The sequence below is a fragment of the Bacillus inaquosorum KCTC 13429 genome, assembly GCF_000332645.1.
In the GTDB taxonomy this organism is placed as follows: domain Bacteria; phylum Bacillota; class Bacilli; order Bacillales; family Bacillaceae; genus Bacillus; species Bacillus inaquosorum.
Genome location: NZ_AMXN01000005.1, coordinates 1 through 115,343, shown reverse-complemented (window position 1 = coordinate 115,343; position 115,343 = coordinate 1). Strand labels below are relative to the sequence as shown.

Genomic DNA, 115,343 nt, shown 5'->3' with positions numbered 1-115,343 from the left:
CAAGTAATCGGCAGCGTGTCTGTTGATTTTCTGCAAACGGAGACGGAGCAAGGCATCAAAAAGCATTTGAGAAACTTGAGTGTGATCGCTGTGCTTGTGCTGCTGCTCGGATTTGCCGGTGCCGCCGCGCTGGCAAAAAGCATCAGGAAGGATACGCTTGGCCTTGAGCCGCATGAGATCGCGGCTCTTTATCGGGAAAGGAATGCAATGCTTTTTGCGATTAGAGAAGGAATCATTGCCACCAATCGTGAAGGCGTCGTCACTATGATGAACGTGTCGGCGGCCGAGATGCTGAAGCTTCCCGAGCCTGTGATCCATCTTCCTATTGATGACGTCATGCCGGGAGCCGGGCTGAAGTCTGTGCTTGAACAAGGAGACATGCTGCCGAACCAGGAGGTAAGTGTCAATGATCAAGTTTTTATTATCAATACGAAAGTGATGACTCAAGGCGGGCAGGCGTATGGGATTGTCGTCAGCTTCCGGGAGAAAACAGAGCTGAAAAAGCTGATCGATACACTGACGGAGGTTCGCAAATATTCAGAGGATCTCAGGGCGCAGACCCATGAATTCTCAAATAAGCTGTACGCGATCTTAGGGCTGCTTGAGCTCGGTGAGTATGATGAAGCCATTGAGCTGATTAAAGAAGAATACGCGATACAAAATGAACAGCATGATATTTTATTCCAAAACATCCATTCACAGCAGGTGCAGGCGATTTTGCTGGGAAAAATAAGCAAGGCATCGGAAAAAAAGGTCAAGCTGTCTATTGATGAGAACAGCTCGCTCGCGCCTCTTCCTGCACATATCGGCTTGTCCCATCTCATTACGATTATTGGCAACTTAATTGATAACGCTTTCGAAGCGGTAGCAGAGCAAAGCGTGAAGGAGGTTTTGTTTTTCATCACGGATATGGGCCATGATATTGTCATCGAAGTATCAGACACAGGGCCCGGTGTACCGCCCGATAAGATGGAAGCTGTATTTCAAAGAGGCTATTCTTCAAAGGGGATGAAGAGAGGCTACGGTCTGGCTAATGTCAAAGACTCAGTGCATGAACTGGGCGGCTGGATCGAACTGGCGAACCAAAAAAGTGGCGGTGCGGTATTCACTGTATTTATACCGAAGGAGAAACAAAGGGGGAATCCATTTGATTCACATCGCGATTGCGGAGGATGATTTTCGGGTTGCGCAAATCCATGAGAGATTGATTGAACAGCTTGATGGATTCAAGATTATCGGAAAAGCGGCCAATGCCAAAGAGACAATGGCGCTTTTGGAGGAACAAAAGGCTGATTTGCTTCTGCTCGATATTTATATGCCGGACGAGCTTGGGACCACATTGATTCCTGAGATACGAAGCCGATTTCCTGAAGTGGACATTATGATCATCACAGCGGCAACAGAAACGCGTCATTTACAGGAAGCGCTCAGGGCAGGGGTTGCCCACTATTTGATCAAACCCGTAACGGCTGACAAGTTCAGACAAGTGCTGCTTCAGTATAAAGAAAAAAGGAAGCTGCTTTTGTCTCAGCCGGAGGTCAGTCAATCCATGATTGATCATATTTTCGGGAACGGTGTGAAGACATCTTTGCCGGCAGAGAATTTGCCGACAGGCATTAATTCGATAACACTGCGAAAAATTAAAGAAGCGCTTCGGAATGCAGCAGAAGGATTAACAGCAGAAGAGCTTGGGGAAAAAATGGGGGCGTCACGAACGACCGCCCGCCGCTATGCCGAGTACCTTGTGGCAAAGGAAGAAGCAAGAGCCGAGCTTGAATACGGGATTATCGGCAGGCCGGAGAGAAAATATTATTTGGCGGCGGACTAGATATGAAAAAGTATATGATCCTATTGATTGCTCTATTGATCTTTATGCAGGGGGACATCAGGCAGGCGGCTGCGCCGCGCCTGCCAGACGGGCCAATTGAAATTGTCGTCCCCGCTGAGCCTTCTGGCGGCTGGGATGTCACAGCGCAGGCGATCCAATCTGTTCTGAGGCAGAAGCAGATCGTGAAGGGTGAGGTTCATGTTGTCTATAAACCCGGCGGCGGGGGAGAGAAAGGCTGGAAATATGTCAATGAAAGCAGTAAACAGACCATCAGCATGACGTCCAGTTTAATCCTGAGCAATGATCTTCTCGGGCAAAGCAAATTAAAAACGGACGATTTTACTCCGCTCGCCATTCTCTCCAAGGAATGGCAGACTGTTGCATTGCCAAAAGGATCAGCGTTAACAAACGGCAAGGATTTGCTGAATGAGATTAAGATGCATCCCGGCAAGGTGAAAATCGGCTTTGCGCCGGGGCTTGGCAATGATGATCAGCTCTCGTTTGTCAGAGCGGCTGATATGTACGGCATTGACCCTTTTGACATTCAATTTCTGCAGTATGACAGCAGTGAGCAGCTCATTCAGGCGCTGTTCAGACATGAGATAGAAGCGGCTTCAATGACACTATCTGAAGCGAAACCATATGAGCGGCACGGCGATATCACATTAGCTGCTGTAACGTCTGATAAAAGGCTTCCAGGTTTTCCTGATGTTCCGACGTGGAAGGAGCAGGGGATCCCGTTTGTGTTTTCTCATTGGAGAGGGGTTTTGGGCCCGAAAAACATGTCGGAGGAAGAGATTTCTTACTGGGATCAAGCGCTAAAGAAGGTCACATCCTCGCCTGAGTGGAAGCGAAAAATAAACGAACAGGATTGGGAAAGCTTTTATTTGAACAGCAGGGAAACGAAACGGTTTCTTGACCAGCAATCCGTTTTTTATCAAAGCATTATGACAGGAAATTAAGATCCCGGCATTCCGGGATTTTTTTCGTGTCGACAAACCCTCGCATTCATAGTCAAGCCTGCGCGTCGGTGCTTACCAGTTATGAAAGGAACGACGGCTAATCGCTCAGGCGCCCTGCCTAAACCCCGCCGTCATCACATCCTGTAAAAGTCTGCTCCAATGCTCGCCTTTCCTAGACTTCAAGGGTTTTCAATCACGCTATCTTTTTATGTGCCCAGAAATGATCAAAAAGAACAAAAAGGTTTTAAAAATTTAAAAATACAAAAAAACCAAATTATTTACTTGCGAATGTTTTTCCCATACGATGGCAAAAAGGCAAGACAAAAAGGGGAGTAAGGGAGAAAAAAATGTAAGCGGATTCATTTAAGGGGGAATGGGTGTGTTAGCAATCTTAGGCTTTCTCATGATGCTCGTGTTTATGGCATTGATCATGACAAAACGGCTTTCTGTACTGACCGCGTTAGTTTTGACGCCGATTGTGTTTGCGCTGATCGCCGGATTTGGATTTACTGAAGTCGGGGACATGATGATTTCGGGGATTCAGCAGGTAGCGCCGACTGCGGTCATGATTATGTTTGCGATCTTATATTTTGGGATTATGATTGATACAGGGCTGTTTGATCCGATGGTTGGCAAAATCTTAAGCATGGTCAAAGGCGACCCGTTAAAAATTGTTGTCGGGACAGCGGTTCTTACGATGCTCGTCGCCTTGGACGGAGATGGCTCGACCACGTATATGATTACGACAAGCGCAATGCTTCCGCTTTATTTGCTGCTTGGCATCCGGCCGATTATCCTGGCGGGAATCGCGGGAGTCGGCATGGGGATCATGAACACGATTCCGTGGGGAGGCGCAACGCCGCGGGCGGCGAGCGCGCTGGGGGTTGATCCGGCTGAACTTACAGGGCCGATGATTCCTGTCATCGCAAGCGGGATGCTTTGTATGGTTGCTGTTGCGTACGTGCTTGGAAAAGCGGAACGGAAGCGCCTTGGGGTGATTGAACTGAAACAGCCGGCCAATGCCAATGAACCTGCGGCTGCGGTTGAAGATGAGTGCAAACGGCCGAAGCTTTGGTGGTTCAATTTATTGTTAACGCTTTCTTTGATAGGATGTTTAGTATCGGGGAAAGTCAGTTTAACCGTACTGTTTGTCATTGCGTTCTGTATTGCGCTGATTGTGAATTATCCAAACCTTGAGCATCAGAGACAGCGCATCTCGGCGCATTCCAGCAACGTGCTGGCTATTGGCTCAATGATTTTTGCGGCAGGGGTTTTTACGGGGATTTTGACAGGCACCAAAATGGTTGATGAAATGGCGATTTCACTTGTGTCGATGATTCCTGAACAAATGGGCGGATTGATCCCGGCGATTGTGGCCTTAACCAGCGGTATTTTCACATTTCTGATGCCGAATGACGCATATTTCTACGGGGTGCTGCCGATTTTATCAGAAACGGCTGTCGCATACGGTGTTGATAAAGTGGAAATTGCCAGAGCTTCTATCATCGGCCAGCCGATTCATATGCTGAGCCCGCTTGTGCCGTCTACTCATTTGCTTGTCGGACTTGTGGGGGTTTCTATTGACGACCATCAAAAATTCGCATTGAAATGGGCGGTTCTCGCAGTGATCGTTATGACGGCTATCGCTCTATTGATCGGTGCGATCTCTATTTCCGTATGATAATTCAAGCGTAATGACACACACTAACGGCATACAACATACCGGAGGTGTCATCATGAGTGATCCTTATATGCCGCTGACTTCGGTCAGAAGCGGAACGGGGTACGAAGCGGCAAAAGGGGTGCACGGCTTGACCGTGCAAATTGCGAATGTCTATTTTATTCAGCTGCCTTCTGAACCTCGCTCATTTGTTTTAATTGATGCGGGCATGCCTCAATCAGCCGACATGATTGTAAGTGAAGCCAAACAAAGATTCGGCGATGATTTTCAGCTGAAGGCGATTATCCTCACACACGGGCACTTTGATCATATCGGGGCAATCGAAGGGATCCTTGAGCATTGGGATGTTCCTGTGTATGTCCATTCTCGGGAAATGCCTTATGTAACAGGTAAAGAGGATTATCCTCCGGCTCGTCCTGACAGCAAGAGCGGGTTGGTTGCCAAGCTGTCGCCACTGTTTCCGCGGCACTCCATCGATATTTCCTCACATGTGCAGACACTGCCGGAAGACGGCTCTGTACCGTTTCTTGAAGAGTGGATGTGGATTGCGACTCCGGGACACACGCCGGGCCATATTTCGTTATTCCGCGAGGACGGACGCGTGCTTGTGGCAGGCGATGCTGTCATTACCGTGGAACAGGAGAAAATGGCAGACGTCTTGATTCAGAAACAGGAGCTTCATGGGCCGCCGGCTTATTTCACGCCTGACACAGAGACGGCTGCCGAATCCATTCAGAAGCTTGCCGGCCTTGAACCGGAAGCACTGCTGACCGGGCATGGCATACCGATGACCGGCAAAAACTTTCGCAGTGACTTAATTGAATTGGCAAATCGTTTAGCGTCTCTTTAACACCCGCACACGCGGGTGTTTTTTTATTGTTTTCCAAGAAGATACAGAAAAATCATTTGTCTTCCGGCTTAAAAACGATACAATGAAAAGCATGAATGCGATTTGAAGGGGAGAGTTTGTTGGAAGAAAAAGAAATACTTTGGAACGAAGCGAAAGCGTTTATTGCCGCATGCTATCAGGAATTGGGAAAGGAAGAGGAAGTGAAAGACCGTCTAGATAGCATTAAAAGTGAAATTGACCGGACCGGAAGCTATGTACATACGAAGGAAGAGCTTGCGCACGGGGCGAAAATGGCTTGGAGAAACAGCAACCGCTGCATCGGCAGATTGTTCTGGAATTCGCTGAATGTCATCGACAGACGTGACGTCCGGACGAAGGAAGAAGTGCGTGACGCCCTCTTGCATCATATTGAAACCGCCACCAATAACGGGAAAATCAGGCCTACCATTACGATTTTCCCTCCGGAAGAGAAGGGTGAAAAGCAAGTCGAGATCTGGAATCATCAGCTGATCCGGTACGCTGGATATGAATCAGACGGAGAAAGAATCGGCGACCCGGCTTCCCGTTTCCTGACCGCAGCCTGCGAAGAGCTCGGCTGGCGCGGAGAGCGAACGGATTTTGACCTGTTGCCGCTCATTTTTCGCATGAAAGGCGACGAACAGCCGGTCTGGTATGACCTGCCGCGTTCACTTGTGATCGAGGTTCCAATCACACATCCGGATATCGAAGCGTTTTCTGATCTGGAGCTGAAATGGTACGGGGTGCCGATTATTTCTGATATGAAGCTTGAGGTCGGGGGCATTCATTATAATGCCGCGCCGTTTAACGGCTGGTATATGGGCACGGAAATCGGAGCGAGAAACCTGGCAGATGAAAAGCGGTACGACAAGCTCAAAAAAGTCGCGTCCGTTATCGGCATTTCTACTGATTACAATACGGATTTATGGAAGGATCAAGCGCTTGTTGAATTGAATAAAGCTGTGCTGCACTCGTATAAAAAGCAGGGTGTCAGCATCGTTGACCATCATACCGCGGCAAGCCAGTTTAAACGGTTTGAAGAACAGGAGGAAGAAGCGGGCAGAAAGCTGACGGGGGACTGGACGTGGCTGATTCCGCCGATTTCACCCGCTGCCACTCATATCTTCCACCGTTCCTATGACAACACAATCGTTAAGCCAAACTACTTTTATCAGGATAAGCCTTACGAGTAAACTACGGAAAAACGGTGATGGCCTTCAAGGCTGCGGGATTCAGTGACAGAGACGTCGGTAACATTTGAGAAAGGGCTGCCTTTCTTTATAGCCTCAAGAAACGATCGTAAGGCGTTTTCCGGGCCTTCTGCCAAAATCTCGACACGGCCGTCATCTCGGTTTTTGACCCAGCCGGCCAGTTTTCGCTTATCGGCTTCCATTTGAACAAAATAGCGAAAGCCCACACCTTGAACCCGGCCGTTTACAACGATTCGGTATTGAAGCATGTAAAAACCACCTTTTCTTTTTATGATAATCAATCATTTTACAACCTGTAAAGGGGATGTGTTTGTATGAAACCAGCGCATTATTCAGTTCTTTCTCTTAATCTAGGCAAGCCGCAGACGCTTGAATATGACGGAAAGAAAATCGAAACCGGCATCATGAAGCGGCCGGCTGATTCCGCTGTCATGCTGTATCGGGAGAATTTTGAAGGAGACGGACAGGCGGATCTCGTCAATCACGGCGGACCTGATAAGGCTGTCTGTGTCTACCCGGCGGAGCATTATCCGTATTGGGAAGAGTTCCTCTCAAGACAGCTGCCAAGCGCCGCATTTGGTGAAAATCTGACGGTCACGGGCCTGACCGAGGAGAACGTTTGCATCGGGGATGTGTTCAAGCTTGATGAAGCTGTTGTTCAGGTCAGCCAGCCGCGCCAGCCGTGTGTAAAGCTGGCGAAAAAGTTTGGGGTAAAGGAAATGGTGCTGAAGGTTCAGCAAACCGGCTATACCGGCTTTTATTTTCGCGTGCTGGAAGAGGGCAGAGTGGCTCCCGGCGCCAAACTGGAATTGCTGTCCAGAGGAGCGGCAGGCATCTCAGTCCAATTCGCAAACCGTATCAACTACCATGACACAAAAAATCTTGCTGCCATTGAGCGGATTTTAATTGAAGACGCACTGTCGGAAAGCTGGAGAGCGTCATTTATGAAAAAAAGGGACAGGCTGCAGCCCGCTGAATAGAAAAAAAGCCGCGCATATCAACGTGCGCGGCTTTACCATTTTTAAGATTGTTTTTTCTTTGTTTCAAGCAGGTTGGCAAGAAAATAGGTTTTATAGCTTTGAAGCTTTCTTCCTTCATGGTGCGTGATCCCCTGCTTTTTTAATTCTGCCACATACCAGCCTTTACTGCCGTAATGCATGTCAGAAAACTCCTTTCCCTATCTCTCCCAATGGAGAGGATTTTACCAAACGATTGGCATTGTAACATCCATGAAAAGATGCTGAAAAGAGATGTGGGAAAAACTGAGCCTTTCGCACTAGCTGTACGAATGTTCTTCTGTATGTATATGCGGAGTAAAGCTGAATATGATTTAATGGCCAGTTAGTTTCATCATGACAACGCCAAATGTCATAATGCTGAACACAATGCCGATATATGTGAGCATCCCGTTTTTTTTCTTCACGCCGTAAACGGTCATAATGATGCCTTCAATGAAAAAAATGATGCCGAAAATAATAAACCACATGCAGATAAAGGCTCCTTTCACAGACATAATAGTAGTGTAGCATATCTGGAAGAGCCGGGCTGTGACAATATCAAGAAAGCCGGGCAGCATATGTGCCCGGCTCGTGTTTTTATTGTTTATCAACCAATTTGACCAGCAGCTGTGCCAAATGTTGTTTTTCATCTTCGTCCGCAACGCTCCAAAGCTCTTGCAGCAGCATTTCTTCACTGTTTTGCGGCTCTTCATGCTTCTTGAGGTAGTCTCCCAGGATCGCGGCGCTTTTCACAAGCTTGCCGTCATCCAATCCCAGCTTTTTGCCTCGGTTAACTTGTTTTTTCAGGTAGTCTTTAAATTCCTCGAAGTCTTTTAAAATTTCTTCTTTTGTTGTGCCATGCATTGCATTCATTTCGTTTTCAATTTGGATTTTTTCTTGATCTCTGTTCATTGCAATACCTCCTCCTGCAGAATAGTGATGCTTTACCTGCAATTGGCGGAGGTTAAACCATCCGGCAGCCCGGAATGTGTTTTACAGTTTTGTCAGGATAATCGGTTCATCTTTTGTGATGACGATGGTGTGTTCAACTTGGGCAACCATGCTTTTATCCGGTGTCTTGAACGTCCAGCCGTCTCCAGCTTCAACAATCGTTTCCGCTTTCGTTGAAATAAACGGTTCAAGCGCGATGACTGTGCCGTTTTTGAAAAGCGCGTTATCGAACGGATCATAATAGTTCATGATGTGGTTCGGCGCTTCATGCAGGCTTCTGCCGATTCCGTGGCCGGTCAGGGTTTTGATGACGGTAAAGCCTTGAGAGCGTGCTTCATGATAAACGGCTCTTCCGATTTGGTTTTGGCGCTTGCCTGCTTTTGCCTGCTGCAGCCCTTTTTGAAAAGCGTTTTCTGCGCATTGGCAAAGCTTATGAAGGCGTTCTTCTCCTTCACCGAGCACAAATGAGATGCCTGTGTCGGAATAGAAGCCGCCAAATTCAGCGGAGATGTCAATGTTCACAAGATCTCCGGCTTTTAAAATTTTTGAGGTGCTTGGTATGCCGTGAGCCACTTCATCATTTACACTGATGCATGTCACGCCCGGAAAGTCGTATTCCTTCTCAGGAGCTGAAACGGCCCCGTGCTCATCAAGCACGGCTTTTCCGATAAGGTCAAGGTCTTTTGTGCTCATTCCGGGCTCTGCTTTCCGTTTCATTTCTTCACGCGCCAGCGCGACGATTCTTCCGATTTTTTTCAGGCCTTCTAATTCTTGATCGTTTGTTACAATCATCTGTCATTCCCGCTTTCTTTTTAAATAATCTAGATTAAGCTTACCACAACTGTCTTAAAAATAGGAAACACACGGACCTGGGAAAAAAGAAATACTCCGGGAAAATTGGTATAGATCACTAGATATCTTATATGGTATATTTGAAAAAAAAGGGTATGAGGGGGATGGGTATGCTTTCATTTTTACAAAAACTCGGGAAGTCATTTATGCTCCCGATTGCGGTTCTGCCTGCAGTTGGAATAATCCTTGCGCTTGGCAGAGAGGATGTATTTAATATCCCGTTTATCTATCAAGCGGGGACGGCGGTTTTTGATCATCTGCCGCTTATTTTCGCGATCGGGATTGCCATCGGCATTTCAAAGGACAGCAATGGGGCCGCGGGTTTATCAGGGGCGATATCGTATCTGATGCTTGACGCGGCGACAAAGACAATTGATAAAACAAACAACATGGCGGTATTTGGGGGAATCATTGCTGGTTTAATAGCCGGTTACACCTATAACCGCTTCAAGGATACAAAGCTGCCTGAATATCTTGGATTCTTCAGCGGCAGACGGCTTGTGCCGATTGTAACAGCCATTATTACGATTATTTTAGCCGGCATATTCGGAGTTGTCTGGCCGCCGATTCAATCGGGCATTAATGCGTTTGGAGAATGGATGCTGGGGCTCGGCGGCATCGGGGCTGGCATATTCGGCCTGTTCAACAGGCTGTTAATTCCGCTTGGCCTTCACCACGTGCTGAACAATATTTTCTGGTTCCAATTCGGAGAATATAACGGAGTGACAGGTGATCTGGCGCGCTTTTTCGCGAAAGATCCGACAGCGGGCACATATATGACCGGCTTCTTCCCAATCATGATGTTCGGTCTTCCGGCGGCATGTCTCGCTATGGTTGTAACTGCAAAGCCGTCAAAACGGAAAGCGACGGCGGGAATGATGATCGGGTTTGCCTTGACTGCGTTTATTACAGGGATTACGGAGCCGATTGAGTTTGCATTTATGTTTTTATCTCCGCTTTTATACGCTGTTCACGCGGTCTTAACCGGGCTGTCTTTATTTATCGTCAACTGGCTCGGCATCCGCACAGGTTTCTCTTTCTCAGCCGGAGCCATCGATTATGTGCTCAGCTACGGAATCGCAGAAAAACCGCTGCTTCTGCTTCTGGTAGGTATATGCTATGCGGCAATATACTTTATCGTGTTTTATGTACTGATTAAGGCATTGAATTTAAAAACGCCGGGACGGGAAGATGATGACATTGATGAAGTGCTGGATGAAAATACAGTTCAGGATGTCAATGAAAACATCATGCTGAAAGGGCTCGGCGGAAAAGAAAACCTTCAAACCATTGATCATTGCGCCACAAGACTGCGGCTGACTGTGAAGGATACCGCTTTAGTGAATGAAGCGCTGTTAAAGAAAGCAGGCGCAAAAGGGGTCGTCAAATCAGGCGGGCAATCGGTTCAAGTGATCATTGGCCCAAATGTGGAATTTGCGGCGGAGGAATTAAGAGCTGCGGTGAAATAAAAAAAGCAGAGAGGCTAGCCTCTCTGCTTTTTCTTATTTATCTTCGTCATCAGTTGACGTTTCGGAAGAATCTTCGCCATGTTTTGTGTAATCATAATCGGAAGGATTCACCTTCGTAAAGCCTTTCGGCTCGTAGAAACGCAGCAGGTCTCCGTTTATGATTTTATCGGACATTTCAAGTTCCTTCTTGACGAGTGAGTCTTCTGACTTGTCGATTTCAGATTCATCAAGCTCTTTTCCGGTTTTTGTATCGTAATACTTGCCGGACACTTTCGTGTACTTCGGTGAAATAAAGTCTCCGTTACGGAACGGAATCACTTCACGGTGTTCTTTAGATAAAATATCAGAACCGGACATCAGATAGTCTTTCGTATCCACTCCGAGCAAATGCAGAATGGTCGGAGCCACATCGACGTCTCCGGCATATTTATGAACTTTCTCGCCTTTCACGCCGGCAGCGTGGATAAAGAGCGGCACCCGTTGAAGCTGGGCGTTGTCATAATCGGTAATTTCATCTTTGCCAAGGACTTTGGCCATCGCTTTATTGTGGTTTTCAGAGATGCCATAGTGGTCTCCGTACATCACGATAATCGATTTATCATATAACCCGTCTTTTTTCAGGTCATTGAAAAATTGTTCAATGGACTGATCAAGGTAATTGGCTGACTGGAAGTAGTTGTTGACGACAGAGTCACCAAAGTCTCCAGCCGGGAAGTCTGTATCCCCCTCATCCATTCCGAATGGGAAGTGGTTAGACAGGGTAATGAACTTCGTATAGAACGGCTGCGGCAGGCTTTCTAACAGCGGCATTGATTCTTTGAAGAACGGTTTGTCTTTCATGCCGTAGTTTTTCGTGTTTTCTTCGTTCATGTCATAGTAGGCAGAATCGAAGAACTTATCGATGCCTTCCGCTTTGTACATTTCGTTTCGGTTCCAGAACGTCTGCGTGTTTCCGTGGAACGTAGCAGATGTGTAATCCTTAGACTTCAGAATTGCCGGAACGGATTGAAGCGTGTTTTGCGCTTTGTTTACGAAAACTGAACCTTGAGCCAGCGGGTACAGAGAGTTTTCCATCATAAATTCCGCATCAGATGTTTTACCTTGTCCCGTTTGGTGGAAAAAGTTATCAAAGTAAAACGTTTCGTTGTCATGTGCCAATTTATTTAAGAACGGTGTGACTTCTTTGCCGTTAATTTTATAGTCAATGATAAATGACTGCAGAGATTCAAGAGAAACATAAATAACGTTTTTTCCTTCCGCTTTGCCGAAATACACGTTATTCGGCACGTCGTAATTGGCTTTCATGTAGTTTTCAACTTCCGTCACGTCGCTTGAATCGGCAAGCGCGCGCTGGCTGTTGGATTTGATATTCTGCACAGCGTCATAAATCGTAAAATTGTACGTTCCCAAGTATTTCACAAGATAGTTTCGGTCGAATGATCTTGTCAGCAATTCAGGACGGTCTGATTCCGCAACTGCCAGGTTGATTAGGAAAACCAGAATTGAAGACGCAAGAACGATTCGGAACGATTTTTTGCTCGACGTTTCGGCAGGCTTGTTCACTTTAATCGCCAAGATGATCAGAATGATCGTATCGATAAAGTAAAAGGCGTCAGTCGGTCTCATCAGCGAAAATGCGCTGTCGCCGAGTTGGCCGCCGTTTGTTTTAGCCTGCATAATGACCGGAATTGTAATAAAATCATTGAAAAATCTGTAGTACACAATGTTTGCGTACAGTAAAAAAGACATTAAAAAATGAATCACTATAATGGCTGTCTGCTGTAATTTTTTCTTGAACAAAAGTCCAAAGCCAAGAAAGAACAAGCTTGAGCTGAGAGGATTCACAAAAAGCAATATTTTTTGTATCGTGTTGTCTATTCCTAAGTTGAAGTTAAGGACATAACCGACATACGTTTTGATCCATAATAGGACGACCGCGATTAAGAAGAAGGCCAGTCCTCTTTCTTTAATAAATGTTTTCATTGTTACACTCCTTTTTTCCGATCACAGTTCGAGCGAAACGATAGAAAAAACGAACGTATCAAATATAACACGAATCGGCGGATTAGAAAAGTGAAAATCGTACGATGGTAAAAGTGGCGAAAAACGCCGTCGAATCAACGTTTTCTTGACATATTGCCAAATGTAAAAAGAGGTTTCTTTCTAGAAATCAAGGAATAAAATGGTATTTTGACGGTTGTATGATAAAATATAAGCTATAAATGAAAAGAGGTGGAAGGATGGATTTTTCTCATATTGTGTCTGAAGATAAAATTAAGCGCGCCATCAAAGACGGAGAATTTGAAAACCTCCCGGGAATGGGAAAGCCGCTGCCAAAAGATGACGCGGCACACTTGCCCGAATCGCTCCGCATGAGCTACCGTATGTTAAAAAATGCGGGAATGGCAGAGGACGAGGGTGCGCTCAAAAAAGAGCTTATGACCATCGACCATTTAATCGCAAAGTGCTATGACGACAAAGAACGCGAGCAACTAATGAGAAAAAAAACAGAAAAGCAGATGATGCTTGATAAGCTTGTCGACAAAAAAGGCATGTTTTCAAAGCCAGCGTCCGCTTTTTATAAGAATAAAGTATATGACCGGCTTGGACGAAACAGACCTTCTTCCAGCTGATTTATCCTGTCTGAAGGATGGCGATTGATAACAGCCATCCTCTTTATGTTCCAGCAGTTCTCAGTCTTATAGGTTTATGTTTTTCCATCTGCGGGGAAATGAACTCATAAACGAAAAAAGGGTGATGGGATGGAACGACTATTGGAATGGATAGAGAGAATATCTGATTGGCTGTGGGGGCCGCCGCTAATCATCTTGCTGACGGGGACGGGATTGTACTTCACCATTTTGCTGAAATGTTTTCAATTTCGCTATCCGTTATATATTTTGAAGCAAACGATCGGCAGCGTAGGAAAAAAGCCGAAGGGAGAGGGCACAGTCACACCGCTTCAGGCATTGACGTCAGCCCTTAGCTCAACAATAGGTGCGGCGAACATTGTCGGTGTTCCTGCTGCTATTATGTTTGGCGGTCCCGGAGCGGTTTTTTGGATGTGGCTTATTGCCTTATTTGCGATGGCGATTAAGTTTTCTGAAAGTGTGCTTGCTGTTCATTACAGAGAAAAAAACGAGCAGGGGGAATTTGTCGGGGGACCGATGTATTACATAACAAAAGGGCTGCGCATGAAATGGCTCGGCGTATTTTTCTCTGTTGCGCTGATCGTGGAGCTGGTCCCGAGCATCATGGTTCAGGGGAATTCGGTTTCAGTCTCACTTGCCGAAACGTTTTCTTTCAATAAAATATACGTGGGAATCGGCATTGCATTTTTGATCGGGTTAGTGGTGATAGGAGGGGTCAAGCGGATCGGAAAAGTAACAGAGTTTATCGTGCCTCTTATGGCAGGGGCATACGCGGGAGCTGGTCTTCTAATTGTTCTCACGAATCTTTCATCAGTGCCGGCATTTTTCTCTCTCATCTTTTCCAATGCGTTTACCTCTTCTTCAGCAGTTGGAGGATTTGCAGGTGCTGCACTGGCTGAAACCGTTCGCTGGGGATTCGCCCGCGGGCTGTATTCTAATGAAGCAGGAATGGGAACAGCCCCGATTGCACATGCGGCGGCAATGACTGATCACCCTGTGAGGCAAGGGTTCTGGTCTGTGATCGGCATTGTAATTGACACCTTGATCATCTGCACCACCACGGCTTTTGTCGTCCTTGCATCCGGAGTCTGGACAGGGAAGAATGCCTCAAATGACCCGGCGGCACTGACGACGGCTGCATTTCAGCACTATTTCGGTTCTGGAGGAGGGTACTTCGTCTCGATTTCCCTCGTTTTCTTTGTTGTCTCGACCATTATGGTTGTCATTTTTTACGGCGTTAAGCAAGCTGAATTTCTGTTCGGGCGGCTGGCAGGACATGTGATCAAATTCGTTTATTTAGCGGCTATTATCATAGGTGCTGCTGGCGGAGCAAAAGCCATCTGGGGCTTTCTGGATCTAGCATTGGCTTTTATTCTCGTTCCGAATGTGATTGCACTGTTGTTATTGAGCAGAAAGGTAAAAGCGTTATATACCGAATTTTTTACATCTGAACAGTATTATCTGAAAGATAGAGGAAAAACAAAACAGAACTCTGTTTATCAGACAAAAGAGGCCAAAAATTCTTAGTGTTTTGCTTTGGCGGCGAACATCGTTTTGCTTTTGATGATCAAAAAGATGAATAAAAGCAGCAAAAAGGAAATCAATACATTGATGATCGGCTTGATTCTGTTAAAGTCGATCAGCTGCTTTGTATTTAGAAAGAACCAAAAGCTGGATACGACGAAAACATGCCGGTTGGTGTTACATGGCTTTCAGGTCGATTTTTGAATGTAAGAAGGAAAGTCCGTATCTTCAAGATCAATCATTTTGAATGCCCGTCGGCAAATAAACAGCCCCTTTGCTTAAAATCGTTTCTGCCGCAATGCTTGAAATCGATAGTGTATTTTGCAGCTTTTCTTTATGTTCATCTATCTGATCCCCATCAAATTCCCATCAAATCCCTCAAGCAAGGTCGGAGGGCGTGAGCCTGTATATGTTCAGATTTTACAATTCCTTCGATATAAACAATAAATCCGCACAGCACGTTTCCAAAGTTAAATTGTCTAAATACGATGTCTGAGCAGCCTTCTGTTAATAAAGTCAGATTATCGAAGTTCTCCTTCAAATCGGGAGAGAGCGGTCTGTCCTGATTTCTTAAGCTCTTTGATGAGCTGAAGCGCTTTTTCGCGCGTTTATCCATGGCTCACCCTGCTTTTTCAATGTCTTATTCAATAAGTGCTTGTGACTTTTTAGGGGAACTTTGTTGTTTTAGATATTCCTGGCCTAGGATGAAAGCGCTATAAAAAGTTGTTGACGACATGTATATACAGGAATACAATATAATCATAAGTTGTATATACAAGTTATAAAACGAATACGGAGGGGTTGGCATGGGGGAACTGAACAAATCGGCACGGCAGATTGTCGAAGCAGTCGGCGGTGTTGAAAATATTGCAGCGGCAACTCATTGTGTGACACGTTTGCGTTTTGCATTAATAGATGAGAGCAAGGTTGACCAAGAGGAACTTGATCAGATTGACGTTGTAAAGGGGTCGTTTTCGACAAACGGGCAGTTTCAGGTCGTAATCGGCCAGGGAACGGTCAACAAAGTATATGCTGAACTGGTCAAGGAAACGGGGATTGGCGAGTCAACAAAGGATGAAGTGAAGAAGGCTTCAGAAAAAAATATGAATTCTTTGCAACGCGCTGTGAAAACGCTTGCAGATATTTTTATTCCGATATTGCCTGCGATTGTCACGGCAGGTCTCTTGATGGGGATCAATAACATTTTAACGGCGCAAGGCATTTTCTTCAGCACAAAGTCGATTGTGCAGGTCTATCCGCAGTGGGCGGATCTCGCTAATATGATTAACCTGATTGCGGGCACGGCCTTTACGTTTCTGCCAGCGTTAATCGGCTGGTCTGCGGTCAAACGGTTCGGCGGCAATCCGCTGCTTGGCATTGTGCTCGGCGTGATGCTCGTGCATCCTGATTTGCTGAACGCGTGGGGCTATGGAGCCGCGGAACAAAGCGGAAAGATCCCGGTATGGAATTTGTTTGGACTTGAAGTGCAGAAAGTCGGCTATCAGGGACAGGTGCTCCCGATTTTGCTGGCTTCCTATATGCTGGCGAAGATAGAGGTGTTCTTAACAAAACGCACACCTGAAGGCATACAGCTGCTCGTTGTCGCGCCGATTACGCTTCTCGTAACAGGCTTTGCCTCTTTTATCATAATCGGCCCTGTTACATTTGCGATCGGAAACGTGCTGACTTCAGGGCTTATCTCGGTGTTTGGCTCTTTTGCCGCACTGGGCGGTTTGTTATATGGCGGTTTCTACTCGGCGCTCGTGATTACCGGCATGCATCACACGTTTCTTGCAGTCGACCTGCAGCTCATCGGCTCAAAGCTCGGCGGCACTTTTTTATGGCCGATGCTGGCGCTTTCTAATATCGCACAAGGTTCGTCTGCGCTGGCTATGATGTTTATCGTGAAGGATGAGAAACAAAAAGGCCTTTCCCTCACTTCAGGGATTTCTGCTTATCTCGGCATTACAGAGCCTGCCATCTTCGGGGTGAATCTTCGATACAGATTCCCGTTTATTATTGCGATGATCAGCTCAGGGCTGGCCGGAATGTATATTTCTTCCCAAGGTGTGCTGGCAAGCTCCGTCGGTGTCGGCGGCGTGCCGGGGATTTTCTCAATCATGAGCCAGTACTGGGGCGCGTTTGCAATCGGGATGGCCATTGTATTGATCGTGCCGTTTGCCGGAACATACGCGTATGCGAGATTCAAACATAGATAACCAATGGGGAGCGGGACGTGTTGAACGTTCCCTTTTCCCGTTTTTAATTTAAATATGGTGGTGGAGACAGATGAAAACAGAACAAACGCCATGGTGGAAAAAAGCCGTGGTCTATCAAATTTATCCGAAAAGCTTTAACGATACGACGGGAAACGGTGTCGGCGATCTGAACGGCATTATTGAAAAGCTTGATTACTTAAAAACACTTCAGGTGGATGTGCTTTGGCTGACGCCGATTTATGACTCTCCGCAGCATGATAATGGGTATGATATTCGTGATTATTACTTGATTTATCCTGAATACGGGACGATGGAGGATTTTGAGCGCCTGCTGTCTGAGGCGCATAAAAGAGGCTTGAAAGTCGTCATGGATCTTGTCGTCAATCATACGTCAACAGAGCACAAATGGTTTCAAGAGGCGATCTCGTCAAAAGACAGCCCGTACCGTGATTTTTATATATGGAAAAACCCGCAGGAAAACGGTTCTGCTCCGACGAACTGGGAATCGAAATTCGGCGGCTCGGCATGGGAGCTTGACGAAGCGTCGGGCCAATACTATTTACATTTGTTTGATGTGACGCAGGCTGATTTGAATTGGGAAAATGAAGAGGTCAGAAAGCATGTCTATGACATGATGCATTTTTGGTTTGAAAAGGGAATAGACGGTTTCAGGCTTGATGTCATTAACCTGATTTCTAAAGATCAGCGCTTTCCGAATGCGGAAGACGGAGGCGATGGCCGTTCTTTTTACACTGACGGGCCGCGGGTGCACGAATATCTGCATGAAATGAACGAAAGGGTGTTTTCGCATTATGACAGTATGACGGTCGGTGAGATGTCTTCGACGTCTGTGGACCATTGCATCCGGTATACGAATCCTGCCAATAAAGAACTTGATATGACGTTCAGCTTCCATCATCTCAAGGTTGACTATCCAAATGGTGAGAAATGGGCTTTGGCGCCGTTTGACTTTTTGAAGCTGAAGGAGATCTTATCCGAGTGGCAGACGGGGATGCACGCTGGAGGAGGATGGAACGCTCTGTTCTGGTGCAATCACGATCAGCCGCGCGTCGTATCGAGATATGGAGATGACGGCGCGTACAGGGTGAAATCGGCGAAAATGCTCGCTACCGCCATTCATATGATGCAGGGCACGCCTTATATTTATCAGGGTGAGGAGCTGGGAATGACGAATCCGAAGTTTACGGACATCAGCTCCTATCGGGATGTCGAATCGCTGAACATGTATCACGCCTTTAAGGAAAAAGGAATGGCTGATCAAGAGATCACAGCGATTTTACAGGCGAAATCCCGCGACAATTCCAGAACGCCTGTCCAATGGGATGATACGGCGAATGGCGGTTTTACAACGGGCACGCCATGGATACCGGTCGCCGGCAACTATCGGGAAATCAATGCCGAAGCGGCGCTGAAGGACCGGAACTCGGTGTTTTACCATTATCAAAAGCTGATTCAGATTCGCAAGACGTATGACATCGTGACAGAGGGAACATATGAGTTAATCGCAAAGGATGACCCGAACATTTTTGCGTATCTCAGACACGGCAGCAATGAAAAGCTGCTCGTCATCAATAATTTTTACGGGACAGAGGCAGCCTTTACACTGCCGGACTCTTTAGCGCCTGACGAGTGGAAGGCAGAGGTGCTGTTGACGAACGATGAGGTGAGGGAAGAACTGCAGAACATGACGCTCCGTCCGTATGAGTCCATTGTTTATCGTTTAACGAAACCGTGTTAAACTAAGCTGGGTGGTCCATAATGAAGGTGAACAAATTCATCGCAATCTATAAAGACATCGCACAGCAAATTGAAGGCGGCCGGTGGAAAGCGGAAGAGATTCTTCCGTCTGAACATGAGTTGACCGCACAGTATGATACATCAAGAGAAACGGTCCGAAAGGCGCTTCACATGCTTGCGCAAAACGGCTATATCCAGAAAATCAGAGGGAAGGGCTCCGTCGTTCTCAACCGTGAAAAAATGCAGTTTCCCGTTTCAGGCCTTGTCAGCTTCAAGGAGCTCGCGCAAACGCTTGGCAAAGAAACGAAAACAACTGTACACAAATTCGGGCTGGAGCCCCCGTCAGAGCTGATCCAAAAACAGCTCCGGGCCCAGTCGGATGACGACATTTGGGAAGTCATCAGGTCTAGAAAGATTGACGGGGAACATGTGATTTTGGACAAGGATTACTTTTTCAGAAAGCATGTGCCTCACCTAACGAAAGAAATCTGTGAAAACTCCATATATGAATATATAGAAGGAGAGCTCGGTCTTTCAATCAGCTATGCCCAAAAAGAAATTGTAGCCGAGCCGTGTACGAATGAGGACAGGGAGCTGCTCGATTTACGCGGCTATGACCATATGGTCGTGGTGAGAAACTATGTCTTTTTGGAGGATACGAGTCTGTTTCAATATACGGAAAGCAGACACCGTCTCGACAAATTCCGGTTTGTTGATTTTGCGCGGCGGGGAAAATGAGAAAGGCGCCTGCCTGTGGCAGTGCGCATTTTTTATTTGGTATCAAAATTGATACTATCCAACAAAAATGTGCGTACTTTTACTTTTTATCATAATGGCTACAATAGAGATGAGAGTAACCAAAAGGAGAGGTGTTTAACATGGCAGATCTAAAGAAACAAATTCTCGATGCATACAATTTCAGACATGCAACAAAGGAATTTGACCCAAATAAAAAAGTATCAGACAGCGATTTTGAATTTATTTTAGAAACGGGAAGACTGTCTCCGAGCTCCCTCGGCCTTGAGCCTTGGAAATTTGTTGTCGTCCAAAATCCGGAATTTCGCGAGAAGCTTCGCGAATACACATGGGGCGCGCAAAAGCAGCTTCCGACAGCAAGCCACTTCGTCCTGATTCTTGCGCGTACAGCGAAGGATATCAAATACGATGCGGACTACATCAAACGTCATTTAAAAGAAGTAAAACAAATGCCTCAGGACGTGTATGAAGGCTATCTCAGCAAAACAGAAGAATTTCAGAAAAACGATTTGCATTTGCTTGAAAGTGACAGAACATTGTTTGACTGGGCATCAAAACAAACCTATATTGCGCTTGGCAACATGATGACTGCCGCTGCGCAAATCGGCGTTGATTCTTGCCCTATCGAAGGATTCCAGTATGATCACATTCACCGCATTCTTGAAGAAGAAGGCCTTCTGGAAAACGGAAGCTTCGACATTTCTGTGATGGTGGCATTCGGCTACCGTGTACGAGACCCTCGTCCGAAAACAAGATCTGCTGTTGACGATGTTGTGAAGTGGGTCTAGATAAAGAAAGCTGCTCGATAATGAGCAGCTCTTTTTTTATGCTTGATTCGCTCTATTCTGTTTTCTCCTCTGATGCAAGTACATTGCCGTTCCGAGCGCGCTGATCAGAAATCCGGCCAAGAGAATCGAGTACATGGATGTGGCTGTATCCGGAAGCAAGCCGCCAGCCGGGCCGTCCGTACCGGATCCGCCCGATCCGTTTCCTCCAGAGCCGTTTGTCGGGTCTGTGCCAGGAGGTGTATCATTTCCTCCATTCCCGTCAGTCGGCTGTTTTCCGCCTGGTTTATCAGAGCCTCCGCCATTGCTGCCGTCATCACCGCCTGTCGGCTGATCGGACGGAAATTCGGGCGGTTTGTTATTCTCACCGGAATTTAAGATCGTGTATTCACTGAAGTGGTTTGTGTACCCTGTTACAATATCATCGTCGACTGATCCGTTTTCTGTCTTTGTAAAAGTTTTCTTTTTACGATCAACATGGTAAATGGCAGGGTTATGGGCTTCTTCAATATCAAACATGCGAAGTGAAAGCTGAACGGGTTCTTTAAATGATTTCACTTCTTTTCCTTTTTGCTTCACTGTAAAGTCATATACGTCTCCGATGGACACGTCCAATTCACCGGTAGATTTGATTCCAATTGCAGTGTCCGCGGTTTTAAGGTTCGCCATTGGCATCTTCATGCTGTACCAGTAGTTGAACACCGTCAATGAAGGATCTGACTCTCTTTCTTTCAAAAGCTTGACCTGATCTTCTTTTACTTTAAGATTGATAGGCTTCTCTTGAGATCCTTCATGTGTTTCATAATAGACAAACGGCGAGTTGGCATTTTTCGCATAAATCGCAAATTTGTCTTCATCAAGTGTCCAGCTGCCGTCCTTCTGCTTTGTCGGCAGGAATACTTCTTTGATGCGTCCTTCGATTTTAGGAGAGACCTTGTTTCCTAGTTTTTTCAGTTGTTCGGTGAAAATCTCATAATCCACGTAGCCAAGGTCTTCACCATGGGATGCCTCTGTGAAGACAGAGTATCCGTCTCCTCCGGCGCCGACAAAATTATTCGTTACCACGCGGTAGGTATCATCCGTATTCAGATCAACTTTGTCTCCGTTAGGCGATTCGAATTTCACGTCTAAAACACGGTGTCCAGGTTCGTTGTTTAATGTAAAGGTATATTCGATTCCGGCCACCTGAGGGAAGGCGCCGCCTCCGTTTTCCACATTGCTTAAGCCTTGTTCAAGGGCTTCTTTGATTTGTTTTCCGGTCAAATCGGCCACGTAAAGCGTGTTGCCGAACGGCATCACGTTCAGCACCTCGCCGAGTGTGATGTCGCCTTTGTCAATGCCGGCTCTGATGCCGCCGCCATTTGTTATCGCTATTCTGGCGCCGGCTGCTTCTTTCGCTTTTGCCAGCATGCCGTCCGCGATGAAGTTTCCGAGGTTGGTTTCCTTCGTGCGCACATGCTCACGCTGGCCGTCAAGCGCGACATCCGTGTAGCCGACTTTTTCATTTTTCACGTCCTCTAATTCACTTTTGAACTGATCGAGCTCTTTTTTGGCTTCTGCGTTTTCTTCTGTATGTTCATCAATCGGCAGTACGCTCAGATTTGATTTGTCTGTTTGCACCACGCCGTTTTCATCAAACGCAACATCAACACGCCCCAAGTATTGGCCGTATTCTTTTGCCTGTGCCACGATCGTCGGCTCTTCGTTGTTCACGACCTCCATTTTGTCAACCAGAGTGTGAGTGTGTCCGCCGATGATCAAGTCAATGCCTTTTACTTTTTTGGCTAGCTCAAGGTCTCGGTTATGCCCGATATGGGTTAAAGCAATGATTTTGTTTACTTTTTCTTCTTCCTGAATCGTTTTGACAGTGTTTTGCGCTGTTTCAAACGCATCATGAAATACAATGCTTTTGCCCGGGCTTGATGTGGTGGCTGTATCTTCCGTTGTCAGTCCGAATACAGCGACTTTCTCACCATCAACATCTAACAGAATGTAAGGGTGGATGCCAGGCTCTTTCTTTTCACCCGCCGTAAAGGTTTGCGGCTTTTTGACATATGTTGTCAGCTTAGGTTCATTTGATACATCTACGTTTGTGCTGACGACTGGAAATTTAGGTGCTTCAAAGTGATAGCGGTTTGCCGGATCGACGGTTGTGCTGTTTCCGCTTAGAAAATCAGAAAGCACTGTCGGACCTTTATCAAATTCATGGTTTCCGAAGGTCATGGCGTCATAGCCCATCATGTTCATGAATTTCAAATCGGCTAAACCGTTCCATTTTGTGAAATACAGGTCGCCCGAAAACACATCTCCCGCATCAAGGAGAATGTTGTGATCTGTTTCGTTTCGTACTTCGTTGATTTTCGTCATTCGTCTCGCTGCGTCATCGAGGTGGGCGTGCGTATCATTCGTGTGCATCACAGTCAGATCCCACAGTCCGTCTTTAGGAGGCTCAGGATTTGAATCATCATCGAATTGCAGCTTGTACACACCGTAGCCATCATTGGCAGACTCGCCTACATATGCAACATCATCTGCTTTATCGGCAAATGGCTTGGCCAAAAGCGAGGATTCGAGCGTCAAATTCGTTCCGGAAACAGGTGCGATTGACCAGTTGTTGTCCGCTTTTGGATTGACTGTTTTTTGTTCAATAATGTAATCCATCAGTACCTGTCTGTTTTCAACCGCGGAGCCGTGGACAATCTTATCGCTCGTCAGGTGAGGAAAACCGCCGCCTCCGGATGCGCGATAATTATTTGTGACGACGAGAAATTCCTGGCTTGGGCTGATCGGCTTACCTTCATAGGAAAGGTTGATAATCCGTGATGAGTCCGCGTTGATCACTTTTCCGTTCTCATTGTATTTAGCCGGTTTTGTAACATCGACCTGATATGTGACGCCGTCAATCACGTCAAAATTGTAGGAGCGGAAATTCTCATTCAGCAAGGCTTGATCGCCGCCTTTTGACGGATCAATGTGATTGAATTGGCCTGCTGACATCTCCAGCCAGTCCTTGACCTCGCTTCCTGTCAGCTTGACGATCTGAACGGTATTATCGTAAAGATACAAGTCACCGACATTTTTAATGGCAAGATCTCCGGCCGGAATGTTCGTATAGTAATTGGCCCCGTTTCTGCCGCCTGCTTTAAACGGCGCTCCAGCGGATAAAATCGGCAGGTCCTTGTACTCGGTATCCTTCATTTCTTTTTCGGCGTACCATTTTTGCGCATCGGTCACAACCTGAATGGAAGGGTCATCCTTGACCTGTGCAAAGAAGCTGTTAATATCTGCTTCTGTTTTGCCGACTGGTTTTCTGACATATTCCAGTGTGTTTTGGTGTGTTTGCTGAATGGTGTTTGTGACCGTTTCATTTCGGGATGTGACGGTGCCGGCAATTGATTCAATACTGCCTTTGGAATCTGCCACCTTCCATGAGCCGTCCGTTTTTTCGAGTTTGAGGTCAATCACGCCTAAGTATTTGCCCCAGCTGCTTGGCATGACGACAGGAATGCCGTTAATCGTTCCTTTTTCAACATCGAATTGGGCAGCACCCGCATACTCGGCGGAAGGGAAGAGTCCGTGCTGATGGCCCGAGATGATCGCGTCAATGCCTTTCGTTTTGGTGGCAAGATCAAACACGGCGTTTTCCGCGCCAGACGATTGCGCCTGCTTTTCAATGCCGGTGTGGGCGAGGGCAATAATGACATCTGCGCCTTCCGCCTTCATTTTCGGGATCGTTTCATTGGCGGATTCTACGATATCCTGCACCTGCACCTGACCCTCGAGATTCTTTTTGTCCCATGTCATAATTTGCGGCGGGACAAAGCCTATGTAGCCAACCTTCACTTTCTGCTCATTGCCGTTTTCGTCGGTGACGGTTTTTTCTTTAATGACATACGGCGTATAGCGGTTTTCACCGCTTGTTGTTTTGACGTTGGCATTTACAATCGGGAAATCGGCTCCTTTGATCGTGCCGTCCAGAAAGTCGAGCCCGTAGTTGAATTCATGATTGCCCAGTGTGCCGGCGTCGTATTTCAGCGCATTCATGACGCTGATAATCGGGTGGGTTTTCGCACCGGAAATAATGTCGTCTTTTTCATATTTCACCGCGTATTCGCCCAGCGGATTCCCTTGAATCAAGTCGCCGTTATCGACAAGAAGGGTGTTTGGGTTTTGCTGGCGGTGCTTTTGGATCAGCTGTGCCGTTCTTGCCAGGCCAAAATCCGTCGTTTCTTTGTCGCTGTAGTAATCGTAATCCATCATGTTGGCATGAATATCAGTCGTGGCCAAAATACTCAGATGTACCTGAGGGGCCGCGCTTTCTTCTGCATGAATGGGTGGTGTTGGGAGGATTAGGCTAAGTATCATAATTGGGGGCAAAAGAATACGGAGAATGTTACCGACGTGTGTTCGTCTTTTCTGTATTCTCACCAGTTCTCCACCTTTCAACGAAATTTGTGTTACAGCTCCTATTGTAAGAATATTTTGTAACTATTTGTAGGTGTTTCTTTATGATTATTGTAAAAGGGAGAAAAATGAGTATTATGTAACGGCATCAAACGACAGCTGCTGGGTATTTATGCTCAGCGCTTGTCAGATCTGCGGAATGTTTATTTTAGTGTGGCTGGGGTAGAGTGTTTTATGTAGTCATATTAAGCGGGAGGTTATGAATGATGGGGAAAAACATTGCAGTTGTTTTGACAGATTATTTTGAGGACAGCGAGTACACGGAACCTGCGAAAGCCTTTAAAGAAGCGGGACATGAACTGACTGTCATTGAAAATGAAAAAGGAAAAACAGTAAAAGGCAAGCAGGGGAACGCGGAAGTGACGGTTGACGCGTCCATTGATGACGTAAACCCTTCAGACTTTGATGCGCTTTTGATTCCCGGAGGATTTTCACCAGACCAGCTTCGCGCTGATGACCGTTTCGTCCAGTTTACAAAAGCGTTTATGACTGACAAAAAACCGGTATTCGCCATTTGCCACGGCCCGCAGCTCTTAATCAACGCGAAAGCGCTCGATGGCCGAAAAGCAACAGGCTATACGTCCATTCGTGTTGACATGGAAAACGCGGGTGCCGACGTTGTGGACCAGGAAGTGGTCGTTTGCCAACATCAATTGGTTACAAGCCGCACACCGGATGATATTCCGGCATTTAACCGCGAATCTCTCGCATTGCTTGAGAAATAGAAAAACGGACGCCCGGGGCGTCCGTTTTTTTATTTAATTACGGCTTGGAGCAGCCGTCAGTTTTTTGTATCTATAATACAAGAAGGCGGCTGCAGCTGTTCCGATGACTGCTATGCCGAAGTCAAACATAAAGATATGGGCGATGCCTCCCGCTTTTGCGATAAGCCCGGTGGCAATTGGCAACAGAATTGACGCGATGCTTGAAGCGGTCGCTACAATTCCGGTAACGGTTCCTTTTCGCTTCCAGAAAAGCTCTGTCATTAATGTAATGGTAATTTGAAACACACCCGCGGTTGAAAACCCTAAGAAAAAGGCGGTGATGTCCAGCACAACTGGCACATGAACCGTCAGCATGACTGCGAGCGTACATAAAGTAATAACAGGATATAAGAGCGTAATCATGACTGGCTTTACCCATCTGTTCAGCAAAACGGCTAATAATAAAACGGATGTCAGAGATCCTATACTGTAATAGCTCAGCAATTGCACGGATGCTGATTCAGCTAGACCGGCAGCCTTTTGCGCGTAGCTCGGGAGCCAGATTTGAGAAACGGTAAATAAAGCCGTTGATGTAAAACCGATAATGATCAGTGCGGTGCCTTCTTTCTGAAAAACGGGTTCAGACAAGAAAGCGGGAGATTCCTGTTGGCCGCTGCTAGTTGGCATCTTCTGTCTCTTAGGAAACGAAAGCGTTGATAAATAAACGATATTCAGCGCATAGACTGCTGCCGGGAGATAAAAAGCAAATCCGTAAAACAGGCTGTGGTCTGATAAAAATGTGATCAAAAGCGGCAAAAGTGCAGCCCCGACAGACATAAAGGCTTTGACCAAGACATTCGCCGAGCCGGAAGCTGCCGGGAAGAGCTCGGTTAATGCCGGATAGGTTCCGGCGTCCATCGCTGAATTAGCGACTCCGGCTAATAAGGCGAACACAAACGCCAATTCATAGCTCGGTGATAAAGGAATACCGACTAAAAAGACGGCCATAATTCCTGCAGAAGCGACAACAAGCGGCTTTCTTCCGATTTTATCTGATAAAACGCCGGAAATACCGTATGTCAGCAGCTTGCCGAACCCAATAGCGGCAATGACATAACTGATGCCGGTCGGGTCTGTATTCCACTGTTTCGTTAAAGAGGACATATTGGATGCGAGAATGATATTGACCATTCCGAGAAAGAAGTAGTTGATATACATTCCGGATGCTGTTTTGATAGATGTCGTTTTCATGCTTGTACTCCTTCAAATCTTTTTCGAACATTTGCTGTTTGATGTTATAAACAGGCATGTCTTGGCCCGTCCGATATTGGAAAGCGTGGGCGCCCTGCTTCATGTTTGGCAGTCTGTATTTCTTAATTCATGACGCCTGTCTTAAGGAAAATTGGTTTTGGGGCAATGATAAAAAAGACTCGCCGAGTTTTCGGCCAGTCTCCATTATTTACGAAGTGAGGCTAGCTCTTGAGCAATCGCCTGCATTTCACTTGGGCTGAATGATTGTTTTTTCATCACCATGCTGTGAAGGTACGTGAGGTCTTCGATCTTTTCATCACTGAAATCCTCCGCTTTAATCACGCCGACGTTCAGCATGTTCAGTTTTTGGGAAATCTCTTCAATCATTTGAGTTAACGTTTCTGTATTTGGGCTGGACAAATGGTTCCATCCTTTCTTTACGCGATATTGGGTATGTTTTATTCTAACAGAATTCGATCAGAAAAAAACCCTATTCTAAGAGCTGGCTGTTGATTTCAAAAAAGTGGAGACATCAGTTGAAAAGGAAATGAACATCCTACTAAGATATTGATGAAGGTTTCTTTTTAGAGAAATATGGGCAAAGAATAGGGAGGTTGCACAACATGATAAGCGTGTTATTTGTTTGTTTAGGAAACATTTGCCGATCTCCGATGGCGGAAGCGATTTTTCGGGACTTGGCAGCCAAAAAAGGATTAGAGGGGAAAATCAAGACGGATTCAGCCGGTATCGGCGGCTGGCACATCGGCAATCCGCCGCATGAAGGAACGCAGGAGATATTGCAGAGAGAAGGAATCAGCTTTGAGGGCATGCTGGCGCGTCAAGTCAGCGAACAGGATCTGGCCGATTTTGATTACATCATTGCGATGGACGCAGAAAATATCGGGAGCCTCAGAAGCATGGCGGGTTTTAAGAACACCTCGCATATCAAAAGGCTCTTGGACTATGTTGAAGATTCAGACCTTGCCGACGTTCCCGATCCTTACTACACAGGGAACTTTGAAGAGGTCTGCCAACTAATCAAATCGGGCTGTGAGCATCTGCTTGCATCCATTCAAAAAGAAAAACAATTGTGAGTGAAAGGAGAATTTGCATGAACAACGAACGTTTGTTGCTGAAAGGAATATTTCTCGGGGCTGCGGCAGGCGCGGCGTTATCGCTGCTCCATAAGCCGACAAGACAGGCATGCGGCATGAGATGGCTGACATGCAAGCATAAACTTTCACTGTACAAAAGCAATCCGGAACTGTTGAAAAACACCGTCATCACAAAAGTGGATGAGGCTAAGAAGCTGGCCCAAACGCTGTCAAAAGAAGTCGACTTTGTGAATCAGCAGGTGAAAGAACTGAAGAAAACAACGCCGCAAGTGATGGAGCTCGTACAACAAACGAAAGAGCATTTTACAAAAAAATAATCAAACATGCGAGGTGAGGCGACATGAATTTTTTAAAAGAGCTTTTCAGCAGATATACCCTTCATGAAGGGCAAAGCAAATCAGCGGAGCTGGCGTATTTTTTTCTATTGTCGTTGTTCCCGTTTTTGATTTTTATGCTGACGCTCACCGCGTATCTTCCGCTTTCTACCGATGATGTTCTGGGAGTTGTCGAACAATATGCTCCCGCCAGTGCGATGTCCCTCGTTGAATCCATTACCCATCAAACCTTAAATAATCGAAATGGCGGTTTGCTGTCATTCGGGATTATCGCGGCTTTATGGTCTGCGTCTAATGGAATGAACGCCATCGTCCGCTCGTTAAATCATGCGTATGATGTGGAGGAAAACCGCTCTTTTATCATTGTTCGTCTAACCTCAATTTTTCTGACAATCGCCATGGTATTTACCATTTTAGTGGCTTTGCTTCTGCCGGTATTCGGCCGGCAGATCGGGATGCTTGCTTCAGACTTTGTCGGTGCGTCGGATCTGTTTTTATCCGTTTGGGAGGCGGTTCGCTGGGGTGTCAGCCCGCTTGTGCTGCTGATCGTTTTTTCCGCATTGTATGTCATCGCACCGAACAAAAAGCTCTCCCTCCGCTTTGTCATGCCGGGTGCGGTGTTTGCGACCATCGGCTGGATCGTTGTCAGCACCCTGTTTTCATTTTACGTCAGTACGTTTGCAAATTATAGCGCCACATATGGAAGCATCGGGGGGATCATCGTCCTGATGATTTGGTTTTACTTGAGCGGCATATTAATTATCCTGGGGGGAGAAATCAACGCTCTTTTACATAAACGTAAAAAGCTTCCTGATGAAAATCCCTATCATTAGCGCACCCTATAAACGAACTTCGGTTCAAAAAGATGTCGGGGGGCTATCGTGATGACCAAACATACGAAAAAAGGCGGAAGCCACAATAAACAAAATTCGAAAAGCAAATCGAGCAATAAAACAAGCGGAAGCGCCAACGGACAAAACGGCTATCATTAGCATAAAAGCCTCCTGACACTATGTCAGGAGGCTTTTTGATTAGGAAGATGAAGAATAAGTCTCAGCCGGTGACCAGCTTTTGGGTTTGCCCAGAACAAGGGCCAGCCATACAGCGCTAAGCGTAAGGGTAATGAAATAAAACAAGTTTGCGCTTTCAAATGTCTGCATATACCAGCCGCCGGCAATCGGGCCAAGGATGCTGCCGAGACTGAATGTAATGCCGCAAAGCAGGTTCCCCGCCGGCAGCAGGTGGGGCGGAAGAAGATCTGTCATATAACTGATGCCAAGTGTAAAGGTTGATCCGACTGCCATTCCTGCTATAGAAAAGCAGCAGCCGATCACGAAAGGCAAAGGGAATACGCCGGCGATGAAAAAGCAGAGCGCCCCTGTCAGTAAAATGACAAGCAGCACATTCCGCCGCCCGTATTTATCGCTGAGTATGCCGAGCGGAAACTGAAAAATAATGCTTCCAATCGCAAAAGCGGGAAGGATCAGTGCCACTGCATCTACTGATATTCCCAGCCGGAGCGCGTACACAGGAAAGCTTCCGTTTAGGGCCGTCTCCAAAAAGCCGTAGCCGAATGTAGGCATAAAGGCAACCCATCCAAACAGCATGGCTTGATAAAACCGCCTGAAACTATTGTCTGATTTGGTTTCGTAAGAACTGGTTTCCGGGTATGCATTTTGTAGAAAGAAAACAAAAAGCCACGCAAACAGACTGAAGCAGCCGGACACGATAAAAGGCAGCGCCGGGCTCAGCTTGACAAGCGGAACCATGAAAGGGCCCGCGGCAAAGCCAAGACCGAAGGAAAGCCCGTAAATCGACAGGTTTCTTCCGCGATTTTGTTTCGATGACATGGAGGTCACCCATGTTTGCGTAGAAAAGTGAAGCATGTGGTCGCCGATTCCGATAAACAGGCGAAGCAGGAACCAGATCCAAACCGACTGAAGCCAAATAAATCCGAACAAGCTTACAATCACAATGCTTCCGCCAATGACGATCAGCGGCTTGAATCCGAGCTTTCTGAGCGGCGCCTCCATAAACGGCGAAGCCAAAAGCACACCGATGTACAGTCCGGTCGCGTGCAGGCCGTTGATGGCGGCCGATTCCCCATTTGTTTCAAAGATGATCGAGATGACAGGCAGCAGCATGCCTTGTGAAAACCCGGAAATGGAAACGAGCAAAACAAGAATAAAGAAATGAAATCGTGACATCGCGTTTGTTCTCCTTATGTGGAATCTATGTTGATCGTACAATGATTTCCAAAAGCAGGCAACCTGAAAAAAGCCTATATCACAGGTAAACATTTGACCTCGTGTAATCATGATGATTTTTGTGAAGAATAAAAATAAAACAAGTCATATAAAAGGAGCCAACTCACCATGAATCGTATCTTTTTTATTTTAGTAGCTGCGGGGATTCCGCTTTCTGTGATCGGCAGTTTCATGCATTGGCCTTCTGCCATTCTCTTTGCAGTGTATTGCATAACGATTATCGCACTTGCAAGCTATATGGGGAGGGCGACAGAAGCGCTGTCCATCATCGCAGGCCCGCGAATCGGCGGTCTTTTAAACGCCACCTTCGGGAATGCGGTTGAACTGATTATTTCCCTTTTTGCATTAAAGGAAGGCCTGACCGGAATCGTGCTTGCCTCTTTAACCGGTTCAGTGCTGGGGAACCTGCTGCTGGTAGCGGGCCTATCGTTTTTTGTCGGCGGTTTAAAATATAAGCGGCAGGAATTTAATATCCATGATGCGCGCCATAATTCCGGTCTTTTGATTTTTGCCATCATTGTCGCTTTCGTGATTCCGGAGGTATTCTCGGTTGGTATGGGCGACGTGAGCAAGCTTAATTTAAGCATCGGCATCAGCATCATTTTGATTCTGTTGTATGTGGCGGCTCTATACTTTAAGCTCGTCACGCACCGCGGTGTTTATCAGCCGAATCATGCTGCCCAGCATGTGGAAGAGGAGGAGCCGGAATGGTCAGGGAAGGTTGCCACGATTGTTTTGTTTGCCGCAACGATTGCTGTGGCATACATATCCGAAAACCTGGTGCACACATTCCACTCGGTGGCTGAGCAGTTCGGCTGGAGTGAGCTGTTTATCGGGGTCATTATCGTTGCGATTGTCGGTAATGCCGCGGAGCACGCATCAGCCATCATCATGGCCTATAAAAATAAAATGGACATTGCGGTTGAAATCGCAGTCGGTTCTACGCTGCAAATTGCTATGTTTGTCGCACCGGTTCTCGTCATCTGTTCCATCTTTTTCCCGGTAAGCATGCCGCTTGTGTTTACACTGCCGGAGCTCGTGGCGATGGTATCATCGGTTCTCTTGATGATCGCCATTTCGAATGACGGCGATTCCAACTGGTTTGAAGGGGCGACACTGCTTGCCGCATATATCATTATGGCGATCGGCTTTTTCCTTCTTTAACCTAAAAAAATGATGGATAACAATAAAGCGGGATGAAAAGACTAAGGGAAAATGCCATAGAAAGAGTGATATGATGAAAAAGCTATTTCATTCCACACTTATTGTGTTGTTATTCTTTGGTTTTTTCGGCGTTCAGCCCATCCACGCGGAAAAGCAGTTTAAGGTTCCTAATTCTGTCGCAAGCATTTCAAAGGAAAATACGTATCCAAATGCTTCACAGGATCAGCCGATGCTTCAGCCGAGCAAGCTGGCAAAGGAACTGCTCGATCATTCTGAGGTGAAGATTGAAAATCCGCACCTCATCAAAATGCTGAATGAATCCAACATATCCGGCACACCGCTTGCGGTCGGCTACCGGGCAACAATATTTCTCGGGAAATGGGCGCTCGGCTATGAATCAAATGAAACAGTTGCGAACTGGGAATATAAAAAAATCAACACAAACCGTGCAGATAACCGCGGCGGGAAAGAAACGGCTGAAATGCATTATGCCCAGGAACAGCAATACAAAGTAAAGGGCGGCCTCACAGCTAAGGTTCCAAATGCGGAAGATGTCAAAAGCATGATGATGCTGAAAGCGATGAAAAAAACGAACCTTCCGCTTGCATTTGATACAGTCGTCGGAGCGGGTACAAAGCGGGATCAGATTTATAAAGTCGCTCCTAAAAAAATCGGTTATTTAAATGCATATGCACCGGCCGTGAATGAAAAAGGAAAAGTGACTTACGGAGAAGTGTACTTAGTGCTGAAAGGGAATAAACGAAAACTTGTCGTGAAAAATGTCACGTCACAGGGTATCGGCGCCTGGATTCCGGTTCAAGACCACGTCACGTTTGGCTTTCAGCTTTCCTCACAGCCAAGATAAACAAAAAACTGATTCCAACTCGGAATCAGTTTTTTTATTTATTGCGTTCTCTCGATTCTGACCGCTTCCTCAAGCATTTGCACATTGTTTTGGTACAGCTGGCGAACGAGAACCCGTCTTACTGCAAGGCTGGCACTGAAATAATCATCATCTTTTACCATGCCTTTTACCGTAAATTCGACGCCGCGATTGATTTTATTCAATGCGGTGATTCCGTGGATTTGAAACGGTTCTGTCGGATTGCCGAATTCATCCCGCTTCAATGAATCCCGAAGCTCTTCATTCAGCATGTCACATGCCTCTTCCAATACGCTGTACACGCGGTCCGGATCTTCTTTAAAGCTGATGAGAAAGGATTCGGTAATCCGCATAAAATCGATATTATAGTTCTCTATCTGTCTAACCTCACCGTTGCTAATGGTGAGAAGCTTCCCGCTCCACTCCCGGATTTGCAGAGAGCGAAGGCCGATTTCTTCCACTGTCCCGTTAAACAAATTGTTGACGGTGACATAATCGCCTTTGTGCAGCTGGCGTTCATAAATTAAGAACACACCCGCCAGCACATCCTTAATCAGCGATTGGGCGCCAAAACCGATCACGATACCGGCCACGCCTGCCCCGGCTAAAATTTTGCCGAAATCATGCACAAATAAAGAAATAACGTAAAAGATAAAACCAATCGTCGCCGTATACTGGGTGACAGAACGGACAAGGCTTTCAATTGTTTTTTCTTTTCTTTCTTCAATAAAGTCCGTCCGTTTAAAAAATAGCTGCACCAATCGGTTGATGATAAAGACACCGATCCAAAGGATAACGGCAACGAGGAGAATATCGACGATTTTATTCTGAAAAATCTCCGTAAGTGTTTCTTCCATCCGCATCTAACTCCTGGCTTGACGTTTTGTGAAATCTGTATTCTGATAATAACTGTTTTTGACGAGAACATTCGGCCCGAGGCATCGGACATTCGGGCAGTGGCAATTCAGTTCTTTCGCAAGCTTGGTCCCTCTCCATTTTTCATAGGCGGAAGGGAGGCTGTCCGTCTGAATATTGCCAAGCGGCGGTGTATCGCCGAAATCGGTCACGATAATGTTTCCGTCGAAAATGTTCACATTCAGGCGGGAACGGCCGTCAGGGTCATTTCTCACCGTGACGTTTTTCGCCGCGCGAATCCGGCGAAGCAGCTTTTGATCCTCTTCGTCTGAACTGCAGGCATAAAACGGAAGTGTCCCGAACAGCATCCACGTATTTTCATCACGAATATCCAGCAAGCGGTGAATGGCCTGTCTCATCTCTTTCAGGCTGAGAGATTCAAGAGCGCTTGCGAAATCGCTCGGATACATCGGATGGACTTCGTGACGCTGACATTTCATATCTTCTGTGATTTGGCGGTGAATATGCTCAATATGAGGAAGTGTGCGTTTATTAAGCATCGTTTCCGCAGATACCATCACCCCGGCCTCCACAAGCGTGCGGCTGTTTTCGATCATTTTTTCAAAATAACGCGCACGCTGTTCGAAAGTCGGTTTTCTGTCCATCATGGCAAAGCCGATCTCAGCAAAATCCTCAACTGTACCCCAGTTATGAGAAATATGAAGCACATCAAGATACGGAATAATCCATTCGTATCGTTCAATATCAAGGGTCAGGTTGGAATTGATCTGCGTCCGCACACCCCGTTCATGGGCGTATTTCAATAATGGAACGACATATTCCTTTACTGATTTTAACGAAAGCATCGGCTCTCCGCCTGTAATACTGATGGATCGCAGGCGCGGGATTTCCTCCAGCCGTTTTAACAGAAGATCTATTGGCAGAGCATTCGGGTCTTTAGGCTGCAAGGTATAGCCTACAGCGCAATGCTCGCATCTCATATTGCACAGTGTCGTCGTTGTGAATTCAACGTTTGTCAGCTGCATTTCGCCATACTGCTCAACATCCATATAGGCTTCCCAAGGGTCAAACTCGGGTGTAATCGGACGCAGCTTCGTGTTTTGTGTCATGACTATCTAACTCCTTTATAAATGGGGCATACTAACGCTGCCAACAGTTAATTTTAGACCTGAATTGACAAGTTCGCAAGTAGCGGAGCGATTGAAAAACGGCAAAAAATGAGCTACCATAATAAAAAATGAATGGAGGAACAGAATGGGGAACGCAGTAAACAATAAGGACCAGCAGCTAGATTATTTAAAGAACAGACTTGATATGTTTATGAACGTCATCGATTCATTAGACCCTGAAGCAACCGACGTTGAAGATATAGATAGGCTTATCAGCATGCTTGATGACTTGGAAGCCAAATACGAACGCTTTAAAAAAGATTGGGAATAAAACCGCGCATGCCGCGGTTTTTATATTGGCATAAAGCGTCAGTATAAAACAAAGCGCCTTTCTGTAAAATAAGAAAAAATGCAGAAGGAGCGCTGGCCATGAAGTGGATGTGTTCAATATGCTGCGCCGCCGTCTTGCTTGCCGGCAGCGCAGCACAGGCGGAAGCGGTGCCGAATGAGCCGATTAACTGGGGCTTTAAACGAAGTGTCAATCATCAGCCGCCTGATGCCGGGAAGCAGCTGAACAGTTTAATTGAAAAATATGACGCGTTTTATTTAGGCAATACAAAGGAAAAAACGATTTACTTAACGTTTGATAACGGCTATGAAAATGGCTATACGCCAAAAGTGCTTGATGTCTTAAAAAAACATCGCGTAACAGGAACATTTTTTGTCACAGGGCATTTCGTAAAGGATCAGCCTGAGCTGATCAAACGAATGTCAGATGAAGGCCATATTATCGGCAACCATTCCTTTCACCATCCGGATTTGACGAAAAAAACAGCTGACCAGATTCAAGACGAACTTGATTCCGTCAACGAAGAGGTCTATAAAATTACGGGAAAGCAGGACAACCTGTATCTGCGCCCGCCCCGCGGCGTGTTCAGTGAGTATGTACTGAAAGAAACGAAACGCTTAGGCTATCAAACCGTTTTCTGGTCGGTCGCTTTTGTTGATTGGAAAATCAACAACCAAAAAGGGAAGAAATATGCCTACGATCATATGATCAAGCAGGCGCACCCAGGAGCCATTTACCTGCTTCACACCGTATCGAGGGACAATGCCGAAGCTCTGGATGATGCGATCACAGATCTGAAAAAACAAGGCTATACATTTAAAAGCCTTGATGATTTGATGTTTGAGAAAGAGATGAAGCTGCCGTCTTTGTAACAAGAAAGCCCCTCCTTAAACGGAGAGGCTTTTCTCATTACTTTATACATTTAATCAGTGCAGCCCAATCCAGATCTCCGAAGCCTTTTTCAATCCCGCTTTCAAAATGGCTCTTGGCAAGCTCGGCAAGAGGGAGGTTTGCAGAGACTCGTTCTGCGGCGGCGAGTGCCAGATTGGTATCCTTGAGACCTAAGGTCATTTTGAAACCGGCCGGCTCAAATTTCTGCTCGGCCATGATGGTTCCGTAATTTTGATAGACAGGAGAGCCAAAGAGAGCGCTGGCGATTTCTAAAAATTGTTTTTGTTCTAAGCCGTACTTTTCCATCAGTAAGAATGATTCAGATAATGCCTCAAGCATAGACACGAGCAAGAAATTGATGCTGATTTTGGCTGCATTTGCAGTCTTGCTTTCATCGCCGACGTCAAATACCTGCTGACTCAGGCTGTCAAGCAGAGGCTTGGCGGTTTGCTTCGCTTCCTCCGGTCCAGCTGTTATGATGCGAAGCGCGGCTTTGGCGGCGGCATCCGGCCTGCCGAGCACAGGAGCGGCGAGGAAGGATTGTCCTTTCTCCGCATGAGCTGCTGCGAGCTTTTCTGAGAACTCAACACTGATCGTGCTCATCGAGATGTGAATGCCGTTCTCTGCTAATCCTTCAATCAATCCGTCTTCTCCAAATGTCACAGCGCTGACAGAATCGTCATCTGAAAGCATCGTTATGACAATATCAGCTGACTCTGCCGCCTTTCGCGGCGTGTCAGCTGCCTGTGCGCCTTCTGATGCAAGTTCTTCCGTCTTTTGTTTCGTTCGGTTATAAACAGTCAATTTGTAGCCTGCTTGAAGCACATTTCTGGCAATGGGCTGTCCCATATTGCCGAGTCCGATGACAGCGATTTTCAATCTGATCACTCCCTGAATATTTTTTCCATTATAAACAAAAGAACATGATCTGCCAACATAAAAAGAACAGCTTCACGCTGTCCTCATTTAAATATATTGAACCATCCTTTATGTACAAACCATATCAGCATCCCGATCACAAGCGCGGCCATAAGGCCGAGCACGGCAAAATATCCGTATTTCCAATGCAGCTCCGGCATGTTGTCGAAGTTCATGCCGTATACCCCGGCGATAAAGGTGAGCGGAATAAAAATGGTTGACACGATCGTCAGTGTCATCATAATCGCGTTCATCCGGTTTGAATTCAGTGTCACGTAGCTGTCGCGCAAGTCGGACGTCATGTCACGGTTGGATTCCACAATCTCAGACAATTTTAACAAATGATCGTATATGTCACTGAAGTAGGCTTTCGTTTCCCGCTGCTCTTTCACATGGTCTAGGCTTAAAATCCGATAGAGCAAATCACGCATTGGAATAATTGTCCGTCTCAAGTGCAAAAGGTCTGTCCTGAGATCAAACACCTCATTCATCAGTGTTCCGTACGTTTTGTGGGGCCGGCTTTCTTCAATTTCGTTTAGCCGGTCTTCAATTTTGTACACGAGAGGAAAATACTCATCAACAAGCTGATCCATGATCATATAAGAAATGTGCCCAGGCCCTTTTTTAAATATGTCGGGTGAAGCATACAATCGCTCCCGGACTTTGGCGATACCGGGTGTTTCGTGTAAATGAAAGGTGACGACAAATTTGTCGCCTTGAAAGATATCGACTTCCTCCGTCTCCAGCGTTTCCTTATTCAACGCATGAATCACGTAAAAGCGATAGCCGTCATAATGGTCAAGCTTCGGTCGCTGCATATGCTGGAAGCAATCCTCAATGGCGAGCGGGTGAAAATGAAAAAAATCTCTCAATAACGCCGTTTCCGTATCCTCCGGGCCGTAAAAATCAACCCAGTACCATGCAATATCAGGCTGTTCCACACGTTCGATTGGTATATTTTTCAGCAGCTGATGCTCTGTTGTAATTGCGGTAATGTTGATCATAAACAACCCTCCACCTGCCATTATATCATGCGGCCTTTATGAGAAAAGTATACGGTGTTCTCTGCCTATTTCCAGCGGCGTGTTATACTGAACAAAAAACGGAAAAAGGGTGGATTGCATGTGGAAGGAAAACGTATCTGTCACGCCTCCGTACCATTTTGACCGGGTGTTGGACAGACTGTCTTTAGATCCCCTCAATGCGGTAGATAAAGAAGCGCGGGAAATCCGTGTGCCGATCAGAAACCAGGCGGGGGATGTGTGTATTGTGAAGGTACAGGCGTTAGGCCATGCGGCCGAGCCTGATTTTCTCGTCAGCGGGGAAACGGATCAGGATGAGATGATGAAGGAAATCAAGCGGATTTTTCAATGGGAACATGATTTGCAGCACGTTCTCGATCATTTTTCGAAAACGAGTCTGTCCGCCATTTTTGAAGAGCATGCAGGCACGCCGCTTGTACTGGACTACAGCGTGTACAACTGCATCATGAAATGCATCATCCACCAGCAGCTCAATCTTTCCTTCGCTTACACGCTAACAGAACGGTTTGTCCATGCGTTTGGCGAGCAGAAGGACGGCGTGTGGTGCTATCCAAAGCCGGAAACGATTGCGGAACTCGATTATCAGGATCTTCGCGATCTGCAATTCAGCATGAGAAAAGCGGAATACGCCATTGATACATCAAGGATGATCGCAGAAGGCACACTCGACTTGTCAGAGCTTCCGAATATGACGGATGAAGACATTATGAAGAAACTGATCAAAATCAGAGGCATCGGCCCGTGGACCGTGCAAAACGTTCTCATGTTCGGCCTTGGACGCCCTAATTTATTCCCGCTTGCCGATATCGGTCTCCAGAATGCGATCAAACGCCATTTTCAGCTGGACGATAAGCCGGCAAAGGATGTCATGCTGGCGATGAGCAAGGAGTGGGAGCCTTACTTAAGCTATGCGTCTCTGTATTTGTGGAGGAGTATCGAATAATTCGTCTGACAATGAAGGAAATCATGCAAACGTGTTATACTAGAAAGATGTGAAAAAAACATTTCACTTTCTGCCATCTGCAGAAAGCTTCATTATAGAAACGGAGAGAACAACGTGAACCAACAAAAGAAACAGGCGCCCGTCGAACTGAAAGTCGGACAAACCTTTCCGCTGACGATTAAGCGTCTCGGCATTAACGGTGAAGGTGTCGGCTACTTTAAGAAAAAAGTCGTCTTTGTGCCCGGTGCGCTTCCTGGTGAAGAGGTTGTCGTGCAGGCCACAAAGGTTCAGCCGAAGTTTTCGGAGGGGCGCATTAAGAAGATCCGCAAATCGTCGGAGCACCGCGTGGCACCGCCTTGTCCTGTATATGAACAGTGCGGTGGCTGCCAGCTTCAGCACCTTGCATACAGCCAGCAGCTTCGGGAAAAACGAGACATCGTCATTCAGTCGCTTGAGCGCCATACGAAGTTAAAAATAGAGAACATGGAAATCAAAGAAACGATCGGCATGGACAACCCGTGGAATTATCGCAACAAAAGCCAATTCCAAATCGGGCGCTCGCAAAGCGGCAGCATCATCGCCGGCTTATACGGCCTTGATTCTCATGATATTGTGCCGATTAAAGACTGCGTCGTCCAGCATCCGGCAACAAATAAAACAACAGGAATCGTCCGCCGCATTTTAGAGGATTTCAATGTGTCTGTTTATAATGAACGGAAGCGAAAAGGCGACGTTCGCACCATTGTGACGCGAGTCGGTTTTGAAACAGGCGAAGTGCAGGTCGTGCTTGTGACAGCAAAAGAAACGCTTCCGCACAAGGAAGAAATCGTCAAAGCGATCCAAAAGCGCCTGCCAGAGGTCAAATCCATTATCCAAAATGTAAACGGAGCGAAAACCTCTGTGATTTTCGGTGAGAAAACAAAACCGCTCGCCGGAAAAACAGTGATTCAAGAGGTGCTTGGCGACGTATCATTTGAACTGAGCGCCCGCGCTTTCTTCCAGCTCAACCCGGAGCAAACCGTCAAGCTGTATGACGAAGTGAAAAAAGCGGCGCAGCTGACCGGAAAAGAAAAAGTCGTTGACGCGTATTGCGGCGTCGGCACCATCGGAATGTGGGTGGCGGACGGAGCGAAGGAAGTCCGCGGCATGGACGTCATCAAGGAATCAATTGATGATGCCAAGAAAAACGCCAAAAAACACGGCATGACAAATGCCACATACGTAACAGGAACAGCTGAGCATTGGCTCCCGAAATGGACGAAAGAAGGCTTCCGTCCGGACGTCGTCATCGTCGACCCGCCAAGAACCGGCTGTGACAGCACGTTCCTGGACACGATCAAAAAAGTCAAACCGAAATGCTTTGTCTATGTATCCTGCAATCCATCCACGCTTGCAAAGGACTTGCAGGCGCTGTCAAAGGATTATCGCGTGGAATATATTCAGCCTGTGGATATGTTTCCGCAGACGGCTCATGTGGAAGCTGTGGCGAAGCTTGTATTGAAATCGTCTAACTAAAATAAACAATTCCTAATCAGACTTGGATTCCGGTAAAATACAATTCCGGTTTCCGGGTCTTTTTCATGCGCCGCCCTTGTCCAGTCTGAATTTCTCGGTTTTTTTCAATAAGAATCCCGGGATTTTTAAGAGCCAAACCAATTCAATATCTTAGTTTCACAAATTTGGGTAGGGGCGGAGAAACAAGTATGTGATACTCGTCCATCTAAAAAATACTCAGGAGTATACTGTATAAATCTCGATAATATACCTAGCCTATGATCTAAACTGCCTTTTCTCACCGGTTTCTTTACACTTGGTAAAGATTTAAATGTTCAAAATTTACTATAGTTTGATAAGAAGTGCTGAAGCATGCTATAAGTGTAAAAGAAGCATGATCAGCTTTTTAATTTGGGATAAAGATTTGGCCGTCTCCATAATGAAAGGATTTGAATTTGTTATGATAGATAATTTCTGGCGTGAACTACCACGACCATTTTTTGTACTGGCACCAATGGAAGATGTGACGGATGTTGTTTTCCGCCATGTAGTGAGTGAAGCTGGCAGACCGGATGTGTTTTTTACAGAGTTTACAAACTCGGAGAGCTATTGTCACCCGGATGGGAAGGATAGTGTGCGTGGCCGTTTGACTTTCACAGAGGATGAACAGCCAATGGTTGCCCACATATGGGGGGATAAGCCTGAAAACTTTCGCCAAATGAGTATTGGGATGGCGGAATTAGGGTTTAAGGGTCTGGATATCAATATGGGCTGCCCTGTGCCTAATGTGGCAGGGAATGGAAAGGGAAGCGGCCTTATTTGTCGTCCAGAGGTTGCAGCAGAATTAATACAAGCAGCAAAAGCAGGGGGATTGCCAGTAAGCGTGAAAACAAGGCTTGGTTACACGGATATAGATGAATGGCGTGATTGGCTGACACATGTATTGAAGCAGGATATTGCTAATCTTTCCATTCATCTGCGTACAAGAGCTGAAATGAGTAAAGTGGATGCGCATTGGGAACTCATCCCGGAGATTAAGAAACTTCGTGACGAGGTGGCGCCAGATACACTTTTAACGATCAATGGTGATATTCCTGACCGCCAAACTGGTTTGAAGCTCGCTGAACAATATGGTGTTGATGGGATTATGATCGGGCGCGGTATTTTTACAAATCCGTTTGCCTTTGAAAAGGAGCCGAAAGAACATAGCAGTAAGGAATTGCTTGATCTCTTAAGGCTGCATCTGGATCTCCATGATGAATATTCTAAAACAGAAGCCCGCGCGTACAAGCCTCTTCCTCGCTTTTTTAAGATATATCTCCGTGGATTCCGCGGGGCAAGTGAATTAAGAAATCAATGCATGAACACAAAGTCAACAGATGAAGTGCGTGCATTGCTCGATGACTTTGAGAGAAAGTATCTTGATGGGATGGAAGAGCAGTAGAAGAGGAAATCTGTCAGATTTCCTCTTCTTTTTTTGATCTATGTCACCTTTAATAAGTCAGATTGTCTGACATTCCGATTGAACCAGCGCCATATAATCAATAAAGTAAATGCAAGAGTTTCTAAAAACGATTGGGGGCTGGAAGCATGATGGATGAATATGCCGCTACGTACAAGAATGTGATTGAATGGAGGAGACATCTCCATCAATACCCAGAGCTGTCCTTTCAAGAAGAAAAAACAGCTCAATTTGTATATGATACGCTTTCTACTTTTGGCAACCTTGACATCAGACGTCCGACAAGGACAAGCGTGGTCGCCCGGCTGATCGGTTCCCGGACCGGTAAACGCATTGGGCTGCGCGCTGATATGGACGCCCTGCCGATTCAGGAGGAGCATGAGAGCGATTTTTCTTCCCGGCATTCGGGTGTGATGCATGCCTGCGGCCATGATGGGCATACCGCTATGCTGCTTGGGGCGGCTGAGGTATTATCTCAGAGAAAGGACGAAATCAGGGGCGAAGTCTATTTCATTTTTCAGCATGCCGAGGAGGTTCATCCCGGCGGAGCGCAGGAAATGGTGCAGGCCGGTGTTACCGATCATCTTGATATGTGCTTAGCCATCCATCTGTTTTCTGCCATGCCATTAGGAAAAATCGGTCTGGCATCAGGTGCTGTCACTGCGAATTCTGACCGCTTTGATATCACGATTCAAGGAAAAGGCGGACACGCCTCCCAGCCCGAACAGTGCGTCGATCCGCTCGTGATCGCCTCTCAGCTGATTTCTCATTTGCAAACCATATCCTCGAGACATACAGATCCAGCTGAAAGGCTGGTGCTCTCCGTCACGATGTGCAGCGCAGGCTCAGCCTACAATGTCATCCCAGATACCGTAACGCTGGGCGGGACATTGCGAACGTTTAAGGAAGAAATCCGGGAACAGGCGAAACTGCGGATGGAGCAGATCATAAAAGGTGTAACCGAAGCCCACGGCGCCTCATATGAATTTGATTTTCGCCATGGATACAAATCTGTTGTAAACGATCGGGATATCACCGAGCTTGTGAAACAAGCAGCAGTAAGTCTTTGGGGAGAGGAACAGGTATTTCCGTTAGAACCGATGATGGGCGGTGAGGATTTCTCCGCATTTTCTGAACGAGTGCCGAGCTGTTACATCGCTTTGGGAGCGGGAGGCGAGGAGATGATCTATCCTCATCACCATCCTAAATTCACATTTGACGAAAACGCATTACCAGCAGGTGTTAAAATATTTGTAAATTCAGTCTTTTTTATTCTCAATTCCCATCATACGTTTTCTGTGAAGGCATACTAAAACCGATTATAGGAGGGCGCTATGGCTAAACATCTGCCGGAAATGACTGCTGATTCTTTACAAAAGATCGAGCATAAAGGAATATTAAAGTGGATCGAAAAGGCTGGAAACAAGCTGCCTGATCCTTTTATGCTGTTTATCTACTTATCTATGATCGTCATCGCCATGTCTGTTTTGCTGGCTGGAAACGCAGTAACACATCCGGCGGACGGCAAAGCAATAGCAGTCAAAAGTTTGCTTAGCACCGAGGGCATTCACTGGATGCTGACGGAAGCGGTAAACAACTTTGTTCAATTTCCGCCGCTCGGCCTTGTGCTTACGATGGTGCTCGGCATCGGGCTGGCGGAACGGGTCGGTTTAATTGAAGCTGTGTTGCAGAAGATGATGGCCCACATTCCGAAAGCGATCATCAGCTACTCCGTTGTATTTGTCGGGATTTTAGGGAATCTGGCTTCCGATGCGGCATGGGTGATTATACCGCCGGTAGGCGCGCTGATTTTCATGGCAGCCGGCCGTCATCCGCTCGCCGGATTTGCGGCCGCTTCAGCAGGGGTAGGATCAGGTTTTACGGCCAACCTGATGATTGCCGGGACAGATGCGCTGCTTTCCGGTATCACCACAAAGGTCGCCCAAACGATCGACAAAAATGCTCACGTGTCCGCTGTTGATAACTGGTTTTTCATGGCCGCTTCCGTATTTGTTTTAGCCTTTATCGGAGCATGGGTGACAGACAAAATCGTTGAACCCCGGCTTGGCAGTTACCGCGGTGAATATCAGCCGGAAATGGCGGCTTTAACGAAAAAAGAGATCAAAGCGCTGAAGGGGGCAGGGGCTGCGGCTCTCTTATACGCGGGCATCATTGCGATATTAGTCGTACCGGAGGGAGCGCTCCTGCGAGATCCTGAAAACGGCTCAATTCTTTCCTCACCTTTTCTGAAAGGCATTATCCCAATCATTTTACTGTTTTTTGTTACTGTATCGGTTGTCTACGGCATCATGGCCGGACGCATTAAGGATCAGACAGATGTTCCGAAGCTGATGGGTGATTCCGTTAAAGGTATGTCAGGTTTTATTGTGCTCGTATTTGTCATTTCTCAGTTTATCGCTTTTTTCACATGGAGCAATATGGGGATTTTTATGGCGGTAAAAGGCGCTGACTTTCTGCAATCTATTCATCTAACGGGATTCCCTGTATTAATCGGATTTTCGTTGCTGACGTGTATCGTCAGTCTGTTTATTACGAGCGGTTCCGCGTTATGGGCGCTGCTGGCACCCGTGTTTATTCCGATGCTGATGCTGCTGGATTTCCATCCCGCTTTTATTCAAATCGCCTATCGGATAGCGGACTCCGCCACCAACACCATCACGCCGATGAATCCTTATTTGCCGATGCTGCTGGCGTACTATAAGCGCTACAAAACAGATGCGGGGTTTGGAACCGTGATTTCAACAATGATTCCGTATACGGTTCTGTTCTTCTTGGCGTGGCTGCTCATGATGTTTATTTGGTACGTATTCGGCTGGCCAATCGGGCCGGGCGTCTATGCAAAGTAAAAACAACAAAGGGTGGGAGATATGGATATTATTCAAGTGAGACGAGATTTTCACCGGCATCCAGAAGTGGGCTTCACGGAATTTCGTACAGCCGGAAAGGTTGTGGAAACCCTGCTGGCCCTTGGATACCACGTGACATATGGAAAGGATGCAATTGATGGCAGTGCCCGCAGAGGCGTCCCTTCTGAAAAAGACCTGCAGCGGGCTTTTGAACGTGCAATAGAAAATGGAGCGGATCCCGATATCATTGCGCCAATGGAAGGCGGATACACCGCAGTCATCGGCACGCTGGAGGGAAATGCACCGGGACCGGTCGTCGCGCTTCGCTTTGATATGGATGCACTGCCGATTACAGAAAGCGCAGAGGCGGACCATGTCCCGTTCGCCAAGGGCTTCCGGTCTGAATTTGAAGGAAATATGCACGCCTGTGCCCATGATGGCCACACCGCCATTGGGTTAGGTGTGGCAAAAGTTATGGCACACGGAAACTTTGCGGGCACCTTAAAGCTGATCTTCCAGCCCGCCGAAGAGGGCGTCCGCGGAGCGTACGCCGTCACCGAGAAAGGCATGCTGGATGATGTCGACTATCTTCTCTGCCACCATCTTGGCACCAATGTGCCGCTGGGAGAAATATACGGAGGAGCGCAAGGATTTCTGGCCACGACAAAAATGGCCGTCCATTTCCGCGGCGTCTCCTCTCATGCCGGCGCGGCGCCTGAGCTTGGCAAGAATGCATTGCTAGGTGCGGCAACAGCGCTTTTAAATATTCACGCCATTCCGCGTTTCAGCTCAGGAGATACCCGCATTAATGTCGGTGTGCTTGAAGGCGGAACAGCGGCAAATATCATCCCGCAGCACGCCAAAATGATCATTGAAACGCGGTCTGATTCAGAAGAGGTCAATTGTGATCTGGAGGAACGCGTACGAAAGATCATTGCCCACAGTGCAGCCATGCATGAGCTTGAATATGACATCGACATCATCGGCGGAGCCATTCCGATCAAATGTGACGAGGAAATGGTCAAAACTGTGCTTGAAGCGGCTGCAGAGGTTGACGGTTTTTCTTCTCTCAAAGGCATTCAAACAGGATCAAGAGGGAGCGAAGACGCAAGCTACATGATCAAAAGGGTTCAAGAGCGGGGAGGAAAAGGAACGTATATGATCATCGGCACCGACATCGCCGCCCCGCATCATCATGAAAAGTTCGATATCCAGGAAGACATTCTGCCGCGAGGTGTCCAGCTGCTGGAGCGGGCTGCAATGAAGCTGTTGAAGTAGAGGGGGAACCCCCCTCTATTTTTATTGTATGACATGCAGGAATAAGAAAATAATGGTACATTGATATGAAATACATGATAAAGGGGAGAGAAAAATGAAACGACTATGCATCATCCCCTGCGGCAAGAAAAAAATATGGGACATCCATCCAGATACAGGGCCGGTAAGGGCGGAAGACGCTTATCTCAGCCCGTTTCATCAGGCGTGCGAGCGATATGCGAAAACATTTATCGATGAATGGGTGATTTTGTCTGCGAAGCACGGATTCCTTCGCCCAGATGATATCGTTCCCGAAAATTACGATGTGGCTTTTGGAACCGGTCACCCGGAGATCATGACAGCAGAGGAGCTCCGCCGCCAATTTTGCGAAAAAGGCTTTTCCGACATCGAAGAGCTTGTCATGCTTGGCGGCAAAAAATATCGAAGCGTCCTAAACGCCGTCATCGGCGGGCATCAGCACATCAGCTGGCCTCTGTCATCATACAAAGGCATTGGCTACATGCTTCAAGCGCTGAACCGGGCGGTTGAAGACAAGCAAGAACTGTAGCACGTACATATCAAGAAAAGAATGTGAACATGAAAAAACTTGTATTTGGCTTGCTTGTTATTGCGGTATTCGGATGCGGGCTATATATCTATCATGTGTGTTTCGGTGATCCATTTACGAAAAATGCCGCAAAGCAGAAGCTTATATCTTATGCGAAACAAACCTATCCCAAAAAAGAAATCAAGATTACGAATGGGGTATATAACGCTAAAACCTCGGAATATGTGTTCCAAGCAAACACCCAATCTCATCGCTACCCAATGTGTACGAAGGGATTTCTCTATCCTAAAGTCACTTGCGATGGAATTGAAGAGGCGTATACAGAATCAGCAGCAAAACGTTTAAATGAAGAAGCATCGAAGGAAATCGAAGCAGATCTGAAAAAAGCGGTTCCGCAAATCATAAAAGCCGACACTGCTTTGAGCATTGAAAACGGTCAGTTCACATTAGATACAAAATGGAACAAACAGCTGGCTGAAAAAGCGCCTATGAGCATAACGATGCAATTAGATGCCAGCGGGTTATCAAAAACAGGTGCTTCAAAGCTGGCGGAAACGGTCAGAAAAACGCTTAATGAAAAGAGATATACATATTCAAACGGCACGATAGACTGTATGCAGAAGGACGGCGACGGCGGTATCGGTTTGTGAAATATTCAATTGATTTTCTTGCGAAAACGGCTATTCAGCCAAACGATGCGGAGGAATTAGGAAGTTAAAAAGATTTCCGAGGAAATAAATACGTCGATCATTGTCAAAAGACCGGGTGATACACGGTCTTTTTTGCAGGCCATAAAACGAGACAAATGGATCAAATCGAGACAAAATGAGACGCCTGTCTCGAACTGTCTCCAGTGTAAAAACGGAAAGACTGATTTTACGGGCTCCAAAGGCTGGCACACTTCTTGCATTTAAAAACGTGAACCCTAAATAGAAGGAGGCACACAAAATGGAATTGTTAAAACGAGAAGGCTTGTCATTAACTGAGGAGAAAGCGCTGTGGATGTACCAAAAGATGCTGGAAATCAGGGGCTTTGAAGACAAAGTGCATGAACTGTTCGCACAGGGAGTGCTTCCCGGATTCGTCCATTTGTATGCCGGTGAGGAAGCGGTGGCTGTAGGGGTGTGCGCTCATTTACATGATGGCGACAGCATTACAAGCACGCACAGGGGGCATGGCCATTGTATCGCCAAAGGCTGTGATCTGGACGGCATGATGGCGGAAATTTTCGGGAAAGCGACCGGATTGTGTAAAGGCAAGGGTGGTTCTATGCACATTGCCGATCTCGATAAAGGTATGTTAGGGGCAAATGGAATCGTCGGGGGCGGATTTACGCTCGCATGCGGATCAGCGCTCACCGCTAAATATAAACAGACTAAGAATGTAAGCGTTTGCTTTTTCGGAGACGGAGCAAATAACCAAGGCACCTTCCATGAAGGGCTGAATCTAGCAGCAGTATGGAACCTTCCTGTCGTATTTGTTGCTGAAAACAACGGCTATGGCGAAGCCACCCCATTTGAGTACGCGTCGGCCTGTGATTCAATTGCCGACCGGGCGGCTGCCTATAACATGCCGGGGGTCACAGTTGACGGAAAAGATATTTTAGCAGTTTACCAGGCAGCCGAGGAAGCGATAGAACGAGCAAGAAACGGCGGGGGCCCGTCTTTGATTGAATGTATGACTTATCGAAACTATGGCCATTTCGAAGGGGATGCCCAAACCTATAAAACGAAGGATGAAAGAGCTGAGCACCTTGAAGAAAAGGATGCTATTCAAGGCTTTAAAAACTACCTGTTAAAAGAAACAGATGCAAATAAACTGTCAGACATTGAACAGCGTGTCAGCAAATCGATTGAAGAAGCCGTCTCGTTCAGCGAAGACAGTCCGTATCCGAAAGAGTCAGAGCTGCTGACAGATGTCTACGTGTCATATGAAAAAGGGGGAATGTGAGATGGCGAGAGTCATAAGCATGTCAGACGCGATCAATGAAGCGATGAAGCTTGCGATGAGAAGAGACGAAAATGTGCTTTTGATCGGTGAAGATGTCGCCGGGGGAGCGGCGGTTGATCATTTGCAGGATGATGAAGCATGGGGCGGCGTATTAGGGGTCACAAAGGGGCTTGTACAGGAATTCGGCCGCACAAGAGTGCTGGACACACCGATTTCTGAGGCGGGCTATATGGGGGCGGCTATGGCTGCGGCATCAACCGGGCTGAGGCCGATTGCGGAGCTGATGTTTAATGATTTTATCGGCACGTGCTTTGACCAGGTGATCAACCAAGGGGCGAAATTCCGCTATATGTTCGGCGGAAAAGCGCAAGTGCCGATTACCGTCCGCACCACCTACGGAGCAGGGTTCCGGGCCGCTGCCCAGCATTCACAGGCACTGTATGGCCTTTTCACCAGCATCCCGGGATTGAAGACGGTCGTTCCGTCCAATCCATATGACGCCAAAGGCCTGCTGCTTGCAGCAATAGAAGACAATGACCCGGTGTTCTTTTTTGAAGACAAAACGTCCTACAACATGAAGGGCGAGGTGCCGGAAGATTATTATACAATCCCGCTCGGAAAGGCGGACATCAAACGCGAAGGCGGCGATATCACGCTGTTTGCAGTCGGCAAGCAGGTCAATACCGCGCTTGAAGCGGCGGCGAATCTCTCAGAAAAAGGCATCGAAGCCGAGGTGCTTGATCCCCGCAGTCTGTCTCCTCTGGATGAGGAAGCGATTTTCACATCGTTGGAAAAAACAAACCGGCTGATCATCATTGATGAAGCCAATCCGCGATGCAGCATTGCCACGGATATAGCTGCGATTGTTGCCGACAAGGGCTTCGATTTGCTTGATGCGCCGATTAAACGAATTACAGCGCCGCATACACCAGTGCCGTTTTCGCCAGTGCTTGAAGATCAATATTTGCCGACACCAGATCAAATTGTCAGCGTCACGCTTGAATTGCTTGGCGAGCCGGCAATGAATTAAAGGGGGGACACAAATGGCGGTAAAAGTAGTGATGCCAAAATTGGGAATGGCCATGAAACAAGGGGAAGTATCGATATGGAATAAAAAAGTAGGTGACCCGGTTGAAAAGGGAGAAAGCATTGCCAGCATTCAATCGGAGAAAATTGAAATGGAAATCGAGGCGCCTGAAAAAGGAACGCTGATCGATATCAAAGTGAAAGAGGGAGAAGAGGTTCCGCCCGGCACAGCGATCTGCTACATCGGGGACGCCAATGAATCGGTGCAGGAAGAGGCGAAAGAGCCTGCTTCGGAAGATAGCGCGCCGCTAGCCGTCCAGCCCGTCAAACAAGAAAACAAACCCGCAGCCGCCAAAAAAGAACGAATCAAGATATCTCCAGTCGCCAGAAAAATAGCGGAAAAAGCGGGATTAGACCTGAAACAGCTGAAAGGCACTGGACCAGGCGGGCGAATCGTGAAGGACGACGTTATAAAGGCGCTTGCTGAACAGAAAAAAGATCAGGCTGAGCCGGTTTCTGAGCAGAAAGCGCAGGAAACCCCAGTGACAGGCATGAGAAAAGTCATCGCGGCCCGAATGCAGGAAAGCCTGGCAAACAGCGCGCAGCTGACGATTACGATGAAGGCTGATATCACCAAGCTGACAGCCCTTCAAAATCAGCTTTCGCCAACTGCGGAAGAACGGTACGGCACAAAGCTGACGATGACTCATTTTGTCTCAAGAGCCGCCGTTCTCGCCCTGCAAGCTCATCCTGTGCTAAACAGCTTTTATAAAAATGAACGCATCATCACACATCCTCATGTGCACCTCGGAATGGCTGTGGCCTTGGAAAATGGATTAGTTGTGCCTGTGATTCGCCATGCTGAAAAGCAGTCGCTGATCGAACTGGCTCAATCCATCTCAGAAAATGCCAAAAAAGCACGCGAGGGACGGGCGGGAAGCGAAGAACTGCAAGGCTCAACCTTCTCCATTACAAATCTTGGCGCTTTTGGAGTCGAGCATTTCACGCCGATATTAAATCCGCCGGAAACAGGGATTCTCGGCATCGGAGCAAGCTATGACACGCCGGTGTATCAAGGGGAGGAGATTGTCAGAAGCACGATCCTGCCGCTCAGCCTGACATTTGATCACAGAGCATGTGACGGCGCCCCTGCCGCTGCCTTTCTGAAGGCGATTAAAACATATTTAGAAGAACCGGCAGCATTAATTTTATAGGAAAAGCAGGTGAAAATGACATGACACTAGCCATTATCGGCGGCGGACCTGCAGGCTATGCGGCTGCGGTCTCCGCGGCACAGCAGGGCAGAAACGTGCTGCTGATTGACAAAGGCCCGCTTGGGGGAACCTGCCTGAATGAAGGCTGCATCCCGACGAAGTCTTTGTTAGAAAGCGCAAACGTTCTTGATAAAATCAAGCATGCCGACCACTTTGGAATCGAACTTCCGCCTGGTGCGATATCGGTCGATTGGAGTAAAATGCAAAACCGAAAACAACAGGTTGTCAGACAGCTTGTCCAGGGCGTTCAGTATTTAATGAAGAAAAATCAAATACAGGTTGTGAAGGGGACGGCCTCCTTTCTTTCTGACAGAAAGCTCTTGATAGAAGGAGAGAGCGGAAAAGAAATCAGAGAAGCAGATCAAGTATTGATTGCTTCCGGATCAGAGCCGATCGAGCTGCCATTCGCCCCGTTTGACGGCGAATGGATCATCGACAGCAAGGACGCGCTTTCCCTTTCTGAGATTCCGTCTTCACTTGTCATTGTCGGCGGCGGTGTCATCGGGTGTGAGTATGCCGGGCTGTTTGCCAGACTGGGATCGAAGGTGACCATCATTGAAACAGCCGGCCAGCTGATCCCAGCTGAAGATGAAGAGATTGCCCGTCTCTTTCAGGAGAAGCTCGAGGAAGACGGTGTTGAAGTGCATACTTCATCCAGGTTAGAGCGGGTGGATCAAACGGCCAAAACAGCAATATGGAAAAGCGGGCAGCGGGAGTTTAAAACGAAGGCTGATTATGTACTGGTGGCGGTCGGCAGAAAACCCCGTCTTGACGGATTACAGCTGGAGCAGGCCGGAGTTGATTTTTCTCCAAAAGGCATTTCGGTAAACGGGCATATGCAGACGAACGTGCCTCATATTTATGCGTGCGGAGACGCAATCGGAGGCATTCAGCTGGCGCATGCAGCTTTCCATGAGGGCATCATCGCTGCTTCTCATGCTTCCGGAAGGGATGTCAAAATCAATGAGAAACATGTGCCCCGCTGCATCTATACATCACCGGAAATCGCGTGCATCGGGATGACAGAACAACAGGCAAGAAGCGTATACGGGGATGTGAAGATTGGCGAATTTCCTTTTTCCGCAAACGGCAAGGCGCTCATTAAACAGCAAGCGGAAGGAAAGATCAAAATCGTGGCAGAACCGGAATTCGGCGAAATCGTCGGTGTTTCAATGATTGGTCCTGATGTGACCGAACTCATCGGCCAGGCGGCTGCGATCATGAATGGTGAGATGACCGCTGATATGGCGGAGCATTTTATCGCCGCCCACCCGACACTGTCGGAAACATTGCACGAGGCGCTGTTAAGCACGATTGGGCTTGCAGTGCATGCGTAACACGGGAAAAAGCAGGCGCAGGGATACAAGGCGTCTGCTTTTTTCTTGTTGAAAGCGCTTTATTTTTCCCCTACAATAGATGAAAACGGCGTGTAAGGGAGGAGCGATCAAGGAAATGAATTCGATCCCAAACGATTTGCAAACCTGGAAACGTTTTGTGAAAGACGGTGTGCTTGACGAAGCCCGATTAAGAAAACGGATCGCCGAGTCATGGCATCGCTGCAAAAAAGCTGAGGTCAATCCTTATTTAGAAAAAGGCCCGAAGGTTTTACAGCAAACCGAGCTGGATCACCAGTCAAAAAAGCATTCATTCTTCCTGACGACCGCACAGCCTTACCTCGAAAAACTGCTGCCTGCCATAAAAGAAATGGAAATGATGGCGCTGTTAATTGATTCAGACGGCGTTGTTCTGGCATTGGACGGCCATCCCCGCGCGCTTTATGAAGCCAAACGCATTAACTTTGTTGAAGGCGCATGCTGGACGGAAACGGCTGTTGGGACAAATGCGATTGGCACGGCGCTTCACATTAGCGAACCTGTTGCGCTACAAGGATCAGAACATTACTCTATCGCTTCCCATCAATGGAACTGTTCAGCCGCTCCGATTCACCATGAGGATGGCAGTCTTGCAGGTGTGATTGACATATCGTGTCCGGCAGCAGGCGCGCATCCTCATATGCTCGGTATTGCTACGGCGATTGCCTATGCCGCGGAACGGGAACTGGCAGCTAAAAGCCGTGAGAAAGAGCTGGAGCTGATCAGCCGTTTTGCGGATAGAGCTGCATCCCGTGTGCCGATGGTGCTCTGCAATGCCAAACAGCATATCATCAGCGCGAGTGAAGCGATTCGTACCTCAATGCCGGATTGGCAGGGCAGGCACCTGTATGAATTGAAGGAACGGGGCTTTTCAATTGAAAAAGCCGTCACTATGGGGGATGGCGGCACTTGTTTTTATCTCGCGGAACAAAAGAAAAAGACGGCGTTTCGATTCAACGGAGTTATCGGGCAAAGCGGCCGATCGCAAGCTATGCTGAAGAGCCTTGAACGAGCGGCAGCGGCGGATGCAACGGTCTGTCTGTCGGGCGAAACTGGTACGGGGAAGGAAGTCGCGGCCCGCGCACTTCATGAGAACAGCGAGCGGCGGCACGGCCCGTTTGTTGCTGTCAATTGCGGAGCGATCCCGTCTGATTTGATTGAAAGCGAGCTGTTTGGCTATGCGGAGGGCGCTTTTACGGGAGCGAAACGAAGCGGCTACAAAGGCGCCTTTCAAAAGGCGAATCAAGGCACCTTATTTTTAGATGAGATCGGAGAAATTTCCCACTCGATGCAGGTTGCGCTTTTGCGGGTGCTTCAGGAACGCAAGATTACGCCGGTCGGCGGAACGAAAGAAATTCCGGTTGATATCAGAGTCATTGCCGCCACACATTGTGATTTGCGCGAGCTTGCCGAAAGCGGGAAAATCAGAGAGGACTTGTTTTACCGTCTTCATGTCTATCCGATTGAGCTGCCTCCTTTACGCGAACGCCCCGAAGATATTCCGGATCTTTTCCAGTACTACAAACAGAAGAATCATTGGCCTGGCGAACTTCCCCCTGCTTTTTTGGATATGCTGAAGCAATGGAGGTGGCCGGGGAATATTCGCGAGCTGTTTAATGTGTTTGAACGTCTTTCCATCAGATTTCCGGACGGCCGGCTTAGGGATGAGCCGCTTACCGCTTTACTGGAAGCTGCAGGACTGCCGATCATCCCGGCGGAAAAAAAGCCGGCTGCTGCCGGCGCGCTGACCCTTCGTGAGCAAATCCAAAAAGATATCATTATCAAAGCGCTTGAATCCGCAAAAGGAAACGTTTCTCAAGCCGCCAAAATCAGTGGGATCCCCCGGAGCACTTTCTACAAACGGCTGAAAAAATTCAACTTGTCCGCTGAATCATAAAGCATACTTCTTTCAAGAAATGGAAACGTTATGTATGAAGGAGGGTGTTAGAATGAATAGTCAAAGGGCGAAAGAAATTGTAGAATCTCCCGACATGAAGAAAGTAACATATAACGGCGTTCCTATTTACATTCAGCACGTGAATGAAGAAAACGGAACAGCGAGAATCTATCCGCTGGACGAACCTGAGCAAGAGCATGAAGTACAGCTGACCAACTTAAAAGAGGATTAAACAAAAATGGCCCGCTTCATAAGCAGGCCATTTTGTTATCCGCGCGGGGCAAATAAAATCACACAGACGCCGATAAAACAAATGAATGCACCGATCGAGTCATACAGATCAGGTGTTTTCCGGTCGACAAGCCATCCCCATAGAAGCGCAAGCACGATGAATACCCCGCCATAAGCGGCGTATACACGGCCGAAGGAAGGGAAGGACTGAAACGTCGGAAGAATGCCGTAGACAATCAGGATCAGCGCTCCGGCGATGCCATAGCCGACTGGCTTTGCCTCTCTCAGCCACAGCCAAACCAAATACCCGCCGCCAATTTCGGCAAGCCCCGCCGCGAGAAATAAAAGAATGGTAATCAGCATCACGCGCACTCCTCAACTTGCTTTTCTCTTTCATTATAAAGGAGGAGTGCTGTTAAAGCTTTGGATGATTCTCAAATTCCTTTAAATACGCGCTGCGCTGAATCTCCGTAAATTGGCTGATCCAGTTGCTTTTCGCCTCTTCATTCAGATGGGGGAGGATATAGCGTTCAACCGCTTCAAAAAACAACGGATTCGCGATAATGTTCCAGGTAGGGATGCGAACGACTTTGCCGTTTGTTTTCTCGATGATAATATCCTCAAAAAAGATCCCTTTCAAACTGTAATGATGCCGTCCCATATAAATCCGTTTTACCTCAGAAAACAGCACGCTGCGCTTTCTCGAGAAGATCTCGCCATCAGGCCCAGTCTTTACGCTGAAAATGACATTTCCCCGGCTTGTGAACGCCGGAAAAGCCATAAAAAATGTGATTAATCCATAAACAATCGCCATTAATCCTCCGCCCAAATAAAGCAGGGCATACTTAGATTCAAATGTGAGAGCTTCAGACACCAGCCACACTCCTGCAATAAAAGCGCCCCCTGTGGCGAGGAACAGCCATATTCTAAAAAACATTCTACTCTTGACCTTAATTACTTCATTGTTTTTCAATTGCTATTCTCCTTTATCGCTCTTTAGCAAAAAAGTATTCCTTTTACCACATCTTTATTTGCTGGTACGATAGAAAATTCATTTTGAGTGATACCTGTTACCAGCCAAGTATGACGGCTGCCAGGCAAGACGAAAGCCATGTCAGCCACTTCCGGCGAGTTGTCTTTGTCATAAACAAGGCGCATCAGCGTATCCATTTTCCCTTTTCGTGAAGCCAGATCATTTACGAATCGGGTAATATCCTCTTGATGTTCATACTTAACGAGAAACTCTTTCAGATATGTGGGAGTGTCAGAAGCACCTTCCAGAAGCAATTCAAATTCAGTTGATGTCAGAGTAATAATTGATTCTTTGTTATCCTCAGCATCTATTACATTTAAAAACTCGGATGTTTTAGAAAGTAATCCGTCACTTGAATCCATTTTTTTGATGCTATGCACCTGTTCATCAAACAGAAGTTCATGAGAGTAAGTGCCGAACTTAGAAACGTGGCAGGACACATTCTGTTCTTTGCCTTGTTCATCAAATTTGGACAGTTTCACTGTATAATCCGCGTCGTTTAATACGTGGATAAACGGGCAGTACTCGTCCTTTAATCGGTATTGATGATTACGGTATTCCGCCGCATCTTTGGCCAAAAGTGAGCGGCATGCCGCTTCGAACAAAGCACCGAGCTGCTCATCTTCTATTTCCGGAAAATAGGCCTGCTTCAAGGCCATTCCCTGTTCAAAAAACCCTTCGCTGTAAAAACAAAATAAGAGTTCCTCTATGCTGATCGTAAACTGCTTCATTGATTATTCTCCTATCCAAATGAAAGTTTCCCTTTAAGGAAATGGGTTGCGCCGTGTATAAGCGAGTCTGCTGTTTTCTTTGCTTTTTCCATTCCTTTTTTCGCACTGTCTATCCCTTTATGTATCGTTTTATTCGCCGCATCTATGCCGTCATTCACTGATTTGACGACTTTGCCGGCTGATTCCAGCCCTTTCTTGGCTGTATCGACGACAGCGTGAATCGGTTCTTTCAGCTTTATCGCCGCTTTTTCAGCAAAGCCTGATGTGAATTTTGCGATTTTTTCCCCAACAAAACCTCCTACGGCTGATCCGATTGTGCCTCCGACTACTGTACCAACAGGGCCTAACACACTTCCAAGGGCACCGCCGACGACAGCGCCTGCCGTAGCTCCTCCTGCGATGAAAATAGTGTTATTCACAGCATTCCCGACGGCCTTGGCGTTTTCACGCTTGAGAACTTCGGGTTTGTCTTGGTATTTCGCGTAATTTTCAGCAATTTTCAAGCCCGCTCCGAACGTTTCGGTCGCACCGGTGATCAGTGTGGCGGTAATGGCATTTCCTTTTGCGAATTTCAAGCCCGTTTTTCCGACATCCTTCAAAGTTGAGCGTACGCCGGCTTCATTAAGAAATCCTCTTGTGTAGCTTCTGACGCTGTTTGAAAAATCGACCGTATCCTGAGGGAAGTACTTTGTAAACTTTTTATGTACCAAATCTGAAAATGGCCGGTTTGTCTTTTTAAACAAATATTTAGGATTCATAAGCACTCTAGCCGCTTTTTGATAACGTGAGCTGTCAACGGCTCTGGAAATATCCAATAGAAGTTTTGAGTGCCGGGCGGTATGCAAACCGCTTGGCTGTTTCACAAATTTCGTAAGCCCTAATCCGTAGTATTTTCCTTGTGTCAGCATAAGGGCGGTTAAGCTAGTCATCGTTCCGTATTTGTCGTAAGCATGATAGAGCTTTCGCAGAATATCATCTTGTTCAACAAATTTATCGCCCGTTTTTCTGATGAAAATCTCATTGTCACTCAGCTTGGTGACGAGCGCTTTTCCTGAGCTCCACGCATCGCCGACTCCGGAAAAACAGCTGCTGTAGCGGGGATCGCATTGTAAAATCATCTGCCCCAGCTCCAAATGCAGGTCCTTATATTTGCTTTCCATATCGGTTAATTCAGTGACTACATCATTTGCCAGCTGTTCGAGTTTATCCGGATCAACTGCAATGTTTCCTGACACACCATTCACCCCCTGAGTTTATGTCTTTCCTCTCTTGCTTTACGTTCCAGTTCTTCCATTCTGGCAATTTCAGCTTTTCGTTCTTCTATTTTGACGGCGGCTGCCTTTAGCTCCTGGCTTGTTTCAAGCAGCTCCTGTTCGAATTGATCGTAGGCGGCTTTCGTTTCCTCGAAATCCTGGTCGAACGAATCTCTTGCTTTTCCCTGCCAAGCATCCCCTAATGCAGATAACCGGGATTCAAGCAGCATTTTGGAGCTTCTGACCTCTTCTGCGGCCGCACTGTACTTGTTTGCCAGCTCAATGACTTTATATGAGTCCAACTTTTGTCCCCTGCCTTTTCTAAATTCACGCACAAATGGATGTTTTATATAAATGATTATAAATAATTCGGCATGTATCCGAATCGTACAAAAGAACCTTTTCATAAGAAATGGAAGGGCGTATATTCACTTAAATTTCACAGTAGGTGAGACTTTAAGATTACAAAAAAGGTAAAAAAACCAAATCTCCCAGACGTAAGGTAAATGAGAAATTTCCCGCTTTGTGGGAAAAAACACTAAAATTGATCAAATGATCTAAGTGCGCCAAACGTGTTACGGGACGGGCCTTCACATGGTATAAATGAAATGTAAACGTTATCAAGGAGGTCGTCATATGAAGAAAAAATCATTCTCAATCGTAATAGCGGGCGGAGGGAGCACTTTCACTCCAGGGATCGTACTGATGCTCTTGGACCATTTGGAGGAGTTTCCGATCAGAAAGCTGAAGCTGTATGATAATGATAAGGAGAGACAGGATCGCATAGCAGGCGCCTGTGACGTTTTTATCAGAGAAAAAGCGCCGGAAATTGAATTTACAGCGACGACTGACCCGGAAGAAGCTTTTACAGATGTCGACTTTGTCATGGCGCACATCAGGGTAGGGAAATACGCGATGCGTGCGCTGGATGAGCAAATTCCGCTGAAGTACGGAGTTGTCGGCCAGGAGACATGCGGGCCGGGCGGCATCGCATACGGCATGCGTTCGATTGGCGGCGTGCTTGAAATATTAGATTACATGGAAACATATTCGCCTGATGCGTGGATGCTCAATTACTCCAACCCGGCGGCAATTGTAGCCGAAGCAACAAGACGCCTCAGACCGAATTCGAAAATTCTGAACATCTGTGATATGCCGGTTGGAATCGAAGACCGGATGGCGCAAATTCTCGGCCTGTCCTCAAGAAAAGAAATGAAGGTCCGCTATTACGGATTAAATCATTTCGGCTGGTGGACATCGATTCAGGATCAAGAGGGCAATGATTTAATGCCGAAGCTGAAGGAGCATGTATCTCAATACGGGTACATTCCGAAGACGGAGGCTGAAGCTGTCGAGGCGAGCTGGAATGACACGTTCGCAAAAGCGCGTGACGTACAGGCCGCAGATCCTGACACACTGCCGAATACGTATTTGCAATATTACTTGTTCCCGGATGATATGGTGAAAAAATCAAATCCGAATCATACGCGGGCAAACGAAGTGATGGAAGGGCGCGAAGCCTTTATTTTCAGCCAATGTGACATGATCACACGCGAGCAGTCCTCGGAAAACAGCGAAATCAAAATCGATGATCACGCATCATATATTGTTGATCTAGCCCGGGCGATTGCCTTCAACACAGGTGAAAGAATGCTCTTGATCGTTGAAAATAACGGAGCGATTGCGAACTTTGACCCAGCTGCGATGGTCGAGGTGCCGTGTATTGTCGGCTCAAATGGGCCTGAACCGATCACCGTCGGCACCATTCCGCAATTCCAAAAAGGGCTGATGGAGCAGCAGGTATCCGTTGAGAAACTGACTGTTGAAGCGTGGGCGGAGAAATCGTTCCAAAAGCTGTGGCAGGCGCTGATCCTGTCAAAAACTGTGCCAAACGCACGTGTGGCAAGGCTGATTCTCGAGGATTTAATTGAGGCCAACAAAGACTTCTGGCCTGAGCTTGATCAAAGCCCAACCCGCATTTCATAACTGAAATACCCCCCGTTTTCGAATCTGTTATTGTATATAATAGAAAGAAAATGGGGGGATCTGATATGAAGCTAGACGAACTGATTAATCAGCACTACGGCAAATTAAATGACAACGATTTTCATATTTTAAAATATATATTGAATCACAAGCACACGTGCTACACCCTTGGAATCGATGCGTTGGCCAAAGCTTGCAGCGTATCGCGTTCCTCGATTTTGCGGCTTGCCCAAAAGCTCGGTTTCAGCGGCTACAGTGAATTTCGCGTTTTTTTAAAGTGGGAAGATCAGCCGGAAGAAGGCGAGAGTATGAGTTTTCAAAAGCTGCTTGATGATATTGAATCAAATCTGAAGTTCTTAAGGACAAAGGACATGACAGATATGTGCCAGCTGATTGATGAAGCCGACCGCATTTTCGTGTACGGATCAGGAAATGCGCAAAAGATATGCGCCCGTGATCTGCAAAGAATGTTTATTCCGCGCCATCGGTATCTCATTTTGATTGAAGACAGAAATGAATTTAATCTGATGCGCGATGATTTTAAAGTAAACGATCTGTTTATCATCATTTCTCTTTCCGGAGAAACACCGGAGCTGATTCCTCAGGCAAGAATGCTTTCTGCAAAGGGTATTCCCTTTATTTCCATTACGAATTTAAAAAACAATGTCCTCGCCCAGCTGACTCCGCATAATCTTTATGCGACAAGCAAACCTGTGACATTAAGCGATAAAACGGAAATTGTCGCTTTTGCACCGTTCTTTCTCGTTGGCGAAGCATTGTTCCGCGCATATGTTGATTACAAAGAGGCAGAAAAAAATGACATTGAGTAGCAGGGGGTTCTGGTATGATGCAAAAAATCCAGCGCTTTGGAAGCGCGATGTTTGTACCTGTTCTATTATTCGCGTTCGCTGGCATTATCGTCGGTGTCAGTACGCTTTTTAAAAATAAAACCATCATGGGCCCGCTTGCCGATCCTGATGGGTTTTGGTATCAGTGCTGGTATATCATTGAGCAGGGCGGCTGGACAGTATTTAATCAAATGCCGCTCTTATTCGCCATCGGCATCCCGGTTGCTTTGGCGAAGAAAGCTCAGGCGCGCGCTTGTTTGGAAGCGCTTACGGTTTACTTGACGTTCAATTACTTTGTCAGCTCGATCTTGACGGTATGGGGAGGGGCATTTGGCGTCGACATGAACCAAGAGGTCGGCGGAACGAGCGGGTTAACGATGATCGCAGGCATCAAAACGCTCGATACCAACATTATCGGAGCCATCTTTATTTCTTCGATTGTCGTCTTTTTGCATAATCGTTATTTTGATAAAAAACTGCCCGATTTTCTCGGCATCTTTCAAGGCTCAACGTATATCGTGATGATTTCCTTCTTCATTATGATCCCGATCGCCTTGGCCGTGTCTTATATTTGGCCAATGGTTCAAGCGGGAATCGGATCGCTTCAAAGCTTCCTGGTTGCTTCCGGGGCGGTGGGCGTTTGGATTTACACGTTTTTGGAACGGATTTTGATTCCGACCGGTCTACATCACTTTATTTACACGCCGTTTATTTACGGGCCTGCTGTAGCGGAAGGTGGAATCGTCACGTATTGGGCACAGCATCTCGGCGAATATTCGCAAAGCGCAAAACCGCTGAAGGAGCTCTTCCCGCAAGGCGGATTCGCGCTCCACGGCAACTCGAAAATCTTCGGCATTCCGGGCATCGCCCTGGCGTTTTATGTCACAGCCAAAAAGGAAAAGAAAAAACTAGTCGCAGGGCTGCTGATTCCTGTCACGCTGACGGCGATTGTCGCCGGTATTACAGAGCCGATTGAGTTCACTTTCTTATTCATTTCTCCTTTCTTATTTGCGGTTCACGCCGTACTGGCTGCAACGATGTCGACAGCCATGTATATGGCCGGTGTCGTCGGAAACATGGGTGGCGGGCTGATCGAAGCGGTGACCTTGAACTGGATTCCGCTCTTTGGCAGCCACGGTATGACGTATGTGTATCAAATTTTGATCGGGCTTTCTTTTACAGCTATTTATTTTTTCGTCTTCCGATTTTTAATTCTCAAATTCAATATCGCCACACCGGGACGGGAAAAGGATGATCAGCAGGAAACAAAGCTGTATTCGAAAAAGGAATACAGAGAAAGAAAAAACAAGGATGAAACGGCCTCCGCTGTTGAAGCGGCAGATGACACCGCTTTTCTGTATATTGAAGCGCTGGGCGGAAAAGACAACATCACTGAAGTGACAAACTGCGCCACCCGCCTCAGAGTCAGCGTCAAGGATGAAACAAAGGTTGAGCCCGACAGCGTGTTCCGAGCGCTTGGCTCACACGGCGTCGTCAGAAACGGGAAGGCGTTTCAGGTGATTATCGGATTGAGCGTTCCGCAGATGCGGGAGCGTGTGGAAAAAATATTGAATCAATAATGCCAGCCCTCCTTTTCGGGAGGGTTTTCGTTTGCCGTCAAAAAGACCGTCATAGTAAAGTAAAGAAAGAGACAATCGAGTAAAAAGGGGTTTGGAGGCTTTTACATGCAAAAGGCTTTATCGTTTTTAAAACCATACTCATTGCTGGTGGGAATTGCGCTGATTCTCATGTTGACGGAGCTTGCGGTTGAGCTGATGCAGCCTTTACTTATCGCAAAAATCATTGACGATGGGATTTTAAAGCAAGATCTCCGGCATGTGTGGACATGGGGGGCGGTCATGATCGGACTGACCGTGTTATCATTTGCAGCGGGAATGCTGAATTCCTTTTATGCCGCCCATGTCAGCCAAAGCTTTTCCTACGATACGAGAAAAGGGCTTTTTCAAAAAATCCAGTCCTTCTCCTATTCTACTTTTGGACAGTTCTCGTCCTCTTCTTATATCACAAGGCTGACAAACGATGTCACACAGGTTCAAAACATGATTTTTATGAGTTTGCGGTTTATGCTGCGGGCTCCGTTAATGATTGTAGGCGGTATTGTGCTGTCACTCACCGTTAACGTGAAGCTCGGCTTTTTTCTGCTTGTGACCATTCCGATCCTGATCTTGTTTTTGCTATGGGTATTAAAGAAAGGCGGGACGCTGTTCCGTTCAGTGCAGAAACGGCTGGATCAGGTGAATACCGTCATGCAGGAAAACTTAACAGCGATTAAGCTGATCAAAGCGCTACTTCGCGGCAGCCACGAGGTCAAAAGATTTATCAAAGCCAACACGAGGCTGATGGAAAAAACAGTTTCAGCCTTTCAGCTTGTGGAATTCACGATGCCTGTGCTGATGCTGCTGATGAACCTCTGCATCCTTTTGATTTTGTGGGCAGGTGCACACAGTATCACGAACGGAAGCACTCAAGTCGGTGATGTTGTCGCGATTATTAACTACGCAACACGAATTACGGGCGCGCTTTCGATGTTTCCGTTTTTGATTATGATTTTCACCCGGGCGAAGGCTTCAGGGGATAGAATCGGCGAGGTGCTTGAAACGGAAGGCGATGAGCGGGAAGAAGGCATCATACCAGGTCGTTTGTCAGGACGGATTGAGTTTCAGCATGTATCCTTCCGTTATCCTGAAATGGACAGAGAAGCGCTGCGGAATGTCTCATTTTCCGCAAAGCCGAGGGAAACGATCGCGATTCTCGGTGCGACGGGATCGGGCAAGTCCACGCTCTTTCAGCTCATTCCGCGGCTTTATCGGCCGGATTCAGGAAGCATTTACATAGATGAAAAGCCGATTCATGATTTTCCGGCAGAGGGGCTTCGCACGCAAATTGGATATGTACCGCAGGAAGTGCTTTTGTTTTCCGGCACAATCAAAGAAAATATCGCTTGGGGCAAAGAAAATGCTTCACTTGATGAAATAATGGAAGCGGCCAAACATGCGCAAATTCATGAAACGATTATGAAGCTCCCGAATGGGTATGACACTGTTTTGGGACAAAGAGGCGTCAACCTGTCCGGCGGCCAGAAGCAGCGGATTTCCATTGCGCGGGCGCTGATCCGAAAGCCGGCCATCCTTCTTTTAGATGACAGCACAAGCGCGCTAGACCTGCAGACGGAGGCGAAGCTGCTTGAGGCAATCAGCGCATATGAGTGCACAACCTTGATCATTACGCAAAAAATGACCACGGCGATGAGAGCTGATAAGATTTTGCTGCTTGAGGATGGCGAACTGATTGAAAAAGGCACGCACAGTGAGCTGCTTTCTGAATCTCAGTTATACAAACGCATTTACGAGTCGCAATTCGGAAGGGAGGGGAGCGAGTCATGCTAAAAGACATCCGCAAGCCTTTCCAATATCCCAAACTGCCAATCGACAAAAAAGAAGGTGCAAAAAAGCGGGCGAAAGCAAAGGATACAAAAGGCACACTGAGACGAATCTGGTCTTACTTGGCTGAACGGAAAGGACTGCTTATCCTTGTCATGCTGATGGTTGTCATCAGCGCGATATTCGGGCTCCTCGGCCCCTTTGTGATCGGAAAGGCCATCGACCATTTCATCGTCGGGCGAACGGTAAGCGGACTGATTCCCGTTTTGCTTCTTCTGCTCGTCATTTACATTATTCAGTCACTGTCACTCTGGTTTCAAAACTATTGGATGATTACGATTTCGCAAGGCACTGTTTTCAGAATGAGAAGCGAGTTGTTCACCCATCTGCATGAGCTGCCGATTCCGTTTTTTGATAAACAGCGGCACGGTGAGCTGATGAGCCGGGTGACAAATGACATCGAAAATGTCAGCTCTACTTTAAACACGTCGGTCATTCAAATTCTGTCAAGCGTCATCACCTTTGTCGGAACGGTTGCAGTGATGCTGTACATGAGCCCGCTCCTTACAGTGATTACCCTGACCATCATTCCGGTGATGGCAGTAAGCCTGAAATGGATCACCAACCGGACGGGAAAGCTGTTTAAAGAACAGCAGAAAAACCTTGGTGAGCTGAATGGATATATTGAGGAATCTGTTTCCGGCGCAAAGGTCATCAAAGCCTATTCGCGTGAGAAGCAGATCACTGCCGAATTTCTCAAAAAAAACGCTGCGCTCAAGACCTCGGGCTTCTGGGCACAGACGATTTCCGGGTTTATCCCGAAAGTCATGAACTCTTTGAATAACTTAAGCTTTACAATGATTGCCGCAATCGGCGGTTTGTTCGCGCTGAAAGGCTGGATCTCGATCGGCTCGATCGTCGTCTTTGCCGAGTATTCAAGGCAATTCACACGCCCTTTAAACGATCTGGCCAATCAGTTTAATACGATGCTGTCCGCCATTGCCGGCGCTGAACGGGTGTTTGACGTGCTTGATGAAAAAGAAGAACGCGAGGATGAAAAGAACGCCGTGCATCAGCCGATCCAAACAGGCAGTATTGAATTCCGGGATGTGTCCTTCGGTTACGATGAAGGGCAGCAGACACTGAAGAATTTACAGTTTACAGTGCCTGCCGGACAGTCCATCGCGTTTGTCGGACCGACGGGAGCGGGGAAAACAACTGTCACCAACCTGCTCGCCCGTTTTTACGAGCCTGATGAGGGAAGGATTTTAATCGACGGTACAGATATTAAAACCCTCACTAGAGCAAGCCTGCGGAAAAACATGGGGTTTGTCCTGCAGGATTCGTTTTTGTTTCAAGGAACGATCAGAGAAAATATTCGCTACGGAAGGCTCGATGCATCTGATCAGGAAATCGAAGCCGCGGCAAAAACAGCGAACGCCCACAGCTTTATTGAAAGGCTGCCAAAAGGGTATGACACAGTGCTGACGCAAAACGGATCGGGCATCAGCCAAGGACAGAAACAATTGATTTCCATTGCACGTGCGGTGCTTGCCGATCCGGTTCTTCTCATCTTGGATGAAGCGACAAGCAACATTGATACCGTAACAGAAGTCAACATTCAAGAAGCGCTCGCCCGTTTAATGGAGGGAAGAACAAGCGTCATCATCGCCCACAGGCTGAACACCATTCAAAGAGCGGATCAGATTGTGGTGCTGAAAGACGGCGAAATGATTGAAAAAGGCAGCCATGAAGAACTGATCCGGCAAAAAGGATTTTACAGTGACTTATATAAAAGCCAATTTGAGAAATAGACCTTTGTCATGCACAAAGGTCTTTTTTGTTACAGTTTTATAGTACTTTTATTTCATTTTCGTAAAATGTAACAAAATTACTTGACGTAAACAAGTTATGTATATATACTAGCTTACATTAAGTAAGTGATAACATTTATCAAGGAGGATAAAATGAATAAATCATTTGAAATTGGCACATTACTTTTAAGAGTTATTACAGGTATTATCTTTTTTGTTCACGGTTTATCTAAGTTTCAGGGGATGGAAGGAACCATCCAATTTTTCGGCAGCATAGGCCTTCCAAGCTTTATGGCGTATGTCATTGCAGCGATTGAACTCGTTGGCGGAGTGCTTGTCTTCTTCGGATTGGCTACACGCATTGTCGGTGTTCTGTTTGCCCTCACGCTGATCGGAGCCATCATTACAGTCAAGCTGAAAGCGCCATTCATGGGCAATGCAGAATTTGATTACCTTCTGCTTTTGACATCAATCCACCTGGCTCTTTCCGGAAGCCGTTTCCTTGCGTTAGACCCACTTGTGTTTAAAGCAAAAAAGAGCGAAAACGTATCAGCATAAGAAAAGAGGCATACAGCATGACCAGCATTCATGAGGATACAAACATTGGCTATGTCAAACTCACAATCCGCAGTCTGGAGCGCTCCCTTCAGTTCTACTGTAACGTCATCGGCTTTCAAGTCTTAAAAAAGACGGATCGCCAAGCCGAACTATCGGCTGACGGAAAACGCGTCCTGCTTGTTCTCGAAGAAAATCAGAGCGCCGTCGTCTTGCCTGAACGGTCTGTGACGGGCCTCTATCACTTTGCAATTCTTCTTCCGAACAGGAAGGAACTTGGTATCGCGCTCGCCCGCCTGATTGAACACGGCATTGCCATCGGACATGGGGATCATGCTGTCAGTGAAGCACTCTACCTGTCTGATCCTGATGGAAACGGAATTGAAATGTACGCTGACCGCCCCCGCAGCACGTGGCAGCGTGATCGTGAAGGAAACTACGTCATGACGACAACCGCTGTTGACATTGAGGGTCTTCTTGAAGTGGCCGGAGATGAGCGGAAAGCAGCGCTTCCGAACGATACAATTATCGGACACATTCATCTGCATGTCAGTGATTTAAACGAAGCAAAAGCGTTTTATACGGATGTGCTGGGCTTTGATATTGTCGGAAACTATGCGGGCATGTCCGCTCTCTTCGTTTCAGCCGGAGGCTACCATCATCATATCGGCTTAAATATTTGGGCGGGAAGAAACGCGCCGCCTAAACCGACAAATGCCAGCGGACTAGACTATTACACGGTTGTCCTGCCTCATCAAGAGGAACTGGATCGAGTGGCAGACCGAGTCAAACGTGCCGGATATTCGATCGAAGAAACGGAAAACAGCTTCCGGGTGAAAGATCCTGTTTCCGGCGCCCATATTAGATTTGTGATTTGACTGTAATCCCTTTGCCGAAAAAACGGCAGGGGGATTTTTTATTTTTGTCCGCCTTGTTATGATGGGAGAACCAACTTGTTAGGAGGCGTTTACATGGAACTCAATCACCTTGTGACAGGCAAAATAGCATTAAATCAATATGTGCATCGCTTAGAGCAAAAGGATGTTTCATTTTACGTCCACTATTGGGGAGCGATGACGAACCACTATAACACACTGCTTCATAAGCATTCCTTTTATGAAATTTGTTACGTCGTAAGAGGTGAAGGATATTACCTTGAAGGCGATCGTACATATCCGCTTCGTGAACAGACGATTTTTTTGTCAAAGCCGGAGCATTTGCATCAAATCAAAAGTGAAACAGGGCTGTTCCTTTTTTACGTCGCTTTCGAGCTGAGCGAGGATCAGTCAAGCGCCGAATGGATCAAAGTGATGGAAGAAGTGAAACAAAGCCCCTTTATCACAATGCAATTGAAAGATGGTGAACCGCCGGGCCTGCTTTGGAAAACGTTAATGCTGCAAGCAGCGCACCCTGTCGATGCTTTTGACAAAGAGATCCTATCTCATTTGTCGCATGCATTGATCCTGTCATTAATCCAAACCTTTCTCCCGTCCGCCCATCGTCCGAAACAAAAGCAGCCCATTCAGCCATCTTCTGCTTTGCTGACAGAGGTGAAACTGCACATAAAAGACAATCTGTCACAGTCGTTAAAGCTGACGGATGTCGCCAGCCACTTTCATATCTCAGGGAGGCACTTATCACGTTTATTTGCAGCAGAACTGGGCGTCAGCTACTCAGAATTTGTCCAAAATGAAAAAATAAACAAAGCTGCCGAGCTGCTGAAATCAACGAATCTATCGATTAAAGAAGTAGCGGAAGAAATCGGTTTCTCAGTACATTATTTCACTCGCGTCTTTTCCGCTAAAATCGGCAGCTCTCCAGGGCTTTTCCGCTCCCTTTATAAAGACTCAAAAATGACCGCATTTCAAATCAATAAATCTTTTCAAAAAATCGAACAGGCCAAGCCGCACGAATAAGATGGCCTGAAATGACAAAACAATGTCTTCATAAGATAAAGACGCGAGAAATCTCGTTGTCTTATAATCTCCTTAGAAAGCGGTTACAACAATGAATGTTCTGAAGGAGGGATGCATTGGCTTATGCTTGGTGTCGGGTGCTCTGCCATTCTTGAAAGAAGGGGAAGAAACCGTGAGTACAAAAAAGAAAGAGGCTGTAAAAGAAAAAGAAAGCTTAGCTCATAAAGGGCTTTTACGAACGATTACATTGGTATCTACATTCGGCGGCCTGTTGTTCGGTTATGATACGGGTGTCATTAATGGGGCACTTCCTTTTATGGCAACTGCAGGCCAACTCAATCTTACACCTGTTACAGAAGGACTGGTTGCGAGTTCCCTGCTTCTCGGGGCAGCCTTCGGGGCGATGTTTGGAGGACGTCTGTCCGATCGGCACGGCCGCCGAAAAACGATCCTTTATTTAGCCTTACTCTTCATCGCAGCCACACTTGGCTGTACCTTTTCACCAAACGCGTCCGTGATGATTGCCTTTCGTTTTCTGCTCGGACTGGCGGTTGGCTGCGCTTCTGTAACGGTTCCAACCTTTTTAGCGGAAATTTCGCCGGCAGAACGCAGGGGACGAATCGTGACACAAAATGAACTGATGATCGTAATTGGCCAGCTGCTGGCATACACCTTTAACGCCATTATCGGCAGCACAATGGGGGAGAGCGCAAATGTATGGCGGTATATGCTGGTCATCGCGACACTTCCGGCTGTTGTGTTATGGTTCGGAATGCTCATCGTACCTGAAAGCCCGCGTTGGCTGGCGGCTAAAGGCAGAATGGGTGACGCTCTGCGGGTGCTTCGGCAAATCCGTGAAGACAGCCGGGCACAGCAGGAAATAAAAGAAATCAAACATGCGATTGAGGGCACAGCAAAAAAGGCCGGCTTTCATGGTTTTCAAGAGCCGTGGATCAGACGCATTCTATTCATTGGGATCGGAATCGCCATCGTACAGCAAATTACCGGTGTCAATTCGATCATGTACTATGGGACAGAAATTCTGAGAGAATCCGGTTTTCAAACAGAAGCTGCATTAATCGGCAATATTGCAAACGGTGTTATTTCAGTTATCGCGGTCATTTTTGGGATATGGCTTCTCGGCAAAGTCCGCCGCCGGCCCATGCTGATCATCGGACAGATTGGCACGATGACAGCCCTTCTGCTGATCGGGATTTTATCCATTGTCCTTGAAGGAACACCCGCCCTGCCGTATGTTGTGCTGAGTTTGACCGTTTTGTTTCTTGCGTTTCAGCAGGCTGCCATTTCTACGGTGACGTGGCTGATGCTCTCGGAAATCTTTCCTATGCATGTGCGGGGGCTTGGCATGGGGATCAGCACCTTCTGCTTGTGGACAGCTAACTTTCTCATTGGATTCACCTTTCCCATTTTGCTCAATCATATTGGGATGTCGGCGACATTTTTTATCTTTGTCGCTATGAATATCCTAGCGATTCTATTTGTGAAAAAATATGTGCCTGAGACAAAAGGGCGGTCACTTGAACAGCTTGAGCATTCCTTTCGCCAGTATGGCCGCCGCGCTGATCAGGAAATCCAAAATCAAACAACTCACTTATCGTAATCTGCAGATACCAGGAGGAATCTATCAATGAAACTATCTTATGTAACAGACAGCTTAGGACATTTGCCTTTTGAAGAAATGCTCGATTTTGCCGCGGAGCTTGGCATTGATACGCTTGAAATGACAACCGGAGGCTGGTCGCCTGCGCCTCACTTGAATCTTGATGAACTGCTGCAAAGCAGCCACAAAAGAGAAGAGTTTTCAGCAGCGCTGGAAAAGCGGAATATGACACTTTGCGCTTTAAACTGCTCGGGGAATCCTTTGGATCCAGGCGAACTGGGCAAATTGCACAGAGAAGTAACGGACAAAACGCTGGAGCTGGCTGGATTATTAGGCGTCAAAAAAGTGATCATGATGAGCGGCCTGCCAGCCGGCGGCCCGGACGACAAAGTGCCGAACTGGATCACATACACAGTGAGCTGGCCTCCCGTTTTAAAAGATATCCTCAACTATCAATGGGAAGAGGTTGCGATTCCTTATTGGAAGGAGCTTGTCCAAAAAGCGGAAGCCTGCGGTGTTGTAAAAATCGCGCTTGAAAATTTCAGCTCTCAATTAGTCTATAATCCTGAGACTCTCTTTCGGCTCAGAAATGCAGTCGGCCCGATGGTCGGTTTGAATCTTGACCCGAGCCATTTGTTATGGATGGGTGCAGACCCAATCATCGCAGCAAGGGAGCTCGGAGAAGCCATTCACCATGTTCACGGAAAAGATGTCAGAATTGAAAGACATTTAGCTGCGGTTAACGGGCTGTTAGAAACAAAAGAAGTGACAGATCCTGCAAACCGGGCATGGAATTATGTAGCTGTCGGCTGCGGACAGGATTTACAGTGGTGGAAGGAATTTTTTTCAGTCGTAAAAATGATGGGGTATGACGGTGAGGTTTCCTTAGAAATGGAGGACTTAACGATGTCACCGGAAGCGGGCATCCGTACATCGATAGAAGCTTTAAAACAAACTATCAGCCAATAGGAGGTTTTTCTGATGCTAAATGGAGAAAGAATCATTTCAAAACCGCTGCGCTGGGCAATGGTAGGCGGCGGGCGGCTCAGCCAGGTTGGATATAAACATCGTATTGGAGCGCTGAGAGACAATACTGCCTTTCAATTAACCGCAGGCGCCTTTGATATCGATGCCGGAAGAGGAAAAGACTTCGGGGTGAACCTCGGAGTGGATGCGGAACGCTGTTATCCCGACTATCAAACAATGTTTGCGGAGGAAGCGAAAAGAGAGGACGGCATAGAGGTTGTATCGATTGCCACTCCGAACGGCACTCATTATGAGATCTGTAAGGCGGCGCTTGAAGCAGATCAGCATGTCATCTGTGAAAAACCGCTGTTCTTCACTTCAGAAGAGGGCTATGAAATCAAAGCGCTCGCAGAGAAAAAAGGGAAAATTGTCGGCGTGACATACGGTTTTTCCGGCAATCAAATGCTCCTTCAAATGCGTGCGATGATTGAGCAGGGCAAGATCGGCGATATTCGTGTGGTTGACTTGCAGTATACACACGGTTTTTGTGCAGCAGATGAGGGCGAAAACATAAGCGCTGCACAGAAATGGCGTGTCGACCCTGCGATCGCCGGGCCAAGCTTTGTGCTGGGCGATTTATCTACCCACACGTATTATATGTCGCAGCTCATTATGCCGCAGATGAAAATCAAAGAGCTGCTGTGTGACCGCCAAAGCTTCGTCGGCAGCCGAGCGCCGCTGGAGGACAACGCACATGTGCTCATGCATTATGAAAACGGAGCGGTCGGAACGATGTGGACATCATCAATCAATGCCGGGTGTATGGATGGTCATAGAATCCGGATTGTCGGCTCAAAAGCAAGCATCGAATGGTGGGACAGCAAGCCAAACGAACTGACGTATGAAGTGCAGGGAGAGCCGATTCAGACACTCGTTCGCGGCATGCCGTATTTATACGGTGCGTGCAGTGCTGATGAACGTCTGGGCGCCTTACACAGCGAAGGGCTGTCAGAGGCATGGGCCAATATTTATCTTAAGTTTGCCATAGCAATTGACGCTAAAAAACGCGAAGATGAAGAAACCTTGAACAACTTGGTGTATCCTGACATTGATGCAGGAATCGAGGGCATCCGCTGGATTGAGAATTGCGTGCGTTCAGCAGACCAAGGATCAGTCTGGGTTGAATTCAAATAAATAAGTGGAACCGCCGCATATGACATAAAGCCATATGCGGTTTTTATTTTCCAGAAACTCCTGTCAAAAATGACCTGAGGCAGGTATGATAAGAAAGGAATTGGGTAACGGGAGTGATGAGCGTGAAGGCTCTTATATTTACTAGGATTTTCACCTTAATGGTAAGTTGTTCGGTTTACTTTTTTCTTGTAAAAGATGACCGCTGGTTTGAGTATTTGTTCATCGCTGGCGGTGCGGGTGTGTTCTTAGCAAATCATCTCTTATTAAGAGTAGAGAAGTATGCCGTTATTTTTTGTCTGATTGATATTGCAGTAGGCTTTTCATTCGGTTTCATATTTCCGGGTACAGGTTTATATATCACATTGCTCAGCCCGGTTGCTGTTACCTTTTTTTTGAAAGGGTTTGACCGGAAAACAGTATGGTCTGTCCTTTGTTTTTGTTTTATCATGTGGCTGATTGTGCTCATTCGTACATATCGTATGTTCGGCGATGAATATGTGATGGATCATTGTATCAGCATGACATTCGTTGTCTTTTGCGGAGTTGTCGGTAAATTAATCCGCAAGCTGTTGGATACGCAGGAAACGGCAAAACAGCAGTTTCAGGAACTGACGGAGTCACACTTGGCGCTGTCTGCTGCGCACCAGGAGCTGCATTTATATGCGAAGCAGGTTGAAGAGCTGACTGCCATTCATGAGCGGAACAGAATGGCAAGGGACATCCATGATACAGTCGGGCACAAAATGACGGCGCTCCTCGTACAGCTGCAGCTTTTGCGTGAATGGCAAAAAAGAGACAGCCAAAAAGCGGAGGAGACGGTCGGGGTATGTGAAACGCTTGCCCGCGAAGCGCTTGATGATGTCCGCTTATCAGTGCGCACCCTGCAAACGGAAAACGAACCTTCGTTAATCGAAACGTTGAAACAGCTGACAGAAGACTTTTACAAAAATGCGGGAATCACAACCGATTTTGCGGTCAGCGGTGATCCGGCGATGATCCCGCTGTCTCTTCATCCGACTCTGGTCAGAACGGTGCAGGAAGCACTGACCAATGCTAAACGGCACGGCGGTGCCACGGCCTGTTCGATCCAGCTTGCCTGCGCACCGGACAGCATCAGCCTTGTCATTAAGGATGACGGAAAAGGAAATCCCGACGCGGCACTCGGCTTTGGTCTCTTGAACATGAAAAAGCGGGCAGCGGAGCATGGCGGAATGATCCGCTTTGAGAGCGAACGGGATCAAGGATTTACTGTGATCGCCAAATTTTCACTGGCTAATAAAAAATGGAGCTTCGGGCCCGCGCAGCAAAAGGAGAGTTTATCATGATTAAGATCATCATTACCGACGATCAGGATATCGTCAGAGAAGGGCTGGCATCGCTGCTTCAGCTCAGAGAAGAGCTTGATGTGATCGCAACAGCGCGAAACGGGCAGGAAGCCTTCGAAAAGGCGAAAGAACTTGAGCCCGATATTGTGTTAATGGACATCCGAATGCCGGTTTCCAACGGAGTTGAAGGGACAAAATTGATTACAAGCTCGCTGCCCGGCGTAAAGGTTTTGATGCTGACGACCTTCAAGGATTCAGAGCTGATTGCTGAAGCGCTTGAAGAAGGAGCGAGCGGGTACCTGCTAAAGGACATGTCAGCCGATACGATTGTAAAAGCGGTGATGACTGTTCAATCTGGGGGTATGGTGCTTCCTCCGGAACTGACTGCCCAAATGCTGAATGAATGGAAGCGTGAAAGACAGCTGAAAGGAATAAACGAGAAAGAAAAACCTAAGGAGCTGCACGACCTGACCGATCGTGAAATGGAAGTTCTCGCTGAGCTGGGGTACGGGCTGAATAACAAAGAAATTGCCGAGAAGCTGTACATTACAGAAGGCACAGTGAAAAATCACGTTTCGAACATTATCAGCAAGCTGTCTGTCAGAGACAGAACCCAAGCCGCCATCTATTCAGTCAGATATGGTGTATCTGTCTTTTGACATATGACGTTCAGCATATACATTTCTCTGAAAAGGCCTTTTACAGGTCTTTTTTTCATGCCTTATGTTCTATCCGGCGCTACATGCCGCACGCCCTTCTTTTTTCTACAATGGCAATGGGATTAAAAAAGGAGTGAAACGACGTGCTGCAAGCAGAAAACATCAAAAAGGCCTATGGGAAAAAAACAATCGTGAAAGGCATTTCTTTTTCCCTCCAAAAGGGGGAGTCGTTCGGGCTGCTCGGGCCAAACGGTGCGGGGAAGTCCACAACCATCTCGATGATTTCCGGCCTCGTGCCGCATGACAGCGGGAACATCACAGTGGGCGGCTATGTCATCGGTAAAGAAACGGCCAAAGCGAAACAAAAAATCGGCGTTGTCCCGCAGGAAATTGCTTTATATCCGACGCTGACGGCCCACGAGAATCTTATGTTTTGGGGGAAAATGTACGGACTTACGCATGGCGAGGCCAAAAAAAGATCGGCAGAGGTCCTTGAATATGTCGGCCTGACTGAGCGGGCCAAAGATAAAATTGAAACGTTCTCCGGCGGGATGAAACGGAGAATCAACATCGGTGCCGCCTTAATGCACAAGCCTGAGCTGCTGATCATGGATGAACCGACTGTCGGAATCGACCCTCAATCGAGAAATCATATTTTAGAAACGGTGAAACAGCTCAATGAAACGGGCATGACGGTGATCTACACGAGTCATTACATGGAAGAGGTTGAGTATTTATGCGACCGGATCGGAATTATTGATCAGGGAGAAATGATTGCGATCGGCACAAAAACCGATTTGTGCAGCCGCCTTGGAGGCGATACCATCATTCAGCTCACGGTTAGCGGGATCGACGAAGCGTTTCTATTTGCGATCCGTTCTCTGGCTCATGTCAATGATGTAACAGTACATGAGTCAGAGCTCAAAATTGAAATTGCTGCGGCTCATCATGAGAAAGTCGTCACAAGTCTGCTTGCGGAAGCAACCGCCCATCATATAAACCTGCTGTCTCTTCAGGTGCAGGAACCGAATCTGGAGCGCCTGTTTCTGAATCTGACCGGCCGCACTTTGCGGGATTAAGGAGGGACGGCTATGAAAAAAAGCATATGGATCGCATGGAAAGATGTCAAAATCAGAATCACGGACAGAAAAGGGTTTATGATGCTTATCTTAATGCCGCTGATCCTGACCTGTATTTTAGGGGCGGCGCTCGGATCGGTTGTTGACGGAGGCAGCCAGATTGACGACATCAAAGTCGGCTATGTCCAATCAGGCCAGTCAGATGCAGCGAACATGTTCAAAACAGATGTGCTCAAAAAAATGAAGTCGATAAAGGTCACACAAGCCAGCAGTGAAGAAGAGATGAAGAAACTGCTTGATGAAAAGAAAATCGATGTCGGTATCGTTATCCCGAGTCATTGGGAAGCCGGCAAAACGTCAGCTTTTGTCTATGCTGACCCTGATCAAACATTAAAAAGTTCCATCATCGAAACAGCCGCCGGCTCTTTTATAGAGCAATATAAAGCGGTTCGGGAAGCCGCGTCAGCCTCAATGGACTACGTCAGCAAAACGGCAGCTGTAAAGCAAGGAAAACTTGGTCCTTCACAGATTGAAGAAAAGCTGGTAAAGACGCTTGAAAAAGAAACGGGTGACAAACTGACTATTGCGGAAAAATCAGTCGGCAGCAAGGCCGTTACCAGTTTTCAATACTATTCGGCGGCAATGCTTTGCATGTTTATGCTGTTTCATATGACAGTCGGGGCGAAATCATTCTTACAGGAAAAGGATACGGAGACGCTTGCCAGAATGCTGATGACGCCTGTGCAAAAATACGCCATTCTCTTCGGAAAATGGCTTGGAACCTATCTGTTTGCCATCATACAATTTTTTATTTTTCTGATCGTCACGATCAATGTATTCGGTGTGGACTGGGGCGATAATCTGCTGTTTGTGAGTGTGCTCGGGCTTTCATACGCTGCAGCTGTATCCGGCATTTCCATGCTGCTTGCGTCGTGCATCAGCGATATGAAATCGGCCGATGCGATAGGCGGCTTCGGCATTCAATTGCTTGCGGTTCTCGGCGGGTCCATGCTGCCGCTGTACCAATTTCCTGACTTCTTGCAGTCTGTATCCAAAGCGGTCCCGAATCGATGGGCGCTTGACGGCTTTCTTTCTTTAATGGAAGGGGGAGGCTGGGCTGACCTTCAAAAGCCTGTGCTTCTTTTTGCGGCGATCGGCCTTTGTTCGCTCGTGCTTGGTATCAGACGGCTTCATACAAGATAAGGAGGTACACCAAGGTGAAAAAAATCATAGCCATTTGCGGCATTGAGCTTTCTCTCATTTTCAAGAAACGGCAGAACTATTTGATGATGTTTGCTGCCCCGCTTTTGCTGACCTTTGTATTTGGGGGGATGCTCGGCAGCAATGACGACAAGCTGCGGCTTGCGATCGTTGATCAGGACGACACGATTCTCTCGCAGCATTACATTCGGCAGCTGAAGTCACACGATGATATGTATACATTCGAAAACATGTCTGAAAGCAAAGCGTCAGAAAAGCTGAAACAAAAGAAAATTGCCGGGATCATTATCATATCCCGCTCATTTCAGGCACAGCTGGAAAAAGGAAAACATCCTGAGCTGATCTTCCGCCACGGCCCGGAGCTGTCGGAAGCGCCGATGGTCAAACAGTACGCGGAAAGCACATTGGCAAAGCTCAATATTCAAGTTGCCGCGGCGAAAACGGCAGCTCAGGCAGCGGGAGAGAACTGGAAGGCGGCTTATAAAACGGTTATCGCCAAAGATCACGAAGATGCAGCGCCAGCCGTAAAACGAAAGACACTCAGCAATCAAAAAGAGGGTGCAGACGCAAGTGACATAGCTTCCAGAGCAGCAGGCTTTTCCATCCTGTTTGTCATGCTGACCATGATGGGGGCGGCGGGAACCATTCTTGAAGCAAGAAAAAACGGCGTCTGGTCCAGGTTGCTTACAGCCTCTGTCAGCCGAGCGGAAATCGGTGCTGGGTATGTGCTGTCCTTCTTTGTCATAGGCTGGATTCAATTTGGCATCTTGCTTCTCGCATCCCATTGGCTGTTTGGCATCAACTGGGGGAATCCGGCTGCGGTTATTGTGTTAGTGTCGCTTTTTCTGCTGACAGTTGTCGGCATCGGATTGGTGATTGCGGCCAATGTCAGAACGCCGGAACAGCAGCTTGCGTACGGCAACTTATTCGTCATCGCAACATGTATGGTAAGCGGAATGTATTGGCCGATAGACATTGAACCGACATTTATGCAATCTATCGCTGAATTTCTTCCGCAAAAGTGGGCGATGAGCGGGTTGACTGAGATTATCGCTAACGGTGCGCACGTCACAGATATTTTCGGGATCTGCGGTATCTTGCTTGCTTTTGCAGCAATTACCTTCATAGTGGGGCTGAAAGCGCTCCGCGCCTAAAAAAACATCTGCCCCCGGGGCAGATGTTTTTTCAATCATTTTGTTTTTTCTGTAAGCTGCAGTCTCTGTTCCAAATGTTGTTTCACGGACGGCCACTCACTGTCGATGATGCTGTAAAATACCGAGTTGCGGAATGTTCCGTCTTTTCTGATCATTTGGTTTCGCAATATGCCTTCTTTAACTGCTCCCAGCCGTTCAATGGCCTTTTGTGATCTGATATTTCGTTCATCTGTTTTGAACTGCACCCGAATCGTGTTTAGCTGTTCAAAGCAATATTGTAACAGCAAATATTTGCATTCAGTGTTGACTGAGGTGCCCCACACTGAAGGGTGAAACCACGTCCAGCCGATCTCAAGGCTTCTTGCAGCAGATGACATATACAGAAATCGTGTCGTGCCGACGATTTTGCCAGTCTCGCGTTGAATAATCACGAATGGACATTCTGCACCCGAATCTTTCGCTTGCAGCGCTTCCTCAACAAAAGCCTCCATATCATGCAGCGTTCTGATGGTTTTCGGTAAATGCGCCCAGATGTTTTCATCATTTGCAGCTTCATATAAACCTTGAATATGGCTTTTATCCATCGGCACCACTCGGATCAGTTCCCCTGTTAATTCACGCAATGTCACCTTCAATTGTCCGTTCCCCCGCATTAAGTATCGGAGCAGCCAGAAGGCCGCTCCCGGTCAATTCTTATCTATCATGGCCAAAATTGACTCCAGCCAAGAAACATAATTTTTCTCCCGCTCCAGCGCTTTCGTCAGCACGAGATAGTGGCCGAAGTCCGATGAAGAAAACGACATCGGCTCTGCTGAAGCCATAAGCTTTTCATAGCTTCCCTGCAGATCAGACAGCTTGGCCTTGCGTTTCAGCAGCTGGTCTGTGAACAAGTCGGAAGCCTCCTGCCGTGATAGACAAGAAATGAAATAAGCCTTCAGCATAAATTCATCCTTCACCGTCTCTGGTATCGGCTGGTGGCGGATCAGCCAGTCGTGCAGCTCCTGCTTTCCGCTGTCTGTCAGGGTGTACATTTTTTTCTCCAGCTTTGTGCCTTGAATCGTTGTCCGGAACGTGATAAATCCTTCATCTGTCAGCTTTTTGAGCTCAGGATAAATCTGACTGTGCTTGGCGCTCCAAAATTGGCCAAGCTCCTCTTTAAAATAACTCGTAATATCATATCCGCTCAATTCGCCTTTTCGCAAAAGCCCTAATATGGCGTATTTTAATACTCTCATGCTATCCTCCGTGTCTATGGCTGTTTCGCACAAAAGATGAGCAAGTGCTCATCTGTGATCCTAACTGCCTATTCCCCTTATTATAGAAAAGGGAGGAAGGGAACACAACCCGGTCTACTCGTGAAATGAAGATATAAGGTATGTAATGATTTGAGAAGATATCGGATTCATTTCCATCGATCATAAAAAATGATATATTTAATTTTCTGAAAAAATATTAACTATATTGATGTTTTATGTATAATAGGAAATTGGTGGTATAAATATTTTAAGGGGGAATGAATGTGAAAAAAGTATTGATTACATTCGCTATCTGTTTATCGCTGATTCTATCTGTTCTAGCCGCTCCGCCGTCAAGCGCAAAAGCTGAATCAGTACATAATCCTGTTGTTCTTGTTCATGGAATAAGTGGTGCCTCATACAACTTTTTCGCTATTAAAAACTACTTAATTTCTCAAGGCTGGCAAAGCAACAAACTGTATGCAATTGATTTTTATGATAAAACAGGGAACAATCTAAATAACGGTCCGCAGCTCGCTTCATATGTTGACCGCGTTCTAAAAGAAACGGGAGCCAAAAAAGTAGATATTGTGGCTCATAGTATGGGAGGCGCAAACACGCTGTACTATATTAAATATTTAGGCGGGGGCAATAAGATTCAAAATGTCGTAACGCTTGGAGGGGCTAATGGTTTAGTTTCGTCAACAGCACTGCCGGGCACAGATCCAAATCAGAAAATCCTCTATACATCTATCTACAGTCTAAATGATGAAATAGTGGTCAACAGTCTTTCCAGACTGCAAGGAGCAAGAAATATTCAGCTTTATGGCATCGGCCATATTGGCTTGCTTTCTAATAGTTTAGTGAATGGCTATATAAAAGAAGGGCTGAATGGCGAAGGCCTCAATACAAATTAATATCTCCATAAAAAAACCTGCCGTCCCTGTTACAGCAGGTTTTTTGAGATCCTCTTAGCAATCTCGTCTGAGAAAGATACACCAAAAAGTTAGGGGTTTTTATTGCCTTAGTCTATAATACATACCCCAATGTATGACATCAGGCACTTTTTCAAATAAAGCAGACATGTTAAGGTACAACCATCGATTTCTAAAAATTTGAAATAAAAGGAGCGCTGTTATGCAAATTAAAGAAATTTTTATGATCCGCTGCATTTCGTGCTTAAGTGTCGTCTTGCTCCATATCATTTCAATGGTCCTGATGCTTCAGGCAGAAGCTCTCGCAGATATTTCTCACACCGTAGATTCTTTCCGCACACTCCTGATGTTCAGCACGCCTGCCTTCATTTTCATCTCTGAATTTTTGCTGGCCCGTTCTTATCCTGACGGGGTGCCAAACGGTTTTTTAAAGAAGCGGGGAAAAGTGATTTTCGTTCCTTTTTTATTTATCGCGGCCATCGATGCACTGCTGATGACCAGTGCGATGGGGGGAGAGATCACCTTTCTCGCGATCGTGCAAAAGTATTTGGCGAACGTATTGTTAGGAAACTTTATCGGATACTTTATTCTCGTCATCTTTCAATTTTACATTCTGCATATGATGTTTCATGAGTATTTGAAAAAAGCATCGCCGAAATGGGTGCTGTCCATCTCATTTGTGGTGACAGCCGCCTATTTAAGCTATTTTTCAGCAGTCAGCCCGGCTCCCGCTTCAGAAGAGGGCGGTGGGTTTCCGTTCTTCTGGGTTCCGTTCGCAGGCTGGCTTTTCTACTTTTGTCTTGCCTACTATTGCGGAAAGGAGTATAAGCGCTTTTTAGCCTTGCTGAACCAATACCGCATAGTGATATACGGCGCCGCGCTAGCTTCTGCTGCGCTGGTTGTCACTGTTTCTTATGTCGGTGAAATCGGCATGATCAGCTCGAAACGGCCTGATATCATGCTGTATTCGACAAGCATGATTTTCCTGTGCTTTCACTTGTTTTCTAAAATGAAGCATGTGCCGAAAATCATTATGTTTATCAGCAACTATTCCTTTTCGATTTATCTGCTTCATGCTTATTTTATGATCATAGGCTACGTTTTGCTTTTAAATATGCCCGGGATTCCCGCCGTACCGGCTGTTCTCCTGTTGTTTGCCGTGTGCACAGCCGGCCCGATTCTGACCTCATGGGCACTGAATAAATTCAAATACGGTTATTTATTTGTGGGGAAGATCTATCAGCCAAAACAGAAGAAAGCCACATTAGAAGTGCGTGATCACGCAGGGTGAAAACAAGCGGCAGGAGAGAGGTTCCTGCCGCATTTCTTTATTTCTCATCTACTTGCAGTACCGTTTTTAAATACAGTTTTGCAGATTCAGCAAGTCCAGATACATCAGCCTTTTCTTCATCGAAATATAGCGCGTTCTGGATGATGCCGTCATTCATATTGAGGAAAAATTTCGCGATCGTCGAGAGAGGCTGCAGAGGCTGAAATTCCCCCTGATCGATTCCTTTTTGCAATAGCTTTGAAAACCTTGCCACAAAAAGATCATACCGCTTTTCCAAATACTTCCGCCGTTCTTCATTGCGCCAAGCCGTCACTAAATATTCAAACTGCACCGGCGCCAGTGTATCCGCTGCATCACGCAGGCCTTCAGCCAGTTCATCCAAATAGCTGGAGATGGCGGCCCAAACACTTCGGTGTTCAGCTGAGTCATCAAGCTTTCGGAGCCCTTCATCTAGCCCTGCTTCAATGATTCGCCGAAACATCTCCTCGGTGCTTGAAAAATAAAGATAGACACCGCCTCGGCTGAAACCTGACTCTTCCACAACGTCCTTCATTGTCGTTAATTCGAATCCTTTTCGTTTAAAAACCGTTTTGGCAGCCTCTAAAATCTCTGCCTGCCGTTTATCCTTGTGCTCCTTTGTTACTTTCGGTGACAAGATATCGCCTGCTTTCTGCAACTTTCTTACCTACAAGTGTAATCAACCCGACCATGATCAGCAAGCAGCCACAGACAAGAAAAGCAAGTGATACACCGATCCATTCCGCCAGCACGCCCCCGCCTGCCATGCCGAGGATGGAGGCGAGGGTTGTCGCGCTCTGAATGGCGCCAAATACCCTGCCGCTGTAATCGACAGGCACTGTTGTTTGCACGAGAATTTGAAATGGAATATGGACCAGACCAAAAGCCGCTCCCATGATGAAAAAAGCGAAAATAAAAAGAGCAATGCCGGCAATTCCCATTCCGCTCAGAAATGGCACGCCTCCAGTTGCTAGTCCAAGCAGAAAGGTCCCAGATGAGAAATAAAGAAAATAAGAGGTGATTCGCCGTCTGCCGGCAATTGCCGCCGTAAGGAGCATGCCGGCTCCGCTGACGGCCATGCACCAGCCTGCAAGCTCAGGCGGAGCGCCTGAAAAAGAACGGATAAGAATGATAGCCTGGGAATCACCAATCTGCAAAACAAAGAGAACGACGCAAGCTGTGAGTAAGCCTGTTAAAAGAAGCGGCATTCGTTTCAAATACTGAAGGCCTTCTTTGATAGAAGCAAGTGCTGATGTTTTTTCTTGAGGTGTATTGGCTTTTTGTAAAAAAGCATCTTTGGGGAGGAAAAACAAAATGACAGCGGAAAGAAGAAAGGCGCCGGCGTTGATATAGAAAACAGAATGTATAGAGACAGCAGCGATCAGCATGCCGCCAAGGGCAGGGCCGAAGATTTTTGCGCTGTTATCAATGATGCTGCTGACGGAAACGGCCTGCTGAAGGTGTGCTTCCGGAGCCAATTCCTTAAGCTTTCCGTTTTTAGCAGGTGAAAAAAGTGAAGAAAAACAGCTCTGAAGGCATAGCAATACGTAAAGCTGCCAAAGCTCACTGACATAAACGCAGCTGATAACGGTGAGGGCACGGCCGATTTCAGACAGAAACATGATCGTTTTTCTGTCAAAACGGTCGGCAAGCAGACCCGATACAGGTCCGAGTACAATGACAGGCAAAGCAAACGACATCATTAAAAGCGACATATCTAATGGTGAAGCATGAAGCTGAAAAGCGGCTAATGTTAGCACGGCCAAAATGTGAAGCCAGTCTCCAAGTGAAGAAATGGTTTGCGAGGCTAACAGTGTTATCAGTCCTTTTTGATTGCGAAACAACGGTTTTTCCATGATTCATCCTCCTGATCATTAAAATGACACTTGTGTCGTTTTTATTGTATGGGAAAAAGACACAATATACAATCTTTTTCTTGTAAAATAAAGGAGAAGATTGAACAGAAGGGAGAACATACATGACAACAGCCAATTTAAGCTATCCAATAGGAGAATACCAGCCGAGGGAATCGGTATCGAAGGAGCAAAAAGATGAATGGATTCAAGCGCTTGAAAAAGTGCCGGCCAAACTGAAGAAAGCCGTTGAAGGCATGACGGAAAGCCAGCTTGACACACCGTACCGAGACGGGGGATGGACCGTTCGGCAAGTTATTCATCATCTGGCTGACAGTCATATGAACAGCTATATTCGGTTTAAATTGAGCTTGACGGAAGAGACACCGGCCATCCGTCCATATGATGAAAAAGCGTGGTCGGAGCTAAAGGACTCGAAAACAGCAGATCCAAGCGGTTCACTCGCACTTTTGCAGGAGCTTCACGGGAGATGGACGGCTCTTCTCCGCACCCTGACGGATCAGCAATTTCAGCGCGGCTTTTACCATCCCGATACAAAGGAGATCATGACCCTAGAAAACGCGCTCGGGCTGTATGTCTGGCACTCACATCATCATATCGCTCATATTACGGAGCTTTCCCAACGGATGGGGTGGTCTTAACGCTTTTGCCGGCGGAAAGCCGGAATACTGATAGGAGCAATCACCAGCAGTGAAATCACAGCAGCGGCGGCATATAAATGATCATAGCCGCTGGCGACACTCGCATGAATGGCGTCGCTTATCGCGGTTTTGACTTCAGGCACGGGAATCCGTTCGATTTGTTCTTGTAAAGAAGAAACATCAGAACTGTCGATCTCCGGAATCATCTGCATCGCCGTTCCTGAATGTCCGCTGTCCGATAAGCGGCTGCTGATTTCATCACCTATTTGGTCAAACCCGGCTGTGATAAAACCTGCATAAAGAGTAGGCGCCAATGTCAGTCCGATTTGCCTTACCAATGAAAGCGTGCCGAGCGCCGTGCCCTTATTCGTTTTAGCCGCCTCTGATACAAGGACGTTCAGCGGAGCGCCTAACAGGAAGCCAAAACCGATGCCAGCGACTACACTAGCGATTACAAACTCCCATTTTTCCGTCACCCAGAGCGGAAATAAAGCAAATCCCGCACATGAAATGATTCCCGAAAGAATAACGGTTTTCACCGGCCCTTTTTTGTCGGTGAGCGCTCCGCCAAGCCAAGCGCCGATTCCGGAAGCTAACGCAAGCGGTGTCATCCAATAGCCTGCTTTTGCAGCAGGAACGCCCAAATACTGCTCAACATATGACGGGATAAAAATGACCGCCGCCAAGAGTCCGCCGGATAATAAACCGATGATAAGCGTGCGCTGAAACATGTGGTTTCTCAGCAGAGAATACGCCAAAATCGGATCGCCCCCGCGCATTTCAACCCTCTTTTCAAACGAGATAAGCGCTGTAAGACAGAGAATGCCAAAAACAATACATCCATACACTTCTGGATCTCCCAAGCTGTTTAAAAGATTTGCCCCGTCAAGATTCGTCATGCCGTACATCACAGCTAAAATCGACAGGGACAGAAGGAAGATTCCAACCATATCGAGGCGTTTAGCCTCAGGCGCTTTTGTTTCCGCAATAAAACATGCACCGAAAACAACCAATAGCACTGCAATCGGCAAATTAATCAAAAACAGCCAATGCCAAGACCCGGTCCAATCAAGCAGAAAGCTTCCAATATTCGGCCCGAGCACAGCAGCCATCCCGTTCATCGCGCCAAGCAGCCCAAGCGCCTTCCCCTGCTTTTCCTTTGGAAGGGTAGCAAGAATGTGCGAGCTGCCGATAATGAAAATCCCGCCGCCCCCAAGCGCCTGAATCAGCCGAGAGATCAGAAAGAGCGGGAAGCTTTGGCTCAAAGCAACAAGCAAAGAACCAAGTCCGAACAGGCAAACCTCAATGAGAAAGAGTTTCTTTCTGCCATAGCGGTCTGAAAGCTTTCCGACGATCGGCACACTGACGCTAAGACCGAGCGTATAGAGGGTAATGCCCCATGATCCCCAGGAAGGAGAAACGGCAAATGACTCGTTTATCGTTGTTAAAGCAGCCGAAATAATTCCGTTATCCAGCGCAGCCATAAACACACCAATCGTAAACAGGCTGATCGCCCACTTTTGGCTTTTCTGCTCTGACAATGCTTCAGACATATTCATCAACCCCTCTTTAATTCACTTTGAATATATTATTCATTTTAAGTGAACTAAATGTCAAATAAAAAAAGCCTGCTTCCGCAGTTTGCGGATGACAGACTTAAAGACTTATTCTTTTTTTGCATTCTCCAATGCTTTGGAAAGGATAGAAAGCCCTTCGGAAACCGCCTGCTTTTCTTCAGGAGACAGCAGCTCCAATGAACGCTTTAATTTCAGATGGCCCTTTTCATATAGACCCCGAAAAATATTTTTTGCATTCTCCGTCAACTGAACAACCACTGAACGGCGGTCCTCTTCAGAATGTGATCGTTTGACAAACCCTGATTTCTCAAGACGGTCAAGCAGCCCTGTTGTATTGGACAGGGAAGCCCCCATTTTTTCAGCAATGTCGCTGACCTTTAGTGTTCCATGGTTGTTTAATAGCATCATCACTTTCATTTGCGGCATGCTCATATCAAGCTTCATCCACTCGGACACATCACCGAGACCGGCTGAGGTTAAGACTTTCATATAGAGCACCCATATTTCCCGTTCCTCAGATGAAAGAATGTTTTCGTTTAACACCGTTGTATCATGTAAATTATATTCCATTTCATCACTTCCTCATCATTCGCTCCTCTTACCATATTACTCGATTTTCACTGCTGAAAGAAAGTGAGCAGAAACTGCATCAGGGACTTTGTCCGAAAAATAGAGGTAGTGTATAATGAGTTGGAGATTATTGGGGGAAGAAGATCGAACTAGAATATGATTGGAGAGACCATTGCTGATTAAAAAGAATGCTTTATCAATTTTAAAAATTGTTTTTCCTATTGCTGTTTTACTATTTGTTATTTATCAATCGAAAAAAGAACTGACAAATCTGTCATTCAAACGCACGCTCATGGTCATCAATGGGCTGGAACGAACGGACTTATTCATCCTTGTATTGATAGGCCTGCTGGCTGTTGCTGCCATGTCGCTGTATGATTACGTCCTGAAATACTCACTGCGTCTATCGATCACAAACGGAAAGGTATTCAGGGTTTCCTGGATCGCCAATTCATTCAATAACGTACTCGGATTCGGCGGTTTAGCCGGAGTCGGGTTAAGAATGATGTTTTATAAAGAGCATACGAAAGACCATAAGGCGCTAGTAAAAGGAATCGCCTGGCTTACATCATCTATGCTGCTCGGATTATCTGTTTTCAGCATTTTCGTCGCCGCACGAGTGCTGCCAGTGGATGAAGTGCTTCATGAAAAGCCTTGGCTGTGGGCAGTCGTTATCGGTTTCGCACTGATTTTGCCGCTATCCTTGGCGGTGTCTAAAATCAAAGGCCGCAAAGGCGGAGACGAAGAGAATGCGGAACAAGTGAAAAATCCGATTTTCGCTTATATTGGCGCTTCCGTTGCCGAATGGGTTATGGCTGGAATCGTCATCTATTTGTCTTTGTTCGCTATGGGCATTCATGCTGATATCAGGTATGTGTTCGGGGTATTCGTCATTGCGGCGATCGGAGGGATGATCAGTCTCGTGCCGGGCGGCTTTGGCTCGTTTGACCTTTTGTTTTTGCTCGGGATGGAGCAGCTTGGCTATCATCAGGAGGCCATTGTTACATCTATTGTTTTGTACAGGATCGTCTATTCATTTATCCCATTCGGTCTGGGACTGTTCTTTGCTGCCGGCGACCTGACCGAAAATACAATGAAACGGCTCGAAACGAACCCGCGCATCGCACCGGCAATTGAGACGACAAACGTTCTGCTTGTTGTCCAGCGGGCGATATTAGTGAGAATTTTACAAGGCTCACTTTCCCTTATTATATTCGTTGCAGGTTTGATTGTCCTGGCTTCAGTATCCTTGCCGATTGACAGGCTTACCGTCATTCCGCACATTCCGCGCCCGGCCCTTTTGCTGTTTAACGGCCTGTCCTTAAGCTCAGCGCTCATTCTGCTGATTTTGCCGATCGAGCTTTATAAACGGACAAAACGCTCCTATACAATGGCGATTACAGCGCTTGTCGGCGGCTTTGTGTTCAGCTTCTTAAAAGGACTCAATATCAGTGCGATATTCGTACTGCCGATGATTATTGTATTGCTTGTGCTTTTGAAAAAACAATTTGTCCGAGAACAGGCATCCTATACGCTCGGACAAATGATTTTCGCTGCAGCGCTTTTCACTGTGGCGCTCTTTAACTACAACATCATCGCAGGTTTCATTTGGGACCGGATGAAGAAGGTGCTGCGCCACGAATATTTCGTCCACAGCGATTCTCATATCACGCATGCGACGATCATGGCAATTATCATTGTGCCGCTGTTCTTCTTCATATTTACAATGGTGTATCATAAGAAGACAAAACACATCGGGGAAAAAGCTGATCCCGAACGCCTTGCTTCGTTTTTAAATGAAAACGGAGGCAACGCGCTGAGCCATCTCGGCTATCTTGGAGATAAGCGGTTTTATTTTTCAAGTGACGGGAATGCATTGCTGATGTTTGGAAAAATCGCCAGAAGGCTGGTCGTACTCGGCGATCCGTCAGGACAAAGAGAATCGTTCCCGCTCGTGCTGGAAGAATTTCTGAACGAAGCACACCAGAAGGGGTTCAGTGTTTTGTTCTATCAAATTGAACGAGAGGACATGGCGCTGTATCACGATTTTGGCTATAACTTCTTTAAGCTGGGCGAGGAAGCCTATGTGGACTTAAACACATTTACCCTCACAGGGAAGAAAAAAGCCGGCCTTCGGGCAATCAATAACCGGTTTGAGCGGGAGGAATATACCTTCCATGTGGATCATCCCCCATTTTCTGATGCGTTCTTGGAGGAACTGAAACAAATTTCAGATGAATGGCTCGGCTCAAAAAAGGAAAAGGGATTCTCGCTCGGATTTTTTGATCCTTCCTATTTACAGAAAGCGCCGATCGCCTACATGGAAAATGCAGAAGGGGAGATCGTTGCATTCGCAAATGTCATGCCGATGTATCAGGAAGGAGAGATATCAGTTGATCTGATGCGCTACCGCGATGACGCCCCGAACGGCATTATGGATGCATTGTTCATCCGAATGTTTTTATGGGCGAAGGAGGAAGGCTGCACGTCGTTTAACATGGGAATGGCGCCCTTGGCCAATGTTGGCACCGCCTTTACATCCTTCTGGTCAGAAAGATTTGCCGCTATCATTTTTAATAATGTCAGATACATGTACAGCTTCAGCGGCCTCAGGGCCTTTAAAGAAAAATACAAACCGGAGTGGCGCGGCAAATACTTGGCGTACCGGAAAAACAGATCTCTTTCTGTCACCATGTTCCTCGTCACGCGGCTGATCGGAAAAAGCAAAAAAGACTCCGTCTAACCAGACGGAGTCTTTTTTTATTTCGCCTTTAAAAAATAGGTTTCAATATCATCAAGCAGGTAGTTTGCGGCTTTAATTCCGCCTGCGGTTGTCCACACGACGTCATCGACTTCATGGGCGTTACCTGACTTCACGGCCTTCAGGTTTTTCCATAGTGAACTGCTTGTCCACTGATTGGCCCATTTCTCATTTTCTTTTGCATTATCGGCTTTATAAGTGAAATAAAACAGCACATCAGCATCCATATCAGGAATAGATTCTTTACTGTCTGTTGAGAATGTAAATTGGTCCTTTTGTTTTTTAAACAGCTCCACTTGTTTTTCAGGGCGTTTGAAGCCAAGCTGGTCTAAAATGATCCCAGGGAATGAATCGGTATAATAGATTCTTGACTCGCCGGATAAAAAGCGTACGACAGAAACGGTTTTGTTTGTCTGGTCGCCAAGCTTGTCTTTCAAATCAGAAACGCGTTTATCAAAATCGGCAATAACTTCCTTGCCTTTGTCCGCCTTATTCACCGCGTTGGCGTATAGAGTCAGGTTATCCTTCCAGTTCCCAGCCAAAGATTCAGCGAAAACTGTCGGCGCAATCGCATTTAACTGATCATAAATTTTTTCCTGGCGCACTTTGTTTCCAATAATCAAATCAGGCTTTAATTCTGCGATGGCTTCCACATTCGGTTCCGTTTCAAGACCGACGTTTTTAACACCTTTCATGTCATTTTTCAGATAGTCATACCACGGGTCGCCCTTCCATGACTTTACGGCTCCGACCGGCTTAATGCCAAGCGCTAAGAGCGCCTCTGTTCCTTCATTAGTTAAAACAACAATCCGTTTTGGATTGGCGGGAATGTTGTCTGATGTCCCCATTGCATGTTTGACCGTTCTTGTTTTGCTGCTTGACCCCTCGCTGTTACTTGAACTTTCTGAACTATTACATGCAGAAAGTACCATAACGGCCATTAAAAATACGAATAGCATGCTGATATGCTTTTTCATCTTTTTCCTCCCAATATTGAAATTCATTATCATTTAGATCATAATAAGCAGTGTTAAGAGTGTCAATCCCTAATTGAGGATTATTCTCAAAAACAAACATTACATAGTAAATAAACCTAGGAGAATTAGATCATGATCTGCAAAAAGGCATCTTCAAAATGGATTGTGTTAGTATGTCTGATTTTCATTTTACTGGCGGCTGTCTGCGCAAGCGTCGTTTACGGCTATACAGGTACGTCATGGAGACAGGTCTATCAGGCGTTTACTTCCTTCAACGGAACAAATGAGCATGTCATCATCAAAGATGTCAGGCTTCCGCGCGCTTTGGTTGCGACAGTCGTCGGCGCCTCGCTTGCAGCCGCGGGCGTTCTCATGCAGGCGCTCACAAAAAATCCGCTTGCGTCACCGGGGATTTTCGGGATTAACGCCGGTGCAGGCTTTTTTATTGTTGCCGGATCGTTTTTTCTGCATATACAGTCACCTCAGGCGCTAGTATGGAGCTCGTTTCTTGGGGCAACATTTACCGCTGCGATCGTCTATGCTGCAGGGTCGCTTGGAAGAGAAGGACTGACGCCAATCAAACTGACGCTGGCGGGTGCTGCCATGGCGGCCATGTTTTCTTCTCTGACACAAGGCTTGCTTTCTGTCAATGAACTCGAGCTTGCTCAGGTGCTATTTTGGCTGACCGGCTCTGTGCAGGGCAGGAGTCTGGAACTGCTGATCACGATGCTCCCGTATGCAGCTGCAGCGCTTGTGATCTGCTTTTTTCTTGGCCAAAAAATTAATCTCCTCGTCATGGGAGAAGATGTGGCAAAAGGACTCGGCCAAAAAACGGGCCTGCTGAAATTTGTGATGGCGCTTTGTGTTGTCTTGCTCGCCGGATCTGCTGTCGCCATTGCCGGGCCGATTTCATTTATCGGCATCATTATTCCGCATTTCGCTCGATTTATCGTCGGCAATGATTATCGCTGGGTTCTGCCGTTTTCCGCTGTTTTGGGTGCGATTTTACTCGTTGCCGCGGATATCGGGGCGCGATATATCATTATGCCTCAGGAAGTTCCTGTCGGGGTCATGACAGCCATCATCGGTATGCCTGTGTTTGTCTACATCGCAAGAAGGGGGGCAAAACTATGAAACTTCGTTTTGGCGTAACCGCGGCTGAAAAGAAAGCATGGATCGTCTTTTTTATTTTACTGGGATTAACAGCAGCAGTACTGATCATTAGCGCTGGTCTCGGACAAAGGTTTATTCCTCCCTGGGATGTAGCAAAAACATTTTTTGGTGCAGGTTCCAAGCTGGATGAGCTGATGATCATGTCGTTCCGCATGCCAAGAATTTTGACCGCTTTATGCGCCGGCGTCTGCCTGGCAGCGGCAGGCGCGATATTGCAGGGGCTCGTAAGAAACCCTCTCGCATCACCGGATATTATCGGAATAACGGGAGGAGCGGCGGTAGCTGTCGTGCTTTTAATGATGTTCTTCTCAGACCGCAGCAGTTCACTTACGATCAGTCTGTCATGGCTTCCGGCTGCTGCATTTATCGGGGCCTCAGCTGTTGGACTCATCGTCTATTTACTGGCATACAAAAATGGTGCCTCCACATTTCGGCTGGTGCTTATCGGAATCGGATTTTCAATGTCGGCGCAGGCGATGACTACCCTGCTGATGATCAAAGGCCCGATTTACCGAGCATCACAAGCCAATGTGTATATCACTGGGTCTGTTTATGGGTCAAACTGGCAGCATGTGAAAATAGCTGTTATCTTATCTGTCATTCTCTTATTTATTTGTTTTATCGCGCTAAAAAATATGAATATACAGGTGCTGGGCGAAGATATTGCGGCGGGTGCGGGAAGCGCCGTGCAGCGAAATCGTTTTTTCTTGCTTCTTTTGAGTACGGCTCTTACGGGCTGTGCGGTTTCGGTTGCCGGCACAATCGGTTTTGTCGGACTGATGGCGCCCCACATTGCAAGGCGGCTCGTCGGCTCATCTTATGGCGCGCTGCTCCCGGCGTCGGCACTCATCGGAGCTTTGCTCGTCTTAACAGCTGACATCGTCGGCAGAACCTTATTTGCTCCGGTGGAAGTGCCAGCCGGCGTCTTTACAGCAGCTATCGGCGCTCCTTATTTTATTTATTTGCTCTATAAAACGAGAAACTCTTAATCTTTACTCCCATTTTCTCAAAAAAGAAAATGGGTTTTTTGATAATGACTGAAAATTCACAATCATTTTTGCTATACTGACAGAGACATTGATAAAGAAAGGGCGGCAGACAAGTGAAAGAAGCAGAGGTATTAAAATATGAAGCATTTACAAGCAGTCCCGGTAAAGGAAACCCCGCGGGAGTCGTATTGCAGGGAGACGATTACACTGAAGAAGAGATGCAGATCATAGCTGAGCGCGCCGGATATTCAGAAACCTCATTTATCCGGAAAAGCGAGTCGGCTGATCTTGAACTCCGTTACTTTACCCCCGGACACGAAATGAATTTGTGCGGTCATGCAACAGTCGCTTCTCTTTACGCATTATGTGAAAAAGGAATGCTGGAGAGCGGTAAAACGTACAGCATCCAAACGAAAGCTGGTATCCTGCCTGTGAAAATTTCTGAAAAAGGCGGCCGCATACATATTACGCTTGAACAGGCTTCTCCGCAATTCAAACCATTTACAGGCGATCGGGAAAAACTTGCAGGCGCATTGGGAATCACCGAAGAAGACTTTCATGAAGACCTTCCGATTGTTTTTGGTAGCACTGGCATATGGACAGCCATCGTTCCGCTTAGATCATTAGAGGCCTCCAAAAAAATGGTGCCTGATAACAAACAGTTTCCGGACGTGTTAGTCGATCTGCCAAAGGCTTCAGTTCACCCGTTTACCTTTGAAACCGTTCATCCTGACAGCGACCTCCACGGACGCCACTTTTCATCCCCGTATTCGGGAACGATAGAAGACCCTGTGACCGGCACAGCATCCGGCGTGATGGGGGCTTATATGAAACAGTACGGCAATGCCGAGCAGCGTGAATTTATCATTGAACAAGGGCAGGAAATCGGGAAAGACGGAAAAGTGGAAATCGAAATGAACGAAGACGGCGGCCATGTAAAAGTGAATATGACAGGAACTGCCGTGTACTCAGAAACCCGTATCCTTAAAATCTAATACTGATGATGGTTTACAAAAAGATGCACTTTCCGTTATTATTATGAATGATAATCATTTTCAATTGCTTAGGAAGGTGAGATGGTATGCCTCAATCCGAACAGATACATCAACATTCAGCACTGCGGGACATTATACGCAGCAGAAGATCGATTCGAAAATTTAAACAAGAGCCAGTGCCTTCAGCAGTCATTCTTGACATGCTTGAAACGGCAAAATATGCGCCAAATCACAGAGTGACAGAGCCATGGAGATTTATTTACGTTTCCAGTGAAACAGGAAAAGCAAACCTGATCAACACATTTGCGGCGTTCTCTAAGAAATCCAAGCCGGATCTGACAGAGGAAAAGCTTCAAAATTTCAAAAACACACTCGGACGTGTCCCAGGATTTTTGCTCGTCGTGTTTCAAGAAGATGAAAACGAAAGAGCGAGAGATGATGATTTTGCGGCAACCAGCTCATTGATCCAAAATCTTCAGCTTCTTGCCTGGGAAAAAGGAATCGGCATGGTTTGGAAAAGCGGAAAAATCCTTTACGACAAAGAAGTGCATCAGGCCTTTGGTTTACAGGATAATGAACGATTCGCCGCCATCATACAAACGGGCTATCCTGACGAAGCGCCGGAAGTAAAAGAACGCACGCCGATTCGTGAACGCTTCACCGACATGTAAAAAAACCCCTGTCTCAAACGGAGACAAGGGGTTTTTCATTAACGTTTTTTCTTTTGCGCTCTGTTGTCGGCTGCTTTTGCACGCTCTTGCGCTTCGCGGTCATCCGCGTCAGCAAGCTCGCTTGAATATTCTTCGTAAACGCCGTCTGTTTCCCTTTTTAATGCATCAGGAACTTGAGGAAGTTTTTGTTTGTTTTTATCACGGTTTTTGTGGATATGATTTCTGCCCATATCAAATTCCCCCTAAAAAGTGATATCAAACAAACATAGTATCTGGCTTTAAGGGGCTATGTATTCCTACTTCCGCTTAGCAGCTTTTTCCGCTTTTTTAAATTCGCCTGAATAAAGCACTTCCTGCATTTTCTTCAGGTTGGCTCCTTGCTGATGCTTCTCCCTCTTCTTTTCCATAAAAAGGACCTCCTTCAACCATGTTATTCTTAAGGTTGACGCTTCCTTCCGTTTTTATACAGCCTTTCGGTCCGTTATCAGCTGTGAGAGTGCGAATTCAAGATCCGAATATGTAAAACGAAATCCAGAGGTCATCGCTTTTTTAGGCAGAGCGCGCTGCCCTTTCACAATCAGAAGACTCATTTCACCCAATGCTTTTGATAAAAAGAATTCCGGAACAGGGAGCCAGTGCGGGCGATGCTTCACCCTTGCAATCGTTTTTCCGAATTGCTCCATTTCTACAGGATTGGGCGCGGTGACATTCATTGAACCTGAGATGCCGGCGTTTTCCATCGCATAACAGATCAACTGGGCTGCGTCCTCGACATGAATCCATGACAGCCACTGTCTGCCTGTTCCGATCGTGCCGCCGGCCAGAAGCTTATAGGGAAGAACCATAAGCGGAAGAGCGCCTTTTTCTCCAAGCATCACGCCAAATCTCGCATAAACCGTCCGGATGCCCATCGCCTCAATTTTCTGTCCTTCCTTTTCCCACATATGTGCAGTATGGCTGAGAAAATCCTCATCTGACGTCGCGGAATCCTCTGTAAAGGTTTTTTCAAGACTTGTGCCGTAAATGCCCACCGCACTGGCCTGGATCAGCGCTTTCGGTTTTTCCTTCTGTTTTTGAATAAGCCGCTGCACTTCACGCGTCGTATTGATACGGCTGGAGAGAATTTGCTGCTTCGTTTTTTCTGTCCAGCGGCCAAAAATCGATTTTCCCGCAAGATTTACCCAGACATCTATATGAGGAAGTTCCTGCTCAGGCGCGGCTCCTTCTGTCAGCCATTGGACATATGTGATATTTTTTTGTTCAGTTTCCCTTGCGTTTCTTGATAAAATATAAACATGGTGTCCCTGGCGGGTAAGAATGCCTGTCAGATGCTGGCCGAGAAAACCGGTTCCGCCCGTCATTGCGATATTCATGATTATCTCTCCTCATCGTTCTAATAAATATACTTTACCTCATTTTAATGAAAGAAAACGCGTTTCAGGCCTGAGAAGGGAGATTAAGATGCCATTTATTACAAAAATATCAACGCAAAAAAAGAATACGGAACGGTTCAATATTTTTCTGGATGAAAAATACGCCTTCAGCGTGGACGCGGACGTGCTCGTGAAATTTGAGCTCGAAAAGGGAAAAGAGCTTGATGACCTTGACATCATTGAGATTCAATACGGCGATGAAGTGAAGAAAGGCTTCAACCGTGCGCTTGAATTTTTATCCTACCGAATGAGGTCAACGAAAGAGGTTGAGGACCACTTAAAGAAAAAAGAAACCTCGGCGCCCGTCATTGCGGAAGTCATCCATAAGCTCAACGACTATAAGTACTTAAACGACCAGGAATTTGCCGCAGCCTATGTCAGCACCCACAAAAAAACGAATGGAAAAGGCCCTGACGTTTTGTTCAGAGAGCTGAGAGCGAAGGGGATCGACGACGATACAATTAAGGAGGCGCTAAGTTCCTTTTCCTTTGAGGATCAGACCAGAGAAGCGGTCAAGCATGTTGAAAAGCTTCTCAAAAAAGATAAAAAACTTTCGACAAAAGAACTCAAACAGCGCGCCCAGATGCAGCTTCAGCGCAAGGGTTTCTCATTTGATGTCATCAGCGCGGCGCTGGAGCAGATTGAATATGAAAATGATGAAGACACAGAGAAAGAAGCGCTGCGCCTTCATGCGGAAAAAGCGTTTAGAAAATACCGCTATGACGGCTCATATGAAAGCGCCATGAAGGTCAAACAATTTTTATTCCGTAAAGGATTCTCACTCGATTTAATCGAGCAATTTCTGCAGGAAGAGGAGTAGCTGAAAAAATGGAGAAACGATACAGTCAAATGACACCGCACGAACTCAATACCGAAATTGCATCACTTTCTGAAAAAGCAAGAAAAGCCGAACAGCATGGAATCATAAACGAACTGGCAGTGCTCGAACGGAAAATTACGATGGCAAAAGCATATTTGCTGAATCCGGAAGAATTCTCACCGGGAGAAACGTATCGTGTGGAAGACTCTGAAGACGAGTTTACCATCAGCTATTTAAATGGCGTTTTCGCTTGGGGGTACAGAACCTCGTCTCCTCATCAAGAGGAAGCGCTGCCAATCTCAGTATTGCAAGAAAAGAAGCAAGCGTAACAGGGAGGCTGAATATCAGCCTCTTTTTTATATGCAGCACATTTACACGAAATCTTAAAGAAAAAATCATTGAATTCACTCCAAAAATCTTTTAAGATGAAACTCGTTGTTTTTTAAAATCAAAGGAGGCGATGACGTTGAGTATCAAAAACCCCTCTGTAAAATTCATTATATTTGTTCTTATGATTTGTACATTTTCAATCGGATACACAGAATACGCGGTGATGGGTATTTTGACGTCGATTGCCAATGACTTTCATATACAGGTTTCATCTGCAGGGCTTCTTGTCACGGCCTATGCGGCAAGCGTCTGTTTGACTGGCCCGATCGTCACCATCATTTCCGTCAAGCTTCCGAGAAAGCCTGTGCTGCTTGGATTGATGGCGGTTTTTATCCTTTCCAACCTGATGAGCGCGCTGGCGCCGAATTTTGCGGTATTGGCCGTCTCAAGAATCTTATCTGCGTCCATTCACGGCGCTTTCTTCGCGATTGCCATGGTATTCGCGAGTGAAATGGTTCCGCCGGAAAAGCGTGCCGCAGCTGCTGCATCAATGAACGGCGGGCTGACAGTGGCTCTGATGCTTGGTGTTCCATTCGGCTCTTATCTAGGAGATGTCCTGAATTGGAGAGCGGTATTTTCTATCATTACCGCACTTGGTGTCATCGGATTCTTAGGCCTCATGGCTGCCGTGCCGAACAGAAAACCAAAAGTGATCCCAATGCTTATGAATGAGTGGGGAGTATTTAAACACAAACAAGTGCTGTATTCCTTCGCGATTACGATTTTAGGCTATTCCGGCGTCTTTATCGCCTACACCTTTATCGAACCGATTTTGAGACATTCAGCGGGATTCAGCACGGTCGGCATTACAGGCGCTCTCTTTGCGTATGGCTTGGGAGGCGTTGCAGGGAATTTCTTTGCGGGAAAAGTGCCGCTTCCTTTGCTGACTCGGACGATGATCGGCGTGATGATCGGTTTGATCGGTGTTCTGGCCGTATTTCCTTACATCGCCATTTACCCGGCCGCAGCTATTGTTGCAACGTTCTTATTCGGAGCATGCGCATTCGGCACGCCGCCTCTGCTGCAAACGAAGGTTATTTCCTCATCTGAGAGCGGCACAACCATTGCCGCGGCTGTCAGCGTATCAGCGTTTAACCTTGCTAATGCACTCGGTGCGTGGATCGGCGGAATGATTCTAAGCGGAACAGGTTCTTATTCCTGGCTGTTTGCAGGCGGAGCGCTTATGACCGCATGCGGACTCGTGCTTTCTACCTTCGCACATGTATCAGAAAAGAAGAGCATCTATGAGTATCAAGTCAATAAAGGGTAAAAAACAGCTGCAGCGTATGCAGCTGTTCAAATTGTCGACAAAACCCTAAAGCGGTTCTCGCTTTAGGGTTTTGTCATCTTTTCAGCGTGATTGAAAACCCTTGAAGTCTAGGAAGGCCGAGCATCGGAGCACAGCGCATGCAGCTGTTCTTCTTTACCGTTTGCCGGAGGCTCTCATTCTTTCTTGAGGATGCTGATTGATTGATCCGTCAGCACGCTTTGAAGCATAGTCGTCCTTTGCTCTCGGTTCACCCTGAAATTTGTTTTCGTTTTCGTAAGGAAATCCTTTTTCTTTATTTCGGACCATGTCATTTCCCCCTAGGTTCGAGATCAAAAAGTTGCGTCTTTCCAGATGAAGACGTAAGGTTAGTATATGGAGAACAGCACGTTTTAAAGCGTCATTTTTTTCCTGAAGAAAGGAGACTGCACACATGAATACGTACATTGAGAAACTGACAAATCTGCTTCTGGAAAAGAACGATATGATCAGCTATATACAGGCAAAAACATGGGTGGAATTGCTATGGAGCGATTTCGAAGCAACCTATGCAAAAGCGGGACATGCCTATCAGGGTGAAAAGATGACCGAAAAAATCGTCACACAATGGATCGAAAACTATGGCGGTCAGCTCCACCTTTTCCAAAGCTCCCGTGACGACGTAAATGATTACTTAAACCAAAGCAGAGGCCTTTTGCATTAAAAAACCTGCCGTTAGCATCCGGCAGGTTTTTTCATTTCCTTAAAATTACCTTAACAGGCAGAAAAAATAAACAAAACGTGTTTCAACCATCGGTCAATCAGGGAATACCACTTATATCTTGTCAAATGCGAGGAGGAGCTTTATATGAAAAAGAAACAAGTATTGCTCGCTTTAACAGCTGCCGCAGGACTGGGTTTGACAGCAACTTATTCCGCCCCCGCAGCAAAAGCTGCGCCCCTTCACAACATATCTGTCAGCATGCCATCATCCGATTCTTACATCATAAAAGCAGGAAAACTGAATGTCCGGACTGAGCCAAATCATAAAGGTGACATTCTCGGCACTATATCATCAGAACAAAAAGTCACAGTCAATGGATTCGCAAATGCCGATTGGGCTCAAATACAATTCAAAGGAAAAAAAGCATATATTTCAACACACTTCTTAATGAAAACCGCAAGCCAAGCGAAAACAGAGAAACAGACAGCCTTCTATGCACCGACACCCGAAAACGGAAAAGCCAAACAGCTCTCTTCCGGAACAGAGGTGACAATACTCGGATGGGGGTTCAGTGAAAACGGCGGATTTGACTTTACCTGGGCATTCGTTGATTACGGCGGAGTCAAAGGCTATATTCACACAAAGGACTTACAAATATGATAAAAAGGCAGGCCGAGGCTTGTCTTTTTGCCTGGATATGAAACATTTCTTCTTTCTGCACGTAACAATGAGAAAGGGGATGATGATATGGCTGGTTTAATCAGCGGAGGGCTCATGGTCATTGCGGGTATACTGATCAAACTGTTTCCTCCCAAATCCATCAACAGTGTGTACGGATACAGAACGAGACGCTCAATGTCAGATCAAAGATTATGGAATGAAGCGAACCGTTACAGTGCATCATTGATGATCATGTCGGGCTTGGTGATTGCGGCGTTGGGTTTGCTGCTGAGATCAAACTTGATCATTCTTCAGCTGATCCTGCTGCTTGCCGCCTGTGTCATCACGTTTATGCTAACGGAGAAAAGGCTGAAAAACATGACGCACAGTCAAGGGGGAGATATGAGTGGACGGAGTTAATTGCCAGTTTGTCAAAACAAACGGAATCACGCTCCACGTTGCAGCCGCAGGGCCGGAGGACGGCCCGTTAATTGTCCTGCTCCACGGATTTCCTGAGTTTTGGTACGGCTGGAAAAATCAAATCAAACCGCTCGCCGATGCGGGGTATCGTGTCATTGCTCCTGATCAGCGAGGCTACAATCTCAGTGATAAACCGGACGGTATTGATGCCTATCGGATTGATACATTAAGAGATGATATCATCGGGCTTATTACGCAATTCACAGATGAAAAAGCAATAGTCATCGGGCATGACTGGGGAGGAGCTGTCGCATGGCATTTGGCGTCCACACGCCCGGAATATATTGAAAAGCTGATCGCCATCAACATCCCGCACCCGCACATCATGAAAACCGTAACGCCGGTTTATCCGCCGCAATGGCTAAAAAGCTCGTATATCGCATTTTTCCAGCTTCCCGACATACCGGAGGCATCACTAAAGGAAAATGATTATGAAACATTAGACAAAGCGATTGGATTATCGATCCGTCCTGAGCTTTTTTCGTCTGAGGATGTCAGCAAGTACAAAGAAGCGTGGAAACAGCCCGGTGCGCTGACAGCTATGCTGAACTGGTACAGAGCCCTCAGAAAAGGAAGCCTTTCAGAGAAAACCACTTGCGAAACAGTACCCTACCGAATGATCTGGGGAATGGAGGACCGCTTTTTAAGCAAAAAGCTTGCGAAAGAAACGGAAAGGCATTGCCCGAATGGACATCTCATTTTTGTTGATGAGGCTTCACATTGGATTAACCACGAAAAACCTGCCATCGTCAATCAACTTATTTTGGAATATCTTAAAAAACAATAAGTCAGATTTTCTCTCCATTCGTCTGTCATAATGGCAGACTTTTTCTGTGCGTTTTTTTTCATACTCTGTTTTAAACATGACAAAATAACATTAAAAATCATGAATGTCACCATAAAAATGTAACAAAAAACAGGTTTAAACGACTTTAAAAAAAGGAATAGCCTTACTGAAGATTTGTGTGAAACTCCCCTAAGGCAATACTTAAAAAGAATAATAAAAAGAAGGTGCCTTAATGAAGCAAGGATTAATCTCGATTATTATCCCGTCTTACAATGAAGGATATAATGTCAAACTCATTCATGAATCTTTGAAAAAGGAATTCAAGAGCATTCATTATGATTATGAAATTTTCTTCATAAACGACGGAAGTGTTGATGACACGCTTCAGCAGATCAAAGACTTGGCAGCCGTATGCAGCCGGGTAAAATACATTTCTTTTTCTCGAAACTTCGGAAAAGAAGCCGCGATTCTGGCGGGCTTTGAGCATGTTCAAGGCGAGGCGGTTATTGTAATGGACGCCGATCTGCAGCATCCGACCTATTTGCTGAAGGATTTTATCAAAGGCTATGAAGAAGGCTATGATCAAGTCATTGCCCAAAGGAACAGAAAAGGGGACAGCCCTGTCCGCTCACTCTTGTCATCTCTGTATTACAAGTTCATCAATAAAGCGGTGGAGGTTGATTTGCGTGATGGTGTCGGAGACTTTCGGCTGTTAAGCCGCCAAGCCGTGAACGCCCTTTTGAAGCTGAGCGAAGGCAATCGCTTCTCAAAAGGTCTGTTTTGCTGGATTGGCTTCGATCAGAAAATTGTGTTTTATGAAAATGTCGAACGAAAAAACGGCACATCCAAATGGTCATTCAGCAGTTTGTTTAACTACGGAATGGACGGTGTCGTTTCATTTAATCATAAGCCGCTGAGAATATGCTTTTATACCGGCATTTTCATTTTGCTGCTTTCCATCATTTATATCATTGCCACATTCGTTAAAATTCTGACTAACGGCATTTCTGTGCCCGGATATTTCACTATCATCTCAGCAGTGTTATTTCTCGGCGGAGTGCAGCTGTTAAGCCTCGGAATTATAGGCGAATATATCGGCCGAATCTATTATGAAACAAAAAAACGCCCGCATTATTTGATTAAAGAAGCGAATATCCCGAACAAAGACCTGCCTGAAACGAACGAATTGAAAAGCGTGCGGCGTCTGACAAAAATGCACTGAAATCACCAAGCGCCATTGGCAGTGCTTTTTTTGCGTGTCTACCATTTCAAAAGCAAGACTGGAGAAATTATATGAAAAGAAAATATGTCATGATCTATGCGGCCAGTCTGCTGGCATCCGTTCTGGCACATGCTTTTTTTGTGAAAGAATGGACGGACAGCAGATATATGACAGGTCCAGGAGACGGGCTTGCGCAAATGATCGTATTTAAAAAATTACTATTTGAACAATATACCCACGGGAATTTTTTCTACAATTATTCATTCGGACTCGGCGGCGGCACATTCAGTCAGCTTGGCTATTATTTTTCTGTTTCCTTTCTTTTTCTTGCGGTATCCGCCGCCGTCTGGCTTCTTCAAGCCGTTCAGCTGATTGGAGAAGCGAATACGCTTTTTTGGGCGGAGTCAGCTGTTTTTATCAGTATTTTCAAACTGAGCGTGATCATCTTTACGGCCGCTTCTGTTTTTCACTATATTCTCAAACATAGAGCGGCGTCGTTCACGGGGGCTGTTTTATACGGTGTCTCGATCATTTATTTCCGCCACGAAGCGTATTGGGAATTTTTCACCGATACAATGATTTGGCTTCCGCTGCTTGTGCTCGGAGCAGAAAAAATCATTAGAGAGAGGCGTCCGGCATGGTTTATCATTGCGTGCTCGCTCACATTAATCAACAATTTTTACTTTGCATACATAAACCTCATATTCATCGGAATCTACGTGCTGTTCAGATGGCTGATAAGGCTGGACGAGCACGAAGAGAAAAGATGGATTCAATGCAGAATGTTTTTGGTTTCAGGGATCATTTCTTTCGGCATCAGTGCGGCGGCGTTTGTGCCGGTAGTATACGGTTTTTTAAACAACCTGCGCCCTCCGTACAGCCAGAAAATAGAGTGGCTCAATTTCGACGATAATATCTTATTTTCGAGCCGGATCATTATTTTGCCGGCAGCCTTTCTGCTGTTTTTGTTTATTGTTTCTTTTTACAAAAACCGCGTGTTTCGACTCTTTGCCGGATTGAGCCTGCTGTTTATTCTTCTTCATTTCAGTCCGTATGCGGCAAGCGTATTTAACGGCTTTTCCGCCCCTCAAAACCGATTTGAATATGTTCTGGCCTTCACGATTGCTGGAGCAGCTGCGGCAGGCCTGTCACAGCTGTCTGAACTGAAACGGAAAGAACTGCTCCCGGCTGCCGCGGTTGTCCTTCTTCTTTACTTGTATCATATCCAAAGGTATGAACTGGATATATGGAAGCCTGCGAATGAAAGCATTCTATTGCTTTTATTCCTGACCATCGCTGCCTTGTTTGCAGTAGCTTTTGCAAAAAAACGGGCAACGGTGGCTGTGTACGGTGTGATCATTCTATCTTCGTTGTTTGTCGCCAACACCTATCAAAAATACACACTCTCAGAAGGCGGCGGCCTGGACAGTGTAACAAAAGCATATCTCACGGGTGAGGAATACAAAGGGCAAGAATCAGCTGAGCTCATCAAACGTTTACAGAAGGAAGACGATGATCCGCTCATGAGAATCGACTGGATGAACGGGGTCCGCAATAATACGCCAATTATTTATGGGTTTAATGGCTTCAGCGCCTATTCCAGCATTTTAAACAAACATCTGCTGACCTTCTATTGGAATGACTTGAGCATCGATATGGGAAGGGAAAGCGTCAGTCGTTATGCGTCATTGGGAGACAGGGCGAATTTGTACAGTCTGCTTTACGGCAAATATTATCTGACGGAAAAAACAAACGAAGCCAATGTCCCGTACGGCTTCAAAAAGCATTTGGAATCGGAGCATTATGTCGTTTATGAAAATCAATACATGCTTCCTTTCATCAAAACAGCCGATGCCATATACAGCGAAAGTGAGCTGGACAAATTGCCTGCTCTTGCGAAAGAACAGGCAATGCTGAAAGGAATTGTAGTAGCGGATCCATCGGAGAAAACGGAGCAGGCACCAAAACTGGCCAATCTGATTCCCAAGTCTGACATCTCCGCAAAACATGCCCAGTATCAAAACGGACTGCTTACTGTAACTGGAGAAAACGGAGGAGAACTGATCATCACTCCGAAAGAGGCTTCATCCGCTCCGGGAGACTACTATGTCAGCTTTTATTTGAAAAGCAAAGCAAAAGACAAAGGATTTACGTTAAAGGTAAATGATTATGCCACAACGAGGAAATCGAACCAATCGATTTATAAAACCGGAGTAAATGATATAACGATCAGAGTGCCTAAATCAGGCCATATCTCAATCAAACTTCCGAAAGGAACGTATGAGCTGAGAAACATAGCGCTCTATGAAGAAAATTACCAAACGCTGAAAAGCGCAGCGCTGCAAAATAAAACAGACAAAGCAGACAATCTGAAATGGGATAAAAATAAGCTGACGTTCGCATATCGTCTTCCAAAAAATCAGTACATCATGCTTCCGATCCCCTATGAAAAAGGCTGGGAGCTGAAGATCAACGGGAAACCACAGACGATTGAAAAAGCGGATTATGCTTTCATAGGCTTTAGGGCGCAAAAGGGAGACAATCACATTGAACTGGCCTACTATCCGCCATACTTCAAAATATCGGCGCTCATATCTCTCGTCAGTCTGCTGCTTGCTGTCTTATATATAAGACGAAAAAAGCCCGGCTCTAAATAGAGCCGAGCTTTAATTTTTTCTGAAGCTTTTCTTCGCTGAATATCCATCCTGTATAGGATGAGCGAATCGTGAGATCATGGCCGATATGAACGATGGCCACAAACGGATAATGGCCTTTGCTCCGATAACGCAGGTCAATAAATCTCACCTCATAATGGTCTTTGAACGTATCCACTTCCCACCGGTAAACCGGAGAAAATGAAAGAAACGCTGCAATGTTATCATCCTGCTTTGCCGCTTGCATCACTTCGGTTTCAGGAACTGGCACCCGATTAAACGTATCCAGAATGACTACATGCCCTTCCATGCTTCTTCCTACATAGAAAGCATGGGCTGTCGTCACGGCGATCCGCCATTGCCTGAATTTCATCGTCGGTGAAATAATAATGCTTTCGATCTCATCATGAATCATCTCATGAAGCTTTCGTTTAATTCTCAGCTGCATGATCAGGCGCACCATATAATAGCCAGCCAATATGATATATAAGCTGAGAAACGTGATGCCGGGACTGCCGCCCGCGTACCAAATCGCGATAGCCGCCAGATGGCTGATAAAAATAAATGGATCAAACGTATTAATCAGCCCGAGCGCAACCCATTTTTTCGAAAACGGACGTATCGCTTGTGTTCCGTACGCATTGAAAATATCAACAAAGACATGCAGAACGACTGCCAGTAGCGTCCACAGCCACAGGTGCAGAAAATCGGCCTGCGGATAAAATAAATACAGAATCGCCGGAATGATGACAGACCAAAACAAAACGGCGGGAATTGAATGGGTAAATCCTCTGTGATTTCTTATATAAACAGCATTATTTTTAAGCTTTAACACAGTATCAATATCCGGAGCCTGAGAGCCAGCAAGCGTTGCGATCATAACAGCGTGAGCCATTGCCGGATCTGCTCCGACAACAGGGTCAAGCGTCGCAATACCGCCTAGTGCGATGCCCATCACGACATGTGTGCCCGTATCCATAGGTGACCTCCTTGCAGAATTGTCCTGCACATTCACTTTTGTAAGATATTCCCCATTTTCATATACCCGATTTTTAAACCGATTCAATCTTTCTCATATGTTTCCGCTTTTTCTTTACTTCTATTTAATGTAACATATTATCGTACTGTGCCCTTAGTGTACAACAAAAAACAGTCTAAAGAAAAGCGGGGCGCGAAAGACTGGGGAGAAACACATATGAACGTACTTGAAGACAAATTAAAACAAAAAGACATACAGCAATTTCGCGATGATTTAATCTCATGGTTCGAACGAGAGCAGCGCATTCTGCCGTGGAGAGAGGACCAAGATCCATATAAAGTGTGGGTATCTGAAGTGATGCTGCAGCAAACGAGAGTAGAGACAGTGATTCCTTACTTTCTGCGGTTTGTGGAACAATTCCCGACAGTAGAAGCGCTCGCTGATGCTGATGAAGAAAAAGTGCTGAAAGCATGGGAAGGGCTCGGCTATTATTCGCGAGTCAGAAACCTGCAAAGCGCGGTAAAAGAAGTGAAACAGGAATACGGGGGCATTGTTCCTCCAGACGAGAAAGAATTTGGCGGCTTAAAAGGTGTCGGCCCTTATACAAAGGGAGCTGTGCTCAGCATCGCCTACAATAAACCCATTCCCGCGGTTGACGGAAATGTGATGCGTGTCATGTCCAGAATTCTTTCCATTTGGGATGATATTGCCAAACCAAAAACAAGAACGATCTTTGAAGATGCAGTCCGTGCATTTATTTCAAAAGAAAAACCATCTGAATTCAATCAAGGCCTGATGGAACTTGGAGCCTTGATCTGTACGCCGAAATCGCCTTCATGCCTGCTATGCCCGGTTCAGCAGCATTGCTCAGCATTTGAAGAGGGCACTGAACGGGAGCTTCCGGTAAAAAGCAAAAAGAAAAAGCCCGGGATCAAAACAATGGCCGCGATCGTACTGACTGATGAAGACGGACAAGTGTATATACACAAACGGCCGTCAAAGGGTTTGCTCGCCAACCTGTGGGAATTCCCTAATCTCGAAACACAAAAAGGGATCAAAACCGAGCGTGAACAGCTCACTGCATTTTTAGAAAACGAATGCGGGATACAAGCTGATATCAGTGATCTGCAAGGTGTAGTCGAGCATGTTTTCACCCACCTGGTATGGAATATTTCTGTGTTTTTCGGTAAAGTAAAACAAGTGTCGGATACCTCAGAGCTGAAAAAAGTAACGAAAGAAGAGCTCGAACAATTTGCGTTCCCGGTGTCACATCAAAAAATCTGGAAGATGGCAGTGGAAGCAGCCGTATACTCGGCCGCTCCGTAAACATTCTTAATCGTAGGAGACGCGCGTGCCGTGGCTGTAGTCTGCTTCATTGCGCTTCATTCCGCCGCGCGCTTCAATTTCTTGCGTTAATTCCCGGTATTTTGATTGGCCTTCTTCGTTCAAATAAGGCATAATTTGCTGAAAGGCATGATGAAAATAGGCGAGTTCACTGTTTTTCCAATCTTCTTTGGAAACCATGTTTAATTCGCTCATATCACGTCCGACATACATAACAGAAGACCCCCTTTTAAGTTCTTGCCATTATTGTTTGTGGAAATAAAAGAACTATACGCTACAAGGAGATGAGGAAAAAATGGAACAAAATAAATGCGCACTCGTAACAGGAAGCAGCCGCGGTGTCGGAAAAGCGGCAGCGCTTAGACTTGCTGAGAATGGCTATAACATCGTTATTAACTATGCACGCAGCAAAAAAGCCGCTTTGGAAACAGCGGAAGAAATCGAAAAGCTTGGCGTCAAAGTGCTTGTCGTTAAAGCAAACGTAGGACAGCCTGCAAAAATCAAAGAAATGTTTCAGCAAATTGAAGAAACGTTCGGCAGACTTGATGTTTTTGTCAATAATGCCGCTTCAGGCGTTCTGAGACCTGTCATGGAATTAGAAGAAACACACTGGGACTGGACGATGAACATTAATGCGAAAGCATTGCTTTTCTGCGCTCAGGAAGCTGCCAAGCTAATGGAAAAGAACGGAGGCGGGCATATCGTCAGCATCAGTTCATTAGGTTCTATCCGCTACCTTGAAAACTACACGACAGTTGGCGTATCAAAAGCCGCATTAGAAGCTTTAACCCGTTATCTTGCGGTTGAGCTCTCACCAAAACAAATTATCGTCAATGCCGTTTCAGGCGGAGCGATTGACACTGATGCGCTCAAACACTTCCCGAACAGAGAGGATCTGCTTGAGGATGCGCGTCAAAACACGCCGGCGGGACGCATGGTCGAAATTAAAGACATGGTTGATACTGTTGAATTTCTAGTGTCTTCCAAGGCTGACATGATCCGCGGACAGACAATTATCGTTGACGGCGGACGCTCACTGCTCGTTTAAAAATTTTAAAAAAGAGGAATAGCCATACGATCACCTGCACATTCTAATGACCGTGGAGGTGATAACAATGGCTAACTCAAATAATTCAAGCAAAACTAACGCTCAACAAGTTAGAAAACAAAACCAACAATCAGCTGCTGGTCAAGGTCAATTTGGCACTGAATTTGCTAGCGAAACAAACGCTCAGCAAGTCAAAAAACAAAACCAGCAATCAGCTGCTGGCCAACAAGGTCAATTCGGCACTGAATTCGCTAGTGAAACTGACGCACAGCAGGTAAGACAGCAAAACCAATCTGCTGAGCAAAACAAACAACAAAACAGCTAATCACTGAAACAGAAAAAAGCACTTCATCTTCGGGTGGAAGTGCTTTTTTCTGTTTGAAAAACGACAAAACTTGTGAAAGGTCTACAGAATGAGTCAAAGGGTTTGCTTTATTGAGATCGAAATGATTAAAGGAGGAAACGTTTATACTTTCACCAGGCTGAAGGAGGAACCGATGACGGAATTTGAAAAGCTGGTAAGTGAACAGATGAAAACGATGGACAAGCTTCTCGATCTCCAATCAGAGCTCGACCGCTGCAAACAAATTGAAGCAGAACTCCGGCATTTGGAAAGGGATGCAAGGCTGCTCGGAATTCAGAATGAAATTGCGGTAAAACGGAAACATCTTGCCGATATACAGGATATGTTTCAAAAGCAGACAGAGCAGGTGATTCGTTCTTATCGCAGCTCAGAAAAGCCGTCTTCCTTTGTGTAGAGCAGGAATGTGCCATTCCCCGGCCGGAATGGCTCTTTTATTTTCATTTTTCAATTTGTAACGTTATAATAGGTAAAAGACGTTGTCGGTAAGCAAATTTGGACATACTAACTGTAGGGCTTTATAGAAAGTAGGGGAGAAATATGGGCTATCCCAAGGAAGGAGAAACCATTCAAATTCACAGCTATAAGCACAACGGGCTGATTCACAGAATTTGGAATGAGACAACAATCTTAAAAAGTACAGAAATGTGTGTCATCGGAGCCAATGACCGGACGATGGTAACCGAATCAGACGGCCGGACATGGATAACCAGAGAGCCCGCAATCTGTTATTTTCACGCAAGACAATGGTTTAATGTCATCGGGATGCTGAGGGAAGACGGGGTTCATTACTATTGCAACATCAGTTCACCGTTTGCCTATGATGGCGAAGCAATTAAATATATTGATTATGACTTAGATGTTAAGGTTTTTCCTGACATGACCTACAATATTCTCGATGAAGACGAATATGATGATCATCGGAAATCCATGAATTATCCAAAAGAAATCGACAGTATTTTAAGAGACTACTTAAACACGCTGCTCCATTGGATTCACCAGCGGCAGGGACCGTTTGCGCCCGAGTTTGTCGATATGTGGTATGAACGGTATTTGCGCTATACAAAATAATGGTTACGTAAAAACCTGTTGCGGGGTACAACAGGTTTTTCACATGGGCTCACACACATCATGATAAAGAGAGAGGGGGAATCAACGTGGGGGTTATGAAACGCTACATGCAATTCGTCAAACCTTATAAGAAGCAAATTTTCGTCACAGTATTAATTGGGATCGTAAAATTCTCCATTCCGCTTGCTCTCCCATTGCTTCTGAAGTACGTAGTAGACGACATTATTCAAGGAGGCGGCACGGCCAATGACAAAACAACGTCATTGTTCACCATTATGGCGATCATGTTCGCCTTATTTTTAATTTTGCGCCCGCCTGTAGAATATTATCGGCAATATTTTGCCCAGTGGACAGCCAGCAAGGTGCTCTATGATATAAGAGCTAAGTTGTTTGACCATATACAGAAGCTGAGCCTTCGTTTTTATGCGAATACGAGAACAGGGGAAGTCATTTCCCGAGTGATCAATGATGTGGAACAAACAAAGGATTTTGTCATCACAGGCCTAATGAATATATGGCTCGATATGCTGACGATTTTGATTGTGATTTCTATCATGCTGACACTTGACATTAAATTAACACTGATCTCTATCGTTTTATTTCCATTATACGGCATATCAGTGAAGTATTTTTACGGCCGTTTAAGAAGGCTGACAAGGGAGCGCTCGCAGGCGCTTGCTCAAGTGCAGGGGCATTTGCACGAGCGCATTCAAGGCATGCCGGTTATCAGAAGCTTTGCGATAGAAGATCATGAACAGGCTCATTTTAATGAGAAAAACAGCCATTTCTTAGATAAAGCCATCCGTCACACGAATTGGAATGCCAAAACCTTTGCAGTCGTCAATACCATTACAGATTTGGCGCCGCTCATCGTGATTGCGTGCGCCGGCTATTTTGTCATTAATGGACCGCTGACAGTCGGAACAATGGTCGCGTTTGTCGGATATATTGATAGAATGTACAACCCTGTTAGAAGGCTGATTAATTCGTCTACAACATTGACACAGTCAATCGCATCAATGGACAGGGTGTTTGAATTTATTGACGAGCCATATGAACTCACTGACAAACCAAATGCCATTAAGGCCGATCAGATACGCGGAGAAGTGGAATTTCAAAACGTTTCGTTTCAATATGAGAAGGAAAAAGAAAACATTCTCCATGATGTCTCTTTAAAAGTAAATAAAGGAGAAACTGTAGCTCTCGTCGGCATGAGTGGAGGAGGCAAATCAACACTCGTCAGCCTGATCCCGAGATTTTATGATGTGACAACCGGCAGATTGCTGATTGACGGGACAGATATTCGCGATTATGAAGCGAGAAGCCTTCGCAACCAGGTTGGCATGGTGCTTCAGGATACCTTTTTATTCAGTGAAACGATTCGGGAAAATATCGCAATCGGCAAACCTGATGCCACGCTTGAAGAGATTATCGAAGCCGCCAAAGCTGCCAATGCCCATGAATTTATTATGGGTTTTCCTGAAGGGTATGAGACCCGGGTGGGAGAAAGAGGCGTTAAGCTGTCAGGTGGACAAAAGCAGCGAATCTCAATCGCGCGGGTATTTCTGAAAAATCCGCCGCTCCTCATTTTAGATGAAGCGACATCAGCTCTTGATTTGGAAAGTGAGCATTACATTCAAGAAGCGATGGACAAACTGGCGAAGGACAGAACAACTTTTGTTGTCGCCCACCGCTTATCGACCATCACACATGCGGATAAGATTGTTGTCATGGAAAACGGCACAATCATTGAAGTCGGAACCCATGATGAACTCATGGACTATGACAGTCAGTACAAGCACTTATTTACCATTCAAAACTTGAGCTGAACATCAATCTTATATCCTTTTAACGAAGGATATAAGATTTTTTTGTATATAAAAAAACCCGGCTGTTCAACCGGGTTACTCTTCTGTTTCTATTTCGCAGTCTTTCGGATGATACGTTTGAAAACTTGTGATGAGCGTTTCTAAATGTTCGAGCTGCTCGCGATATTCTACGGCACTTGCCATAATATTGAGCATGTTGTAATCAATAAGCTCATCATCCGTGTTTTGCTGATTTTTCAAAAATGACTTTGTTAAAAGCTGCTTATATCGAATGCCTTCTTCATCCGCGTCATCATGTGGCTTGATTTTGCCGACAAACCGCATCAAAATCCGTTCATGCCAGTACAGCAGGTAATCAAGCTCTTCGGTCAGTGTTTCCTGAAATTCTTCCGGCATATGATAGATGTCGTTTTCCAGACGATGCAGCTTCTTCAGTGTATCAAGCGCCCGGTTTGCAGTGATAATGGCCTGTCTGAACAGGACAAGCTTTCTTGATTTCACATAGGTCGTTTTCTTAAAGTAACTTCTTTCTTCTTTATATAGAAGATAAGTCTGATCAAGCTTGATCATTTTTTCTTTCAGTTTTTCAATATCTTCTTTCAAAATCGAATGCTCTGTTGACTGCCGCATGGACAGCCTGATCCACTTCATAATTTCTTCTGTGTTTTCGACCGTATTATGAATCAGCTTTGTTTCATACTTAGGAGGCAAAAACACAAGGTTAACGATAAAGGAAGAAAGCACCCCTAAGATGACTGTGCTTGTTCTGACCAGGGCGAACATTAAAAAGTCGTCACCGGCAGATTCTAATATCGCAATAACTGTTACAAGTGCAATCGAAATTGTATGTTCAATTTTAAGTTTCAGCATGATTGTAATGACAATAACTGCTGTCAACCCGATCATAATCGGGCTGGGTCCGAAAATAAGGCCGAACACTGTGGCAATCACAGCTCCGATAATATTTGCCTGAACCTGATCAATAATAATGAGAAAAGAGCGGTAAATCGACGGCTGAATCGCAAATATCGCTGCAATTCCAGCAAAAATCGGCGCGGGAAGCCCGATCCACGAAGCCAAATAAAGGGCGAGTGTAATCGCAATCCCGGTTTTGAAAATGCGGGCACCAAGTTTCATTGGTTTGTGCGTGCATTCCTTTCTATAGTAAATTGTGTGACATAGCAAATGGGCTAATCCTTAAAATTCCCGGTTAGTTTATTTGCTAAACAATTAAGTAATATACAGGGATCGATACAAATATTCAAGCTATTTTTCAAGAAAAAGACCAAAATCTTACACGCTGTTCAAATGAATAAAAAAACAGGAGCTTTATGCTCCTGTTCAGGGTGTCCGATTCTAGTTTTTAAGATGTTTAAAAGCATCCTCGACCGCTACAAGCGTGTCTTTAATATCCTGCTCTGTGTGTGCTGTTGTAATAAACCAGGCTTCATATTTAGAAGGTGCTAAATTAATTCCGCGTTCCAGCATCAGCTTGAAAAACTTAGCGAATGTTTCTCCGTCACTGCGTTCAGCCTGCTCGTAATTTTCGACTTTCTCATCAGAGAAATAAACTGTGAGTGCGCCTTTTAACCGGTTGACGGTAATCGTGATGCCGTGTGTTTCTGCGTGCTGTAAAATGCCTTCCTCCAGCATAGCGCCAAGATGATCAAGCTTTTCATACACGCCCTCCTCTTTGAGCACTTCCAGACAAGCGATGCCTGATAGGATGGAAGCGGGATTCCCGGCCATTGTTCCAGCTTGGTAAGCCGGTCCAAGCGGAGCTACCTGCTCCATGATTTCTTTTTTACCGCCATAGGCGCCGATCGGAAGTCCGCCGCCGATAATTTTTCCGAGAGCTGTTAAATCAGGTTTAACCTGTAAGAGATCCTGTGCGCCGCCATACATAAAGCGGAAAGCTGTAATGACTTCATCGTAAATAACGAGAGCACCCGCATCGTGTGTCAATTCATTTACTTTTTCTAAGAAGCCCTCTTTCGGCTCAACAATTCCGAAGTTGCCGACAATCGGTTCAACGAGAACCGCCGCGATCTCACTGCCCCATTTATCAAGGGCCGCTTTATAGCTTTCGATATCATTAAATGGAACTGTGATCACTTCGTTTGCAATGCTTTTTGGTACACCGGCTGAATCTGGTGTGCCGAGAGTAGACGGGCCAGAGCCGGCGGCGACAAGCACAAGATCTGAATGTCCGTGATAACAGCCTGCGAATTTAATGATTTTTGTCCGGCCTGTATATGCGCGAGCCACTCGGATGGTCGTCATAACAGCTTCTGTTCCCGAATTAACGAATCTTACTTTGTCCATAGCAGGAATGGCTTCTTTGAGCATCTTTGCAAATGTAACCTCATGTTTCGTCGGTGTTCCATACAATACACCGTTCTCTGCTGCTTTTTTAATCGCTTCTGTAATATGCGGGTGGGCATGTCCGGTAATGATCGGACCATACGCCGCTAAATAATCGATGTATTTGTTGCCGTCCACATCCCAAAAATAAGCGCCGTTTGCTTTTTCCATTGCGACGGGAGAACCGCCGCCGACCGCTTTATATGATCTAGACGGGCTGTTTACACCGCCGACAATGTGCTCTAATGCCTCATTGTGAAGTTCAATTGATTTTGTATGCAAGAATAAAAACCTCCTATATCTCCATGCGTCCTTTCTATTGTAGCATGCTTCCAAACAAGAACAATGGATTCAGGCTCAAGTTGCAGGGACGATAGTTGTAATCTGGACAAGAATTGGATACGCTTAATAAAAAAACACTCGGAGGTAACGTAATGACGATAGAAATCGGACAAAAAGCGCCTGATCTTGAGTTAAAAGGCGATCATGGGGAAACAGTAACATTATCGGATTATAAAGGAAAGTATATCGTGCTTTACTTTTATCCAAAAGACATGACACCGGGATGCACAACTGAGGCATGCGATTTTCGGGACAGCCACGAAAGCTTCGCTGAACTGGATGCCGTTATTATCGGCGTCAGCCCGGACAGCCAGGAAAAGCACGGAAAATTTAAAGAGAAGCATAACCTTCCTTTTCTGCTTCTTGTTGATGACGAACACAAACTGGCGGAAGCGTTTGACGTATGGAAGCTAAAGAAGAACTTCGGAAAAGAATATATGGGAATTGAGCGCTCTACTTTTCTGATTGACAAAGAAGGCCGGCTCGTTAAAGAATGGAGAAAGGTAAGAGTGAAAGACCATGTAGCCGAAGCGCTTCAAACCCTCAAAGATATGTCGGAAAAGTAAATTCGTCTCTCAGCCTCAAATGATATGCTTACTTTTGCCCTAATATCAATTGACAAATTATCGTAAAAAGAGTTACACTAATTATAAACATTACAATGTAAGAATTTTTTTTAGAAGAGAGGTGCATGACGGATGGCTGCACATGAACTAAAAGAAGCCTTAGAAACGTTGAAGGAAACCGGAGTTCGCATTACTCCTCAACGTCATGCGATTCTGGAATATCTCGTTAACTCTATGGCTCATCCAACAGCGGACGATATATATAAAGCTCTGGAAGGGAAATTTCCTAACATGAGCGTAGCGACGGTATATAACAATTTGCGTGTGTTCCGGGAATCCGGTTTGGTGAAGGAGCTCACATACGGCGATGCTTCAAGCAGATTCGACTTTGTCACATCCGATCACTATCACGCGATTTGTGAAAACTGCGGTAAAATTGTGGACTTCCACTACCCGGGCCTTGACGAAGTGGAGCAGCTGGCTGCCCATGTCACGGGTTTTAAAGTAAGCCACCATCGTTTAGAAATTTACGGCGTCTGCCAAGAGTGTTCGAAAAAAGAGAACCATTAAAAATAAGCTGACCGCACGAAACGGTCAGCTTATTTTATTTGGACATTTTCTTTTTATTATAAGACTCATCAAATTCTTTTCCTTCTAATCCCTTATCTAAAGTCAGCGGCTCTCTGCAATGCATGCACATATCTACTCTTCCTAAAACCTTTGTCTCTTTTTCGCAGCTCGGACATATAACGCGAACCGCTTTGGTCGAAAGCATTCCGATCCAAAAGTAAACAACCGTACTGAGACCGATGGATAAAAGCCCAAGTATCATAAACAAACTAGAAAGCAAAACTGACTCTTTGAAAAAGATCCCGATGTACATAATGATAAACCCAACGAAAACCAAACTTAACGCAAATGTTCTGATTTTATTAATTTTGCTGGAGTATTTCGCCATGTCCATCCCCCTCTGATTTAACTATAGCACAAACCCAATGGGATTTTCTTCATGTTTTCGATCGAACTGGAATTTACATATGGAGACTTACTGTGAAATTGTTTATAATAGTTCAATGTGTTTAGAAAAAAGGAATTTCGTTTTAACCATAGAATTGAATCAAATAGAGAATAAAAAAATTTGAACAATTGCATTGGAGGAATAGTGATGGATAATCTTCTCCGTCCAATTTACCAAGAAAGAGCAAGTCATCCCAATACATTGGCTGTCATTATGGTTGAGAGAAGAAACAAAACATCTTCCTTAACAGATAACTTTGATGCTGCTCTGCTGGTAATTGTAAAGGAGGCTGACGAGCCTGTTTTTATAAAGCATTATGAATTTGATCAAAAAACAGCTTCTTTGCATGTGGTAACAGATTCTCAGATTCAAGAATGGATTTTGCTCGGGACAAATAGAAGAATCATAGATTGGATTGTAAATGGCAGAGTCATGTTTGACCGTAATGAATACATTGCCGAGCTGATTGACAGGCTGAATACATTTCCGTTTGCCGAACGCAAACTGAAGATCGGACTCGAATACGGCAAATTAATCAGAAGATATGTTGAAGGAAAAGCTTTTTTTGAAGCGAATCAATTTTTAGATGCCTACAACGCGGTTGTTCATGCATTGCATCATTTAGCGCGTATTGAAGTAATCGATAGGGGATTTCACCCGGAAACAACGGTATGGAGCCAAGTGCGCCAGATGGAGCCCCAAGTGTACAAATTATATTCCGAGCTGATTGAAAGTCATGAGAGCTTGGAAAAAAGACTCGAATTATTATTCTTAGCAAATGATTTTCTCATCCATTCCAAAGCTGAGATCGGTTCAGCACATCTTTTCGAAGTAATGAAAGGAAAAGACATTTGGCAATTTGGTGAGCTTCTTCAGCATCCTGACTTAAAGCACTATACCCAAGACCTTGGCGTTATGCTTGATTACCTGACGGAAAAGGGACTTATCAACGTTTGCCAGATAGAAACGAAAGGACAGGCTGTCTATCACCGAGGATATTTTTTTAAAAAAGATGTTGACTCTGATTCTTGACCATGTTATATTATTAAACGTCGCTGATGCGCTTCTGAAAAAAACAAGCTCACAGCGGCGGAGAAATAAATAAAAAAACATTTGACAAAAGAAAGTCGAAATGTTATATTAATAAAGTCGCTTCAACAAGAAGCGAAAATGATCTTTGAAAACTAAACAAGACAAAACGTACCTGTTAATTCATTTTTAAATAAATCGCACAGCGATGTGCGTAGTCAGTCAAACTACTTTATGCAGGATGCAGGTCACACAGGTGAGGACGAACGCTGCGGCGTGCCTAATCTGT

General features: G+C 46.2%; 112 protein-coding genes and 3 pseudogenes (1 of these 115 running past the window's edge). 78 read left to right on the top strand and 37 right to left on the bottom strand.

All coding sequences use genetic code 11. From position 1 onward, the window contains the following. The 6 genes from yflR to nosA form a co-directional block, all read left to right on the top strand. Positions 1–1,176, top strand: the 3' portion of a protein-coding gene (gene yflR, locus BSI_RS07145; RefSeq protein ID WP_003239903.1) for a two-component sensor histidine kinase CitS. The gene continues 453 nt to the left of window position 1, outside the view; only the last 1,176 of its 1,629 coding nucleotides appear in the window; its start codon lies beyond the left edge, outside the window; it ends in the stop codon at positions 1,174–1,176. After that, positions 1,148–1,828: a two-component response regulator CitT gene (citT, locus tag BSI_RS07150; RefSeq protein WP_003239901.1), complete on the top strand. Its 681-nt coding sequence runs from the start codon at positions 1,148–1,150 to the stop codon at positions 1,826–1,828. Before yflR ends, citT begins: the two co-directional genes overlap by 29 nt. A 2-nt stretch (positions 1,829–1,830) precedes the next feature. Then, positions 1,831–2,790: a tripartite tricarboxylate transporter substrate binding protein gene (locus BSI_RS07155; protein WP_003239899.1), complete on the top strand. Its 960-nt coding sequence runs from the start codon at positions 1,831–1,833 to the stop codon at positions 2,788–2,790. Between the two features lie 379 nt (positions 2,791–3,169). After that, positions 3,170–4,471: an Mg(2+)/citrate complex secondary transporter CitM gene (gene citM / locus BSI_RS07165; protein WP_003239895.1), complete on the top strand. Its 1,302-nt coding sequence runs from the start codon at positions 3,170–3,172 to the stop codon at positions 4,469–4,471. A 55-nt stretch (positions 4,472–4,526) separates the two neighbouring features. Further along, positions 4,527–5,321, top strand: a complete 795-nt coding sequence (locus tag BSI_RS07170) for an MBL fold metallo-hydrolase (RefSeq protein WP_003239893.1) — start codon at positions 4,527–4,529, stop codon at positions 5,319–5,321. Between the two features lie 119 nt (positions 5,322–5,440). Further along, the gene (nosA, locus tag BSI_RS07175) at positions 5,441–6,532 is read left to right on the top strand and encodes a nitric oxide synthase (protein WP_003239891.1); all 1,092 of its coding nucleotides are present in this window, start codon (positions 5,441–5,443) and stop codon (positions 6,530–6,532) included. On the opposite strand, the gene BSI_RS07180 is transcribed toward nosA, so the two are convergent. Continuing rightward, positions 6,523–6,798, bottom strand: a complete 276-nt coding sequence (locus BSI_RS07180) for an acylphosphatase (protein ID WP_003239889.1) — start codon at positions 6,796–6,798, stop codon at positions 6,523–6,525. The genes nosA and BSI_RS07180 overlap by 10 nt on opposite strands. A gap of 66 nt (positions 6,799–6,864) precedes the next feature. Here BSI_RS07180 and BSI_RS07185 point away from each other — a divergent pair, with 66 nt between their 5' ends. Continuing rightward, positions 6,865–7,530, top strand: coding sequence for an MOSC domain-containing protein (locus BSI_RS07185; protein WP_003239887.1), 666 nt, complete (start codon positions 6,865–6,867; stop codon positions 7,528–7,530). A gap of 41 nt (positions 7,531–7,571) precedes the next feature. Here BSI_RS07185 and BSI_RS07190 read toward each other — a convergent pair whose 3' ends face one another. The 4 genes from BSI_RS07190 to map form a co-directional block, all read right to left on the bottom strand. Beyond that, on the bottom strand, positions 7,572–7,709 hold the full coding sequence (locus tag BSI_RS07190) for a YflJ family protein (protein WP_003239885.1): 138 nt from the start codon (positions 7,707–7,709) through the stop codon (positions 7,572–7,574). 171 nt (positions 7,710–7,880) lie between these two features. Continuing rightward, positions 7,881–8,036 carry a hypothetical protein gene (locus tag BSI_RS07195; protein WP_003239883.1) on the bottom strand — a complete coding sequence of 52 codons (156 nt, stop codon included), beginning with the start codon at positions 8,034–8,036 and terminating at the stop codon, positions 7,881–7,883. A gap of 109 nt (positions 8,037–8,145) precedes the next feature. After that, positions 8,146–8,460: a DUF3243 domain-containing protein gene (locus tag BSI_RS07200; RefSeq protein ID WP_003239880.1), complete on the bottom strand. Its 315-nt coding sequence runs from the start codon at positions 8,458–8,460 to the stop codon at positions 8,146–8,148. 81 nt (positions 8,461–8,541) lie between these two features. Further along, positions 8,542–9,291 (bottom strand): type I methionyl aminopeptidase, encoded by a 750-nt coding sequence (map, locus tag BSI_RS07205; RefSeq protein ID WP_003233698.1) that lies wholly within the window; start codon positions 9,289–9,291, stop codon positions 8,542–8,544. Positions 9,292–9,461: 170 nt separating this feature from the next. Here map and nagE point away from each other — a divergent pair, with 170 nt between their 5' ends. Then, positions 9,462–10,820, top strand: coding sequence for an N-acetylglucosamine-specific PTS transporter subunit IIBC (nagE, locus tag BSI_RS07210; RefSeq protein ID WP_003239878.1), 1,359 nt, complete (start codon positions 9,462–9,464; stop codon positions 10,818–10,820). Positions 10,821–10,853: 33 nt separating this feature from the next. Here nagE and ltaS read toward each other — a convergent pair whose 3' ends face one another. Further along, positions 10,854–12,803, bottom strand: a complete 1,950-nt coding sequence (ltaS, locus tag BSI_RS07215; protein ID WP_003239876.1) for a lipoteichoic acid synthase — start codon at positions 12,801–12,803, stop codon at positions 10,854–10,856. Between the two features lie 257 nt (positions 12,804–13,060). Between ltaS and BSI_RS07220 the strand changes: the two genes are divergently transcribed. Together BSI_RS07220 and BSI_RS07225 are read left to right on the top strand one after the other, a co-directional pair. Continuing rightward, positions 13,061–13,453: a DnaJ family domain-containing protein gene (locus BSI_RS07220; RefSeq protein WP_003239874.1), complete on the top strand. Its 393-nt coding sequence runs from the start codon at positions 13,061–13,063 to the stop codon at positions 13,451–13,453. A 129-nt stretch (positions 13,454–13,582) separates the two neighbouring features. Then, on the top strand, positions 13,583–14,998 hold the full coding sequence (locus tag BSI_RS07225; RefSeq protein ID WP_003239872.1) for an alanine/glycine:cation symporter family protein: 1,416 nt from the start codon (positions 13,583–13,585) through the stop codon (positions 14,996–14,998). Here BSI_RS07225 and BSI_RS22435 read toward each other — a convergent pair. Together BSI_RS22435 and BSI_RS0121330 are read right to left on the bottom strand one after the other, a co-directional pair. After that, positions 14,995–15,220: pseudogene (locus BSI_RS22435) on the bottom strand (endospore germination permease); the annotation flags it as partial. The gene BSI_RS07225 and the pseudogene BSI_RS22435 sit on opposite strands and share 4 nt — an antisense overlap. Positions 15,221–15,236: 16 nt before the next feature. Continuing rightward, positions 15,237–15,579: pseudogene (locus BSI_RS0121330) on the bottom strand (spore germination protein); the annotation flags it as partial. A gap of 222 nt (positions 15,580–15,801) precedes the next feature. Here BSI_RS0121330 and treP point away from each other — a divergent pair. The 4 genes from treP (at position 15,802) to BSI_RS07250 (ending at position 20,516) form a co-directional block, all read left to right on the top strand. Continuing rightward, on the top strand, positions 15,802–17,214 hold the full coding sequence (gene treP, locus BSI_RS07235; RefSeq protein ID WP_003239865.1) for a PTS system trehalose-specific EIIBC component: 1,413 nt from the start codon (positions 15,802–15,804) through the stop codon (positions 17,212–17,214). Positions 17,215–17,284: 70 nt separating this feature from the next. Further along, the gene (gene treC / locus BSI_RS07240; RefSeq protein WP_003239863.1) at positions 17,285–18,973 is read left to right on the top strand and encodes an alpha,alpha-phosphotrehalase; all 1,689 of its coding nucleotides are present in this window, start codon (positions 17,285–17,287) and stop codon (positions 18,971–18,973) included. Between the two features lie 20 nt (positions 18,974–18,993). Then, positions 18,994–19,710: a trehalose operon repressor gene (gene treR, locus BSI_RS07245; protein ID WP_003239861.1), complete on the top strand. Its 717-nt coding sequence runs from the start codon at positions 18,994–18,996 to the stop codon at positions 19,708–19,710. 140 nt (positions 19,711–19,850) lie between these two features. Next, positions 19,851–20,516, top strand: a complete 666-nt coding sequence (locus BSI_RS07250; protein WP_003239858.1) for an NAD(P)H-dependent oxidoreductase — start codon at positions 19,851–19,853, stop codon at positions 20,514–20,516. 36 nt (positions 20,517–20,552) lie between these two features. Here BSI_RS07250 and BSI_RS07255 read toward each other — a convergent pair whose 3' ends face one another. Continuing rightward, positions 20,553–24,941: a multifunctional 2',3'-cyclic-nucleotide 2'-phosphodiesterase/3'-nucleotidase/5'-nucleotidase gene (locus BSI_RS07255; protein ID WP_080030864.1), complete on the bottom strand. Its 4,389-nt coding sequence runs from the start codon at positions 24,939–24,941 to the stop codon at positions 20,553–20,555. Between the two features lie 242 nt (positions 24,942–25,183). On the opposite strand from BSI_RS07255, the gene yfkM reads away from it, so the two are divergent. Beyond that, positions 25,184–25,702 carry a general stress protein 18 gene (gene yfkM / locus BSI_RS07260; RefSeq protein ID WP_019257782.1) on the top strand — a complete coding sequence of 173 codons (519 nt, stop codon included), beginning with the start codon at positions 25,184–25,186 and terminating at the stop codon, positions 25,700–25,702. A gap of 33 nt (positions 25,703–25,735) precedes the next feature. Here yfkM and BSI_RS07265 read toward each other — a convergent pair whose 3' ends face one another. Both BSI_RS07265 and BSI_RS07270 read right to left on the bottom strand, forming a co-directional pair. After that, entirely contained in the window at positions 25,736–26,932 is a 1,197-nt protein-coding gene (locus BSI_RS07265; protein ID WP_003239847.1) for an MFS transporter, read from the bottom strand. Positions 26,933–27,136: 204 nt separating this feature from the next. Further along, positions 27,137–27,352, bottom strand: a complete 216-nt coding sequence (locus BSI_RS07270) for a DUF1128 domain-containing protein (protein WP_003223104.1) — start codon at positions 27,350–27,352, stop codon at positions 27,137–27,139. A gap of 203 nt (positions 27,353–27,555) precedes the next feature. Here BSI_RS07270 and yfkJ point away from each other — a divergent pair, with 203 nt between their 5' ends. Genes yfkJ through BSI_RS07285 form a run of 3 tightly spaced genes read left to right on the top strand, consistent with a single transcriptional unit; the run spans position 27,556 to position 29,215 of the window. Next, positions 27,556–28,026, top strand: a complete 471-nt coding sequence (gene yfkJ, locus BSI_RS07275) for a protein-tyrosine-phosphatase (protein ID WP_003239845.1) — start codon at positions 27,556–27,558, stop codon at positions 28,024–28,026. A 17-nt stretch (positions 28,027–28,043) separates the two neighbouring features. After that, the gene (locus BSI_RS07280) at positions 28,044–28,364 is read left to right on the top strand and encodes a hypothetical protein (RefSeq protein WP_003239843.1); all 321 of its coding nucleotides are present in this window, start codon (positions 28,044–28,046) and stop codon (positions 28,362–28,364) included. 23 nt (positions 28,365–28,387) lie between these two features. After that, on the top strand, positions 28,388–29,215 hold the full coding sequence (locus BSI_RS07285; protein ID WP_003239841.1) for a YihY family inner membrane protein: 828 nt from the start codon (positions 28,388–28,390) through the stop codon (positions 29,213–29,215). A gap of 198 nt (positions 29,216–29,413) precedes the next feature. Here the strand turns inward: BSI_RS07285 and BSI_RS07290 are convergent, their stop codons facing one another. Continuing rightward, positions 29,414–30,589 carry an MFS transporter gene (locus tag BSI_RS07290; RefSeq protein WP_003239839.1) on the bottom strand — a complete coding sequence of 392 codons (1,176 nt, stop codon included), beginning with the start codon at positions 30,587–30,589 and terminating at the stop codon, positions 29,414–29,416. Positions 30,590–30,757: 168 nt separating this feature from the next. On the opposite strand from BSI_RS07290, the gene cax reads away from it, so the two are divergent. Together cax and BSI_RS07300 are read left to right on the top strand one after the other, a co-directional pair. Then, positions 30,758–31,813 (top strand): calcium/proton exchanger, encoded by a 1,056-nt coding sequence (gene cax / locus BSI_RS07295; protein WP_003239837.1) that lies wholly within the window; start codon positions 30,758–30,760, stop codon positions 31,811–31,813. Positions 31,814–31,883: 70 nt separating this feature from the next. Continuing rightward, on the top strand, positions 31,884–32,678 hold the full coding sequence (locus BSI_RS07300) for a YfkD famly protein (protein WP_003239835.1): 795 nt from the start codon (positions 31,884–31,886) through the stop codon (positions 32,676–32,678). Positions 32,679–32,716: 38 nt separating this feature from the next. Here BSI_RS07300 and mscC read toward each other — a convergent pair whose 3' ends face one another. Then, positions 32,717–33,559 carry a mechanosensitive ion channel protein MscC gene (mscC, locus tag BSI_RS07305; protein ID WP_080010752.1) on the bottom strand — a complete coding sequence of 281 codons (843 nt, stop codon included), beginning with the start codon at positions 33,557–33,559 and terminating at the stop codon, positions 32,717–32,719. After that, the gene (yfkAB, locus tag BSI_RS07310) at positions 33,560–34,681 is read right to left on the bottom strand and encodes a radical SAM/CxCxxxxC motif protein YfkAB (protein ID WP_003239831.1); all 1,122 of its coding nucleotides are present in this window, start codon (positions 34,679–34,681) and stop codon (positions 33,560–33,562) included. A 145-nt stretch (positions 34,682–34,826) separates the two neighbouring features. Between yfkAB and BSI_RS07315 the strand changes: the two genes are divergently transcribed. Both BSI_RS07315 and pdaA read left to right on the top strand, forming a co-directional pair. Beyond that, complete coding sequence (locus tag BSI_RS07315) at positions 34,827–35,012, top strand: SE1561 family protein (RefSeq protein ID WP_003239829.1); 186 nt, start codon at positions 34,827–34,829, stop codon at positions 35,010–35,012. 98 nt (positions 35,013–35,110) lie between these two features. After that, the gene (gene pdaA, locus BSI_RS07320) at positions 35,111–35,902 is read left to right on the top strand and encodes a delta-lactam-biosynthetic de-N-acetylase (protein ID WP_003239827.1); all 792 of its coding nucleotides are present in this window, start codon (positions 35,111–35,113) and stop codon (positions 35,900–35,902) included. A 37-nt stretch (positions 35,903–35,939) separates the two neighbouring features. Here pdaA and BSI_RS07325 read toward each other — a convergent pair whose 3' ends face one another. Next, complete coding sequence (locus BSI_RS07325) at positions 35,940–36,800, bottom strand: NAD(P)-dependent oxidoreductase (protein ID WP_003239824.1); 861 nt, start codon at positions 36,798–36,800, stop codon at positions 35,940–35,942. An 83-nt stretch (positions 36,801–36,883) separates the two neighbouring features. Continuing rightward, positions 36,884–37,843: a magnesium/cobalt transporter CorA gene (gene corA / locus BSI_RS07330; protein WP_003239822.1), complete on the bottom strand. Its 960-nt coding sequence runs from the start codon at positions 37,841–37,843 to the stop codon at positions 36,884–36,886. A 118-nt stretch (positions 37,844–37,961) separates the two neighbouring features. On the opposite strand from corA, the gene BSI_RS07335 reads away from it, so the two are divergent. From BSI_RS07335 to BSI_RS07400, 14 genes and pseudogenes are all read left to right on the top strand, one after another. Next, positions 37,962–38,825, top strand: coding sequence for a DNA-3-methyladenine glycosylase family protein (locus tag BSI_RS07335; RefSeq protein ID WP_003239820.1), 864 nt, complete (start codon positions 37,962–37,964; stop codon positions 38,823–38,825). A gap of 114 nt (positions 38,826–38,939) precedes the next feature. Beyond that, positions 38,940–40,340, top strand: a complete 1,401-nt coding sequence (gene rlmD, locus BSI_RS07340) for a 23S rRNA (uracil(1939)-C(5))-methyltransferase RlmD (protein WP_003239819.1) — start codon at positions 38,940–38,942, stop codon at positions 40,338–40,340. 439 nt (positions 40,341–40,779) lie between these two features. Further along, positions 40,780–41,763 carry a tRNA dihydrouridine synthase gene (locus BSI_RS07345; protein ID WP_032732212.1) on the top strand — a complete coding sequence of 328 codons (984 nt, stop codon included), beginning with the start codon at positions 40,780–40,782 and terminating at the stop codon, positions 41,761–41,763. 146 nt (positions 41,764–41,909) lie between these two features. Then, positions 41,910–43,094: a M20 metallopeptidase family protein gene (locus tag BSI_RS07350; RefSeq protein WP_003239814.1), complete on the top strand. Its 1,185-nt coding sequence runs from the start codon at positions 41,910–41,912 to the stop codon at positions 43,092–43,094. A 21-nt stretch (positions 43,095–43,115) separates the two neighbouring features. Further along, positions 43,116–44,648 carry an AbgT family transporter gene (locus BSI_RS07355; protein WP_003239811.1) on the top strand — a complete coding sequence of 511 codons (1,533 nt, stop codon included), beginning with the start codon at positions 43,116–43,118 and terminating at the stop codon, positions 44,646–44,648. Between the two features lie 21 nt (positions 44,649–44,669). After that, complete coding sequence (locus BSI_RS07360) at positions 44,670–45,926, top strand: amidohydrolase (protein ID WP_003239809.1); 1,257 nt, start codon at positions 44,670–44,672, stop codon at positions 45,924–45,926. 94 nt (positions 45,927–46,020) lie between these two features. Further along, positions 46,021–46,473 carry a DUF6884 domain-containing protein gene (locus BSI_RS07365; protein WP_003239807.1) on the top strand — a complete coding sequence of 151 codons (453 nt, stop codon included), beginning with the start codon at positions 46,021–46,023 and terminating at the stop codon, positions 46,471–46,473. Positions 46,474–46,502: 29 nt separating this feature from the next. After that, positions 46,503–47,191 (top strand): annotated as a pseudogene (locus BSI_RS07370) (YfjL-like protein). Between the two features lie 230 nt (positions 47,192–47,421). Beyond that, positions 47,422–48,423 carry an acetoin:2,6-dichlorophenolindophenol oxidoreductase subunit alpha gene (acoA, locus tag BSI_RS07375; RefSeq protein ID WP_003239800.1) on the top strand — a complete coding sequence of 334 codons (1,002 nt, stop codon included), beginning with the start codon at positions 47,422–47,424 and terminating at the stop codon, positions 48,421–48,423. A 1-nt stretch (position 48,424) separates the two neighbouring features. Then, entirely contained in the window at positions 48,425–49,453 is a 1,029-nt protein-coding gene (gene acoB, locus BSI_RS07380) for an acetoin:2,6-dichlorophenolindophenol oxidoreductase subunit beta (RefSeq protein ID WP_003239799.1), read from the top strand. 13 nt (positions 49,454–49,466) lie between these two features. After that, positions 49,467–50,663 (top strand): acetoin dehydrogenase complex dihydrolipoyllysine-residue acetyltransferase, encoded by a 1,197-nt coding sequence (gene acoC / locus BSI_RS07385; protein ID WP_003239798.1) that lies wholly within the window; start codon positions 49,467–49,469, stop codon positions 50,661–50,663. A gap of 20 nt (positions 50,664–50,683) precedes the next feature. Then, positions 50,684–52,060: an acetoin dehydrogenase complex dihydrolipoyl dehydrogenase gene (gene acoL / locus BSI_RS07390; protein WP_003239797.1), complete on the top strand. Its 1,377-nt coding sequence runs from the start codon at positions 50,684–50,686 to the stop codon at positions 52,058–52,060. Between the two features lie 115 nt (positions 52,061–52,175). Further along, complete coding sequence (gene acoR, locus BSI_RS07395) at positions 52,176–53,993, top strand: acetoin dehydrogenase operon transcriptional activator AcoR (RefSeq protein WP_032732196.1); 1,818 nt, start codon at positions 52,176–52,178, stop codon at positions 53,991–53,993. A 52-nt stretch (positions 53,994–54,045) separates the two neighbouring features. After that, positions 54,046–54,225 carry a small acid-soluble spore protein H gene (locus BSI_RS07400; protein ID WP_003239795.1) on the top strand — a complete coding sequence of 60 codons (180 nt, stop codon included), beginning with the start codon at positions 54,046–54,048 and terminating at the stop codon, positions 54,223–54,225. 35 nt (positions 54,226–54,260) lie between these two features. Here the strand turns inward: BSI_RS07400 and BSI_RS07405 are convergent, their stop codons facing one another. Genes BSI_RS07405 through BSI_RS07425 form a run of 5 tightly spaced genes read right to left on the bottom strand, consistent with a single transcriptional unit; the run spans position 54,261 to position 57,543 of the window. Continuing rightward, positions 54,261–54,590 (bottom strand): YnfA family protein, encoded by a 330-nt coding sequence (locus BSI_RS07405; RefSeq protein WP_080030863.1) that lies wholly within the window; start codon positions 54,588–54,590, stop codon positions 54,261–54,263. A 49-nt stretch (positions 54,591–54,639) separates the two neighbouring features. After that, positions 54,640–55,197, bottom strand: a complete 558-nt coding sequence (locus tag BSI_RS07410; protein ID WP_003239791.1) for a YfjD family protein — start codon at positions 55,195–55,197, stop codon at positions 54,640–54,642. A gap of 23 nt (positions 55,198–55,220) precedes the next feature. Beyond that, positions 55,221–55,988, bottom strand: a complete 768-nt coding sequence (locus BSI_RS07415; protein ID WP_003239789.1) for a YfjC family protein — start codon at positions 55,986–55,988, stop codon at positions 55,221–55,223. An 11-nt stretch (positions 55,989–55,999) separates the two neighbouring features. Beyond that, the gene (locus BSI_RS07420; protein WP_003239786.1) at positions 56,000–57,223 is read right to left on the bottom strand and encodes a YfjB-related protein; all 1,224 of its coding nucleotides are present in this window, start codon (positions 57,221–57,223) and stop codon (positions 56,000–56,002) included. A 5-nt stretch (positions 57,224–57,228) separates the two neighbouring features. Next, entirely contained in the window at positions 57,229–57,543 is a 315-nt protein-coding gene (locus BSI_RS07425; protein ID WP_003239785.1) for a WXG100 family type VII secretion target, read from the bottom strand. A 334-nt stretch (positions 57,544–57,877) separates the two neighbouring features. Between BSI_RS07425 and glvA the strand changes: the two genes are divergently transcribed. The 16 genes from glvA (at position 57,878) to lnrN (ending at position 76,980) form a co-directional block, all read left to right on the top strand. After that, the gene (glvA, locus tag BSI_RS07430; RefSeq protein WP_003239784.1) at positions 57,878–59,227 is read left to right on the top strand and encodes a maltose-6'-phosphate glucosidase; all 1,350 of its coding nucleotides are present in this window, start codon (positions 57,878–57,880) and stop codon (positions 59,225–59,227) included. A gap of 65 nt (positions 59,228–59,292) precedes the next feature. Beyond that, entirely contained in the window at positions 59,293–60,057 is a 765-nt protein-coding gene (gene glvR / locus BSI_RS07435; RefSeq protein WP_003239782.1) for a MurR/RpiR family transcriptional regulator GlvR, read from the top strand. A gap of 14 nt (positions 60,058–60,071) precedes the next feature. Continuing rightward, a complete protein-coding gene (gene malP / locus BSI_RS07440; RefSeq protein WP_003239779.1) occupies positions 60,072–61,655 on the top strand; it encodes a PTS maltose transporter subunit IIBC in 1,584 nt (527 codons plus the stop codon). A gap of 105 nt (positions 61,656–61,760) precedes the next feature. After that, a complete protein-coding gene (locus tag BSI_RS07445; RefSeq protein WP_003239777.1) occupies positions 61,761–63,482 on the top strand; it encodes an ABC transporter ATP-binding protein in 1,722 nt (573 codons plus the stop codon). Further along, on the top strand, positions 63,476–65,290 hold the full coding sequence (locus BSI_RS07450) for an ABC transporter ATP-binding protein (RefSeq protein ID WP_003239775.1): 1,815 nt from the start codon (positions 63,476–63,478) through the stop codon (positions 65,288–65,290). Before BSI_RS07445 ends, BSI_RS07450 begins: the two co-directional genes overlap by 7 nt. Before the next feature lie 153 nt (positions 65,291–65,443). Then, a complete protein-coding gene (gene catD, locus BSI_RS07455) occupies positions 65,444–65,848 on the top strand; it encodes a DoxX family oxidoreductase CatD (protein ID WP_003239773.1) in 405 nt (134 codons plus the stop codon). Positions 65,849–65,865: 17 nt separating this feature from the next. Further along, a complete protein-coding gene (gene catE, locus BSI_RS07460; RefSeq protein ID WP_003239770.1) occupies positions 65,866–66,723 on the top strand; it encodes a catechol 2,3-dioxygenase in 858 nt (285 codons plus the stop codon). Between the two features lie 93 nt (positions 66,724–66,816). Further along, the gene (locus BSI_RS07465) at positions 66,817–67,761 is read left to right on the top strand and encodes a helix-turn-helix transcriptional regulator (RefSeq protein ID WP_003239769.1); all 945 of its coding nucleotides are present in this window, start codon (positions 66,817–66,819) and stop codon (positions 67,759–67,761) included. A 172-nt stretch (positions 67,762–67,933) separates the two neighbouring features. Beyond that, positions 67,934–69,382: a sugar porter family MFS transporter gene (locus BSI_RS07470; protein WP_032732210.1), complete on the top strand. Its 1,449-nt coding sequence runs from the start codon at positions 67,934–67,936 to the stop codon at positions 69,380–69,382. Positions 69,383–69,409: 27 nt separating this feature from the next. Continuing rightward, the gene (locus tag BSI_RS07475; protein WP_003239765.1) at positions 69,410–70,351 is read left to right on the top strand and encodes a sugar phosphate isomerase/epimerase family protein; all 942 of its coding nucleotides are present in this window, start codon (positions 69,410–69,412) and stop codon (positions 70,349–70,351) included. 9 nt (positions 70,352–70,360) lie between these two features. Further along, positions 70,361–71,542 carry a Gfo/Idh/MocA family protein gene (locus BSI_RS07480; protein ID WP_080030862.1) on the top strand — a complete coding sequence of 394 codons (1,182 nt, stop codon included), beginning with the start codon at positions 70,361–70,363 and terminating at the stop codon, positions 71,540–71,542. Positions 71,543–71,664: 122 nt separating this feature from the next. Further along, on the top strand, positions 71,665–72,867 hold the full coding sequence (gene lnrJ, locus BSI_RS07485; RefSeq protein ID WP_032732195.1) for a two-component system sensor histidine kinase LnrJ: 1,203 nt from the start codon (positions 71,665–71,667) through the stop codon (positions 72,865–72,867). Next, positions 72,864–73,526, top strand: coding sequence for a two-component system response regulator LnrK (gene lnrK / locus BSI_RS07490; RefSeq protein WP_003239759.1), 663 nt, complete (start codon positions 72,864–72,866; stop codon positions 73,524–73,526). Before lnrJ ends, lnrK begins: the two co-directional genes overlap by 4 nt. Positions 73,527–73,669: 143 nt before the next feature. Continuing rightward, a complete protein-coding gene (gene lnrL, locus BSI_RS07495) occupies positions 73,670–74,605 on the top strand; it encodes a linearmycin resistance ATP-binding protein LnrL (RefSeq protein WP_003239755.1) in 936 nt (311 codons plus the stop codon). A 12-nt stretch (positions 74,606–74,617) separates the two neighbouring features. Further along, complete coding sequence (lnrM, locus tag BSI_RS07500; protein ID WP_003239753.1) at positions 74,618–75,808, top strand: linearmycin resistance permease LnrM; 1,191 nt, start codon at positions 74,618–74,620, stop codon at positions 75,806–75,808. A 14-nt stretch (positions 75,809–75,822) separates the two neighbouring features. After that, positions 75,823–76,980: a linearmycin resistance permease LnrN gene (gene lnrN, locus BSI_RS07505; protein ID WP_003239752.1), complete on the top strand. Its 1,158-nt coding sequence runs from the start codon at positions 75,823–75,825 to the stop codon at positions 76,978–76,980. A gap of 35 nt (positions 76,981–77,015) precedes the next feature. Here lnrN and BSI_RS07510 read toward each other — a convergent pair whose 3' ends face one another. Both BSI_RS07510 and padR read right to left on the bottom strand, forming a co-directional pair. Beyond that, entirely contained in the window at positions 77,016–77,615 is a 600-nt protein-coding gene (locus tag BSI_RS07510; protein ID WP_003239751.1) for a GNAT family N-acetyltransferase, read from the bottom strand. Positions 77,616–77,666: 51 nt separating this feature from the next. After that, entirely contained in the window at positions 77,667–78,215 is a 549-nt protein-coding gene (padR, locus tag BSI_RS07515) for a transcriptional regulator PadR (protein WP_003239748.1), read from the bottom strand. Positions 78,216–78,499: 284 nt separating this feature from the next. On the opposite strand from padR, the gene estB reads away from it, so the two are divergent. Together estB and BSI_RS07525 are read left to right on the top strand one after the other, a co-directional pair. After that, positions 78,500–79,132, top strand: coding sequence for an esterase EstB (estB, locus tag BSI_RS07520; RefSeq protein WP_003239746.1), 633 nt, complete (start codon positions 78,500–78,502; stop codon positions 79,130–79,132). A gap of 220 nt (positions 79,133–79,352) precedes the next feature. Continuing rightward, positions 79,353–80,441 (top strand): acyltransferase family protein, encoded by a 1,089-nt coding sequence (locus BSI_RS07525; RefSeq protein WP_003239744.1) that lies wholly within the window; start codon positions 79,353–79,355, stop codon positions 80,439–80,441. 37 nt (positions 80,442–80,478) lie between these two features. On the opposite strand, the gene BSI_RS07530 is transcribed toward BSI_RS07525, so the two are convergent. Together BSI_RS07530 and BSI_RS07535 are read right to left on the bottom strand one after the other, a co-directional pair. After that, positions 80,479–81,096, bottom strand: a complete 618-nt coding sequence (locus tag BSI_RS07530; RefSeq protein WP_003239741.1) for a TetR/AcrR family transcriptional regulator — start codon at positions 81,094–81,096, stop codon at positions 80,479–80,481. Next, on the bottom strand, positions 81,062–82,315 hold the full coding sequence (locus BSI_RS07535) for an MFS transporter (protein ID WP_003239739.1): 1,254 nt from the start codon (positions 82,313–82,315) through the stop codon (positions 81,062–81,064). The genes BSI_RS07530 and BSI_RS07535 overlap by 35 nt, the downstream gene beginning before the upstream one ends. Before the next feature lie 122 nt (positions 82,316–82,437). Between BSI_RS07535 and bstA the strand changes: the two genes are divergently transcribed. After that, positions 82,438–82,974 carry a bacillithiol transferase BstA gene (gene bstA, locus BSI_RS07540; RefSeq protein WP_003239737.1) on the top strand — a complete coding sequence of 179 codons (537 nt, stop codon included), beginning with the start codon at positions 82,438–82,440 and terminating at the stop codon, positions 82,972–82,974. On the opposite strand, the gene BSI_RS07545 is transcribed toward bstA, so the two are convergent. Together BSI_RS07545 and BSI_RS07550 are read right to left on the bottom strand one after the other, a co-directional pair. Beyond that, complete coding sequence (locus BSI_RS07545) at positions 82,971–84,527, bottom strand: MFS transporter (protein WP_032732193.1); 1,557 nt, start codon at positions 84,525–84,527, stop codon at positions 82,971–82,973. The two genes, bstA and BSI_RS07545, sit on opposite strands and share 4 nt — an antisense overlap. Before the next feature lie 111 nt (positions 84,528–84,638). Then, the gene (locus BSI_RS07550) at positions 84,639–85,121 is read right to left on the bottom strand and encodes a MarR family transcriptional regulator (protein WP_003239733.1); all 483 of its coding nucleotides are present in this window, start codon (positions 85,119–85,121) and stop codon (positions 84,639–84,641) included. A gap of 172 nt (positions 85,122–85,293) precedes the next feature. On the opposite strand from BSI_RS07550, the gene mprF reads away from it, so the two are divergent. Then, positions 85,294–87,864: a bifunctional lysylphosphatidylglycerol flippase/synthetase MprF gene (gene mprF, locus BSI_RS07555; protein ID WP_003239731.1), complete on the top strand. Its 2,571-nt coding sequence runs from the start codon at positions 85,294–85,296 to the stop codon at positions 87,862–87,864. A 17-nt stretch (positions 87,865–87,881) separates the two neighbouring features. On the opposite strand, the gene BSI_RS07560 is transcribed toward mprF, so the two are convergent. Continuing rightward, positions 87,882–88,859 (bottom strand): ABC transporter substrate-binding protein, encoded by a 978-nt coding sequence (locus BSI_RS07560; RefSeq protein ID WP_003239729.1) that lies wholly within the window; start codon positions 88,857–88,859, stop codon positions 87,882–87,884. A gap of 132 nt (positions 88,860–88,991) precedes the next feature. Here BSI_RS07560 and BSI_RS07565 point away from each other — a divergent pair, with 132 nt between their 5' ends. The 4 genes from BSI_RS07565 to BSI_RS07580 all read left to right on the top strand — a co-directional run bounded on the left by BSI_RS07565 (position 88,992) and on the right by BSI_RS07580 (position 92,687). Then, on the top strand, positions 88,992–89,993 hold the full coding sequence (locus BSI_RS07565; RefSeq protein ID WP_003239727.1) for a FecCD family ABC transporter permease: 1,002 nt from the start codon (positions 88,992–88,994) through the stop codon (positions 89,991–89,993). Further along, positions 89,990–91,021 (top strand): FecCD family ABC transporter permease, encoded by a 1,032-nt coding sequence (locus BSI_RS07570; protein ID WP_003239725.1) that lies wholly within the window; start codon positions 89,990–89,992, stop codon positions 91,019–91,021. The genes BSI_RS07565 and BSI_RS07570 overlap by 4 nt, the downstream gene beginning before the upstream one ends. A 113-nt stretch (positions 91,022–91,134) precedes the next feature. Further along, positions 91,135–92,016, top strand: coding sequence for a PhzF family phenazine biosynthesis isomerase (locus tag BSI_RS07575; RefSeq protein ID WP_003239724.1), 882 nt, complete (start codon positions 91,135–91,137; stop codon positions 92,014–92,016). Positions 92,017–92,102: 86 nt separating this feature from the next. Further along, positions 92,103–92,687: a nitroreductase family protein gene (locus tag BSI_RS07580; protein ID WP_003239720.1), complete on the top strand. Its 585-nt coding sequence runs from the start codon at positions 92,103–92,105 to the stop codon at positions 92,685–92,687. Between the two features lie 38 nt (positions 92,688–92,725). Here the strand turns inward: BSI_RS07580 and BSI_RS07585 are convergent, their stop codons facing one another. From BSI_RS07585 to BSI_RS07595, 3 genes are all read right to left on the bottom strand, one after another. Continuing rightward, the gene (locus BSI_RS07585) at positions 92,726–92,917 is read right to left on the bottom strand and encodes a YfhD family protein (RefSeq protein WP_003239718.1); all 192 of its coding nucleotides are present in this window, start codon (positions 92,915–92,917) and stop codon (positions 92,726–92,728) included. Between the two features lie 66 nt (positions 92,918–92,983). After that, positions 92,984–93,094 carry a YfhE family protein gene (locus BSI_RS07590; protein ID WP_003223230.1) on the bottom strand — a complete coding sequence of 37 codons (111 nt, stop codon included), beginning with the start codon at positions 93,092–93,094 and terminating at the stop codon, positions 92,984–92,986. A 54-nt stretch (positions 93,095–93,148) separates the two neighbouring features. After that, positions 93,149–94,060, bottom strand: a complete 912-nt coding sequence (locus BSI_RS07595) for a TIGR01777 family oxidoreductase (RefSeq protein ID WP_003239716.1) — start codon at positions 94,058–94,060, stop codon at positions 93,149–93,151. An 88-nt stretch (positions 94,061–94,148) separates the two neighbouring features. Between BSI_RS07595 and recX the strand changes: the two genes are divergently transcribed. The 3 genes from recX (at position 94,149) to BSI_RS07610 (ending at position 96,600) form a co-directional block, all read left to right on the top strand. Further along, positions 94,149–94,940 carry a recombination regulator RecX gene (gene recX / locus BSI_RS07600; protein WP_003239714.1) on the top strand — a complete coding sequence of 264 codons (792 nt, stop codon included), beginning with the start codon at positions 94,149–94,151 and terminating at the stop codon, positions 94,938–94,940. An 8-nt stretch (positions 94,941–94,948) separates the two neighbouring features. After that, the gene (locus BSI_RS07605; RefSeq protein WP_003239713.1) at positions 94,949–95,269 is read left to right on the top strand and encodes a YfhH family protein; all 321 of its coding nucleotides are present in this window, start codon (positions 94,949–94,951) and stop codon (positions 95,267–95,269) included. 137 nt (positions 95,270–95,406) lie between these two features. Beyond that, positions 95,407–96,600, top strand: a complete 1,194-nt coding sequence (locus BSI_RS07610; protein WP_003239711.1) for an MFS transporter — start codon at positions 95,407–95,409, stop codon at positions 96,598–96,600. A gap of 153 nt (positions 96,601–96,753) precedes the next feature. Here BSI_RS07610 and BSI_RS07615 read toward each other — a convergent pair whose 3' ends face one another. Continuing rightward, the gene (locus BSI_RS07615) at positions 96,754–96,906 is read right to left on the bottom strand and encodes a small, acid-soluble spore protein K (protein ID WP_003223241.1); all 153 of its coding nucleotides are present in this window, start codon (positions 96,904–96,906) and stop codon (positions 96,754–96,756) included. A 124-nt stretch (positions 96,907–97,030) separates the two neighbouring features. Between BSI_RS07615 and BSI_RS07620 the strand changes: the two genes are divergently transcribed. The 6 genes from BSI_RS07620 (at position 97,031) to BSI_RS07645 (ending at position 103,106) form a co-directional block, all read left to right on the top strand. After that, complete coding sequence (locus tag BSI_RS07620; RefSeq protein WP_003239709.1) at positions 97,031–97,300, top strand: YfhJ family protein; 270 nt, start codon at positions 97,031–97,033, stop codon at positions 97,298–97,300. Positions 97,301–97,444: 144 nt separating this feature from the next. Next, positions 97,445–97,960 (top strand): SH3 domain-containing protein, encoded by a 516-nt coding sequence (locus BSI_RS07625; protein ID WP_003239707.1) that lies wholly within the window; start codon positions 97,445–97,447, stop codon positions 97,958–97,960. An 87-nt stretch (positions 97,961–98,047) separates the two neighbouring features. Then, the gene (locus BSI_RS07630; protein ID WP_003239704.1) at positions 98,048–98,380 is read left to right on the top strand and encodes an SdpC immunity protein SpdL; all 333 of its coding nucleotides are present in this window, start codon (positions 98,048–98,050) and stop codon (positions 98,378–98,380) included. After that, complete coding sequence (locus tag BSI_RS07635) at positions 98,367–99,227, top strand: alpha/beta fold hydrolase (RefSeq protein WP_003239703.1); 861 nt, start codon at positions 98,367–98,369, stop codon at positions 99,225–99,227. The genes BSI_RS07630 and BSI_RS07635 overlap by 14 nt, the downstream gene beginning before the upstream one ends. 232 nt (positions 99,228–99,459) lie before the next feature. Then, positions 99,460–100,449 carry a glycosyltransferase family 2 protein gene (locus BSI_RS07640; RefSeq protein ID WP_003239699.1) on the top strand — a complete coding sequence of 330 codons (990 nt, stop codon included), beginning with the start codon at positions 99,460–99,462 and terminating at the stop codon, positions 100,447–100,449. Between the two features lie 71 nt (positions 100,450–100,520). Continuing rightward, entirely contained in the window at positions 100,521–103,106 is a 2,586-nt protein-coding gene (locus tag BSI_RS07645; protein WP_003239697.1) for a YfhO family protein, read from the top strand. Here the strand turns inward: BSI_RS07645 and BSI_RS07650 are convergent. Then, positions 103,099–104,082 carry a metal-dependent hydrolase gene (locus BSI_RS07650; RefSeq protein ID WP_003239695.1) on the bottom strand — a complete coding sequence of 328 codons (984 nt, stop codon included), beginning with the start codon at positions 104,080–104,082 and terminating at the stop codon, positions 103,099–103,101. The genes BSI_RS07645 and BSI_RS07650 overlap by 8 nt on opposite strands. Before the next feature lie 216 nt (positions 104,083–104,298). On the opposite strand from BSI_RS07650, the gene mutY reads away from it, so the two are divergent. Further along, a complete protein-coding gene (gene mutY, locus BSI_RS07655; RefSeq protein WP_003239693.1) occupies positions 104,299–105,408 on the top strand; it encodes an A/G-specific adenine glycosylase in 1,110 nt (369 codons plus the stop codon). A 6-nt stretch (positions 105,409–105,414) separates the two neighbouring features. Here the strand turns inward: mutY and yfhS are convergent, their stop codons facing one another. Further along, complete coding sequence (gene yfhS, locus BSI_RS07660; RefSeq protein ID WP_003223257.1) at positions 105,415–105,639, bottom strand: mother cell protein YfhS; 225 nt, start codon at positions 105,637–105,639, stop codon at positions 105,415–105,417. Between the two features lie 82 nt (positions 105,640–105,721). Here yfhS and fabL point away from each other — a divergent pair, with 82 nt between their 5' ends. The 5 genes from fabL (at position 105,722) to BSI_RS07685 (ending at position 109,735) form a co-directional block, all read left to right on the top strand. Then, positions 105,722–106,474, top strand: a complete 753-nt coding sequence (fabL, locus tag BSI_RS07665) for an enoyl-[acyl-carrier-protein] reductase FabL (protein WP_003239690.1) — start codon at positions 105,722–105,724, stop codon at positions 106,472–106,474. Between the two features lie 67 nt (positions 106,475–106,541). Continuing rightward, positions 106,542–106,799 carry a gamma type acid-soluble spore protein SspE gene (sspE, locus tag BSI_RS07670; protein ID WP_003239689.1) on the top strand — a complete coding sequence of 86 codons (258 nt, stop codon included), beginning with the start codon at positions 106,542–106,544 and terminating at the stop codon, positions 106,797–106,799. Between the two features lie 172 nt (positions 106,800–106,971). Beyond that, positions 106,972–107,232: a YgaB family protein gene (locus BSI_RS07675; protein WP_003239687.1), complete on the top strand. Its 261-nt coding sequence runs from the start codon at positions 106,972–106,974 to the stop codon at positions 107,230–107,232. 143 nt (positions 107,233–107,375) lie between these two features. Continuing rightward, positions 107,376–107,906 (top strand): nucleoside tri-diphosphate phosphatase, encoded by a 531-nt coding sequence (gene ntdP / locus BSI_RS07680; RefSeq protein ID WP_003239685.1) that lies wholly within the window; start codon positions 107,376–107,378, stop codon positions 107,904–107,906. A gap of 86 nt (positions 107,907–107,992) precedes the next feature. Continuing rightward, positions 107,993–109,735 (top strand): ABC transporter ATP-binding protein, encoded by a 1,743-nt coding sequence (locus BSI_RS07685; RefSeq protein WP_003239683.1) that lies wholly within the window; start codon positions 107,993–107,995, stop codon positions 109,733–109,735. A gap of 75 nt (positions 109,736–109,810) precedes the next feature. Here the strand turns inward: BSI_RS07685 and BSI_RS07690 are convergent, their stop codons facing one another. Together BSI_RS07690 and BSI_RS07695 are read right to left on the bottom strand one after the other, a co-directional pair. Continuing rightward, entirely contained in the window at positions 109,811–110,872 is a 1,062-nt protein-coding gene (locus BSI_RS07690; RefSeq protein WP_003239680.1) for an aromatic acid exporter family protein, read from the bottom strand. Between the two features lie 219 nt (positions 110,873–111,091). Next, positions 111,092–112,381 (bottom strand): glutamate-1-semialdehyde 2,1-aminomutase, encoded by a 1,290-nt coding sequence (locus BSI_RS07695; RefSeq protein WP_003239678.1) that lies wholly within the window; start codon positions 112,379–112,381, stop codon positions 111,092–111,094. A gap of 152 nt (positions 112,382–112,533) precedes the next feature. Between BSI_RS07695 and bcp the strand changes: the two genes are divergently transcribed. Both bcp and perR read left to right on the top strand, forming a co-directional pair. Next, on the top strand, positions 112,534–113,007 hold the full coding sequence (gene bcp, locus BSI_RS07700; RefSeq protein WP_003239676.1) for a thioredoxin-dependent thiol peroxidase: 474 nt from the start codon (positions 112,534–112,536) through the stop codon (positions 113,005–113,007). A 132-nt stretch (positions 113,008–113,139) separates the two neighbouring features. Further along, positions 113,140–113,577 carry a peroxide-responsive transcriptional repressor PerR gene (gene perR / locus BSI_RS07705; RefSeq protein ID WP_003223285.1) on the top strand — a complete coding sequence of 146 codons (438 nt, stop codon included), beginning with the start codon at positions 113,140–113,142 and terminating at the stop codon, positions 113,575–113,577. A gap of 34 nt (positions 113,578–113,611) precedes the next feature. Here perR and BSI_RS07710 read toward each other — a convergent pair whose 3' ends face one another. Then, on the bottom strand, positions 113,612–113,965 hold the full coding sequence (locus tag BSI_RS07710; protein ID WP_003239674.1) for a YgzB family protein: 354 nt from the start codon (positions 113,963–113,965) through the stop codon (positions 113,612–113,614). A gap of 207 nt (positions 113,966–114,172) precedes the next feature. On the opposite strand from BSI_RS07710, the gene BSI_RS07715 reads away from it, so the two are divergent. After that, positions 114,173–115,057: a nucleotidyltransferase-like protein gene (locus BSI_RS07715; protein ID WP_003239672.1), complete on the top strand. Its 885-nt coding sequence runs from the start codon at positions 114,173–114,175 to the stop codon at positions 115,055–115,057. The last annotated feature ends 286 nt before the right edge of the window (positions 115,058–115,343 follow it).

Excerpts from the sequence above, each read along its gene's own strand:
- BSI_RS07285 (WP_003239841.1), top strand. The coding sequence starts at position 28,388 with ATGAATTTTTTAAAAGAGCTTTTCAGCAGATATACCCTTCATGAAGGG.
- BSI_RS07620 (WP_003239709.1), top strand. The coding sequence starts at position 97,031 with ATGAATACGTACATTGAGAAACTGACAAATCTGCTTCTGGAAAAGAAC.
- BSI_RS07350 (WP_003239814.1), top strand. The coding sequence starts at position 41,910 with ATGATGGATGAATATGCCGCTACGTACAAGAATGTGATTGAATGGAGG.
- BSI_RS07185 (WP_003239887.1), top strand. The coding sequence starts at position 6,865 with ATGAAACCAGCGCATTATTCAGTTCTTTCTCTTAATCTAGGCAAGCCG.
- BSI_RS07200 (WP_003239880.1), bottom strand. The coding sequence starts at position 8,460 with ATGAACAGAGATCAAGAAAAAATCCAAATTGAAAACGAAATGAATGCA.
- acoR (WP_032732196.1), top strand. The coding sequence starts at position 52,176 with ATGAATTCGATCCCAAACGATTTGCAAACCTGGAAACGTTTTGTGAAA.
- lnrK (WP_003239759.1), top strand. The coding sequence starts at position 72,864 with ATGATTAAGATCATCATTACCGACGATCAGGATATCGTCAGAGAAGGG.
- bstA (WP_003239737.1), top strand. The coding sequence starts at position 82,438 with ATGACAACAGCCAATTTAAGCTATCCAATAGGAGAATACCAGCCGAGG.
- BSI_RS07645 (WP_003239697.1), top strand. The coding sequence starts at position 100,521 with ATGAAAAGAAAATATGTCATGATCTATGCGGCCAGTCTGCTGGCATCC.
- BSI_RS07300 (WP_003239835.1), top strand. The coding sequence starts at position 31,884 with ATGATGAAAAAGCTATTTCATTCCACACTTATTGTGTTGTTATTCTTT.
- BSI_RS07365 (WP_003239807.1), top strand. The coding sequence starts at position 46,021 with ATGAAACGACTATGCATCATCCCCTGCGGCAAGAAAAAAATATGGGAC.
- BSI_RS07335 (WP_003239820.1), top strand. The coding sequence starts at position 37,962 with ATGTGGAAGGAAAACGTATCTGTCACGCCTCCGTACCATTTTGACCGG.
- BSI_RS07710 (WP_003239674.1), bottom strand. The coding sequence starts at position 113,965 with ATGGCGAAATACTCCAGCAAAATTAATAAAATCAGAACATTTGCGTTA.
- BSI_RS07265 (WP_003239847.1), bottom strand. The coding sequence starts at position 26,932 with ATGAAAACGACATCTATCAAAACAGCATCCGGAATGTATATCAACTAC.
- mscC (WP_080010752.1), bottom strand. The coding sequence starts at position 33,559 with ATGCGGATGGAAGAAACACTTACGGAGATTTTTCAGAATAAAATCGTC.
- BSI_RS07550 (WP_003239733.1), bottom strand. The coding sequence starts at position 85,121 with ATGGAATATAATTTACATGATACAACGGTGTTAAACGAAAACATTCTT.
- yfkM (WP_019257782.1), top strand. The coding sequence starts at position 25,184 with ATGGGGAAAAACATTGCAGTTGTTTTGACAGATTATTTTGAGGACAGC.
- BSI_RS07585 (WP_003239718.1), bottom strand. The coding sequence starts at position 92,917 with ATGGGCAGAAATCATATCCACAAAAACCGTGATAAAAACAAACAAAAA.
- treP (WP_003239865.1), top strand. The coding sequence starts at position 15,802 with ATGGGGGAACTGAACAAATCGGCACGGCAGATTGTCGAAGCAGTCGGC.
- recX (WP_003239714.1), top strand. The coding sequence starts at position 94,149 with ATGCCATTTATTACAAAAATATCAACGCAAAAAAAGAATACGGAACGG.
- catE (WP_003239770.1), top strand. The coding sequence starts at position 65,866 with ATGACCAGCATTCATGAGGATACAAACATTGGCTATGTCAAACTCACA.
- BSI_RS07400 (WP_003239795.1), top strand. The coding sequence starts at position 54,046 with ATGAATAGTCAAAGGGCGAAAGAAATTGTAGAATCTCCCGACATGAAG.
- BSI_RS07605 (WP_003239713.1), top strand. The coding sequence starts at position 94,949 with ATGGAGAAACGATACAGTCAAATGACACCGCACGAACTCAATACCGAA.
- catD (WP_003239773.1), top strand. The coding sequence starts at position 65,444 with ATGAATAAATCATTTGAAATTGGCACATTACTTTTAAGAGTTATTACA.
- malP (WP_003239779.1), top strand. The coding sequence starts at position 60,072 with ATGATGCAAAAAATCCAGCGCTTTGGAAGCGCGATGTTTGTACCTGTT.
- BSI_RS07630 (WP_003239704.1), top strand. The coding sequence starts at position 98,048 with ATGGCTGGTTTAATCAGCGGAGGGCTCATGGTCATTGCGGGTATACTG.
- BSI_RS07220 (WP_003239874.1), top strand. The coding sequence starts at position 13,061 with ATGGATTTTTCTCATATTGTGTCTGAAGATAAAATTAAGCGCGCCATC.
- BSI_RS07465 (WP_003239769.1), top strand. The coding sequence starts at position 66,817 with ATGGAACTCAATCACCTTGTGACAGGCAAAATAGCATTAAATCAATAT.
- BSI_RS07180 (WP_003239889.1), bottom strand. The coding sequence starts at position 6,798 with ATGCTTCAATACCGAATCGTTGTAAACGGCCGGGTTCAAGGTGTGGGC.
- BSI_RS07360 (WP_003239809.1), top strand. The coding sequence starts at position 44,670 with ATGGATATTATTCAAGTGAGACGAGATTTTCACCGGCATCCAGAAGTG.
- BSI_RS07565 (WP_003239727.1), top strand. The coding sequence starts at position 88,992 with ATGATCTGCAAAAAGGCATCTTCAAAATGGATTGTGTTAGTATGTCTG.
- acoA (WP_003239800.1), top strand. The coding sequence starts at position 47,422 with ATGGAATTGTTAAAACGAGAAGGCTTGTCATTAACTGAGGAGAAAGCG.
- BSI_RS07190 (WP_003239885.1), bottom strand. The coding sequence starts at position 7,709 with ATGCATTACGGCAGTAAAGGCTGGTATGTGGCAGAATTAAAAAAGCAG.
- BSI_RS07580 (WP_003239720.1), top strand. The coding sequence starts at position 92,103 with ATGCCTCAATCCGAACAGATACATCAACATTCAGCACTGCGGGACATT.
- nagE (WP_003239878.1), top strand. The coding sequence starts at position 9,462 with ATGCTTTCATTTTTACAAAAACTCGGGAAGTCATTTATGCTCCCGATT.
- fabL (WP_003239690.1), top strand. The coding sequence starts at position 105,722 with ATGGAACAAAATAAATGCGCACTCGTAACAGGAAGCAGCCGCGGTGTC.
- BSI_RS07170 (WP_003239893.1), top strand. The coding sequence starts at position 4,527 with ATGAGTGATCCTTATATGCCGCTGACTTCGGTCAGAAGCGGAACGGGG.
- BSI_RS07355 (WP_003239811.1), top strand. The coding sequence starts at position 43,116 with ATGGCTAAACATCTGCCGGAAATGACTGCTGATTCTTTACAAAAGATC.
- pdaA (WP_003239827.1), top strand. The coding sequence starts at position 35,111 with ATGAAGTGGATGTGTTCAATATGCTGCGCCGCCGTCTTGCTTGCCGGC.
- BSI_RS07315 (WP_003239829.1), top strand. The coding sequence starts at position 34,827 with ATGGGGAACGCAGTAAACAATAAGGACCAGCAGCTAGATTATTTAAAG.
- BSI_RS07445 (WP_003239777.1), top strand. The coding sequence starts at position 61,761 with ATGCAAAAGGCTTTATCGTTTTTAAAACCATACTCATTGCTGGTGGGA.
- perR (WP_003223285.1), top strand. The coding sequence starts at position 113,140 with ATGGCTGCACATGAACTAAAAGAAGCCTTAGAAACGTTGAAGGAAACC.
- BSI_RS07415 (WP_003239789.1), bottom strand. The coding sequence starts at position 55,988 with ATGAAGCAGTTTACGATCAGCATAGAGGAACTCTTATTTTGTTTTTAC.
- BSI_RS07675 (WP_003239687.1), top strand. The coding sequence starts at position 106,972 with ATGACGGAATTTGAAAAGCTGGTAAGTGAACAGATGAAAACGATGGAC.
- BSI_RS07615 (WP_003223241.1), bottom strand. The coding sequence starts at position 96,906 with ATGGTCCGAAATAAAGAAAAAGGATTTCCTTACGAAAACGAAAACAAA.
- BSI_RS07225 (WP_003239872.1), top strand. The coding sequence starts at position 13,583 with ATGGAACGACTATTGGAATGGATAGAGAGAATATCTGATTGGCTGTGG.
- yfhS (WP_003223257.1), bottom strand. The coding sequence starts at position 105,639 with ATGTATGTCGGACGTGATATGAGCGAATTAAACATGGTTTCCAAAGAA.
- BSI_RS07590 (WP_003223230.1), bottom strand. The coding sequence starts at position 93,094 with ATGGAAAAGAAGAGGGAGAAGCATCAGCAAGGAGCCAACCTGAAGAAA.
- glvA (WP_003239784.1), top strand. The coding sequence starts at position 57,878 with ATGAAGAAAAAATCATTCTCAATCGTAATAGCGGGCGGAGGGAGCACT.
- padR (WP_003239748.1), bottom strand. The coding sequence starts at position 78,215 with ATGAGAGTATTAAAATACGCCATATTAGGGCTTTTGCGAAAAGGCGAA.
- yfkJ (WP_003239845.1), top strand. The coding sequence starts at position 27,556 with ATGATAAGCGTGTTATTTGTTTGTTTAGGAAACATTTGCCGATCTCCG.
- yfkAB (WP_003239831.1), bottom strand. The coding sequence starts at position 34,681 with ATGACACAAAACACGAAGCTGCGTCCGATTACACCCGAGTTTGACCCT.
- BSI_RS07715 (WP_003239672.1), top strand. The coding sequence starts at position 114,173 with ATGGATAATCTTCTCCGTCCAATTTACCAAGAAAGAGCAAGTCATCCC.
- BSI_RS07280 (WP_003239843.1), top strand. The coding sequence starts at position 28,044 with ATGAACAACGAACGTTTGTTGCTGAAAGGAATATTTCTCGGGGCTGCG.
- BSI_RS07475 (WP_003239765.1), top strand. The coding sequence starts at position 69,410 with ATGAAACTATCTTATGTAACAGACAGCTTAGGACATTTGCCTTTTGAA.
- BSI_RS07545 (WP_032732193.1), bottom strand. The coding sequence starts at position 84,527 with ATGTCTGAAGCATTGTCAGAGCAGAAAAGCCAAAAGTGGGCGATCAGC.
- BSI_RS07625 (WP_003239707.1), top strand. The coding sequence starts at position 97,445 with ATGAAAAAGAAACAAGTATTGCTCGCTTTAACAGCTGCCGCAGGACTG.
- bcp (WP_003239676.1), top strand. The coding sequence starts at position 112,534 with ATGACGATAGAAATCGGACAAAAAGCGCCTGATCTTGAGTTAAAAGGC.
- treC (WP_003239863.1), top strand. The coding sequence starts at position 17,285 with ATGAAAACAGAACAAACGCCATGGTGGAAAAAAGCCGTGGTCTATCAA.
- BSI_RS07535 (WP_003239739.1), bottom strand. The coding sequence starts at position 82,315 with ATGGAAAAACCGTTGTTTCGCAATCAAAAAGGACTGATAACACTGTTA.
- lnrM (WP_003239753.1), top strand. The coding sequence starts at position 74,618 with ATGAAAAAAAGCATATGGATCGCATGGAAAGATGTCAAAATCAGAATC.
- BSI_RS07595 (WP_003239716.1), bottom strand. The coding sequence starts at position 94,060 with ATGAATATCGCAATGACGGGCGGAACCGGTTTTCTCGGCCAGCATCTG.
- BSI_RS07195 (WP_003239883.1), bottom strand. The coding sequence starts at position 8,036 with ATGTGGTTTATTATTTTCGGCATCATTTTTTTCATTGAAGGCATCATT.
- sspE (WP_003239689.1), top strand. The coding sequence starts at position 106,542 with ATGGCTAACTCAAATAATTCAAGCAAAACTAACGCTCAACAAGTTAGA.
- acoL (WP_003239797.1), top strand. The coding sequence starts at position 50,684 with ATGACACTAGCCATTATCGGCGGCGGACCTGCAGGCTATGCGGCTGCG.
- BSI_RS07570 (WP_003239725.1), top strand. The coding sequence starts at position 89,990 with ATGAAACTTCGTTTTGGCGTAACCGCGGCTGAAAAGAAAGCATGGATC.
- mutY (WP_003239693.1), top strand. The coding sequence starts at position 104,299 with ATGAACGTACTTGAAGACAAATTAAAACAAAAAGACATACAGCAATTT.
- map (WP_003233698.1), bottom strand. The coding sequence starts at position 9,291 with ATGATTGTAACAAACGATCAAGAATTAGAAGGCCTGAAAAAAATCGGA.
- BSI_RS07560 (WP_003239729.1), bottom strand. The coding sequence starts at position 88,859 with ATGAAAAAGCATATCAGCATGCTATTCGTATTTTTAATGGCCGTTATG.
- BSI_RS07450 (WP_003239775.1), top strand. The coding sequence starts at position 63,476 with ATGCTAAAAGACATCCGCAAGCCTTTCCAATATCCCAAACTGCCAATC.
- glvR (WP_003239782.1), top strand. The coding sequence starts at position 59,293 with ATGAAGCTAGACGAACTGATTAATCAGCACTACGGCAAATTAAATGAC.
- cax (WP_003239837.1), top strand. The coding sequence starts at position 30,758 with ATGAATCGTATCTTTTTTATTTTAGTAGCTGCGGGGATTCCGCTTTCT.
- ntdP (WP_003239685.1), top strand. The coding sequence starts at position 107,376 with ATGGGCTATCCCAAGGAAGGAGAAACCATTCAAATTCACAGCTATAAG.
- corA (WP_003239822.1), bottom strand. The coding sequence starts at position 37,843 with ATGATCAACATTACCGCAATTACAACAGAGCATCAGCTGCTGAAAAAT.
- BSI_RS07290 (WP_003239839.1), bottom strand. The coding sequence starts at position 30,589 with ATGTCACGATTTCATTTCTTTATTCTTGTTTTGCTCGTTTCCATTTCC.
- BSI_RS07650 (WP_003239695.1), bottom strand. The coding sequence starts at position 104,082 with ATGGATACGGGCACACATGTCGTGATGGGCATCGCACTAGGCGGTATT.
- ltaS (WP_003239876.1), bottom strand. The coding sequence starts at position 12,803 with ATGAAAACATTTATTAAAGAAAGAGGACTGGCCTTCTTCTTAATCGCG.
- acoC (WP_003239798.1), top strand. The coding sequence starts at position 49,467 with ATGGCGGTAAAAGTAGTGATGCCAAAATTGGGAATGGCCATGAAACAA.
- treR (WP_003239861.1), top strand. The coding sequence starts at position 18,994 with ATGAAGGTGAACAAATTCATCGCAATCTATAAAGACATCGCACAGCAA.
- BSI_RS07640 (WP_003239699.1), top strand. The coding sequence starts at position 99,460 with ATGAAGCAAGGATTAATCTCGATTATTATCCCGTCTTACAATGAAGGA.
- BSI_RS07690 (WP_003239680.1), bottom strand. The coding sequence starts at position 110,872 with ATGAAACTTGGTGCCCGCATTTTCAAAACCGGGATTGCGATTACACTC.
- BSI_RS07155 (WP_003239899.1), top strand. The coding sequence starts at position 1,831 with ATGAAAAAGTATATGATCCTATTGATTGCTCTATTGATCTTTATGCAG.
- acoB (WP_003239799.1), top strand. The coding sequence starts at position 48,425 with ATGGCGAGAGTCATAAGCATGTCAGACGCGATCAATGAAGCGATGAAG.
- BSI_RS07250 (WP_003239858.1), top strand. The coding sequence starts at position 19,851 with ATGGCAGATCTAAAGAAACAAATTCTCGATGCATACAATTTCAGACAT.
- BSI_RS07525 (WP_003239744.1), top strand. The coding sequence starts at position 79,353 with ATGCAAATTAAAGAAATTTTTATGATCCGCTGCATTTCGTGCTTAAGT.
- BSI_RS07345 (WP_032732212.1), top strand. The coding sequence starts at position 40,780 with ATGATAGATAATTTCTGGCGTGAACTACCACGACCATTTTTTGTACTG.